The organism is Candidatus Clostridium helianthi (assembly GCF_045310795.1).
Classification (GTDB): domain Bacteria; phylum Bacillota; class Clostridia; order Clostridiales; family Clostridiaceae; genus Clostridium; species Clostridium helianthi.
Genome location: NZ_JBJIAB010000003.1, coordinates 173,014 through 288,356 on the forward strand (window position 1 = coordinate 173,014; position 115,343 = coordinate 288,356).

Consider the following 115,343-nt stretch of genomic DNA (forward strand, 5'->3'; position numbering starts at 1 on the left):
ATACTTTTTTTATTTATAATATAGTCCCTTACTATTGCTATAACATCTTTTGATATTATTTCTCCTGGGCAAACCAAAGGTATTCCTGGAGGATATGGTATTATTGATTCTTTAGCTACTAAACCTTCACACTTTTCTATTTCACACCATCTGCTTTTTAATTTAAAAGTTTCATAAGGCTCAAATTTTTTAATAGGTATATTTCTAGAATACTTTATCTCTATTTCTCTAGACATATTTCTCATATCTAAATTTAAAATAGTTTCGTATATAATTTTAAAATCTTCTTCTGTATTAAATGGTGACAGGATTAAAACAACTCCTCTTGAAAAACTCATCTCAGCCTGTATCTTATTATCTCTTAGATAATCTAGAAATTTATGTCCATTATACCCTTTAGGAAGGATAACTATATATCTACTAGGATCAATTTTGTATCCTTCTATTCTATCATTATGCTTATCTAAGTCACTTTCGCTTAATATATAAACTTTTCCTAGTTTATTAATTTTTTTCTTCCACTTTTCAGATTCATTTATTAATTTATCATAATCATCTTTCCCGTATGTATCTAAATAATATCTTGCATAATCTAAAGATGCCATTATAAGATAAGATGGTGAAGTTGTAGTAAATAACTTTATGTAAAAATCTATTATGTCATTATCTTCATTTACTAAGAGATATGCGCCTTGAGTTAGGGCTGGTAAAGTTTTATGTGCACTTAAAACCACATAATCTCCTAAACTCGCAAGAGACTTTGGCAATCTTTTATTTATTCCAAAATGAGCTCCATGAGCACAGTCGATTATAACTTTTAATCCTATTTCCTTCAAATTACATATAATCTCTTCTATATCATATGTAATTCCAAAATAATTTGGATATGTTATTATAATTCCCTTTGGTTTTGAGCTATTCTCTAACGCTTTATATATATTCTCTTTATTAGGTGGTAAAAATAGTCCTAATTCATCATCAATAATAGGTTCTATGTATTTAACTTTTAACTTTCTCATAATCAATCCATTATAAATTGACTTATGGCAGTTTCTTTCAACTAAAACTTCATCCCCCTCATCAAATGCTGAAAACATGGCTGCTAAGTTTCCTGATGAGCTTCCATTTACTAAAAAATAGGCTTTCTTAGCCTTATACGTTTTAGCTAATAGCTCTTGGGCTTCCTTTATTATCCCTTCTGGATAATGTAAATTATCTAATGGGTCGACCTCTGTTATATCTAAAAATCCCATTCTATTAACAAACTCCAGCCCAATTTCATCTCTAGTAAATCCAATCCCCCCCTTGTTTCCTGGCATGGAAAGAAGTAGATTTTCTTCATCATTGTATTTAAGTAATCCTTCTAATAATGGTAACTTCAAAAATACCGCTCCAATCTAATTTCAAATATAGCTAACCATGGATAAAAGCTTCATATCGGCGATCAAACGATATGAAGCTTAAAACATACTTTCTATTTCATAAATGAAATATTCTATATTACACTTGTGCCTTTTTCCTTAATCTTTTGAAAAATACTTAATTGTTCTTAAAAGATTCTAGTTAATACTTCATGCCTTTTTTATAGATGTAGATCTTCGATAAATTCTAATACAATTTCTTCTTTAGTTGCCCATGATGTCACTAATCTAATTGCAGTATAATTAGAATCAATTACTCTTTCAATATTAAAAGAATATTTCTCACTTAACTTTTCAATTAAATTATTAGGGAATATAGGGAACTGTTGATTTGTAAAAGATTCAGTCAAAAACTTATATCCTTCATCTACTATTGCACCTTTTAACATAAGTGCCATTTTATTTGCATGTTTTGCAAGTTCAAAATACAAATCATCTTTGAATAATTCTTCAAATTGAATTCCAAGCAACCTTCCTTTTGCTAATAATCCACCTTTTTGCTTAATAAAATATCTAAAATCTTCTTTTAATTCATCATTGCATATTACAAGTGCTTCTCCAAAAAGCGCTCCATTTTTAGTTCCTCCAATGTAAAATGCATCAACTAATTTTGCTATATCAGCTAAAGTCAAATCACTTTCTTCCGCTACAAGTGCAGATCCAAGTCTAGCACCATCCAAATACAATAGCAGTTTATTCCTCTTACAGCAATCATGTAAATCAATCAACTCTGCTTTAGTATATAGAGTTCCAAGTTCTGTAGAATTTGATATATATACTAATTTAGGTTGAACCATATGCTCATCACTATGAGAATCAACAACATTTTGAACTAAATTTGGGGTAAGTTTTCCATCGTTAGTTCTCATTGTAATTACTTTATGACCAGTTGCTTCAATTGCTCCAGTTTCATGACAATTTATATGACTTGTATCTGCCCCTATTGCTGCCTGATGAGGTCTTAAAAAAGCTGATATAGCTGTAAGATTAACCTGTGTGCCACCAACTAGTAAGTGTATATCTACATCTTCCCTATCAATTTTCTTCTTCAGCAGATTAACTGATCTTTCTGTGTACTGATCAGTACCATAACCATCGGTTTGTTCAAGATTTGTTTCAACTAATGCATTTAATATTCTTGAGTGTGCGCCTTCACTATAATCATTTTTAAAACTGTACATAATTCTGCCTCCTTTTATGCTCTCTCAATTATCTGTGTTGTAAAATTCTTCAATACTTTCTTACCTACTTGAAAAATCATTTCTTTTGTTAGTAGCTCCATTTCTTTAATCTCATTAATATAAATTTTATAATCTCCAAACATGCAGTCATATGTAGCCAGCTCTTTGGCCAGTATTATACTCTGCTCTTCTCTAAATAATCTCTTTAATTTAAAGCTCTTAATTAAACGTTCTATCTGATCATTATCAAGTTTCTTTTCTAATGAATCTAACTTTGCTATACATCCTTCTATTAAAGATATGGCTTTATTTACATTTTCTTCTGATGTGCTAAATGTTATTTTATATAGTTTTATATAATTCTCATTTGAAATTTTAGTAAGCACATCATATACCAAGCCATTTTGAGTTCTTAAAACATCATAGAGAATTGAATTAACCCCATCTCCAAAATATTGATTGAAAATTCTAAGTGCCTTAATTTCTTTTTCACTCAAATCATCAATTGGAAATATCATTTCAACTTTACATGCCCTTATTTCATCTCTTACATTGTTATAAGTTCCCTTTTTAGGATTTTCATATTCTATTAATTTTTTATTACCAGGTCCACTAATACCTTCTTGAATAATATTCTTTTTCTTCCATGCGAAAAAATGCTTATATATAATTTCCTTAACTATATCAAACTTTACTGATGAAATTATAACAATTGAAGTATTTCCCGGAAAATAATATTTATCATAAAATTCTTTAATATTATCTAAAGTTATATTCTCAAGATCATCAAATGTTCCTATTATAGGATACTTTATTCTTCTATTATTGAAGCAGTTAAAAAATAAATTATCCTCGCAATACTGATCTACATCCTCATCCCATTCTTTTAATTCTTCTTTTATGACATCCATTTCTTCTTTGAATCCATTTTCTCCAAATTCCGGGTTAATTATTATATCACTTAAAATTTCCACACCTTTTTGTAAATCTTCTCCGAGCAGAGTTCCATAATAGATTACATATGGATAGTTTGTCATAGCATTATTAAATCCAAAAATGCTACTTAGCTCTTCATTTATTTCTCTCTCAGTTCTATTTTTTGTTCCTTTATAAACCATATGCTCAGTTGCATGAGCTAATCCAAACTTTTTATTCTCAACTCCAGCTCCTGCATTTAGAGAAATACAAATTGATGATAGTTCTGAATCTGTATGTTTATAAATTAATCTCAAATCATTTTCCAAAATGTATTCTTCCAAGTATCTATTCTCCTTACATTCTTATACATTGCAATAGTAAATTTACATTAAAAATCTTATTTATAAAAATTTCTCAGTTAGAGCTGAAATGCTGTGAGCTTCAATTGCAATATATATTATATTTAATTCCAAGATGTACATTTAAAATGTTATTATATCAATTTTATTATATAAAAAGAGACCCCTCTTGCGAAGTGCTCGATAAAAAAATCATCTATGGAAATTACTAAGTGGAAGCTATTTCATCTATACTTATTTTAATTAATTTAAGAAACAAGTACAGATTGTTAAAGCTTTTATCAGTATGTCCAAAATAAGATTCTCTCAGTAGCAAAGGCAATGGAGTTCCCCTTCTTTTTAGTATGTTATTATATAAATATTAATTTTCTTCAGCTTTTAGCGCAATTGCACATTCAATTCTCTTCTTTTGCATCTTGCATCCAATTTCATAAGGAATGTTCATGTCCCCATTAAAATTAAAATTGTTAGCTTGGCATCCACCACTACAGTAGAATTTCGCCCAGCATTCCCTACATTTAGGCTTATTGTATATATGTGCTTTCTTAAATTTTTGAGCTAATTCTCCATTATAAGTATCTTCGTGTATACTTCCTAACTTAAACTCTTCTTTTCCAACAAATTGATGGCATGGATACACTTCTCCTTGAGGAGTTATAGCTACATATTCAAATCCTGCACCGCATCCAGAGATTCTCTTGTAAACACATGGTCCACCTTGAAGGTCTATATTAAAATGATAGAATTTAAATTCATCATTTCCTTCTCGTTTTCTTCTTGCCATTTCTTCATATAGCTTGTCATAGTTTTCAAAGATTGTATCTATATCTTCTTCTCTTAATGAAAGTGGATGTCCATTTTCTAAAACAACTGGTTCTATAGATAGCTCTCTAAATCCTTCATTAACCATTGCCATTACATCTTCATAAAAATCTGTATTTTCTCTTGTGAAAGTTCCTCTTACATAATAAGTTTTTCCTTTAGTTCTTCTCTTAATCATTTCCTTAATATTTGGAACTATATCATCAAAAGAGCCGCTTTTATCTGGCTTAATTCTAACATTATCATTAACTTCTTTTCTGCCATCTAAAGAAAGAATTATATTCCCCATTTCTTTATCCATATAATCCATCATATCTGGAGTTAATAGAGTAGCATTAGTGGTCATTGTAAATCTTACTCTCTTTCCCCATTTTTCTTCGTTATCCCTAGCATACTTAATTATTTCTTTTATTGTGTCCATAATTAAAGTTGGCTCTCCACCAAATAAATCTATCTCTATATTTTTTCTTGGTCCACTTCTCTTAATCACATAATCAATTGCTTTTTTTGCTGTGTCTGCACTCATGACTCCACCATGTCCATGATATTCACCCTCGTCAGCAAAACAATACTTACATCTAAGATTACATCCATGAATTACATTCAAACAAATCGCCTTTATGTAATCTCTATCATCCATAGAGCTATGAGCTATTTCTTCATATTGATCTTCTGAATATAAAATCCCTTCTTCAGCTAACTCTTGAATTTCATCATAAGCCTCTGAAATTTCTTCTTCATCATATTTTCCTTTAAGTTCCTGTAATATTTCTTTCTTATTTCTTAATTGGCTATCATCTAATATATCATAAACTAGTTCATCTACAACATGAACAGCTCCTGTATTCACATCTAAAACAAAATAATTTTCGCCTTGTTTAAATTTATGTATTAAAGACAATTCTTTTTCCTCCTAAACATATAAAGTAAGCAGTAACTATATAGTTACTGCTTGAAGATTATTAGTTTTCACATTCTAAGTTTGCAACTGTGCAAGATGTCTTACAAGCTGATTGACATGAATTTGCACATTCTTTGCATCCTGGCTTACATAAACTATTTTTAATGTTTGTTTTGTTTATAGTTTTTATATGTTTCATTACAAAATCCTCCATTTTAAATATATCCTTAGCTATTATATCATAATATACTAAAGTATAAAAGATTTGCTGGCCCTCTTTTTATTTATATTTCTGTTTATATGAAATTATAAATATAAAAACTATTTTTCAAGAATTCTTAATCATAAAATTATTTAAATATTTTAATTGTGAACTTTTCATCCTTCTTTCTAATTACATCATAGAATTTTTATATAAATTATTGTATCTTCAAGCTATTTTCAAAATATTATTTTCTTGTCCTATATATATTAATAAACTCACTAATTAATATCTTTGCAACAGTATTATCAATAATAATTTGAAATTGTTCCCTTGTCTCTACAACTCCACGTACACTTTCTATCTTTTTCAAAATTCCAACATCCACTTTTTTAGTGTCCTTCAATCTCAATCTTAATCTAGTCATACAATTTTCTACAAACAAAATATTTTCTTCTGATCCAACCAAATCAAAAAGCTCCCTTGCTATCTTACCAAAATCTGTGTTCATCTCTCTTTTCCCCCATCCTTCAATTAGTACTCTATAATAAAAATAGCCAACACATTAATAAATTAAATATTTAAACTTGCTGGCTTTTACATCTCTATTTAGTTTTAAAGCAGCATTAATCTCTCATTAGAAAATTATACATACATGCAAATAGTTTGTGTATTATACTAAAGTATAATTTTGATTTAATTTGTATCATTTTATATTATCCCTTTTTCTTTTAATTGATTAATTGCTATCGTTTTATTTCTTACATTTAACTTGCAATAGACGGATGCAATATGTTTTTTTACAGTGACTAAAGCAATATTTAGTTTATCTGAAATCTCCGCTTGCTTATATCCATGATGTACTAATTTCATTATCTCAATTTCCCTTGGAGTCAACTCTATTTTTTCTAAATTGCAATATCTTTTTATATATATCTGATTATATTCTTTGCACTTTGTGATTAAACATTTTACATACGCACTTTCGTTTCTAATAGATTCGAGTAATGGTAATATGTGTGGGGCTAATTCAACAAAACACATTACAATGTGGTCTTTTTCTGCTAGTTCAATAGCTTTTAACAATGACTTTTTTGCAATTTCACTTCCATACAGCTTGTACTTTGCAATTGAATCAAATATGTATGCGTATATTATTCCAAATATACTTTTTTTGCCTGTATAAACTTCCAGCATAATTTCCACCTGAATTTCTAACTCTATGTAACTCTCCTTAAGTATCATCGCTAAAGCTGTGATAACATGATTCATTCCTATAACAGGCATAATGTCTTTTGATTCATGGTTTTCTATATTTATAATCCACTTATTTAAATTTTCTAAATTACCAGTGATTCCATCAATATATCCTATAGCTATCTGTGATCCGTTAAGAAAGATTGGAATATTAAGATTTTCATACTCTTTAATCAGATTATAGAAATTATTTTTAATCTCATTTTTATAATCTTTATTCACACAAATCCTTGTTAAGAGAAATAATGAACAAATTATTATGCTCGTCTGTTTTTTGGTTTTAGCCTTATGAAATGCCTTATAAGCAAATAATTCTCCATTTTCAGAGTCACCTGTTTCATAAAAATATTCGGCCATCATAAGGTAATTTGCACCTGTTGCTCCACCATTTGATATATGAATAAAATAATTTATTCCTTGTTGAAAAAATTCCACTAACTCTTTCAAATTACCTGTTTTCCTGTGAAATAAATATAAAAAATGAGGTGATCCAAAAGTTGCTGGCATTTTATTATTTGCTATTCTTGATACTCCTCCATTAAAAAGCTCATAAGCTTTTTTATGGCACTCTATCATTCTCCTAACATTATAAAATACTAATATGCTTTCTAAAAATGCAATTTCACCTAATATCTGATTTTTATCTTTAAGATTTTTATCTTCTTTATATACAGCTTTAGCCTCATATAATAACTTGGCACCTGCTATTGGATTTCCATAAAGAATATAAAAAAATAAGTACGTTAGATAAGCTATGGGTCTTTTTATCTTCTCACTGATAATAAGCTCATTAAACACTGGTTTTATAATTCCTTTATATAAATTGGTAAGATCTATTGTATAATTTCTCTCTATTAAATCTAATATACGCGCGTAATTTTTTGCTTTATAGTAGTATTCCATTGCATATATATCATTAAAATTTTTAGCATACCAATCACCACAGATACAATTTATTCTTTTTAAATCTACATTGGATAATGCTAATTCTTCTTCTAATGCATTTTTAAGAATTGAATGTAGTCTATATAATTTTTCCTTTTTGTCATATCTTATAAAGCAATTATTAGAACATACTCTTCTAATTATCTCCTTAGATCTTTCATCTTCTGTAATATACACAGCTTGCTCAATCGTAAAATTCTCAACCAATGAGAGTTTTAATAAAATCTGCTTAGTAACTTCATCAAATTTATCATATACAGCTACTTTAATTAACTCTGTTGCTTTTGGTATATTATCAAATGTATTTTGACTGTAATATTGAATTAATGCAAGATACATAGCTGAAGTCCATCCACCAGTATATTCGTATAGTTCTTTTTTTTCTGCTTCCGTCAATATAATTCCATTAATCTTAAAGAACTCTATCGTTTCGTCAAAGGTAAATGCAATATCCTCCTGACGCATTATCATACATTTTTGCTTTAGTTCAAATTCAACATACTCATTTGCCGGCTTTTTTCTACTTATTATAACTATGTGCAAATTACTTATATCTTCCAATATTATAGCTTTTATTAAATGATTAATATAAACTATTCTTTCATCATCCCAATCATCAATAATTATTATGGTTTCTTGCCTTATCTCATTTCTAATCATATCTACTATCTTATAAACATCTTTATTATTATTAGGAACCCCGTATGCATATAACATTTCACCTAATTTGAAATTGATATTTTTAATCAAATCACAAAATTTTTTCCATACCCACATATCATCAATCTCATCATTTGTTATATCAAGCCAAATTGTTTGCACTCGTTTATTCTTCTCTATAAAATTTCTAACTGCAATGGATTTTCCGTAACCCATAGATGCTGATATAAAATATACAGGTACTCGAAAAACTTCTAGCAATAGCTTATTAATACGCTTTCTATATAGCAATTTAGGTCTAAAAATTTCATTTTTCATATATAAATACCCCTTCATTTAAGCAAATGTATGTGAAAACTACATTAGAATATTTTATCATACTTAAAATTCCATTTCAAATTTAGCCTTTATTGTTAAAATTATACTAAAACCCAAATAAGAATCTGCTTAGTAAACTGTGCATTTCTAATGCTTTTTAAAGTTATAAGTAGATTTAACTTCATTATAATTTCCCAACGAAAAATAAAGTTCCAAGTACTTAAACTTGGAACTTTATTAACGATATATTAAAGAGCAACTACTTTATTTAAAAGCATATTATTTCTCTTTATAAATTCATCCATTTCAGCTGCATCTAATTCCTTATTTGCAATTTTAGCTAAATCTAAAATATGCTCACAGATAAATTTAACATCTTCCTTTTTGCTTTCATTCTTAGAAACTTCTAGAAGCTTCTTAATTATTGCACTCTTATTGTTTATAACTAGAGTTTTTTCTTCATCAAACATACCTGGGAAGCTCATTCCTGATTTTGCATACATCTTACTCATTTGAGCCATTCTTCTTGACTCTTCTGAAACTAAAATAAGTGCTGGAGTTTCTTCATTCTTCAATCCTTCAATAGACAAATTCTTAATTTTGTCTCCTAGTGCAGTTTTAAATAGCTCCTCTATTTCCTTATTTAAAGCTTTTATAGTCTCATCATTTTCATCTTCTTTACTTCCTAATGTATCTGAAATATCAGAATCAATTCTATTGAATTTAATTCCTGATTCATGCATTTCCAAGAACGAAATAAAGTGGTCATCTAGTGAACAATCTAATATAACAGCATCTAAATCATTCTCTTTAAACATCTTTATATATTGAGATTGTTGTTTTTCATCATTAGCATAAAATACTTTGTTTTCATGCTTTTCTTTATTGGCTTCAAGATAATCCTTTAATGTTACGAATTCACCCTTTAAATTCTTAAAGATTATTATTTCCTTTATCTTATCATAGAATTTTGGATCTCTTAAGCAGCCGTATTTAATAAATATTTGTATATCTGGCCAGAATTTATTAAATTCTTCTCTGCTATTTTTAAACAAGTCAACTAATTTATCTGCTACCTTTTTAACTATATGATTAGATATTTTTGAAACTTCCTTATCATTTTGAAGGAAACTTCTTGATACATTTAAAGGTAGATCTGGACAATCAATAGTACCTTTTAAAAGTAATAAGAATTCAGGTATTACTTCTTTAATATTATCCGCAACAAAGACTTGGTTATTATATAACTTAACTTGACCTTCTGTTGCTTCAAATTCATGAGTTAATTTAGGGAAATATAATATTCCTTTTAAATTAAATGGATAATCTACATTTAAATGAATCCAGAACAATGGTTCATTGAAATCCATAAATACTTTTCTATAGAAATCCTTATATTCCTCGTCAGTACAATCCTTAGGTGCTTTAACCCATAATGGATTTGTATCGTTCAATGGCTTTGGTGCTTCTGGTTCAACTAACTCTTGATATTCAGTTCCATCTTCTTTCTTCTTTGTTTCATATTTAGGTTCTTCTTTTGGCTTATTTTCATCTTCTAAATATATTTCTGTAGGTAAGAAAGAACAGTATTTCTTGATTATTTCTCTTACCTTATATTCTTCCAAAAATTCTGAGCTTTCATCATCTATATATAGAGTTACCGTTGTACCCCTTGTTGTTCTCTCGCTAGAAGATCCAATTTCATATTCTGTTCCACCTGTACATTCCCACTTAACGGCTTCAGCGCCTTCTCTAAATGATAGTGTATCTATTTCCACCTTAGTAGATACCATGAAAGTTGAATAAAATCCAAGCCCAAAGTGACCAATTATATCCTTACCTTCATCCATTTTATCTTTATATTTTTCCATAAAATCTGTCGCGCCAGAAAAAGCAACTTGATTTATATATTTCTTAACCTCTTCCTCTGTCATACCAATACCATTGTCCATGAATTTAAGAGTCTTCTTTTCCTTATTTATTGATACAACAACTTTGTATTGCTCGTCTCCGTTTACTGTTGCCTCTCCTAGAGAAACTAATCTTTGAAATTTACTAATTGCATCGCATGCATTACTTATAACTTCTCTGATGAATATATCCTTATCAGAGTATAGCCATTTTTTAATAATAGGAAATATGTTTTCTGTGTCAATTGATATGTTACCATTTTCTTTTATCATGATATTACCTCCTGTTATTTTTTCTAGAAAATATTTTAATGCAAAGAATATTTATTGTCAAATTCTTCTTGTAACTTTATTTTAAACTTATGCATTAATTTAATAAAGAAAGAATATATGTTGTAAAATTTATTTCTCACATAATAGCTTCAAACTATCATTTTGATGCAATACAACATATATTCTAAATTATACATTAAAATTAAAATCTGATTATATCTTAAATTTTAGCACAATTTCATTGAGTTTTTGAGATAGTTCTGCTTGACTTTGCGAAGATTTGGCAATATCACTAACAGCTAATGTTATTTCACTAATACTATTTAATACTTCTTCAGAACCCGCACCTGACTCTTCTGCTGTCGCTGATACAGTTTGCATAGCTTGGTTTATTTGTTCTATAACTTCATTTATCTGATTAGATGAATTTGCAAATTCTTCAGTCATTTCATTAACAAATTCAGCATCTTTTTCATATTGAATGCCGGTATTCATAAGTAACTCATAGCTTGGTTTTACATTTTGAGCTATATAGTTAAGTATATCTTCTCCACTTTGAGATAAATTTTCGAATGCAGCCTGCACCTGTAAAACCATACCCTGTATACTTGAAACTGCCTCTGATGATTGTTCTGCAAGCTTTCTTACCTCATCTGCAACCACAGCAAACCCTTTTCCGTTCTCACCAGCTCTTGCTGCTTCAATTGCTGCATTAAGTGCAAGTAAATTAGTTTGTGATGCTATATCACCTATAGCATTGGCCATCAATTTCACCTCATTTACTACTTTACCGTCTTCGATAGCTTTTATAATATTTGCTCTCTTTTCCTCATAAATAATGTTTCCTTGTTCTATATTTTCTGAAGCTTTTTTCTTTATTTCAAGAGAGCGATTCTTTATTTTACCTACTGAAACAGCTGCATCATTTGCTCTATTAGCAAGTTCATTTGTTGTCGCTCCAATTTCTTCTGCTGATGCACTTACTTCTTCAGTTATAGCGCTCAAATCTTGGGCTCCTTTAGATATTTGTTCAATTGATTCATTTATATCATTCATCTTAGAAGAAACCTCATGTGTTGTAGCCGATAGTTCTTCTCCTGATGAACTTATATCATTAGATCCATCTATTATTACCCCTATTAACCTTCTTATGTTTTCATTAGCTTTATTTAAGGCTCTTGCCATACTGCCAATCTCATCCTTAGAGCTTATCTCTATTTTCTGAGTTAAATCACCTTCTTCTAAGTGCTGTGCATATAATAATACTTTTTTTAAATTATTTGATATGATTGTAGCAATTATAACTCCTAATAGAACTGCAGTAATAAAACCTAAAATAATTATTGTTACCATTATATAAAAAGATTTATTATTCACATTGTTATTGGAAGAACTTTTATCTGATGCTTTTTGTTCAGTAATTTTAACTAATTTGTCAATATTATTAGTTAACTTCTCTCTTATGCTTGCACTTTCTTTGCTAAAACTCATAGCTTCGTCGTACTTTCCATCACTTGCTAGACTTATTATTTTATCAGATGAATTCCTATAATCTGTTAAATCACTTTTTATTTCTTTGTATATCTTATTTTCGTCTTCATTCATATCTGATTGTTCATATATTTTAAGAATTTCATTATTTTCATTTCTGTAACCATCTATATTACTTATTGTTTGACTAACTTTACTAGAATCTTTACTGTTTAGTAAATTCAAAATTTCTAATCTAGAATGTAGTGTATTCGAGTTAAAATCTTGTAAATTTTTTAGCACTTGGAAATCTTTTTCATATAACGCATTGGAATTAGAATTTACTTTACTTACACTAAGTATTCCTGTAACTCCAACTACGGCAATAAATATAGATATTATAAAGAAACTGATCTGTAATTTATATTTTATTTTCAAATTATTAAACCATCTCATACTATTATCCCCCTTTATTGATATTTGTAATCAACTAGTAATTCTTATTAAAATATTAACATAATTTACCCATTTTTGCACTTATTTTTTGTAATTTTCACTAAATTCCGAAAATTATTTTATACAATATTATTTTTTATTAAAACAATTACAAAAAATACTATTGACATTGACGCTACGTAAAGGTGTAAATTAATCTTGTAAGGAGGCAATCACATGGAGTATACAGTGCAAAAACTAAGTAAACTGGCTGGTATCAGCGCAAGAACACTTAGATACTACGATGAGATAGGAATTCTTAAGCCGGCAAGAATCAATTCATCTGGATATCGGATTTATAGCCAAAAAGAGATAGATAGGTTACAGCAAATATTATTTTACAAGGAATTAGGAGTAGATCTTGAAAGTATAAAAAGCATGTTGTTATCACCAGATTTCAGTAATATCAATGCACTCAAAGAGCATCGCGAAAAGCTTCTTGCAAAACGCAAACAATTAGATATATTAATAGCTAATGTTAATAAAACACTAGCTTCATCAGAAGGGAGAATTATAATGAGCGATAAAGAAAAATTTGAAGGCTTTAAACAAAAGATGATAGATGAAAATGAAAAGAAATATGGTAATGAAATACGATCTAAATATGGTAATGATATTGTAAATAAATCAAATAAAAAATTCCAAAATATGAGTAAAGAACAATATGAGGAATTCGAAAAGTTAGGTATTAAACTTATGGATACATTAAAAAATGCTTTTAAAACTAACGATCCTTCAAGCGAACTTGCACAAAAAGCTGCTGATTTACACCGCCAATGGTTAACTTATTCTTGGAGCGAGTACTCAAAGGAAACCCATGCAGGGCTTGCCCAAATGTATGTTGATGATGAACGATTTACTGCCTATTATGATAAGGACCAACCTGGTCTGGCCGCTTTTTTAAGAGATGCTATTTTTATATACACTGGAATAAAAAAATAATTTTATAAATTTAAATATATCAGTGACAATATTATTAAAAATCAATGGCTGTCGATTTTATCGACAGCCATTGATTAACTATTCCATATATTGCACTTTAATCATTGTTATCTTAATTATTTAAAATAATGAGTTTATTGCGCTCAATTTACATGTAATCTCATAAATTATAATTCTTATTTGTTCAATACTTTTTCAATAAATAAATTTACTAATTCAGGATCAAATTGAATTCCCGAATTTCTTTTTAATTCCTCTATAGCAAATTCTTCTGATAATGCTTTTCTATAAGGACGCTCACTAGTCATAGCATCATATGCATCTACTATAGATATAATTCTAGATTCAAAAGGTATATCTATATCCTTAATGCCTTTTGGATATCCTTCTCCATTCCACATTTCATGATGAGAAAGTACATACTTTGCAATTTCTGACATTTCATTTACTGTACTTAATATCCTATACCCTATTTCTGGATGACGTTTGATTTCATTATACTCATCCTCTGTAAGTCTCCCTGGCTTATTAAGAATATTTTCCTCTATTGCTATTTTGCCTATATCATGTAGCAATCCAGCATTTTTTAATTCTTGGATTTTCCTTTTAGGCAGACCAATATTCTTTCCCATAAGTTCACACAGCTCAGCAACTCTCACAGAATGTTGTTCTTCCCTTTTATTCTTCTCATTAAGAGTATTTATTATTGTATCAATAGTTTTTCCTCTCATATTTGAACTTTCAAAAAGCTTTCTCTTATACATATAATCCTCTGCTTTTATGAATATTTCTTGAATCATTTCATCTTCATGACATTTAGTTTCATAACCGAATGAAATAGATATATCCAAACCTTGTATTTTTTCTTTTTTAGCCAGATTATTAATATTTTCAACGATCTTCTCTGCCTCATAAGTATCTGTTTTGGGTAATAAAATAACAAACTCATCTCCACCAAGTCTAATAACAACATCCTGAGATCTACATCCATTTTTTATTATCTGTGCCGATTTTTTAATCAGTTCATCCCCCACAACATGTCCAAACGAATCATTGATCAACTTTAACCCATTCACATCCCCAAGAACAATAGTTAGAGGATAATTCTCTTTAACGTCTAAACTTTTTAGCTCCTCCTCATAATATCTTCTATTATATAGCCCTGTTAATTGATCATTGTAGCATAAGTATTCTAATCTCTCTTCTAGTTCTTTTTTAACAGTCATATCTCTTAATGCAGCTAAAACATGATCTGCTCCACACTTAACCATCCTAATCTCACAATAACTACCTAATAGTTTATACTCAAAAGTATGTAACTTACCCGTTTCTAGAACTAATCTCAAATTCTCATAAGCTAATTCAGCAATCTCTTTCGGCATCACTTCTGATATTGTCTTACCAATAAACTCTTCTTTAGGTAACATCAATATATTCTCATCCTTAGCTTCAGTATCTATAAAAACACCATTAGAGTCAAAAGTAAATAAAATATCTGGGATAGCTTTAATAATTGCTCTACTTTTCTCTTCAATTTCCTTTATCTGTATCTCGTCTTTTCGTATCTGCTCATACTGAATCTTCAATTCATCATCATAATCACTCAATTGTTTAACATATATCCCCAGATCTTTATAACTATTTCTAAGTTGTTGCTCTGTATTACATATTTTTTTTAGAAACTTGTTTATCAATACATAAAGAATACTTGTAGTAACTATTATAAACAGAACACCTTTATATATGCTAATTTTTAACACACTATCTTGTCCATTTGTAATTAAATCAATAATAGCATCCGATACAAAAATCCATATCAATCCTATTAATGCATATATTAAGCATATTTTAATATTTTCATACTTAAAGGAATATTTATTCTTCGATAAACGCGATAACCCCTTCTCTTTAATTAACATAAGCATTCTCCTATTTTCATTATTATTCTTCCATTATACCTTAAATATATTAAATATAACCATAATGTTTTTGTTTTTTATACATAATTAGCTATAATTTTTTTAATTGTATTCTTTTATTGCTTATAATATTCAGTTTTCAATTAAGTTCTATATTACATCTTTAATCAAGTGCTTGGATTACTAGATTTTTAAATGTAGAGTTATTAGTGGAATATATAATTTCTAACACGAATAACAGTCCAATTTGCATAACATACATAAATTGGACTGTTTTATTCTTTATAATGAAAAACATAAAATGAATCAGTTAATCAAAATGTGCTAGTATCATAATTTATAATTAAATTTCTTTTATAATTTCTGATACCCATCTGCATAAATTACTCGAAACCTTCCTAGCTGTTTCAACAACTCTATCATGAGAATGTTTTACTTTCTGTATTCCTGTAGCCATGTTAGTAATACATGCTATTCCAAGCACATCCATCCCTAAATAATTCGCCACTATAGTCTCCGGTACAGTTGACATACCTACCGCATCAGCTCCATGCCTACCGATCATTACTATTTCTGCTGCTGTTTCATAATAAGGCCCCATAAATCCTGCATAAACACCTTCTGCATATTTTATTCCTAACTTATCTCCAACTTCTTTTGCTTTTTCTATAAGCTCTAACTTGTATGGCTCTGACATATCTGGAAATCTTGGCCCAAGTCTATCATCATTTATTCCAATCAAAGGATTATCTCCAAATAAGTTTATAAAATCATTAATGAGCATTAGAGTTCCTGGCTCAAAGCTTTTATTTATCCCACCACAAGCATTGGTCACTATAATTTTCTCAATCCCCAATTTCTTCATTACATATATTGGATATGTAACTTCTTTCATTGTATAACCTTCATAATAATGAAATCTACCTTGCATTAGCAGAACTTCTATATCATTTATTTTACCAAATACAAGCTTACCTTCATGGCCCTTAACTGTTGATATAGGGAAATTAGGAATATCTTTATACGATATACTTTCTACATCTCTAACCTCATTAACTAAATCACCTAGGCCTGATCCTGATATTATCGCAATTTTAGGTGCTCTGTTTATCTTACTTCTAATATACTTGGTTGATTCAATTATTTTATTATACATTCTATTTCCTCCTAACACTTAAATTAAACAAGTTTTTATATAATAATACTTTATAGCATTTCATCAATTAGTTCCATAAGATGCCTATTTATAAACTAAAATTTATCTCTTCCTTAATATTTTCTTTATTAATATTAAATTTCCCAACTCTGTCAGGAATACAGCTAAGTATATCATCTAGATTATTTATTCTTCTTATTTGCATTATAGTAGTTTTACCATCTCTAATTATTAAAATTGCGTCTAAAGATACACTTACACCAATACATTCGCCAATGTCTACTCCTTTCATTCCTTTAGAACCATCACATTTTTCTCCGCTTATTCCGTAACTAACCATAAATCTTATAACAGGTATTAGAATTACTTCTTCTAAAATAACAGGTTTTCCTATAACTCTCTCTGTTATGAAATGTTTTCCTGATTTAATAAATAAGGTATCTATATCTTCATTTTTTGCTCCATTATCCATATTGTTCCCTCCCAAATTTAATATAACCTTAGTAGCACTTAATACACTATTTCAAATACTGGTATAAAACTATATGTGTTGCAATTCACAATTACGGCTAAAATTCTTGCAATATTTTCAGAGTTATGATGAAGAACTATTTTTGCAATGTATATTAGCATCTGAATATTTAACACAATTATCTTAGTGACAAGCATTCTATACTTAAACAAACATATTAGTAATTATTTCCCAATAACCTGAAATTTAAATCTTATCTCTGATTAATAAATTTTAAAATATCATTATTTTTAGCTTCCGTGGCACTTACATTCTTTATAAAATTTTGATTCGCGAAGAATAAAAAAATATGACTTAGAAGATATATTTTTCTCTAAATATCCTCTAAATCATATTTTATTCTTATATTCTAAAAGCTTTTTAATCATTAAACCTAATTTATTATTTGCGGCAAAATTAATATTATCTAATCATAAATAATTATGCTTAATGTAGACTCTTATTTCTTAAATAATCAGTAAAGCATTTTACTATTTGGGGATCAAATTGAATTCCCGAACATCTTTTTAACTCCTTTATAGCATCTTCTTTACATATAGCCTTTTTATACACTCTATCATTAGTCATAACATCATAAGAATCAGCCACATTAATTATTCTCGCCATTAAAGGAATTTCTTCTCCAGCTAAGCCCAAAGGATATCCATTTCCATCCCATTTCTCATGATGTGTTAGTACACATTTAGCAACATTTCCAAGCTCACTAGATGCATTTATAATTCTGTATCCTTTTTCTGTATGAGTCTTCATTATTTCAAATTCTTCTTTTGTCAACTTCCCTGGCTTTAATAATATATCTTCATTAACACCTATTTTACCTATATCATGTAAACTTGCAACTAGTGCTAACTCGTCTAGCTCTGAAATTTTTAACCTCAATTTTTTTCCTATTTCTAAAGCATATTTTGTTACTCTTTCAGTATGTTCATTTGTTTCCATATTTTTCTCTTCTAGGCTTTTTTTCAGTGAATCCATAATTGAACTTCTAATACTTTTCTTTTCTAATAATTTTTGACGATATACTTTTTCTTCTACCTTGTTTATGCAATCGTATATATCTTCCTGTAATGAATATTTTATTCCCTCACCTAATGCAATACTTAGCTGCATAAATTTATAATCTGCCTGCTCGCATTCTTTTGTAATTTTTCTAATAACTTTTTCGCATTTTAACTCATTACAATTAGGTATTAGAATTATGAATTCATCTCCGCCCCACCTAAATACATATCCATTAGGATGACATATCTCCTTAAGAACTCCAGCTATACTTCTAAGTAAATTATCTCCTTCTAGATGTCCTAAAGTATCATTTACTATTTTAAGCCCGTTTACATCTCCCATTATTATTCCCAATGGTAAATATTGCTCATGGTTTAATTCTTTAATCTTTTCTTCAAAACTATATCTATTATATAAGCCTGTAAGAATATCTATTTCACTTAAATATCGTAATCTTTCTTCTAAGATCTTTCTTTCCGTTATATCTCTAGATAATCCTACCAATCCCCATACTTGTCCATCTTTATCTACAACAGGTATTTTTACATTCTCTTCAATTATTTCTCTGCCATTCTCGTTTTGTATCCTATGCTCAAAATAAGTAGCCTTTTTTGTTACCATAATTTTATTATCCTGATCAATGAATTTTTTCGCTTCATTGTAGTTACCGTATATCTCCAAATCAGTTTTGCCTATTATTTCTTTTACACCTCTCTTTTTATAAAAATCTTCAAACTTCTTATTAAATCCAAGAAATCTGCTTTCCTTATCTTTATAAAAAATAGATTCTGGCACTGCATCAATTATTGTTCTCAACATATTTTTTTGTTTCTCTATTTCCTCTTCTCTTAATTTTCTATCATTTATATCAATTATAATACCAGCTACGGCTTTAGGCTCTCCATCATTATCTAGTATGGGAAATATAAAACACTCAACACAGTTGTCATTTACTATACCTTCTACAACATAAGTCTTCTTTTTCCTTAGGCATTCATTTATTTGCTCATCATATATTTTTGCTTTTTCTAAAGGAAAAGCCTCTTTATTTGTCTTGCCTTTAACATCTTCCAGTTTTATATTATACATATCTTCATAATACTTATTAAAAAATATTATTGTCGTATCAATTCCTTCAATCCAAACCGGCCAAGGTATATTACTTAAAAATGATTTATATATTTCCCCTAAATACTTTTCTTCCATCGCTTCGGTATTCCCCTTTTATGTTAAGTTTATTATAATTTGATTTTACTATCTCTTAACATAATTGTCTACCAAAGCAATTGTATTCAAATATTAATAGCATACTTATTATTTGCTAGTCCTACCAATGCATATTGCCGTATTTCTATCTATATTCATTTCCAACTATGTTTTTATAAGCTACATATGTTGCATACAGGTATCCGCCATAAACGATAAGCATCATTAATGCTGTCATTAAAATCGGTTGTATTTTATTGCTGGAACCTAATACCATTAAGTATTTATTTACTACAGTAATTCCAACATATGAATGAATTATTGAAAGAGCTAGAGGTAATATAAAAAATACAGCAACTTGTTTAAATATACTTCTATTAATCATGCTCTTTGTTGCTCCAATCTTTCTTAAAGATCTATATCTTTCTATAGAATCATTGCATTGAGATAATTGTTGAAGCGCAAGTACTGCTGCACTTGACAATAGAAATACAATTCCCATATATACTGCTACAAATAATATTATTGCAGATAGCCCTCTACTATCGTCATATGCCATTTCTCTTGTCCCACCATAGAGACTAAAGTTTAAATTTTTATACTCATTTTCATTAAGCTTAAAATTATTTAATATATTAGTTAATTCTTTCTTGGCATTTTCCTTATTATCACCTATAAAATTTAGATTTAAGACCTCATCATATTTATCTATTCCATTTACTAAATCATCTGGTACTACCAAGGTAAACATAGTATCACTTGAAGGTGATGTTAATATCGCTCCAGTTTCAATTTTTTTATCTTTTATTTTAAATTCCTTATTATCTATCTGTAGTGAATTCTCATTTTTAATAAAGCTTTCTAGTAATCCTTTTAAGGGCTCATAATTAGAACACACTAATATCTCGTTATCTTTTAAATCTATACTAGATTCACCCTTCAATTTTCTTAATTTATTGTATTCTGAAATTTTAATCATATCTGTGGTATCGAATACTTTAAAATTTAACATTTCCTTTTGTTCGCTAGATAGTGCATATTTACCCAATACATCTCTAGAACTCATATTATGCTTATATTGCCTAAGTACAACATAGTCAGCATTATCATCAACATTATAATTTAGCTGTCCTAATGCATCTAAAACCGAAATCTTGCTACCATTATTCTTATCAAATACATGTACTGATGCATCAAACGGAGTTTGGTTTTTTAATGAGCTTTCTGAAGCATTTTTTACACCTAGTCCAGTTGACAAAGTTCCAATAGTAACAAATAACATTAAACAAATTATTGTCATAGAGATAAAATTAGTATTAAATTTGCTCGAAATTTGTTTTACACTAAAAACATTTAGACCATTTAGATATAAATTCTTATTTTTCCTAAGTGCAGAGAATGTAACCGATGCGATCCCATAAAAGAAAAATGCTGTTCCAACAATTCCTAATGCTATTGATAATTTAAATCTGCTATCATCAAAATTCAATCCTGCTAAATTAACAAGATAATAAGCATAACCTAAAATAGTAAGTGCAGCTATTAATATAAATAGAGCTATATATGGATTTTTAATATTGATCTTTTCATTTTTTCTATCTCCATGTAACAAATCAATTAATTTATATTTTGAAACTATAATCACATTAAATATCATAACTAATAAGTACATTAACCCAAAATATAATATAGTCTTAAGTATGGCACTTATTGAAATTGAAAAACTATATTTGGTCATTTGTACCGCAAAAAGCTTAGCTGTAAATATAGAAAGAACTTGTGCAAACAACATTCCAAGTAAAAGTCCTGCTGCCAAAGATATTATGCCTATATATAAAGTCTCAAAAAGCAATATCCGTGACATTTTTCTTTTTCCCATTCCTAAAATCATGTATACCCCAAATTCTTTTTTTCTTTTACTAATCAAAAATTTTGTGGCATATATTATTAAACCACCTAATATAACAGAAACTCCAATGGATATATAAGAAATAAGCTGCGCCATTATCTTAACATATTCCGTTTGTCCAGAATTCATATCTGCCATTACTGACTGAGAATCGATTGAATTAAAACTATAGAATATGCATACTGCAAAAGTTAAAGTTAAAAAATAAATAGTATAATCTTTAAAGCTCTTTTTTACGTTATTAAAAGCAATTCTAGAATACATCTTTTGAATCACCTCCAAGTAGTGTAACAATATCTATTATCTTGTTAAAGAAATCTTTTCTTGAATCCTCGCCTCTTACCAATTCATTAAATATATTTCCATCCTTTATGAATAATATCCTATGTGCATAACTTGCCGTAAACGCATCATGTGTAACCATCAAAATTGTTGCTTCTAATTCTTTATTTAATGTTTCAATAGAATTTAAAAGTAATTTAGCTGACTTAGAATCCAAAGCCCCTGTAGGTTCATCTGCCAAAATAAGTTTTGGATTATTAACTATTGCTCTTGCTGATGCTACTCTCTGCTTTTGGCCTCCAGACATTTGATAAGGATATTTATCTAATACTTCGAGTATTCCCAAGCTTTTAGCTGAATTCCTTACTAATTCATCGACTTCCCTACCTTTCTTTCCTGCAATAGTCAATGCTAATGCAATATTTTCATAGGCTGTTAATGTATCTAGTAAATTAAAATCCTGAAAAATAAATCCTAATTTATCTCTTCTGAATCTTTCAAGTTTCTTACTTTTAAGCCTTGTAATATCTTCTCCATCAATCATAATTGATCCGGTAGTCACTTTATCTATTGTAGATATACAATTCAAAAGCGTAGTCTTCCCACTACCTGAAGGCCCCATTATACCAACAAATTCACCTTTTTCTACTCTGAAACTTATATTATCAAGTGCCTTTGTGACATTATCTTTATTTCCATAATATTTTTCTACATTTTGAATGTTTAAAATGTTCTCCATAATCTTCCTCCTATTTTTATAGCAACTTTTATAATCGCTATTCATTTCAAATTTATTTAACCTCATGACTACATTTTAAATCTTTTGATATTTTTCTCATATTGAAGTATCTTTCAGTCAGCTTACATTTTCGTAAGATGTAAATAACAATTTGAAATATTAATTGAATTTAATTAAAAACTGCAAATAATGAATATCATTTATAAAACATTTTTATTTCCAATATTAAAAAATAGCCTAGGAACCAATCTCCTAGACTTTGTGTCTTATACAATTTAGAAATACATAAAATTCTGCTAAGCCTATATTAGACTATTCTGGCAATTTACCTACTGAAAAATAATTATGACATTTTGGAATCATTATTTTCTTTCATATGTCTTACTTAAAACTCATAAATCCTCCAATAGGGAATATTATGTTAACTTTAGTTCCTTTGCCAGCTATTGAATCTAAAGTTATCCCGAGTCCTAGCTTTTCACATAGTTTTTTACATAAATACAATCCTATCCCTGTGGACTTTCCATATACTCTTCCATTTTCCCCTGTAAAACCTTTATCAAAGACTCTATTTAAATCATTTTTCGAAATGCCTATACCATTATCTTCAATAGTTAATATTATACTCTCTTTACCTTTGCTTGTATAAATTCTCACTTCTCCATTTTTATCTTTACTATATTTTATTGAATTAATAATAATTTGATTTATAATAAACTTTACCCACTTTGGATCCGTGACCACTGCCCCATAAATATTATCAATACTTACTGAAATCTTTTTGCTAATAAAATCACGCCTGTTGTTTCTAATAACCTCCTGAATTATGTTCTTTATTTCAAATTCTTTAACAATATAATCATTCTTAACATCTGTACTTCTCGAGTAATAAAGAGCCTGATTTATATATTCTTCAATTTTCTTAAGCTCATCTTCTAATGATTTCTTTTCATTAATATTGCTGTTTTCTACAATTAATCTTGCAGATGATATTGGTGTTTTTACCTCATGAACCCAGGTTTCTATGTACTCTCTATATTCTTTTTGAAGATTTTTATAGAAGTTAACATGCTCATGCATATCCCTATTACTATCGCTTAATACTTCATAAATAACTTTTCCTTCATAATAATTTGGACTTTTTATTACCTCAGGTAATAAATACTTTTTATCTAACTTGCCACTAACTCCCACAATATCATCATAGAATTTTTTTTTCGTTATAAACTCAATGATTATATAGATTGATAGTGGTAAAAACCAAATAATAAAAACTACAAATAGTATTACAACTGGTGTTTTAGCTATGCTCATTATAGCTGTAAATAAAGAGTATATTATTAGATTAATTATTATGTATGGCAACTTTGAAATAGAATATTCCTTTATATTCATAGTAATATATAACCAATTCCTCTCTTAGTTTCTATTCCATCTTTGAATCCAATTTCTTGAAGCTTTTTTCTTAACCTAGTAACATTTACTGATAAAGTATTATCATCAATATAAAGATCCGAATTCCATAAATAATCCATTAAATCTTCTCTACTAACTATGCACTCTTTATTTTTCATAAGACAAAGTAGTATCCTAAATTCATTTTTAGTAAGATCAATCTTTTCATCTCCAAATATCACGCTTCCATTAGAGACATTTAGCTTTAAACCTTTGTGTTCAACTATCTCAGAAATTGAATTATTCCCAAGAGTTCTTCTTAATACGGCAGTTATCCTTGCAAGAAGTATTTGCGTATTATATGGCTTTGTTATAAAATCATCCGCCCCAAGGTTCATACTCATAATCTCATCCATCTCGCTATCTCTGCTGGTTACTATTATTATAGGTATATTCTTTTCTTTCCTTATTTCCTTACAGATATAATAACCATCATAATATGGAAGATTTATATCTAACAGAATTAAATCCGGTTCATCCTTTAGTGCTACTTTTACTATATTTTCAAAATTAGCTGGTGCATAAGCTTCATAACCATATCTTTTTAAAAACTCTACAAGCTCTTTTTTTATATTCTCATTATCTTCTATTATCATGATTTTAGGCATATACATCCTCCTTAAAATTATTGCTTCATCGTCAATTAAATATAATCTGTAAAATACCTTTAATTTATTATCAGTTCTTATTTTAGTTATTTCTAATTCTAGCATAAAATTCCTAATAACAAAAATGTATACTAAGCACTAATTTATTTAGTATAGTTTTCATTATTTGCATACAAATAATAGAAGAGAATAATTTAAATGACTAATTTAAATTATTCTCTAAAATTATATCTCTATTCAATTTAAGGTTTTGACTTATCAGAAAAAATACTTACAAATTTTCTAAAGTTTTAAGTTAATATCTTCACTAGAAATCATAAATCTAGATTTAAAGTTAGACATCTGCAAATCTATTAATTAGGTTATACCTAGTACTCTGTTTTAATTGTTCTAACGCAGCACGATATTGTAAAATTTATTATGAAATATGTTGCAGCTATAGCTCCAAATAATAAAAATATCTGAGATGATGAAACAAAACTTCCCATAAGAATCATACCTTTTCCTGTAAATTCTTCTATACCAACAGCCCATAGAAAAGATGTATCTTTTATTACCGTAATTGATTGGGATAGAACTGTTGGAATGCAGCGCCTAAAGCTTTGAGGTAGTATTATATATCTTAATGTTTGAAACTTCGTAAAACCTTGAGAATATGCTGCCTCATATTGACCTCTACTTACAGAATTCATTCCTCCTCTAAATATTTCTGCCATAACCGCCGAAGTAAATAAAGTAAAAGATAAGATTCCTGAATACATCGGTTTTATTGGAACCAAAAACCTAATAGATAATATCCATAGTAAATTAGGTGTATTTCTAAATGTCTCTATATATATTGTTGCAATTCTCCCCATAATTCCCTTAGAGAAATTTCTTGATATGGCAAGAATTATTCCAAAAAACATACTCAATACAATTGATATAATGGCTATAATTAGGGTTAATTTCATTCCTTGTAAAAGAAACATCATATTTGCTTGATTAAATACACTTGACATTATTATAGCCCTCCCTCTGTTGCAACGGATTGTTCTGTTATAGAATCTTCAATATCAACTAATGCTTTCTTTTTCTCTCTAAGTTCAAGCTTTCTTGAAATCATTGCTAATGGATAACACATTATAAAATATAATGCTCCAGTTATAACATACGCTGGTCCATAGTACATATTGGCACTTGACCAAGAGTCAGCTGTATACATTAGATCTCCACCTGCAATCATAGCTAATACTGAAGTATTCTTTATTAGATTTACCAGTTGATTCGCAAGTGGTGGTATTATAATCTTTACAGTTTGAGGTAATATTATATACCTCATAGTTTGAGTATGAGAAAATCCTTGAGATTTTGCAGCCTCAAATTGTCCTTTTGGTATTGATGTTATACCAGTTCTCACAACTTCTGATATATATGCTCCATGGTATACACCTACTCCAAGTATTCCAATTAAAAACACCGGTAATACCACCTTTATATATGGTAATCCATTAAATAGAAAGAATACCTGAATTACAAGAGGTGTATTCTGAATCACCTCTACATATATTCTATTTATTACCTTAAAAATTTTTATTTTGCTTGTAGAAAGTACTCCAAAAATAATTCCAAGCATTAAGGCAAGTATAAGCCCTAGTATTGATACTTCAAGTGTTGTTAAGAATCCCTCAAGAAATATATTAAAATCTTTAAAAAGTGCTTCCCACTTAAATATTGCAAAAGGTCCGTTCATTACTTAATATCCCACTTTGCAATTAATTTATCTATTTCACCTGAACTCTTCATGTCATTTATAACTTCATTTACTTCCTTCGCAAGTTCAGTATTATCTTTTTTAGTTGCAATACCATATTCTTGAGGATCATATCTATCATTTAATATTACTGTTGAATCATCAACATAACCATTCAAAATAGATGCATCAACTGCAAAACAATCTATTCTGCCTGAATCTAATGCTGCCTTAAGTTCAGGATATCCACCAAGCTCAGAGAATTTAAGAGTAATTCCTTCCTTTTCCGCTTCTTTTTGAAGTGCAGTTTTAGTTGTAGCACTTTGAGCAACTCCAATAGTCTTTCCATCTAAGTCTTTAAGTGAAGATGCACCAAGGCTCTTCTTAACAAGTAATCCAACTCCATCCTTTATATATGGATCTGAAAAATTATAACTCTTTTTTCTTTCATCCGTTATGGTAAATGTAGCAGCAACCATATCTATTTCTCCATTATCAAGAAGTGGCCCTCTTGTTTTAGCTGTAACCCCTTGAAATTCAACCTTACTTTCATCTCCTAATATTTTTTTCGCTATTGCTTTCGATAAATCAATTTCTAAACCTTCCATTTCACCTGTCTGTGGATTTTTGTAACCATATTTAGGTACATCAACTTTTACTCCAACCTTTAATACGCCTCTATCTTTTATTGCTTGTATTTCTTTTGCTTCCGCAGTATTTCCTCCTGTATTTGTTGGTGTTGATGAGCTGCATCCAGCCATCATCATACATGCACCTAATCCTAACGCTAAAAATAATTTTCTCAATTTCATATATTTATCCCCCTATTTAAAATTTTTTAAAACTTCGTAGAAGTTTTTCATTAATTATGCATTGTACACTGTGAATTATGTTTCTTATCTTATAATTTTATTTAAGAACGCTTTGGCCCTATCATTCTTAGGATTTGAAAAAAATTCTTCCGGATGAGCCTCTTCAATAATCTGTCCTCCATCCATGAATACAATTCTATCTGCAACTTGCTTTGCAAAACCCATTTCATGAGTTACGACAACCATTGTTATATTTTCCTTAGATAATCCTATTAGTACGTCCAATACCTCTTGTATCATTTCAGGGTCTAACGCCGATGTTGGTTCGTCAAATAACATTATTTTAGGATGCATATTAAGTGCTCTTGCTATCGCTACCCTTTGCTGTTGTCCTCCTGATAATTGATTTGGGTAAGCATCAGCTTTCTCCTTTAATCCCACTTTTTCTAAATACTTCAATCCAGATTCCTCTGCTTCTTTTTTACTTACCTTTTGGAGTTTCATTGGTGCTAAAATAAGATTCTCAAGCACTGTCATATGTGGGTATAAGTTAAACTGTTGAAAAACCATTGCAGTAGATTGTCTAACTTTAGCTAAATCTTTTTTCAGACTTAAATCATATTCGTCTATGATTACTTTCCCCGAGGTCGGTTCCTCAAGATAATTCATACATCTAATTAAAGTAGATTTTCCTGATCCACTTGGCCCTATTACAACAAGCTTTTCACCTTCATTTATATTTAAATTCACATTTTTCAAAACATGAGTATCTCCAAAGTTCTTGACTATATTCTCTAATTTAATCATTTATTCTCCCCCTATTTTGACACAATATTAATTCAATAGAAATTAATCAACTTTTGCTTTATTAATTTTTTTCGATGATTCTGTTTATTTAATATCTCTATTTCAATAGTAATTTCGACTCTGTAAATTTTGAAATACAAAAAGGAGCCCTGGCATATATACCAAAGCTCCATTGCTTTTTTAAATCTTGATTAAATTATATATTTTTCCATTTCACTAGTCAATGACTTTTAACATACTGTGTTTTCTGTAGTTTTCTGTAGTTTATATATGTGTTAACCTAGAATTTTTATTAATATACCCTCAATGAATTTTTTTGTATTTATTTTTCCTTGACCGTATATTGGATTTTTTAAATGCTTGATTTCCTGTTTAACCTGCTTTATCTCAAAAAGTGATGCTGAATATTCCTTATATATGCTATTATCGCTATCTTCACTTCCCAAACTAGCTATTGAATCCATAGCCTTCATAATAGTTCTTCTTATGCGTTGCTCCATAGATCTGCAATTAATAGCTGCTAATGAATCTCCATATAGAGCTCGTGCCACATCCATATAAATCTCTTTTAGCTGATAAGGTTTAGATGGATTCATTTTCTTTTTATTAATGATATTCAGTATTACAAGTTTTAATTCTTCTATTCCTGCAGTGCCAATAATGTTAATATCAGAAAATATACGCAATAGCTTTTCTTCTTGAGAATAAATTTCCGCTTCATTCTCAACTTTTTTATCTTTCTCGGTATTGCCTTCAAAAACTACACTTTTAATCATTGATATAGATTTTTCTAATTCAATCTGTTTTTTAGCATTATTAATAATGCTAATTGTTTCAATCATATTAATTGGCTTGTTAATATAGAAAAGTATTCCGCTTTTATAAGCATTTGAAATCATTTTTCCTTCTTCAACCTGAGATAACATTATAATCTTACCAGTATATCCACTGCTAAATGTCCTTTTCACAATTTCAATTCCATCTACTTCTGGTAGCAGTAAATCAATTAATACGATATCAGGTTTTAATTTCATTATTTGATCTTTAGCATCTCTACCTGTCGTTAAAATGGATAATACTTTTCCGAAGTTATTTTTTTTAATTGCTTGCTCCAATATTTTACATACTGCTATATCATCATCAATAATAACAAAAGTTGTTTCCATAAATAGCCCCCTTATTATGAAAATAATTTATATACTAGATAACGGTATTTTCACTAAAAACTTAGTGCCCCTATCAATATCACTTTCAACTTCTATACTTCCTCCCAAATTCTCTAAGAGATTTTTTACATGACATAACCCAATCCCCGTAGACATTGCCCCTGTCTCCTCATTGAATTTTGTTGAAAATCCTATATTAAATATATACGGAAGTACATCTTTATCAATACCTGTCCCATTATCTGAAACATCAAGTAGTAATTCTTTTTGCGAAATCTCCCCAATCACATTTATCATATTATCGCCACTGCATGCCTCAATTGCGTTAATAATTAAATTATTTAGAATAGCAAATATATCATAGTATCTTTTTACCGAATAATCTTCTTCTAGCTTGAATTTTATAAATATATTAGAATTCACATTATCTATTTGTCTTTTTGTATTATCAGATATTATACAGAAAATTTCTGACATAGACATGTATTCTACCTTCTCAACATTTTGTACTAATTGATTGATCCCTCTAAGAACTCGGTCATTATTTTTACGAATTTCATGAGCATTTTGTGCAAGTGATAACGCCTTAACTGAAAATTCTTCTTTATCCTTATTCATTTCATACAAATTGTAAGCTTCCCTCATTATAGTATTTAAATCATTTGTTGATTTTTGTAAATAAAAAGCCTCCGCATATATCTTTGACACCATTAAATTTAATTCAGCATAACGTTTTTGATGCTCTAGTGTCTTAATATATAATTTTTGATATTTATATATTAGAAAAGCTGAACATTGTATAAATGCTCTAACAAGTGCTGTTATTATAATAACTTTTATGGTTGATATAGAAAACATATTTCTAACAAGTATTTCTGCTGTGTTGCATATTATATCAAAACTTACTAATGACAAGTATAAATGTATTATAGACTTATTTCTCCTAGTTAGTGGAAATATAGTTCCTAAAATACCATAAATAATATAAAAAATAGCTGCCGGCATAAACTGCATTATAATATCATTTGAATAGCTAGAAGATGACATTAATAATCCAATGCTACGAATAGAGGCAGTTATAGTTCCTGTGATTATTCCAATTAAAACAGGATATATATTTTCCGATATAGAAAATATAAGTCCAATTACAATGACTCCAACTCCCAAAACAAACCTGCTATTAAATGGATAAATATATATTTGCGCCAAAATACTGATCAGAATAGAAAATAATACACTATTCTTTAAACAAATCTTATTTCTCTCTGTTATTTTAATTCTATACATCATTATATTTGTTCCTTCACCATATAATAAAATCCATTATTGCTCTATAATTTATTTATAGAAAATAATACGCTTAGATTATCATCAAGTCAATTCAAGTTTTTACGAATTAAAATATTAATCTTAAAATTGCTATTGAAATAACTCCTGTTAATACTGTTAATAATAAATTATTTTTCTTAAGAGCAATCAGTATTGTTGGTATTGTAGCAAGAAATTCTGGAGATTTTCCTTGAACTAAAAATTTATTATCGGTAATTAAAAGTTCTGCTACTATTAATGAAGCTAGTATAGATATAGGTATATATGTCAAAAACTCTTCCACTTTCTTATTTAATTTCATCTTCGATAATATAGTTATTGGTAGAACTCTCGGTAACATAGTTACAATACAACCACCTATGATAACACTCCATACATAAGAATTCATTCTTTAATCACCACCCCAATTAAAGCACCAGCAATTGCTGATATAATAACACTAATACTAGTAGATACATATATTGTGCTTATTAGTAAAACTATTGCAGATACAATAATAATTATCAAAGCTTTTCTTATCTTTATATTTCCTTTTACAGATAAAATTAGCAAACCTATAAACATGGCAGTTAATGCAAAATCTAGCCCTAAAGCCTTATAATCTGGAATAAATCCGCCAATAATAACTCCAATTCCTGTTGCAAAAATCCAATTTATATATGCAGTAATGTTTAAACCTGTAATCCATAAATTATTAATTTTCTTATTCCTCAACCCCTCTGCCGATGCAACTACAAAAGTTTCATCTGTTAAAAGCAGCCCTATAAAAAAGTTTTTTAAGACTGAATTTTCTTTGAAATATGGAGCTACTGACGCACTCATAAACAAATGTCTAAAGTTAACAAAGAAAATAGTAAATATTATACTAGGTATTGGTGAGGATGATAAAATCATACTCGAAGCTATAAATTGCGATGATCCTCCATATATAAAAGCACTCATCCCCATTGCTTCCCAAACTGTCAATCCACAAGATTTACTCAAAATTCCACATGCAAGCCCTAAACTTATGTACCCAAATATAGTTGGAATACAGTCTTTCACTCCCTGAATAAAATAATACGAGTTGTTTTTATTCTTTATTTCTAAAGAATCATTTGGTATTTTCCCCAATTCCATAAAATGCCCCCTTGATACTTTTTGTATAAAACCGTAATATATATTATATACATTGTACGTTATACTTTATATTATGCTATATCTTACATTTGTACTTTATATTTGTCAAGGAGTGAAAATATGAATTTAAATAATATTATTGCTGGGAATTTAAAAAGATTAAGAAACGAGAGGCAATTAAGCTTAAGCAAACTTTCTGATATTTGTGGCGTCAGTAAAGTAATGCTAGGACAAATCGAACGTGGTGAATCTAATCCGACTATTAATACAATATGGAAAATTGCTGGTGGACTTAGGGTTCCATATACATCCCTTATTGATGAGCCCATAAAAAATGATATTTTAATAAAAAAAGAAGATTCTAAGCACCAAGAATCTCCTGATAATAAGTATAGAGTTTATTGCTATTTTACGAGCAATTCAAATAGAAACTTTGAGCTTTTTACTGTAGAACTATATGGCAATAGCACATATGAATCCAATTCCCATGGTGAAAAGACTCAAGAATATATAATAGTTTATGATGGTGAGTTATCTTTAAATGTGGATAATATAACTTATGTCCTAACTCCTGGTGATTCCATAGTGTTTGATTCATCCAAGTCACATTCATATACAAACTTGACTAATAGCATGATAAGAATGACTATAATTAATTACTACGTTATATAAGCTAACCGCTTACCAAATAACATTTGCCAGATACAAAATTATTGGTATAGTGATCAGTGATAATAATGTGCTTAAGCCAACCAATTTAGCTCCATACTCATAATCTCCTCCATACATCTGAGAAAACATTGGTACTGTTAGACCTACTGGCGTAGCCATAGCTATTAATACAACTTTTTTTATTTCTATTAAATATGGTGGTAAAAATTTAAATAATATCATTATTATAACTGGAATAACGATAAGTTTTATAAATGCTACAAAGTAAGCATGTTTATCATTAAATAATGTGATTAGTTTTGACTTAGCAATATACGTACCAAGTAAAATCATAGCAATAGGCGTATTGGTTTGTCCAACTAAGTTAAACGCATCATAAAAAAGCTTTGGCAGCTTTACGGGTGAAATAAAAACAAGCAATCCAAATGCCACAGCTATTATTCCAGGATTAAATAAAACACTTTTTAAGGTAATTAAACTTTTATTATTTGATACTGTATATATTCCATAAGTGTAACTCAATATATTAAAACAAACTAGGTATGCTGATAAGAAAAACACCTTTTCTATCCCCATTATACTAGTAACTAGTGGAATTCCAATAAATCCTGCATTTGCAAACCCAATCGCAAATTTATCTATTCTCTGATCTTTCTTAAAGACAATTTTCCCCACAAAAAAGCCTATTAACATTGCACATAGAGAAATAAAAAAAGAAATTCCTAACTCCTTTAACTTATCTATAGAAAATTCCATTTGATAGCGTGTTAACATAATCATCGGATTAATAACCCAAACTAAAAGATTAGATATCTGTTTGGCTCCATCTTCATCAATTAATTTTTTACGATATACTATAAAGCCAATTGCCATTAATATGTACATGATACTTACTTGTCCAACTATTGTAAAAATAATCTCCATAATACTTTATCCTTCCGTTCTAAAAATGACTTTAAATATATGAGTGTTTTACATGGTAATTCATTATAAACTAACTCTTTCCTTCTGATAAATCATTATATCAATTACCTATTTTAATATACAAGTCTTAAAAACAATAAATTTAAATATTAGTAAGCTTGACATATATATTACTAGCTTATTAACATTTAAATTTGCTTTAATTCTATATTAAGATATAAGTTACTTAATTAATAAGTAACTCACATTCAAAAAATAACAAGTCCATTTACCAGCCTATTTTCCATCATCATTCGTCGGTAATTTGACCTAATATGCACGCTATAAGGTCAATTTTTCTCCGTGTCTAATGAAAAATATTCATGACAACATTGGACTTGATATTTATTTTCATGTATCTAAACTAAATTTATAAATTTAACATTATTGTCTCAAACATGTCGCTTAGTGCTACCTGACTATCTGCAAGACCTGCTTCAAACACTACTTTAGGCATACCATAAACTATACAGGATTCTTCTGCCTCAACTATGACATATCCATTATTATCTTTTACATTCTGACAGCCTGCTAACCCGTCATTACCCATTCCTGTTAAAATTACAGAGACTAGCTTATCTTTAAAAATAGGCGCCGCCGAATTTAAAGTAACATTAATTGATGGTTTGTATAAGCTGTCCACATTTTTCATATCCTCAACTTTAAAAACTATGCTATTATTCTCATTCTTCTCCAATAATGTTTGAAATCCCGCTGGTGCTATATATATTTTTCCTCGTTCAAGTATATCTCCATTCTCTATTTCTTTAACATGTAGATTACATATAGTATCAAATCTTTCAGCTAGCGGTCCAGTAAATCCTGGAGGCATATGTTGGATTACAATAACAGGTCTACATAAATCCTTTGGAAATCTTGGTAGTATTGATTGAAGCGCGGATGGCCCTCCTGTTGAGCAACCAATAATAAGTAGCTCCCTCTTCATGCGTTTTTCATCGCAATTAATCTGCTCTTCATCACATTTAATATGTTCTAAATCTGCATTATTATTTTCTTTATTTTTTTGCCTCTTGCTACTATCTGCAATTACTTTTAGTTTACCAAGAAAATCATTTATTGTTTCCTCTTTTATGTCTTCACCTACCAATGAGCTTTTTAAAAAAATATCAATTGCGCCGAGCTCTAACGCCTTTAGTGCTGTTCTAGTACCATCTTCCGTGTGATTGCTCAGCATTACAACTGGTACAGGGCAAGTTTTCGTAATTTCTTTTAGGGCACTTATTCCATCCATTTCCGGCATCTCTACATCCATTGTTACTATATCAGGTTTTAATCTTTGTATCTTTTCTATTGCGTCCAATCCATTTCTCGCAATTCCTATTATAAAAAATTGAGGATCTTTTTCTATAATGAGACTTATACATCTCCTCATAAAGGAGGAATCATCTACAACTAAAACACCATATTGTTTCATTATGCCTTCTCTCCCTTCTTATAATAAAAAATTGATGGAGTATAAACAGTATCAAAACCTGGATTAACATTGGTAATTGTTTCTGCATGACCTAAAAATAAATATCCTGTTTCATTAAGAATATTGTAAAATGAAAGAGCAGCTTTTTTAATAAATTCTGTATCAAAATATATTAAAACATTTCTACAGAGTATTATATCAACTCTTCCAATTTCTTGTTCGATATTTTTATCAAACATATTTAAATTCTTAAACTTTACAAGTTTTCTTATCTCATCCTTAATCTTATATTCATCTTCAATTTTATCAAAATATTTATCTAACATTCCATAAGGCATCTTCCTAAATGATAAAGATTTACTACTGTATACTCCCTTTTCAGCTTTATCTAATACTTTTTTATTAATATCCGAAGCTATTATTTCAACAGAACTTTTTTCAAAAAGCATTGTTTCTTTTATTAACATTGCCAATGTATAGGGCTCTTCCCCACTTGAACATGCTGCACACCAAATTCTAAAAGTTTTCTCCTTTGAATAGTCTTCAAATTCTGGAAAAATATTAGTTTGCAATTCTCTTAATAGATTTTCTTCCCTAAAGAAATAAGTTTCATTTACTGTTATTAGTTCAATTAATGTATCTCTTTCTTTTTCTTCTATTTTAACGTATCCGCAATATTCCCAAACACTAAGTCCAAGTTCTTTAATTCTATAGGTTATCTTGCTTTCAAGTGAAGGAAGATTTTTCGAGTAGTCAATGCCACAGAATTCATATATATAACTCGCCAATTGTTCTAATGCCATAATACTCATAATTTAAAATTTCCTCCTTATATTTAAAACCACAATTTATTCTTTTGATATATAAGTTGCTGTAAGAATTTTAAAATTTAGAATTACTAAATTCTAATAATTAACCTTAATATAATTTTCTCGTAGCAACTTATATACTCATATAAAATTTATTATCTAGTTATTCAACTAGCTCCTCCAATGATTTTTTTATTTCTAATGTATACTCAGAAAGTTCTCTAGTAATACTTGAAGTTTTTTGAACATCCCTTACATTTAAGTTAACTACATTATTTATATCTTCAATATGTTTTCTCAGCTCTTCAACTTCTCCTGCCTGTACCTTAGTAGCCATTGTTACTTCACTTGCTTGTTCAGTAACATTCTTAAAGTTATCTGTGATTCTATCAGTAGATTTTGTTTGTTCCTTCATAGCCCAAGTTATCTGCTTCATATCTTCCCTAGAACGTCTTACACCTTTTATAATATTTTCTACTCCTGATGCCTGCTCTTTAGATGTCTCAGTAACTTGTTGTGCTACTCTTGTAACATTTTCTGCTGAATTTACAATATTCTTTCCTTGCTTTGCCTGCTCTTTTACTGCTACAGCTATTTGTCTTACCTGTTCTCTAGAATTAGTTATTCCCTTAACTACTTCTTCAACTCCTATAGCTTGTTCTTTCACTGCTCTTGTTACTTGCTCCGACTGTTCTGCTACATTTTCTACAGAAACTACAATGTCTTTCCCTTGTTTTGCTTGTTCTTTCACTGCCACTGTTATTTGTCTTACTTGTTCTCTTGCATTTTCTATACCTTTTACTATTTCGCCAACCCCAGCTGCTTGCTCTTTCATAGCTTGTGTTACCTCTGCAGTTTGGCTTGTAACCTCTCCTACTAGCCTAGTCATTGATTTTCCTTGTATTGTTTGTGCTATCATGGCATCAGTTATCTGCTTAACTTGTTCTCTTGCATTTACTACACCTTTAATAACTTCATCTACTCCATTTGCCTGTTCTTTTACTGCCCTAGTCACCTGTGCTGCTTGATTTGTTACATTTTCTACAGAAGCAACAATATTTTCACCTTGTTTGGCTTGTTCTTTTACTGCCACTGTTACTTGTCTAACTTGCTCTCTTGCATTCACTATTCCTTTAACTATCTCTTCTACACCTATTGTTTGCTCATTAGTCACTGCAGATATTTGAGCTGCTTGATTTGTTACATTTTCTACTGCTGCTACAATATCTCTACCTTGTTTTGCCTGTTCTTTTACTGCCACTGTTACTTGTCTAACTTGCTCTCTTGCATTTACAACACCTTTTATTACTTCCTCTACCCCATTTGCTTGTTCTTTTACTGCTGTAGTCACCTGTGCTGCTTGATTTGTTACATTTTCTACAGATTCAATAATATCTTGTCCTTGTTTTGCTTGTTCTTTTACTGCTACTGTTATTTGTCTTACTTGCTCCCTTGAATTTGTTACACCTTTTATTACTTCATCAATTCCTGCCGCTTGCTCTTTTACTGCTACTGCAACTTCATTAGTTTGATTAACTACATTTTCTATAGACAAGGCTATATTTTGCCCTTGTTTTGCCTGTTCTTTTACTGCTACTGTTATTTGCCTTACCTGTTCCTTAGCATTCACAACACCTTTTATTACTTCCTCTACGCCAGCTGCTTGTTCCCTCACTGCTATTACAACCTCATTTGTTTGATTAACAACGTTATTTATAGCCTTACTAATATTTCCACCTTGAATTGCTTGTTCTTTCACTGCTATTGTTATTTGTCTTACTTGTTCTCTTGAATTTTCAACACCTTTTATTATTTCATCTATGCCAATAACTTGTTCTTTTACTGCCATTGCAACTTCATCTGCTTGATTTGTTACATTTTCTACAGCTCCAACAATATTTTGTCCTTGTTTAGATTGCTCATTCATTGCTATATTAATTTGCAACACTTGTTCTCTTGCATTTGCTACACCCTTTATTACATTTTCTACACTTATAGCTTGTTCCTTTGTAGCTTGTGTAACCATAGATGCTTGATTAGTAACGCTTCTCATAGATTCTAGTATTTCTCTACTTCCTTTATTTTGACTGTCAGTTGCCAAAGTTATTTCTTTGATTTCATTAGTAACATTTTCAATTCCACCAACTATTTTTTCTATTACAGTCCCGACTTCATTGCTTAATCTTGATCCATATTCAACTTTCTCAGTGCCAACTTCTATTGCCTTAATTGCATTGGTAGTTTCTCCCTGGATTCCTTTTATAAGTTCAGATATTTCCTTTGTAGCTGTAGCCGTTCTCTCAGCTAGTTTTCTTACTTCATCAGCTACTACTGCAAATCCTTTTCCGTGTTCTCCCGCTCTTGCAGCTTCAATTGCCGCATTTAAAGCAAGTAAATTTGTTTGATCTGCTATATCATCTATTACATCTATGATGCTTCCAATTTTATCAGAACTCTTTCCTAAGTTAGTTATTACACTTTCTGCCTTGTGAATAACCTCAGATATTTCACCTATAGCCACTAATGTATTAGCTACAGCTGTTTGTCCATCCTTAACATCTGATTTTACTACGTCACTTAATGAATTTACGTTTTGAGCATTTTGCGCCACTTGGCTTATTGAAGCCGCCATGTCCTCAACCGTCTTATAAGTTTCATTTGAAGTTCTTTGCAGTTCTTCAGCATTACCAGCTACTCCTTGAATAGATTTGCCCATTTCTTCTATAGATGCAGATATTTCTTCCACTGATCTTGTAGTACTCTCACTATTTCCTGCTACTTGCTGAATAGATACTACTACCTCTTGTACCGCAGCCGCCGCTTCATTTGCAGAGCCTCTTAAACTTTCAGCATTTCCTGCTACTCCCCTAACTGATTTACCCATTTGTTCTACTGATGACGATATTTGTTCAACTGAGCTTGCTGTACTCTCACTATTTCCTGCTACTTGTTGTATTGATGCTACCATTTCTTGTATAGCCGCTGCTGATTCATCTGTTGAGGCTTTTAAACTTTCTGTATTAGTAGCTACTCCTTTTATTGATACACCCATTTCTTCAATTGATGATGATATTTCTTCTACTGAACTTGCTGTACTTTCACTATTTCCTGCTACTTGCTGGATTGATGCTACCATCTCTTGAACTGCAACTGATGATTCTTCTGTAGATCCTTTTAAATTTTCTGCATTACCTGCTACTCCTTTTATTGAAGCTCCTATTTCTTCAATTGATGATGATATTTCTTCTACTGAACTTGCTGTACTTTCACTATTTCCTGCTACCTGCTCTATTGAAACAACCATTTCTTGGACTGCGGCTGTAGCTTCTTCTGCTGAACCTTTTAAACTTTCTGCATTTCCTGCTACTCCCTTTATTGATTTTCCCATTTGTTCTATTGAAACTGATATTTCTTCTACTGATTTTGCTGTACTTTCACTATTTCCTGCTACCTGCTCTATTGAAACAACCATTTCTTGGACTGCGGCTGTAGCTTCTTCTGCTGAACCCTTTAGACTTTCTGCATTCCCTGCTACTCCCTTTATTGACTTTCCCATTTGTTCTATTGATGATGATATTTGTTCTACTGAGCTTGCCGTGCTTTCACTATTCCCTGCTACTTGCTGAATTGATGCTACTACTTCTTGAACAGCCATTGTAGATTCTTCTGCTGAACCTTTCAGACTTTCTGCATTTCCTGCTACTCCCTTTATTGATTTTCCCATTTGCTCTATAGATGCTGATATCTGCTCCACTGAGCTTGCTGTACTTTCACTATTTTTTGCAACTTGTTCAATTGATGCTACAATTGATTGCACAGATACTTCTGCATTTTCAGCAGTATCCTTCAATCCATCTGCATTTTTGGCAACACCTTGTATTGATTTTCCCATTTCCTCAATAGATGCTGATATTTGCTCTACTGAACTTGCTGTGCTTTCACTATTTCCTGCCACTTGCTGAATTGATGCTACTACTTCTTGAATTGATGCAGTCACCTCTTTTGCTGAAGAAGTTAAACTTTCTGCATTTCCCGCTACTCCTTTAACTGATTTCCCCATTTGCTCTACTGAGGAAGATATTTCTTCCACTGATTTTGATGCGCTCTCCCCATTACCTGCTACTTGCTGGATTGATGCCACCATTTCCTGAATTGATTCTGAAACTTCCTTCGCTGATCCAGTCATTTCTTCCGCATTACCTGCTACCACTTTAATTGATCTGCCCATTTCCTCTATTGAATTTGATATTTCTTCAATTGAGCCTGATACACTTTCGCTATTACCTGCAACCTGTTTTGATGATACAGCTATTTCCTCAAGTGAACTTTGCGACTTTTGAGCGACATTCGCTAATTGCTCTGCATTTATCACAACTCCATTTATAGATTTAGACATTTCACTTGTGAGAGAATTTACTGACTTCACAGCTTCTGATTGATCAATTGTTCCTTTTGTAACTTGTTCATTTATATTTGATAATTCTTTTAATTTCTCATCAAGCTTTTTAGATGCAAAAACTGCATTATCTACACTTCTTAAACCTCCTATAAGCTTAATTCCAATATTTCTTTTAAAACTACCCATTTATATACGCCTCCACACTTTTTGATCTTTTGCTTATTAAATTTCATTATTACTAAAATTATTATTGTCTTTTATGTTTTTGCTACTAATCATTCTCGATATTCCTACAACGTCAAATATATGCGCAACACTTCCATCACCAAGTATTGTTGCGCCCGATATCCCCTCAATTTTTCCTATGTAAGAGCCTAAAGGTTTAACTACTATTTCTTGATTTCCAACTAATTCATCAACTACAATACCGAATCTTTTTTCTGCGATACCTAAAACTACAATGAACACATTTTTCTTTTTATTTTCCCTAGGCAATTTGAAATAATCATGGAGCCATACTAGAGGATGAACTTTATCTCTAATAACAACAACAGATTGATTTTTCACATATTCAATCTCATCTTTAGGCTTTCTCACAATCTCAATTATATTGCTCATCGGTAACGCATAAGTTTCATTATGAATCTTCACCAGTAATCCTGCGAGTATTGCAAGAGTTAGTGGTAATTTAATCGTAAATTTACTACCTTCTCCTTCTTTTGTTTCTACATCAATAATTCCATTTAATTTATCTATATGATTTCTAACAATGTCCATTCCTACGCCTCTTCCTGAAACGTCACTTACATTATTAGCTGTTGACAGCCCCGTTTGAAAAATAAGATTTATTATCTCATGTTCTGATAATGCTTCTGCCTCCTGAACTGAAATTACTTCTTTCTTAATTGCTGATTGCTTTATCTTTTCTAAATTTAAGCCAGCACCATCATCTTCAATTGTCACAATTACATGATTTTCTTGATGAAATGCCTTTATTTTCAAAGTTCCTTTTGAAGGCTTATCTTTGCCTATACGAGTACTGGGTTTTTCTATTCCATGGTCTAGGGAATTTCTTACAAGATGAATCAAAGGATCAGTAATATCTTCAATTATAGTTCTGTCCATTTCTGTCTCTCCACCCTCAAGAACCAAATCCACCTCTTTTTCTAATGAATTAGCAAGATCTCTTACCAACCTCGGGAATCTACTAAATAGCTGTTGCACTGGCACCATACGAGCTTTCATTATGCTTTCTTGAAGTTCGCTAACTACTCTTGATACACGACTTGATATTCCAATTAAATCTTCTACTGAATCATCAGCTATATATTTATTATGTAAATTGTTACTTACTTGAGCAATTCTAGTTTGTTCAATAACCATCTCTCCAACTAAATTCATCATATGTTCAAGACGTTCTATATCGACTCTAATGGCTTGTGATAATTTTTTTTCATTTCTTATGTCTTGTGAAATCTTCTTTTCACTGCTTATCTCATCATTTTTTTCCGTTGCCATTTCTCTATTTACATTAGTTATATTTTTTTTATCCTGAGTAACTACCTTTTCTTTATCTAATTTCGTAAATTCATAATCAAACACACTAACATCATCAATATCCATTAATTCATGCTTAATTCTTAACTCAAGTTCTTTTGCTCCTAATTCAGAAATTAATAAATAATTTATAGTATTAATATTTTCATCTTCATCCAATAGTTCTAATGCATTGGGACTAGATCCTATAACCTCTCCCATATCATTTAGCGAATTAAGTATAAGAAAAGCTCTTGTTGCTTTCATAAGACTATCCTCTGAGAGCTTAATCTCACAAACAACACAAGAGCACCCATTTAGCTTTTCATTTTCTATTATATGTCTTTTCTCATCATCTAGCTCAAATACTACCCTCTCATTTTCACCTTCATGACTAATTTCACTTTTTACTCCAATAAATTGATTGCCTTCAGTTTTGTCCACGTCAATACTTTGCATACATCTAAGTTTTCCTATGATATCATCAATGTTCACTTCCGTATCATTCTTATATTCTATAAAATCTCTTTTTAATAAAGTTAAGCAGTCAGTACATTCAAACAAAACGTTAATTATTGGCTCTGTTACTTCCATAAAATTATTCCTAATTTTATCAAGTACATTTTCCATTTCATGAGTAAGAGTTTTCATCTTTTCATACCCCATAGCTGAAGAGGATCCTTTTAATGTATGTGCTACCCTAAAAATATCTTGTATAACTTTACTAACTTCATCTTTCTTTTCTAATTCTAAAATTCCTTGTTCTAAAAGTTGTATCTGCTCTTCCACTTCATCCAAAAATGCACTTACCATTTCAGGCATTTCATATATATTAGACATTTCACACCTCCCCCTAATCATGAAGAACTACATCTATCTTCAATAAACTTATTACTCCATTCCCCGTAATTCCTATTCCTTCAAAGTACTCCCCATCAATACCTGCAACAACTTTTGGAGTTGGTTGGATATCATTGAATTGTATAACTGAGTCAACCTTATCCACAATTATACCAATCATCTCTTCTCTACTTTTTACCACTATTATTCTAGTTTCTTTAGTTCTAGCGCATTCTATTAGTTTAAACCTTTTATGTAAATTGACTACCGGAATTACCTTTCCTCTTAAATTAATAACGCCTTCCAAAAAGAACTTACTATTATGTGTTGGAGATATTTGCTGCATCCTAATAATTTCATAAACATCACTAATTTTAAGAGCATACTTCTCACTTGCTAATTCAAAAGCAATATGTTGAATATCCAATAAATCATTCATATAATATTCCTCCACAAATATTTAGTAAAATTCACTATAATCTTTTTAAAGTGTCCACTAAATAATCTTCTTTATATGGTTTTATAATCAAGCCTTCTCACATCCCCTCCTACAAATACAAGTTCATTAATATCTTTTTTATTTTTTATAATTTAATTTTATATATGTTTCAAAAACTAATATTTAATTATCTGCACCATAAAAAAATATTGATTCCTACTAATTTTATAGTATAATTTTTGGTCTTATTTGTCAATAATGATATTATATTGTTCAAAGTGGCAATATATTGTACTAATTGGTATTATCATCTAATAGTTTTTATTAATTTATATAATTAAATGATGTTTTTGTATTGAAATTTCATTTTACCTTTTCTATAAATTTCTACAAAAAAATAGACTCAAGTAGCTTAAAATCTACTTCGAGCCTATATTTGCTGTAAAACACCACATCTAATTCGTAATTTATATTCTATTTACTTTTTTTCATTAATAAAAGTTTCTATCTATACACACTAAAATTCCAATTTTATTTAGCTATATTATTTCCAAAAATGGAATTATGATTCGACATCTACATAGAGATTTTTTTATAATTTTTTAAAATTTATATTATACTCATCCTAAAATTAATAGAATTTTTAACTAGTATATTTCTTATTATATATCTTGCAATTCACAATGCACATTTCACAATTCACAATTACAGCTATAATTCTTGTGATATTTTTAGAATTATGATGAAGAATTATTTTTGCAATATATATGAAACAGTATTTTTTAAGTTTTAAATTTCCACATTCCTATATTACTAAATGTTATACAAATATATCACTTATATCCAAATCTGTTCTTCTTGAAAAATCAATAAGTTCATTATTAATTTTTACAATGGGACTTAATATATCATTGGGCGGTATATACATAATTTCACCCATCCTGCCATCCTCAAGCTTTACCTTCATCCCTATATAATATGGGCTTATATTTTCTAAAAGTGTAAAAATGACTGATGTATCATATAATTTCATCCCTTCAGTCAAAAACATTTGAAATGTTTTAAATGGTGTTACTCCTTTCTTATATACTCTATTTGATGTCATCGCATCAAATGTATCTGCTGCTGCAACAATCTTTGCATTTAATGTAATATCTCTTCCTAGTTTTCCAAACGGATAGCCAGATCCATCGATTCTTTCATGGTGCATGAGTATTGCATCTTTTATACTTCTACTAAAATAATTATAATCATTTATTATATCATATCCCAAAATAGTATGTTTCTTAATTTCATCAAATTCTTCTCTTGTTAGCCTACTTGGCTTGTTCAATATTTCATTGTCTATTTTAATCTTTCCAATATCATGAAGAAGTCCTGATTCAATAATTTCCTTAACTGTGTCTGAAGATAAATTCATCCACTTTGCTATAAGCATTGAATATATTGCTACATTTATACAATGCGTATAAGTATATTCATCTGCTTCCTTTAACGCAGCTAAACACTTAATTATAATGTTAGGTTCATCTAAATACTTTATTATTGATTTAGATATTTTAGAAATACTCTCAGTATTCATGTTATCCGTTGTAATTAATTCATTTATTACCTCTTTAATATTGTATATACTTACATCATAGTCCTCTTTAAATTCTTTAATTTTATCAATATTGCTCTTGCCCAAGCTATTGTTTCCTTCAGAAACATAGATATAAATACTATATTCACCAAGACTAATCAATTTATCTATTATATATGAATTAAGTATTGTATTTTTAGACGCTAATTTTAAACCATTACATATTATATCCTCAGCCAAAATCATACCAGGTTTACAATCAAACAATAATATTTTATGTTTCATAAAATTAATCACCTCTATCCATCTACATTAAACTTTATCATCAAATAATTTCTTTTTCAATAAAACAAATATAAATATAGTATATTTTTCCTTATATTATAACATAATAATACATTATATAATTTGAAATCTAGTAATTGTATTTATTATTAGTAAAGGTGACTAAAAAAGCCTCAAAAACAATTTTCCAATCATTTTCGAGGCTTCTTTAATTTATTTTATATATTCTATATTCAAGAGAACCCGTTTATACATTTTCTATTTAGTACTATGAAAAACTACTTTTCTATAAGTCTCAAATTTAACCCATTTGTTCAAGAAATCTCCTAGAGTTTTCTCATCAGTTTCTTTATATTCACTCAAAAATGTTTCAGCTTCTTCATTAGAATTTACCTCAACTTCAAATCCTCTACCATTAATAACTGGAACTTCTTGATATTTATAATCGTCAATAGATTTAATATTAGTAATCTTCTTATCACGTACTTCGATTGCTACTCCATCGCGAAGAACTAATAAATCAAAAGTCTCTGGATATTCATAACTATCGCCTTTTATTGGAAGTTCATTACCTATAGTATAAGTCTTTTCTTCTGGCTTATATTTGAAGATAGATAAAGTTTCTGTATCATAATAGAATTCTTCAAAAATATCTCCTCTTGCTTTTAATTCATTATGTTCAAAAGCAAATTTTGCATTTTTAGTATCATTATTATGAACATCTTCTATAACACCACAAGCTGATGTCATATTAGTGATACGGTCTATTAAAATAAGTTCTCCTAATGTTTTATGTGCATCAAACTTATCAACAACTATCTTTTCAGATAATAAAATATCACATGCTGCTATTTCATTTTTTGTTAAATAACCAGTTGGTAAATGCTCTCCAGTGTTAACATCAATTTTATATTTTACATCTGTAACAACACCAGTCAACATCTTAGTACCTACTTTTACAAAGTATTCTTTACCAGCTGTTAATTCTGAGTCATCCATCCAAAGAATCTTTGCACTAATTAGCTTACTTGTAGTAATATCAGTTCCTTTTGTAAGTACACAGCCTCTTGATACATCAACTTCTTTATTAAGTTGTATTGTAACAGCTTGACCTTTTCCTGCATTTTGTGATTCCCTATCAGTAATATGAATACTTTTTACTAATGCTTTTTCATTGCTAGGAAGTGTCGTAATTTCATCTCCTACAGAAATGCTTCCAGCTTCAATTTCACCTTGGAATCCTCTGAAAGTATGATTTGGTCTACATACTCTTTGAACAGGCATATAGAAACCTTCTTCAGACTTACTATCAATCTCTACATTTTCTAGATATGGTAAAAGTGCTTCCCCTGCATACCATGGAGTATTTTCTGATTTCTTAGTAACGTTGTCTCCTTCTGTAGCTGACACAGGAATTATATTAACATTTTCTAATAAAAGTTCATTTACTAGCCCCTTAATTTGCTCTTCAATTTCTAGAAATCTTTCTTGACTGTAGCCTACTAAATCAATCTTATTAACTGCAAATACAAAATTCTTTACACCCATTAAGGAACAAATTCTTGCATGTCTTCTTGTTTGAACTAATACCCCTTGCTTTGCATCTATCAATATAATAGCAAGCTCTGCAAAGGATGCACCTACAGCCATGTTTCTAGTATATTCTTCATGCCCTGGAGTATCTGCTACTATAAAACTTCTATTATCAGTTGTAAAATAACGATATGCGACGTCTATTGTAATTCCTTGCTCACGTTCCGCCATTAAGCCATCTAATAATAGAGAATAGTCTATTGCTCCACCTCTGCTTCCAACTTTGCTATCTAATTCTAAAGCTTTTTCTTGGTCTGCATATAAAAGCTTTGAATCATATAAAATATGCCCAATAAGAGTAGATTTTCCGTCATCTACACTACCACATGTTATAAACTTTAATAAGCTCTTCATCTTAGAAATACCCCTCTCTCTTTCTTCTTTCCATACTACCTGCTGCTTCACTATCAATAACTCTAGTTGTTCTTTCAGATGATACGGCACTAAGGGTTTCCTCAATAATCGCATCCAAAGTAACTGCATCTGATTCAAAACCACCTGTTAATGGATAACATCCAAGGGTTCTAAATCTTATTTTTTTATGCTCAACTTTTTCACCTGGTAATAACTTCAATCTATCATCATCTACCATAATAATATTGCCATCACGCTCAATGCATGGTCTTTCTTTTGCAAAATATAAAGGAACTATATCAATATTTTCACGCTTTATATACTGCCAGATATCATTTTCAGTCCAATTTGAAATTGGGAAAACTCTCATACTTTCACCTTTATTTATTTTAGTGTTATAAAGCTTCCACATTTCTGGTCTTTGATTTTTAGGATCCCATGCTTGTGCTTCATTTCTGAAAGAGAAAATTCTTTCCTTTGCACGAGATTTTTCTTCATCACGACGTCCTCCGCCGAATGCTGCTGTAAATCCATATTTACTCAAACCTTGTTTTAAAGCTTGTGTCTTCATGATATCAGTATATGCTGAACCGTGATCAAAAGGATTAATCCCTTGCTTTATGCCTTCTTCATTTGAATGGACAATCATCTCAATTCCTAATTTTTCTGCCGTCTTATCACGAAATTCGATCATTTCTTTAAACTTCCATGTTGTATCTATATGCATGAAAGGAAATGGCGGCTTTTCAGGATAAAATGCTTTCATTGCAAGATGTAACATAACAGAACTGTCTTTACCAATTGAATATAGCATTACTGGCTTTTCACATTCTGCTGCTACTTCTCTAATAATATAAATTGCTTCTGCTTCTAATTTATCAAGATGTGATAATTCGCTCATATATTAGTCCCCCTATTTGCTAATTAAAATTTTAAAATATACTTTTCAATTCACAATTCATAGTTCGCAATGCACAATTGTGGATTAAATTAATTCGTAATTTATTCAAATGTTCTTTATTACGCTTTGCGCTTTTTCTAAGTGAAATGTTTTTATTTGCAGCATAGCTGCTTTTTTCATATAAATGATCTTGATTGCAGCATAGCTGCTTTTTTTATATAATTGATCTTGATTGCAGCATAGCTGCTTTTTTTATATAATTGATCTTGGTTGCAGCATAGCTGCTTTTTTTATATGTGTATATTTTTTCTGAAAAGCCTATAGGCTTTTCCTCCTTAATTGTGCATTGATAATTGTACATTGTGAATTGATTCTAATATTGATTTGAATCCTTACGGTTTATCTTAATTGAATGCTCTGTTCCATCAGTTTCTTCAATCTTCCAATCTGCAATATCATCTTTAAATTTAACTGTAAGTTTGCTTCCTCTTCCACCCATATCTGCTCCTAGATATAATGAAATCGAACCTGTAGGGCATTCTTTTATGCAAGAAGAGCATCCCCAGCAATCTTTAGGATATTTTATATATACTTTCTTGCCATCTTCAGTTGATTTTATAAGACTTCCTGGACACACAGCTAAACATCTTTTGCATCCTATGCATTTATTTTTATTAATTGCTATGCTCATATGTTTCACCTCTTCCCACTAAATCTCTATATAACATTGTAAGTTTGCCATCTACAAGCTTCGAATTAACATATTTTAACCATTCATCGCTTTTCTCTGGATAATCAAGATTTTCTGCAAAGCTGTGCCATCTAGTTTCTTTTCTCGCTTTTAAATGGGCAATTACAGATTTACAAAGAGTAAGTCTCTCTTTTAACTCATATACAAACATCAATTCATGCATATCTTCTGCATAAAGACTTTCACTCAATTTCTCAATTTGCTCAATTTTCTCCATTGCAAGTTCAAGTTGCTTTTCATTGAACTGATAACTACTTCCAATTCCACCTGCATAAGTATCCATTACTTTCTGCATCGCTTCTTCAAGTTGTTCAAAATTGAATATCTGATTTTCAGAGTTTAATACTTTTTCAACTTCTTCTTTCTTTTTCTTTATAAGTAAATCTTCTTCAGCTGTTGATAAAGTAACAACATCTTTATCACTATTATTTATTGCTTCAACTGCTGCCTTTGCTGCAATTTCGCCTTCTACTAGTGCTCCTGTAACATACTTTTGTGGACATCCACCAGCTACATCACCTGCTGCATAAAGACCTTTTATTGTAGTTTCTCTTTTAGTATCAACCCAATATCCACTAGCAGTATGCCCACCTACTATGTATGGTTCTGTTCCTTCAATTTCTACATTCTGCTCACTTGGATTTTTACCTGACTCTATCCATTTTAAAGTTTGGCTAGGAGCCATGTTTAAATATGCTTTCTTTAATTCTTCATCTTGAGCAGAGGTAATTCCTTCTGTTCTTAAATAACAAGGCCCTCTTCCCTCTTGATTTTCCTTTACTGTTCCATAAACTCTTTCTGATGTAGTTAGACCATATTTTGTTTCATAAACTTCTCCTTTTGAATTTACCTGCTTTGCTCCTACACCTTGAGCAATTGTACCTGTTGGAGCAATTGTGTCCTTACATCTCAAAGCAATAAATCTCATTTCAAAAGTAGTCATTTCAGCCCCTGCTTTTATTCCCATTGAATACCCTGCACCAGTGTTGAAAGGAGGATACCACATTTTATGTCTTGAAAAACCTGGATTGTTAGGTTTGTAAAGACCTGCTGCTCCACCAGTTGCGCATATTACTTTTTTTGCTCTAATTTCATATAGAATTTCTTCTTCTACACCAACTGCAAAAGCGCCAAGTATCTGATTATCTTTTACAATATAATCAATAACATTAACTTGATTCATAACAGTAACATCATTTAGTTCCTGCACTGCATCTGCTAAAATAGGTTTAATATTTTCACCATTAATTTTTATATTTCTATTTCCTCTAGCCACATATTCGCCATTTTCATCTTTTAAAATAACAAGCCCTAAATCCTCTAACTTTTTTGTTACCTTATTTAAACCTTGTGACATTGTAAGAAGTAGATCTTCACGCACAATATTATCTGCATCCTTTTTTGCATAATCAACATAGTCTTCAGGAGTTCTTCCTTTTACTATATATGCATTGATTGCATTTACTCCGGCTGCTAAGCATCCGCTTCTCTTAATATTAGCTTTTTCAAGGATAAGTACGGATGCATTAGAATTTTCACGTATGGTTAAGGCCGCATAGCACCCAGCAGTACCTCCTCCAATAATTAATATATCAGTTTCTAATTGTTTTACTTGAACGTTCTTACTCATAGCATATCTCCTTTTTTTAAGGTCAATATTTACTAAATAAACACAGAGATTATTATTCCCTGCATTTTTAAACACTGATTTTTATTTATACAAAGCTCAAATATATTTAATCTTTGTCTTTATTCATGGATGATATTTAAATAAATACAGACATTTCTTCTGTTTTAATCTTATTTTCCACAACATTTGCACTTTTTTCATCAAATGCATAAACTCTATGGATTAAAACGAAAACTTCTTCACCAATTTTTAATTCTTCATCTTCCAAGCTACGGTATCCATAAAATATTTGGTTCCCTACCTGTACATCTATTTCAAGATTATTTCCTCTAAATGCAATACCTTTTACAATTCCTTTTTCTGCTGCAAGAGGAGTCAAAATCTCCTTATCATTTTTAGCAATTTGTATAAACTCAGGACGTACTATCGCCTTTGTTTCTTTAGGGTTTACAACTTCAAATCCTTTTAGCTTAGTATAATCATCTATTAGATTCGATTCACCAATAAATTGTGCTACGAAATGAGTCTTTGGATTCTTATATATCTCAACCGGACTACCTTTCTGCTCAATTTTCCCTCTATTTGTTATTATTATTTCATCTGCTACTTCTACCGCTTCATCTTGGTCATGGGTTACAAAGATGCTTGTTATTCCTAATTTAGATATCGTTTCTCTAAGCCATCTTCTAAGTTCTTTTCTTACCTTAGCATCAATTGCTGCAAAAGGCTCATCTAGTAGTAACAGCTGTGGGTTAGGTGCAAGTGCTCTAGCAAAAGCTACACGTTGTCTTTGTCCACCAGACAATTGACCTGGATACCTTTTTTCAAGGCCCTTAAGGCCAATAAGTTCTATAAGTTCCATAACCCTCTCATGTATATAATCTTTTTTAGCTTTTTGTACCACAAGACCAAACGCTACATTATCATAAACTGTCATATGACGAAATAGAGCATAACTTTGAAATACAAAGCCAATTCCTCTTTTTCCTGGTTCTATGTCATTGACTTTTACTCCATTAATAATGATATCTCCTTCATCTGGAGTTTCAAGACCTGCTATCATTCTAAGTATAGTAGTCTTGCCACTTCCACTTGGACCTAAGAGACCAATTAATTTTCCCTGCTCTATCCTAAAACTAACATTGTCAGATGCCTTATAATCTCCGAATCTTTTATTAATATTCTTTAGTTCCACATACATACATACTAGACCCCCTTCTTAGTTTTCCATTCCACAATATTACGTAATATTAAGACCATAATCGCAATAATTACCAATATAGAAGCGACTGCAAAAGCTGCTGAAAATTGATATTCGTTATATAAGATTTCAATGTGTAATGGTAAAGTATTGGTCTTTCCTCTAATATGACCAGATACTACTGATACTGCCCCAAATTCTCCCATTGCTCTTGCTGCACAAAGTATTACTCCATATATAAGACCCCATTTAATATTTGGAAGAGTTATTTTTCTAAATATATTAAATCCGTTAGCTCCCATCATTGCTGCTGCTTCTTCTTCATCAGTTCCCTGAGCATTCATTAAAGGTATTATTTCTCTTGCTACAAACGGAAACGTTACAAATATTGTTGCTAATATTATTCCTGGCACAGCAAAGACTATTTTTATATTATTTTGAATTAAAATATTCTCTAGAAAGCTCCCTTTTCCAAAAGATAATACAAATATTAGTCCTGCAATAACAGGCGAAATTGCAAATGGCAGATCAATTAAAGTTCCTAGCAAGTTCTTCCCTCTAAATTTAAATTTTGTTATAGCCCAAGCAACACATATACCAAAGATGGTATTCATGATTGTTGCTATTAACGTAGCAATTAATGTAAGATTCATAGCTTTAAGAGTATATCCATCTGAAATTGCTTTAATATATGCACCAAATCCTTTAGCCAATGCTTCGGAAATTATAGATATCAATGGAATAATAAGCATTAGTATAAGAAAAAATATACTTATACCTATCAAACCGTATTTCAAGAATTTATTTTCGCTTCTATTCATAGATGTTTTTTTCACTCACTACTCACCTCATATCTGCTTTAATTTACTATTGTATAGTTGAATACCGTTTATAACGAATAGTATTAAGAATGAAGCGCCTAACATAACCAAAGCTATAGCAGTAGCGCCACTATAATCGTATTGTTCCAATCTTGACATAATCAAAAGAGGTGCAATTTCTGTTTTCATTGGAAGATTTCCTGCAATAAAAACTACGCTTCCATACTCACCAACCCCTCTTGCAAAGGCCAAACCAAACCCAGTTAATAGTGGCGCTGATATTTCTGGAAATATTACTTTACAAAAAGTTCTTATTCTACTAGCTCCAAGCATTGCAGCAGCTTCTTCATATTGACCATCTAAATCTTCAAGAACCGGCTGAATTGTTCTTACAACAAATGGAATTCCTATAAATGTTAAGGCTATAACAATTCCTAAAATAGAAAATGATGATTTTATTCCAAATGAATAAAGTATTTTTCCTATCCAACCATTCTCAGAATATAAAGTAGTAAGTGAGATACCTGCAACAGCTGTTGGCAGTGCAAATGGTAAATCAATTATTCCGTCTATAAATCTTTTAAATGGAAAATCATATCTAACTAAAACCCACGCTAAGATAACTCCAAATATGCTATTTATTATCGCTGCTACGAATGCAGCACCAAAACTTACCAAATATCCGTGCAATGTTCTAGCATTTAATACTGTACTAAGAAATTTATCTAATCCCATTCCCCCTGACTTTATGACTAAAGCTGATAAAGGAATTAAAACTATAAGGCTTAGGTAAACAAGAGAAAAACCCATTGTCAATCTAAATCCAGGAATAACTCTTTTTGTCTTGCTCATATTCATCCCCCACTCTAACAAAATAATTACATATTTAAAAACTTCTCTGATACCTAGCCACTTTTATCTTCCTCTTATTTAAGTTGGATATAAAACTGGCAATCTCCCAGATTTGATTCTCCTTAATTGTATAAGTTCAACTAAAATTCTTTTTGACATCCCCCACTGAATCAATTTTAACTTTATACTCTAATATTCTCAGTTTTTAGGAATATAAATTTGGTCAAATGTTCCCCCATCTGAAAAATGAGTCTCTTGAGCTTTTTTCCATCCTCCAAATAAGGAATCATCTATTGTTACAAGATCCAATTTAGGAAATGTATCTTTATATTCCTCAGCAACGTCTTTATCCCTCGGTCTGTAATAGTTTTGAGCTACTAGTTCTTGTCCTTCTTTAGTATATAAGTAGTTCAAGTATCCTTCAGCGACCTCTTTAGTACCTCTTTTATCAGCGACTTCATCTACTACTGCAACTGATGGCTCTGTTAAAATACTTAAAGATGGAGTAACTATTTCATAATTATCTTTTCCAAGCTGTTGTAGTGATAACATAGCTTCATTCTCCCAAGCTATAAGAACATCACCTAATCCTCTTCTAACAAAACTAGTAGTTGCTCCTCTTGATCCTGAATCTAATACAACTACATTCGAATATAACTTGGACATAAACTCTTTTATAGAATTTTCGTCACCATTATATTTTTTTGATGCATACGCCCAGGCCGCTAAGTAATTCCATCTAGCTCCACCTGAAGTTTTTGGGTTTGGTGTCACAATCGAAACACCGTCTTTTGTTAAGTCATCCCAATCTTTTATATTCTTTGGATTTCCTTTTCTAACAAGAAAAACAATAGTTGACGTATATGGTGCACTATTTTCTTTAAATCTGCTTTGCCAATCACTATCCAAAAGGCCAGTTTTGCTTATAGCATCAATATCATATCCCAATGCTAAAGTCACAATATCAGCATCTAATCCTCCCATAACTGCCTGTGCTTGTGAACCAGATCCTCCATGAGATTGATCTATTGTTACATCTTGTCCAGTTTTTTCTTTCCAGTACTTTGTGAAACTTTCATTAAACTTAGTGTATAATTCTCTTGTAGGATCATATGATACATTCAAGAGCTCCACTGGTTTCTTGCTATTATCGCCACTAGTTCCTTGCTTTCCACATCCAACAAAAGCCCCAGTAATTAACGTAATAGAAAGCATCAAACATAAAATCCCAGTTTTTTTCACAATATTCTCCCCAATCTTTTTTCATAAATATTTATTGCTCATATGTAAAAAAATCAATATTCATATATGTTTAGTAGGGTTTTGATTAAATAACACCCTAGCAAATACCAAGTTTTAGCATACGTTGCAAACCACAATGCACATTTCACAATTCACAATTACGGCTAAAATTCTTGCAGTATTTTTAGAATTATGATGAATAATTATTTTTGCAAACTATGTCATAAAAACTTTATATCAATTACTATATAAAATAATGTTTTATGTGATAATTGACTACTTAACTAATTATGCATAATATCTTTTTATTTCCTACTAATTTTATAAACTTTATATGAAATATACTATAAGGGAATTTTATGCTTTTGTCAATAAAATCAGCTCAAAAATATTAATTTTTAACAAAAACCAAACTTACTAAATAAATATGTTAATTTTTATTTAGTAAGTTTTTGAAATTATTATTTTATTAAATCTTGCTTATATTCGAAAATCATTATAATCAATACTTATGATTTGGAAATAGTATTGGATTGACCTACTAATGGAATCCTATTTTTTAGGAATATAAATTTGATCAAATGTTCCTCCATCTGCGAAATGAGTTTCCTGAGCTTTTGCCCATCCTCCAAACTCGCTATCTATTGTAACTAAATTAACTTCTGGAAATGTGCTTTTATACTTTTCAGCAACTTCTTTATCTCTAGGTCTATAATAATTTTCTGCTGCTATTTCTTGTCCTTCTTTAGTATATAAATAATCCAAATACCCCTCCGCAACTTCTCTCGTTCCTTTTTTATCAACAACTTTATCAACTACAGCAACAGGAGGTTCTGCCAGGATACTTAATGATGGCACCACTATTTCATACTGATCTTTTCCAAGTTGATTAAGTGATAAAAGTGCTTCATTTTCCCATGCTATAAGTACATCACCTAATCCTCTCTCAACAAAACTTGTTGTTGCTCCCCTAGCTCCTGAATCCAATACTTCTACATTTGAATATAACTTTGACATAAAATCTTTTATAGCCTTTTCATCACCATTATACTTTTTCGATGCATAGGCCCAAGCTGCCAAGTAATTCCATCTAGCTCCCCCTGATGTTTTTGGATTTGGTGTTACTATCGAAACTCCATCCCTCGTTAAATCATCCCAGTCTTTTATATTCTTAGGATTTCCTTTCCTAACAAGAAAAACTATAGTCGATGTATATGGCGAACTATTTTCTTTAAATTTACTTTGCCAATCACTATTTACAAGCCCAGCTTGGCTTATAGCATCTATATCATAACCCAATGCTAAGGTTACAATATCAGCTTCCAATCCACCAATTACTGATTGTGCCTGTGCACCAGAGCCTCCATGAGATTGATTTATTGTTACATCTTGTCCAGTTTTATCCTTCCAATATTTTATAAAACTATCATTAAATTTTGTATATAATTCTCTTGTTGGATCATATGATACATTCAAAAGCTCTACAGGTTTTTTACTGTCCGAATTTTCACTATTATTAGTTTCTTGCTTTCCACAACCTATAAAAGCCCCCATTATTAAAGCTATAGAAAGCGTAACACTTAATATTCTCCTCTTTTTCATAATATTTGCCCCTTTCAATTTTATTATTTGTCATATATGTTTAGTAGGTTTTTAATTGTAATCACCTATCTAAATCTCAATTAAAGAATTTATAACAACATCAATAATTCGTATTATTTTATTGGTTATACTGATATTTGTTTTTAATCCCTATTATTTCAATAGGATTTATATGATTTATACTATAGTTTATATTATCCACTTTGTCAATACATTTATTCAAGAAAATTCCATTACCAAAATACACAGTCACTCCAGTTTCCCCTCCACAAATATAAACTTCAAGAAAAGAACAAAATCATAGGCGACTTTGGAATCTGGAAAATAAAAAAAAGTAGTTGCCTTAAACAACTACTTGATATATATGTTATGACATTAAAATCCAGTATGCTAGTAATATATTTGCTTATTTAATATTAAAATATAAGATTCTAAGCACAACATATTTAATTATTAACATTTTATTTTTGCTTTACCTTTATTCCGTGGCATGCATTAGCTGATGAACAACCGGAGCATCCACATCCGCAACCACTTTCTCCATTTTTAGCCTTTTTTATTTGCTTTCCTATCACAAATGCCATAAATCCAAATATTATACCAGCTAATATAATTGTTGCCACCATAATTATCACTCCTCAAATCTTAATCTAAGTAAACTATTATGCTCAAATCTAATTTCATAAACATTATTTTGTATAACTTAAATTAGCATTAATTACTTTTTCTTTTGATTCTTTTCTTCCTGTTGCTATAACTATAAATACTACAGCTACTGCAATTATAATTGAAACCACAGCTCCCAATAAACTTCCGACTCCTAATATATAATTACCAACTTGGTTAATAACAAGTGCAACGATATATGCAGTTGCTGTCTGGAATCCTATAGTAATGAATGTCCACTTCCAATTTCCCATTTCACGTCTTATTGTACCAATTGCCGCGAAACAAGGAGCACAAAGTAAATTGAATGCCATAAATGCAAATCCGCTTGCTGCTGTAAACATTGCACCAACGTTGCTGATTAATGTTGGATCAGTTTCAGATGCATCTGTTATTCCATATAAAACTCCAAATGTTCCAACAAGATTTTCCTTTGCAACAAGTCCTGTAACTGTTGAAACTGCTGATTGCCAATTTCCAAAGCCAAGTGGTGCAAATATAGGTGCAATAATATTTCCTAGACTTGCTAATATACTATTATCTGCGTCTACCATCTCGAATGACCAATTAAATGATTGTAAGAACCATACTGCTGCACAAGAAACTAAAATTATTGTTCCAGCTTTTGCTATAAATGCTTTTACCCTGTCCCACATATGAATAACTACACTTTTTGCGCTTGGTATATGATATTGTGGTAATTCCATAACGAATGGTGAAGGATCCCCAGAAAATAATTTTGTTTTCTTTAATATAATTCCACAAACAACAATCATTATTATTCCCAAGAAATATGCTGATGGAGCTACCCAAGCTGAATCATTAAAGAATGCTGATGCAATTAAAGCTATAATTGGTAACTTTGCACTACAAGGAATAAATGTAGTTAACATAATTGTCATTTTTCTATCTCTCTCATTTTCCATTGTACGTGTTGCCATAATACCAGGCACACCACAACCAGAGCTAATAAGCATTGGTATAAATGACTTACCTGAAAGACCAAACTTACGGAAAATTCTATCCATAATAAATGCTACACGAGCCATATATCCACAGTCTTCAAGTACAGATAAGAATAAGAATAATAGTATAATCTGTGGTACAAAACCAATTACTGAACCTACTCCACTAATTATTCCGTTAATAATTAACCCTTGTAACCAATCGGCTACATTTGCACTTGCCATCCAGTCTGAAGCACTTCCTTGAATTATCTCTCCAAATAATGTGTCATTAATCCAATCAGTTCCTATTGTTCCTATTGTTATTGCAATATAATATACTGCATACATAACAACCACAAAAATTGGCAATGCTAAGAAACGATTTGTAACAATTTTATCAATTTTGTCTGACGTTGTTTCTTTTCCATTGCTACTCTTTTTAATAGCACTTGAAACTACATCCCCTATAAATGCATATCTATCCGCAGTAACAATACTTTCACTATCATCATCAAGTTCATTTTCATATTTCTGTATTACTGCTTCTATATCACTTAATATGTTTTCTGGAAGTTTCAAATTATCTATTATGTTTTTATCACGCTCAAATAATTTTATAGAAAGCCAATTAATATTTACATCTTTACCTTGTATATTACCTTGGACAATTTTTTCTATCTCATCAAAAGCATCCCTAGCTTCTTTTGAAAATGGCACTTGAAAATTTGGCTTTTTCTTTGAATTAGCTATTTCTATAGCCTTTTCTGCTGCTGCTTTAACACCATTTCCTTTAAGTGCAGAGGTTTCAACTACTGGACACCCTAGAGTTTTTGATAATTTATTAATATCTATTTTATCTCCATTTTTCTCTACAATATCCATCATGTTAAGTGCTATAACAGTAGGAATTCCCAATTCCAAAATCTGAGTTGTTAAATATAAATTTCTTTCAATATTAGATGCATCCACAATATTAATTACCGCATCTGGTCTATCATTTATCATAAAATTACGTGTTACAACTTCTTCAAGGGTATATGGTGATAGAGAATAAACTCCTGGTAAATCGACAATTTCAACTTCCTTATGTCCTTTTAACTTACCACCTTTTTTTTCAACAGTTACCCCCGGCCAGTTACCAACGTATTGTGATGAACCTGTAAGTTCATTAAACATAGTTGTCTTTCCACAATTAGGGTTACCTGCAAGCCCTATTTTAATTGACATTTCTATTCCTCCTCATCACTATATATACCTTTCTTTATTAATTTGAACTATGGTATATATTTTTTTGTATTAAATTACTCTACAAGTATCATTTCTGCATCAGCTTTACGAAGTGATAATTCATATCCACGAACTGTTACCTCTATTGGATCTCCAAGTGGTGCCACTTTACGAACATACACTTCGCATCCTCTTGTTATTCCCATATCCATAATACGTCTACGAACAGGTCCTAAACCATCGACCTTCTTAACCTTAACAGTTTGTCCACATTTAATCTCCTTTAATGTGTTCATTATAAAAATCCTCCTAAACTATAATTCTGCTTGCCATTCTTTTATCTAATGCAACTCTGCTATCCTTAACATTTATTATTAGATTTCCTCCAAGTTCAGAAATAATTTTAACCGTTTCACCTGTAACAAACCCTAAACTGTTTAAAAATCTTTTTGTTTCATCATTTCCTGTAATCTTTTTAATATTCATTTCATTTCCCTTATTAGCTAATATTAATGGCATAACATTTCCCCCTTAATTAGATTCACTAATTTTTTCATAAATTATTTATGTATAATTCCTTACATTTTATCGTCAATTAAAGTCACAATCAATTGATAATGATTTTAATTAACTTCTCTATAAATAATAATATCACTTTTTACTCGTATTGAAAATGATTTTCAATAACTTTTTTCAAAAATTATACTTTCATCAATTGGTAACGTTTTATCATTGACGTTTTGCTTTTTTTGTTAATTTTTCTTGACTATTTTAACAATTTTATAATTATTCATATATTATTTGATTCTATGAACTTAATATAGCTTGAATGATTTTTCCATAAAAAATGAGAATTTTTATTGCAGATATCTATATTTTTACTAGCTAAATATATAGAATCTAGTCTTACTTGAAAACTTTATTAAGTAGAATTCTTAAACACATATCCTGTATTTCAATAATATTGCAAAAATAATTTTTCATAATGATTCTAAGAATATTGCATGAATTTTAGCCGTAATTCTGAATTGTGAAATGTGCATTGTGAATTGCAACATATATATGCATAATGTTATTAACTAAGTTTTCTATATGATTTTATATGCACTTATTCAAAATTTATATAAAAAATAGGCTATATAAAATAGAAAAACATTCTATTTCGTACAGCCTATTTTTATATACAAAATCTATATTGCAGTTAAGTTTCTACATTCCGAACATAACTAAACAATTGGTTTGCTATAGTTTTAAATGTAAATTTATTATTACAATATATATAACACTATTTTTACTTATTCCTAAATATTAAATCACGTGAGGGAAAATTAAAGTATTTCCTCCAAAGTTTTTCTTATAGCCTTAATAAAGTCAAATGTATTTAGTGTTTGAATATTATTATGCTCAGCAAGTAACGCTAAATCTTTAGTCATTATTCCATCTTCAATTGTTTTAATCGAAGCCTTTTCCAATTTGTCTGCAAAATTGACTAAAGCCTCATTATTGTCTAATTCTCCTCTTTTCTTTAAGGCTCCAGACCACGCAAATATTGTTGCGATAGAATTTGTTGACGTTTCTTCACCTTGTAAGTGTTTGTAATAATGCCTTTGAACAGTTCCATGCGCCGCTTCATATTCATAGTTTCCTTCTGGCGATACAAGTACAGATGTCATCATTGCAAGTGAACCAAATGCCGTAGCAACCATATCACTCATTACGTCTCCATCGTAGTTTTTACAAGCCCAGATAATTCCCCCTTCTGATTTAACAACTCTAGCAACAACATCATCAATTAACGTATAGAAATATTCAATGCCCGCCTCATCAAACTTAGCTTTATATTCTTCATCAAAGATATCTTGGAAAATATCCTTAAATGTATGATCGTATTTCTTTGAAATTGTATCCTTAGTTGCAAACCATAAATCTTGTTTAGTATCTAGTGCAAAATTAAAACAAGCTCTTGCAAAACTTTCAATAGACTTATTAAGGTTATGCATACCAAGAACTACTCCATCACCTGCAAAGTTATGTACTAACTCTCTTTTTTCTTCGCCAGTCTCAGAGGTAAATACAAGTTCACATTTACCTTTACCTTCTATTTTCATTTCAACATCCCTATATACATCCCCATAAGCATGTCTCGCTATCGTAATAGGCTTTTTCCATGTCCTAACATATGGCTTAACTGGTTCTACTATAATTGGTGCTCTAAATACTGTTCCATCTAATATTGCTCTTATAGTTCCATTAGGACTTTTCCACATTTCTTTTAAATTATACTCTTTAACTCTTGCTGCATTTGGTGTAATAGTTGCACATTTCACCCCAACTTTATACTTTTTGATAGCTTCTGCAGCATCTACAGTAACTTGATCGTTAGTTTCATTTCTATACTCTAATCCAAGATCATAGTATTCTGTATTTAATTCGATAAAAGGATTTAATAATTCCTCTTTTATTGCGCCCCAAATAATTCTTGTCATTTCATCTCCGTCCATTTCAACTAACGGAGTTGACATTTTTATCTTTTCCATATTTATTGCCTCCTATATTGCTTATATTTATTTTAAAAATCTTTAGAAACCTAACTTTCTTTTTTCTTTTATATATCTTAATTTCTATAAATAATTATACAATATTAACGTCCTATTTTCAAACAATTAGCATTATTATATACGTTTTAATAATAAATTTACATTTGAACTTCTAGTAAGTCGAGTGATTAATTAAGGCAAAATATCAAAATTCAATTTTAATATATATTTTTTAATAATATATATCATAATAGACTATTAGGTCAATCTGCTGGCATAGGATGACGGAAAACATTCTGACGGATTGACTTGTTATTTTTTAATAGTTCCTTATACATGCAAAAAAAGCTCAGTTACCAAAAACTGAGCTTTAATATAAAAATATTATTTTTCTTTTTTGTCTACATCTTCATATTCAACATCAATGATTTCTCCAGTTGTATAGTCATCTACAGGAGTGCTGTAGACTTCCTTATCTCTATCATTATTATAATAGTTATTTAAATTCTTCTTTCTCTTTTTTTCTCTAAAAAATCCCACTATCTTCATAACAATATATATTATTACTCCTGCTATCAGAAGCCATGGAAGAATATGTAGAATTAATGATCCTACTAAAAATATTATACAAATTGTTCCTATAATATACATATATCTTTTAAATTCTCTGTTCATTACACTCAACCTCTATATTACTTAGTTTCTCATTTAGTTAAAAGCATATCTTAAGTATACCTTATGAATATAAAATTTACAACGTACATAACAAAATCGCAGTCGACTTTGGTTAAGTTCCGTATTGTGCTTCGCACTCTTTTCATTCTTTTAAGTTCCGTATTGTGCTTCGCACTCTTTTCATATTTTAAGTTCCGTATTGTGCTTCGCACTCTTTTCATATGTGTAGATTTTTTACGCATTTTATGCTCTATAAGGTATGAATTTATATGTTATCAAAATTGTTACTATGAGCAATGCTGTAACCACTATTCCTCCTTCTGGTCCAAAGCTTCCCCCATTAATTATATTTGAATTAATAGTTCTTATGGTGTATATAGAATCTGTAACATTTCCACTTACCAAGAATCCAAAAATGTCCCCTTGAAAATAATTCCAAGTTATATGATACCCTATGCACATCCATATATTTTTAGTCTTTATGAATAAATATCCCATAAAAATCCCAAATAAAAACAAATTAATATATGCAAGTAAGCTGATTCCATGATTTAAAGAATGCATCAGCGAGAATATTACTGCTGATCCTAAAATAGGTATCCATGATATTTTAGTTTGTTTCAAAACAGTCATACAATACCCTCTAGCAAAAAGTTCTTCATTAATCCCAACAAAGATAAAAACAATAAGCTGCAAAAACAATGCTCTTGAAAAGTTTGGACTATTTAAACTATTCACTAGTTCAACTGATTTAGTACATAACAATATAATTGCAACTATAGTAAATGATATTGCGCCAAATAATAAGCCATAAAATAAATCTTTCCATCCTATTTTTATATTAATTAATCCAATATCTTTAACTTTTTTTCTATCTAGAACCTTCCAAAATAAAACTACAAAGAATATCATTAGTATACATTGTATCAAATTTAAAAATGCGCCTGGAAAAGAAGACATACTTAAAAGTTGTTCCGTAATATATCTTATTCCCTCGTCTTGCTTTGACAGTAATTCTGGATTACTCATAAAGACAAATGCACTATATATATTACTGAAAACAACTGACATTATAGTTGTAGATACAAAGAAACATACGAAAACAAGTATTATCTTCCAGCCAGATCTTACTTGCCTACGATCATTACTAAAAATTTTCATTAACATCCTCCAATCAATTTCTCTTTACAAGTTTTATTCTCTTTTAAAACATATATTTCTAAATCAAACCTTTTTCATAATTTATCCCCTCAATGAGCATAACGTCCGTAGATTTAGCTTCAATATAAATTCCTAGAGAATAAAAAATAGTCACCTCTATATTATATATATCTACTTAATATAAATTCATAAAGATATTCTTAATTATTAATTAAAATATCTATTTTGTGCGAATCTATACTAAGTGTGGCGTTACTTTCCTAATATATATGTTTCAATGCACAATGCACAATTCACAATTACGACTAAAACTCTTGCAATATTTTTATAACTACGATGAAAGATTATTTTTGCAATGTATATACTATTCATAAACATGTTGGTTATAAAAATATTCTTCTTAGAATTTAATTGCTTGCTTATTGTTATCTACTATTTCTAAATTAAAAATCTAATTTTCCCTAAAAAATAAGAGTGATACTTCTAAATACTTAGAATATCACTCCCATTTCAATATGCTATTTTCTTAAGAATTCATTAACAGATATTCCTGCTCTTATTCCTTCATTTATAGCTGTAACAACTAATGATTGTCCACGTCTAGCATCACCTGTTGAAAATACTTTGTGTACATTAGTTTTAAAATCTTTTTCATTTGCTTTTATGTTACTTCTCACATCTGATTCAACACCAAAAGCTTCTTTAATGTAATTTTGTGAACCTGTGAAGCCCATTGCAAGCAATACAAGTTCGGCTTGATAAGTTTTTTCTGATCCTTCAACTGGCACTGGACCAAATCTTCCATTTTCGTCTTTCTTCCATTCAACTTTTACAGTATCAACACTTTCAAGATTTCCATCTTTATCTGCATTAAGACCAGTAACTGTAGTTAAATATTCTCTTGGATCCTTACCATAAAGGTCTATAAATTCTTCTTGGCCATAATCAACCTTAAGAACTTTAGGCCACTCTGGCCATGGATTATTAGCTCCTCTTTCTTTAAGAGGTTCACCCATTATTTCAAATTGAACTAATGATTTACATCCATGTCTAAGTGAAGTTCCAACACAGTCTGTTCCCGTATCTCCACCACCAATTACAATTACATTTTTATCTTTTGCTGAAATATAATTATTATCATCATGATTTGAGTCTAGAAGACTTTTTGTATTAGCTTTTAAGAAATCTACTGCAAAATGTACGCCTTTAACTTTATCTCTACCTTTTGCCACAAGATCCCTAGGCTCAGATGCACCAGTTGCAAGTACTACTGCATCATATTCATCTAATATTTCATTTGCATCACAATTTTCACCAATATTGGCATTAGTTACAAATCTAATACCTTCCTCAGCCATAAGATTTATTCTTCTTAATATAACTTCCTTATCAAGCTTCATATTTGGAATACCATACATTAATAATCCACCTGGTCTGTCACTTCTTTCAAAAACAGTAACTTTATGACCACATTTATTTAATGTATCTGCTGCTGCAAGTCCTGCTGGACCTGATCCTATTACAGCAACTTTCTTTCCAGTTCTCTTAGCTGGAGGATTAGCTTTAACTATTCCATTTTTAAAAGCAGTATCAATTATAGCTCTTTCATTTTCTTTTATAGTAACTGAAGGCCCATTTAATCCTGCTGTACATCCAGCTTCACATGGAGCTGGACATACTCTTCCTGTAAATTCTGGGAATGGATTAGTCTTATTTAATCTTTCATAAGCTAGATCCCATTTTCCTCTATACACTAAGTCATTCCATTCAGGAATTAGGTTATGAAGTGGACAACCAGATACCATACCTGAGAATAATACTCCTGATTGGCAGAATGGAACACCACAGTCCATACACCTTGCACCTTGAATACTTTGCTTTTCTGCTGGAAGACTTAAATGAAATTCTTTATAGTCTTTTATTCTTTCTTTAGGTTCTCTATTTTTACCTACTTCTCTATCATACTCTAAAAATCCCGTTGGTTTACCCATTTTTCTAACCCTCCTAATTTCCTTTAATTTCTTGGAAAGTTTTAATTAATGCTTCATCCTCATCACATCCAAGATTCTTATGCTTTTCAACAGTTTCCAATACTCTCTTATAATCCTTTGGAATTATTTTGTGGAATTTAGATTTTTCTGTCTCAAAGTTGTATAATATTTTATTTCCTTTAGGAGAGCCTGTAACTTTCACATGTTCTTCAATTAAGTTCTTTAATTCTTCTTCATCTTCTAAGCTTAACTCTTCTAATAGAATCATTTCTTCATTTAAGTTTATTCTAAAGTTTGGATCCTCTTCATAAATGTAAGCAATTCCGCCACTCATACCAGCAGCAAAGTTAATTCCTGTTTTACCTAAAACAACAACCTTACCACCTGTCATATACTCTAATCCGTGAGCTCCAACTCCTTCAACAACAGCAGTCGCTCCTGAATTTCTAACGCAGAATCTTTCACCTGCAATACCATTTATAAATACTTTTCCTGAAGTTGCACCGTATAAAGCAACATTTCCAATCAAAATATTATCTTCTGCTACAAATGTTGATTTCTTTGGAGGATATACTATAATCTTACCACCTGATAATCCCTTACCTAAGTAGTCATTAGCATCTCCTTCAACCTCAAATGTTAATCCACTTGGAATGAATGAACCAAAACTTTGCCCTGCAGCTCCATTACACTTAATAGTAATAGTATCTTCTGGCAATCCATCAGAACCATTTACTCTTGTTATTTCAGATCCAAGAATAGTTCCAAGTGTTCTATCAGTATTAGTTATATCAATTTCAAAGTTTACTTTTTCTTTCTTTTCTATAGCGTCTTTAAATTGGCTTATGAATACTTTTTGATCTAGTACTCTTTCTAATTTAAAGTCGTATTTCTTAGTTTCATCAAACTTAACAACTTTTCCTTTATACTTATCTGGAGTGTAAAGTATTGAGCTTAAATCAACATTCTTAGCTTTCCAGCCATGAATATTTTCTCTCTGCTTAAGTTTATCTACTCTACCAACCATTTCATCAATATTTCTAAATCCAAGACTTGCCATAATTTCTCTTAGTTCTTGAGCTATAAAGTACATAAAGTTAACTACATATTCTGGCTTTCCTTTAAATCTCTTTCTAAGCTCTTCATTTTGAGTTGCAACTCCAACTGGACAAGTATCTAGATTACAAACTCTCATCATAACACAACCTAAAGTTACTAATGGTGCAGTTGCAAATCCAAATTCTTCTGCTCCAAGAAGTGCAGCTATAGCAACATCACGTCCACTCATAAGTTTACCATCTACTTCTACTCTAACTCTTTCTCTTAAATCGTTAAGAAGTAATGTTTGGTGAGCTTCAGCTAGTCCAAGTTCCCAAGGAAGTCCGGCATTTTTGATTGAGTTTTTAGGTGATGCACCTGTTCCTCCATCATACCCTGAAATTAATATTACTTCTGCTCCACCTTTAGCAACACCAGCTGCAACAGTTCCAACTCCACATTCTGAAACTAACTTAACAGATACTCTAGCTCCAGTATTTGAATTCTTTAAGTCATATATTAATTGGGCTAAATCTTCTATTGAGTAAATATCATGATGAGGTGGTGGTGATATAAGACCAACCCCTGTAGTTGAATGTCTAGTTTTAGCAATCCATGGGTAAACCTTCGTTCCAGGTAATTGACCACCTTCACCAGGTTTTGCTCCTTGTGCTAATTTTATTTGAAGTTCATCTGCATTTACTAAGTACTCTGATGTTACTCCAAATCTACCAGATGCAATTTGCTTTATTGAAGATCTTCTCGAATCCCCATTTGCATCTTTAGTCCATCTATCCTTATCTTCTCCACCTTCACCAGTGTTAGACTTACCGCCAATTCTGTTCATAGCAATAGCAAGTGCTTCATGAGCTTCTTTAGAAATTGATCCATAAGACATTGCTCCTGTCTTAAATCTCTTAACAATTTCTGAAACTGGCTCAACTTCTTCAAGTGGAATTGCCTTAGAATTATAGTTAAATTCTAATAATCCTCTTAAAGTAATTTCAGCTTTTTCATCATCAATTAAAGAAGTATATTCTTTAAATAATTCATAATTAGATGTTTTAGTAGCTTCTTGAAGTTTGTGAATAGTTAGTGGATTATATAAATGCTCTTCTGCACTATCTTCTCCTGATCTAAGTTTTTCATATCCTGGAGAATCTAGTGAAAAGTCTGCTGCATAAGTTTTTTCTTTAAATCCATTTTTGTGGTTTATCTCTGCTTCTTTTTGAATTTCAGCGAGTCCAATTCCCTCGATTCTGCTTATAGTATTAGTAAAGTATTTATCAATAACTTCTTTTCCAATTCCTATAGCTTCAAAAATTTGTGCTCCTTGATAAGATTGTATTGTTGAAATACCCATTTTTGAAAGTATTTTAATTATACCTTTAAGCACTGCTTTATTATAGTTGTAAACAGCTTTATCATATTCTAAATCAAGTAATCCTTCTTCAATTAATCCTCTTAAGCTTTCATAAGCCATATATGGATTTATAGCAGAAGCACCAAATCCAAGCAATGTAGCAAAATGGTGAATCTCTCTAGGCTCTCCACTTTCAAGTATTAGAGCAACTGAAGTTCTTGTTCCTTTTTTAACCAAATATTGATGAAGTGCTGATACTGCAAGTAATGATGGAATAGGAACTTTTGCCTCACTTATATTTCTATCAGATAATATAAATATAGTATATCCCTTTTCATAAGCATCTTGAGCTTTTTCAAACGTTTCATTTAATGCGTCCTCTAAAGAGCCACCTTTATCAAATACAATATCAATTACTTTTGATTTTAAGTTTCCTTTATTATAAGCCTTTATTTTAGCTAATTCTTCATCATTAATTATTGGTGAATCAAGTTTAATCAACTCACAATTTGATGCTTTATCTTCTAATATATTACCTTCTGGTCCAAGATAAACATTAGAAGCTGTAACTATTTCTTCTCTAATAGCATCAATAGGAGGATTAGTTACTTGTGCAAATAACTGCTTGAAATAATTAAATAACGGTTGAGAATTCTTTGATAATACTGCTAAAGGAACATCTACACCCATAGCCGCTAATGGTTCAGCTCCAGTTTCAGCCATTGGAAGCATTGTTGTTTTTACTTCCTCATAAGTATATCCAAAAGCTTTTTCTAATTTCTTTCTAGTTTCTTTATCATATTCAATCTTGAACTTCTTACTTTCATTCATTTTATCTAAAGTAACTAGATTTTCTTTTAACCATTCTCCATAAGGATATTGATTAGCATAAGCATTCTTTAATTCTTCGTCATCTATAACTTCTTTCTTAACTGTATCTACAAGTAACATTCTACCTGGCATTAATCTATCTTTCTTTTCAACAATTTCAGCTGGTATATCTAATGCACCAACTTCTGAAGAAAGAATAAGTCTTCTATCTTTAGTTATATAATATCTTGATGGTCTTAAACCATTTCTATCTAAAACTGCACCAACTTTTTCGCCATCTGTAAATACGATAGCTGCTGGACCATCCCATGGTTCCATTAGTGTAGCATTATATTCATAAAAAGCTTTCATTTCTTTACTCATAGTTTTACTCTTATACCATGGTTCTGGAATTGCCATCATAATAGCTCTAGTTAAATCCATTCCATTCATATATAAGAATTCTAAATTGTTATCAAATATCGCAGAGTCTGATCCTTCTTTATTTATGATAGGTAACACTCTGTTTAAATCTTTTCCAAGTGCTCTAGATTTAACATTTGTTTCCCTAGAATAAACCTTATTAACATTTCCACGAAGTGTATTAATTTCACCATTGTGAATCATAAATCTATTAGGATGAGCTCTTTCCCAACTTGGGAATGTATTAGTACTATATCTTGAATGTACTAATGCCAAAGATGTTTCAACTCTTTCATCTTCTAAATCTTTATAAAATTCTCTAAGCTGTGTAGATAGTAACATCCCTTTATATACTATTGTCTTTGATGAAAAAGACGCTATGTAGAAAGTTTCATTTAGGAATTTACTTATCCATCCTGCTCTTTTTTCTATATTTCTTCTAACAATATATAAATTTCTTTCGAAATCTTTTCCTGGTTTTATTCCATTTGGTCTTCTTACAAAAGCTTGCATTATTGCGGGCATTGCTTCTAGCGATGCTTTACCAAGTATTGAAGGGTTTGTTTGAACTTCTCTCCACCCAATTAGTTCAAGTCCTTCTTCCTTTGATATATCTTCAAAAAGGCTCATAGCTTCTTTTCTTGCCTTTTCTTCTTGTGGTAAAAATACCATAGCAACAGCGTAATCCCCTTCGTTCCCGAGAGTCATACCTTTTGATTTCAATTCTTCCTGAAAGAACTTATGTGGTATATTAAATAATATTCCTGCTCCATCTCCTGTATGTTCATCAGCGCCTGTACCACCTCTGTGCTCTAGCTTTTCTAGGATAGTTAAACAATCTGATAATATTTCATGAGATTTCTCACCATCAATGTTTACTATAGTCCCAATTCCACAAGCATCATGTTCAAAACATGGATTATATAACCCCTGTGCATTCGGATTATTTCTTTCCATTAAAATTCCCCCTTGAGATAATAATATATTCATTTGTACCTTCTTAAATATTTATCTATCAGGCACCTATTTATCCTTAAAATAATCATATTGCATTTATGTGTAGCAAACAACGAGTAAATACATCCTTTTTTGAAATATAATTACTCGCGTATTTGCTACATTTTATAAGTTATTCATTTTCACTTAATATTAAACTCGCAATATCTTTCATTCTTTTCCCAGAATCCATACTTATCTTCTGCATATATCTAAACGCTTCATTCTCCGTAAGTCCTGAAGTTTTCATGAGTTGACCCTTAGCCTTTTCGATAAGTTTTCTATCTTCCAGAGTATGTTCTAACTTTTCAACTTGATCTCTCAGCTTCTTGATTCTCTTTTTGCTTTGAAAAATTAAATTTATAGCATTAGTTAAGAGAACATTAGAGATTTTAGTACCAATACAATATATATCAGTATCTTCTTCTATAAATGATTTATAAGGCTCATTTACAATAGCTAAAAAACTAGTTACATCTACTAGTGTTTCATAAACATCTAGTAAACTCATATCCTTGAATTTATATCCTACTAAGACTAGGTCTGGGGAATGTTGCATAACTAATCTAATTAATTCATTTCCTGAAGCACATAATGCTATGATTTCATAGCCTTCCTGCATTAGTAAACTCTTTAATTTTTTTGCTGTCTCAATATTGCTTAAAGCTATAATAATTCTTCCATCTTGAGCCATTGCAATCCCCACCTTAATTAATAATAATTGGTATTACTAAATTAATATCTATTAAGATAGTTTTCTAATTCCCAGTCATGTACTTTAGTTCTATAATCATCCCACTCAGCTGCTTTACCTTCAAGATAATTATTGTATACATGTTCTCCTAAAGCTGACTTAGCTAACTCACTTTCTCTCATGAATTGAACTGCTTCATATAAGTTATTAGGTAAGTTATCAATTCCGTTAGCTTTTCTTTCCTCATCAGTCATAGCAAAAATATTTGCTTCAACTTCTGCTGGTGGTTGTAGATTGTTCTTAATACCATCTAATCCTGCTTGTAATAGAGCTGCTAATACTAAATATGGGTTAGAACTTGGATCTGGACATCTAAGCTCAACTCTAGTTCCTGCGCCTCTAGCTGCTGGTACTCTTATTAATGCTGTTCTATTTTTACAAGACCAAGCTAAATAAACTGGTGCTTCATATCCTGGTACTAATCTCTTGTATGAATTAACTAATGGGTTAGTAACAGCTGCAAGACCTTTGATATTTTTTAATAATCCTGCTATAAAGTTATAAGCTATTGAACTTAAGCCATTTTTGTCATTTTCATCAACAAAAACATTTTTTCCATCCTTGAATAATGACATATTAACATGCATTCCTGAACCATTAATTCCGAAAATTGGCTTTGGCATAAATGATGCATGTAATCCGTGTCTTTGTGCAATAGACTTAACAACTAGCTTGAATGTCATAATACTATCAGCTGTAGTTAATGCATCACCATATTTAAAGTCAATTTCATTTTGTCCTTCAGCAACTTCATGGTGAGATGCTTCAATCTCAAATCCCATTTCTTCTAATGCTAAAGTCATGTCACGTCTTGCATTTTCTCCCAAATCTGTAGGTGCTAAATCAAAGTACCCACCTTTATCTTGAGTGTTTGTTGTTGCATTACCATTTTCATCAGTTTCAAATAAGAAAAATTCACATTCAGGTCCAACATTCATTGTATATCCAAGTTCAGCTGCATCTGCTATAGCTCTCTTTAAGATATATCTTGGATCACCTTCAAATGGCTTTCCATCTGGTTTATAAACGTCACAGATTAATCTTGCAACCTTACCTTGTTGCGGTCTCCATGGGAAAATTACAAAACTATCTAAGTTCGGTCTTAAATTCATGTCAGATTCTTCAATTCTAACGAAACCATCAATAGATGATCCATCAAACATGCATTCATTATTTAATGCTTTTTCTAACTGTCTGTCTGTAATTGCTACGTTTTTTAATGTTCCAAAGATATCTGTAAATTGAAGTCTTATAAATTTAACTCCATTTTCCTTTACTAAGTTAATGATATCTTCCTTTGTGTACTTTGCCATTTTACAAACCCCCTTTTTTTCTAAAAAAAGGCGCACAATAGAAGCGGTATACCATCTATTGAACGCCTTTGCTCAATTCATTTAATAAGTAAATTATATACCACCGTTTCTAACAAATCAATAGATTTTTTAAAAAAGTAAGTATTTTTGTGGTAAAAACTTTAATTTTTAAAGAAATTAATACCATATTCTTTAAAAATTAAAGCTTATATTTATTAAATTGATAAATATAAAAAATAACTTCTGCAGAAAATTATTTTATAACTTATAACAAAAAAACGAAATCAATCTGAATTATTAATTCTATGACTCCGTTGTCAAAGTATATATAAATTTGTAATACATATAGATAACCCAACTAAGACCTGAACTTATGCATATGACTCGCCGAAATGAATAACATACTTTTGTTCCAGTTTCTAGGTAATTCTGATTGGTGATTCTAAGGCTACAAAGTTGCACCCAAAGTGCTAGCCTCAAAGAACAAGCTTTGAACTAGCACATTTGGAACAACTTATAGCCAAAGAATCACATCCATCAAAATTACCAATGAAACATTCCACAAAAGTATATTACTCATTTCTAGTTTGAAGATATTCCATAGTATAAATATAACTTATAATTGGCTTATCTATATAACTCCTGATAATTAAAATATTTAGATGTTAAATTACCAGTACCATATTATTAACATACTTTTTATTTCTACATTGTTTTTCTTAATTTATTCAACGTTGAATTTCAATTAAAAACAAGAAATAATCAAGTTTCACTTGGTATTTTTATTATACAAATCAATATTTACTCTGTCAAACGTTATTAATAATACTCACTATTTTCTCTACATATAATATATGTTGCAATTAAATTTCTAAATTTTAGTCTTAACTAATAACTCAGCTTAATGGAACTTTAAATGCGAATTATCTATCGGAACATTCCACAAAAGTATATTACTCATTTCTGGTTGGAAAACACTTCATAGTCCAAGTATAGTTTATAATTAAGTATGATAAATTTTTTTCATAGAATCTATATGTTGCAATTTACAATTTACAATTCACATATCACAATTCACAGTTACGGCTAAAATTATTGTAATACTTTTAGAATTATGGTGAGGAATTATTTTTGTAGCATATAATTTATTATATTAAATGAATTTTCTTAATTAATGATTTAAAGGCATTCTATGTGTTTTTACACCGATAAAGAAATAAATAACTTGATTTATAATTGCAAAACTCAGTACCTGCTATGCCATAAATCTATTTTATATCCATTCCTTAATCTGCTTTGCAGTTTATTATATGTTCTTTTCTATAAATAATACTTAAATGATCAGGAGAAAATAATCATTCAGCATTATTAATAATTAACTTGAACATTTTTAGATAAATTGCTACAATCTTATATGTAAAAATACATATATATGGGGGCTATAATTATGAACACAATTGTAACAAAATTTGGTGGAAGTTCACTAGCAGATGCAAATCAATTTAAAAAAGTTAAAGAAATAATCTTTTCAAATCCAGAAAGAAGATATGTAGTGCCATCTGCACCTGGAAAAAGAAATTCTAAAGATTCAAAGATTACTGATTTATTATATCTTTGCCACGCCCATGTTTCTACTGGAATATCTTTTGATGATGTTTTTAATCATATAACAGATAGATATTGTAATATCGTTAAGGATTTAAATTTAGATTTTGATATTACAGAACATTTAAACATTATAAAAAAAGATCTTGAAGAAGGGGCTTCAAGTGATTATGCTGCAAGTAGAGGTGAATACTTAAACGGATTAATACTTGCTAACTATCTTGGCTTTCAATTTGTTGATGCTAAAGACGTTATGATCTTTAATAATGATGGTTCTTTAGATTCTAAGGCAACAGATTCAGCCCTTCATTATAAATTATCTAAAATTTCTAAGGCTGTAATTCCTGGATTTTATGGAGCAGACAAAGATGGAAATATAATCACATTCTCAAGAGGTGGTTCTGACGTAACAGGAGCTTTAGTTGCTGCAAGCATCAATGCCGATCTTTATGAGAACTGGACAGATGTCTCAGGATTTTTAATGGCAGATCCTAGAATAATAGATAATCCAAAACCAATAAGCAAAATAACTTATTCAGAACTTAGAGAACTTTCTTATATGGGTGCTTCTGTATTACATGAAGATGCAATATTCCCAGTAAGAGAAGTTGGAATTCCAATAAATATAAAAAATACAAACAAACCTCAAGACGAAGGTACTTTTATCGTAAAAGATACAGATGGTTCGATGAAACCAACAACTGTAACAGGTGTAGCTGGTAAAAAAGATTTCACAGTTATTTCAATATCTAAAGCTTCAATGAATTCAGAGCTTGGTTTCTGTAGAAAAATCTTATCAATACTTGAACAGCACAATATTTCATTTGAAAATATGCCTTCTGGAATAGATACAGTATGTTTTGTAATTCAAGACACTCAATTAAAGAATAAAAAAGATGTTGTTGTAGAAGAAATTAAAAGAGCATGCAACCCAGACACTATAGAAATCCACCCAAATTTAGCTATGATTGCTACTGTTGGACGTGGAATGGCTAAACAAAGAGGAACTGCTGCTAAAATATTTACAGCTCTTTCAAATGCTGAAGTCAACATTAGAATGATAGACCAAGGTTCTAGTGAAATGAACATACTAGTTGGTATAGAAAATGATGATTTTGAAAAAGGAATTGCTGCAATATATAACGCATTTAATTAGAAAATAGATATAACCGAAAGAAGGATACACTTTTGTTCCGGTTGCTAGATAATATGACTTTGGATTTCTAACATTAGAACTTGTACCCATTCCTGCATGATCCTTAGTTCCTAAGGACAAGCAACACTGGAACAAGTTCTAATGAAGAAACTCCTAAAGCCACATTCTCAATGCAACACTCCACAAAAGTATATCCTTCTTTCTGATAATGTATGATTTTAATATGTAATTATTAATCTATAACTATAAATAATGTTCTTTTCTATAAAATATTAATTTAAAAGCCTAATTAAAGAGTCTTTCCACTCCCTAATTAGGCTTTTTTTATACTGTTTGATTAGTCTTTTTCATCTTGCTTCTTAAGAATTCAACGATAACTGGTACAATAGATATAAATATGATTGCTATAATTACAAATTCAAAGTTCTTTTTAACTACTGGAATGTTTCCAAAGAAAAATCCTAGTGCTGAAACTACTAGTACCCATAGAATTCCGCCTATTGCATTAAATGAAATAAAGTGCCTATATTGCATCTTTCCTATTCCAGCTACAAATGGTGCTAGCGTACGGACTATTGGGATAAATCTTGCAAAGATTATTGTTTTTCCACCATGCTTTTCATAAAACTTGTTAGTTTTATCTAGATGTTCTTTCTTAATAAGTTTCCCACCAGCAATATTAATAAGTTTATCACCAAAAATTCTACCTATTTCATAATTAACTGTATCCCCTAAAATTGCTGCAACCATTAGAAGTCCTAATAATGCATATATATTAAGCATTCCCATAGCAGCAAAAGCAGCAGCAGCGAATATTAACGAATCTCCTGGTAAAAATGGAGTTACTACTAATCCTGTTTCTAAAAATATTATGAAAAATAATAGCAAGTATGTTTCAAACCCATAATTGTTTATTATGAATCCTAAATATTTATCAAGATGCAAGAATATATCAATTAAATAAGTAACTGTATTCATATCTTTCCTCCCATATGTTTCGACATATTAATTAATTTATAACATATGGTTATTATACATTATTATTTAGTAAAGGGAAATTAAGATTTTATTAAAAAATGTGTATTTTGACTAACAAGTAGTTCATAAAATTTTTAACTGCCTTGAGTTATTTCTACTTCTTTATTTTTAAACACGATGGCAAGTTTTATAATATTATTTATTCCTCTGCTTAAAAGCTCTTGTGCATATTTTTTGTTCTCTATTTGCTCTAAAGCTTCTTTTGTTGCTTCTTCTATTGTATCGCTTAAGAATTCATCTATCTTTTTAAACTCTATTACTATCCCATATTTTGAAGCATCCTTTGGTATTATCATTACATCATACCTTCCATACCCACTTTCTTTATTTGATTTTACTTCATAATTATCAGAAAGTGACACTAACATTCCAAGAACAAACGCATGATAAACCTTTTCTGGTTCCTTTCCTGAGACATCAAAATAACTTACATTATTTATAACAAAACCTTTAAATAATGCTCCAAAGTTCCTTATATCTCCATTTACCAAAGCATTAAGCATAGTTCTATATTTTAACATACTTAAGCTATCATCAAACCACTTTAATATCATATTCTTAAAATATATATAAACCTCTTTATTGGGAATTGCTAAATCACACTTTAAAATACCTTCTATATTTTCTTTTTTGACAGCCTTTAAATATCCTGTCATAAGTAAAAAACTCCATACGCTCTCACTAGATCCTTCAATCTCTCCCATAATTACATTATCATCTATAACTTTTCCAATAGTTTTATTTTCTATTAAATATTCAAATTCTTTCTTTATTTCCTCGTTTCCATTTGAAAGAATTTTCTTAACTAAAGCATTTTCACTACTATTAATCCAGTAGGGTTTAAATCCCTCTTCCCGATTATCAATATAATTTAGTACTGACCATGGATTGTATATGATATTGTTTCCAAAAATATATCCATTGTACCATTCTTTAATCATATTCTTATCTATATTAACATTGTTATTTTCATAATATGATAAAATCTCGTCTATCTCATTTTCCAAGAAGCCAAACTTATCACTAAATTTGTTTCTGATTATTGTATCTACCTCTAAATTATTAAGTCCTGAAAAAATACTTTCTTTGGCTACCCGAAGTATTCCAGTAAGCAATGCTTTTTCTATATATAAATTACCTTTAAGCACCGAACCTAATAAATTTCTCATAAATAATATTACCTCATCATAATATCCATTTATATATGCTTCTTGTATTGGCACATCATACTCATCTATAAGTAATATTACTTTTTTATCATGATATTTGCATAGATACCTGCTTAAATTTTTTATTGAATTTGTTAACAGCGGAATATCACCTTTACTATAGAGTATTTTGTTGAAATCTTCTTTATCTGCATCTAACAGATTATCACTGTCTAAAACATATATATATTCTTTATACACTTCTGACATAAGACCTCTTATTGCTGATGTAAAATCTCTAAAATTAGCAAATTTAGTATCCTTAAGTGTTATAAAAATAACCGGCTGTTTTCCTTGTAACTCCATAATTTGCTTATCTTTTTTTATATTTAATTCATCAAATAATGTTCTAGACTCATCTTTAGTATTTATATCAAAGAAATATTTAATCATACTCATATTTAAAGTCTTACCGAATCTTCTTGGTCTAGGAGTTAAAATTATATTAGCAGAATTATTTATGAATTCTTTTATAAGTAAGCTCTTATCTACAAAATAATAATCATTTTCTATTAACGTTTTAAAATCATCTATTCCAATTGGCAGCTTCTTTTTAATAATAATCTCCTTCTTTCATACTAAACATATCCACTCATTTACATTTTCTTTCTTTAATATTATATCCTATAAACTATTTGCTTAAAATAAAAAATCAATATCAATGTTGCTATCATTATTATTTAGTAAAGGGAAATTAAGATTTTATTAAAAATAAATTCTCAGATTCTCTTGAATAGCTAGAAAAACTTTTTAAAAGCAACTTTTTCCTTCCACTTGAAATTCCTAATATCATAAAGAAAAATGGACTTGTATAATACATTGTATTACCAAACATTGATGATGCTAAATAAGCAATTACTATACAGAGTATGCAGATATCTAACCTCAAAAATTGTTTCCTTTTCTTTATAAAAAACATAAAATAAGTTGCTAGTGCTGCCATATATAAAAGTGCAGCTGGAATACCTAGACTTGCGGCGAATTGGATAATTTCGTTATGTGCACGATCTGTATGAATATTAACTTTAGCATATTGATCCCCCAGATTATCTGCTCCATAGCCAAATAAAGGTCTTTCAGAAATGAATCTAACTCCATTCACCCAAAGAATCCATCTACCCGTTCCTGCTTTATCAGCATCTGGAGATTTCTCTGCTATTTTAAATATATCTCCGCCTAATGTCCAAAAATCCTTGTAAGTATGACTATTTGAAATGTTCATACCTAGCGTAATAGCTACGAAAACACTTGTAACTATTGCTACTCGCTTTAAAACTTTTCTGTCTAGCAGAATTGAAAAAATAATACTAAAAATCAATCCTACTATAACAGCAATGTAAGGCCCAAAAGATCCGTTCTTAATTAAAGCAGCTGTAATGACTGAAAATATTATGATTCTAAAAATCAACTTTTGAGTTGACTTTCTCTCTGTAATAAATAGCAAAGACGCACTCATTATAGACATACACAAATAATATGCATAATGATTAAACTGCGAAAAGATGGACGAATCAGAAGTTAGTCCCAATGCATTATTTAACTCTTTAGAATCAACAAGAGTCAATATCGATAATGCCACTGCACATAAAGTAAAGAATTCGAAAATAACCTTTATTAATCGTTTATTTCTTACTACATATCCGCAACAAAAAATTCCGCAGTAAGTGAAATATGTAATGATACCTTCTTTTCTATACAATGTACCATTAAGTGAAATATCAATATTATCTGAATTCAAACACGATATGATGCTCCAAATAAGCATCATAAACAAAAATAGATGAAATAGGTTACTTTTAATATAGTTCTGTAAAGATACCTTCTCTACTTTTGCTTGTAAAATACTTTTTGAAAAAGTGATAACTCCTAATATACAGCCAAGAAAACCAATTGTTTGAAGTATTTCATACCAATATAGTTGTTTGAACATAAATATATATGTTTTCTCTACATCATTTACAAAATTATTAGAAAGTATAACAATTAGTGGTGATAATACCCATAAAATAAGTAGCAAGAGAGCTGACCTTTCAATTAATTGTTCTGGGATATAATTGATAAGTTCACTAACTTTAGTCATTTGATGTATGTCTTTGTAAATATTCCTTATTTTTTTACGTATATTAATCGTTGATTCCAACTTGAAACCACCTTTCAACTATTTAGTAGACCATAAATACCATCTCAATATAAATTATATAAAATTAGGCGGAGCATTATCTCCGCCTAATTTTACTTTCCGAAAATACTATGTGCATCTAATATACTAAATTAAAATTTTGCTTACCCAAACCTAGTAATAAATAATTTTAACTAAAATAAATCTGGCAACCCTTTTATTGTTAAATTTAATGGTTTAGAATTACTTGTACCCTCTATACTTGCTCCTATATTAATATTATTACCAGATTTCTTTTCTGGAGTAATTGTGTATATTATTATATATTTAGATCCACTTTCCATATTAAATCCTGTAGTGTTACTTATCGTTCCACTATTCTTAGTACTAATATCTAAATTTAATTGTTCTGGATGATTCATATCAATGCTACCATTTATAATTTTATATTTCTTGAATATTATTTGACTATCTGAAATATTAGTTTTATCTATATTCCAATCTATTACTAAATTTGATGATTTTACATCAACTATCATAGCTAGTTCTGTTGGAACTTTATCAATAACATTTAAATTACTTGCATCTATTGTATTATCACTTCTATGGTATATACCATGCTCTTGTATAGTACTATTAACAACTAAATTATCTATAATCTTTTCTTCTAAGTATTTTTTATCGGTTTTTCCTAGTACATCAAGTTGAACAAATGAAGTGTTACCTCCTTCTCCCAATTTGCATATATTATTATTATCTTTAACTTTATACTTTACAGTAAATTCTATAGGATCAGAGCAATAGCTCCCATTAGTTAGAGTATAATAATTATTCACATCCATAACTAATTTATTATTATCTATTTTATATTCTTGTGGTAAATTATTATTTTTAACATCAACAACCTCTAAATTAGATGAAATACTTTCTTCAAGATGTACTTTTCCACTAACATTAGTATCTATAATCTTTTGAATTTTATCATATATTGCATTTATGGTATTTTCATCCTGAGCTTGAAAATAAGTTCCTTTAGCCGACTCTGCTATTTGTTTATTTTTATCTCCATTTGCTCCACTTCCAAAACCTATTACAAAAGTATTAATATTAGAATTTGCTATCTTTTCACTGGCTACCTTTTTAGCATATTTCATTGAATCTTCTCTATAATCCGGATACGGAGTTTGATTAAAATCAATATTTCCACTCCTATCTGTTTTCCAACCTGTATAATAATATTTATAATCATTATCTGAATAATAATTATCACCATAATAAATTCCATCATCCATATAATAATTTTTATTATTATCACCGCTATAAGCTTCTGCATTTCCATCAGTCATTAAAACTATATACTTATCTTTCTCATTATCCGCATTTGATGAAAGTGTATAATATGCCCTTCTTAATCCATCTCCAATATTTGTACTTCCACCAGCATCTAACTTTTTAATATATCCTTTCTGGCCTGTTAAAGAGTTAATATTATTTGAATTAATATCAACAAACCCATTAGTAATAGTAGACGCATAGTAATTATATTCTATTAAGGAAATACTTGCTTTATTTTTACCATCATTAAACTTATTAATAAAGCCATTAGCCACACTTTTCATTATATCTAATCTTGATTTTTCACCATAATACGGATCTCTATTTTCACCTACTACCCAATCCATACTTCCAGAAGTATCCATAACAAATACTATCTCTTTTTGTTTATTATTATCCTGTGAACTCGCAACAATTGGTTTAGGGGTTATAGTATACTTAACTTCGAAAGTATCTCCAGCTTTTACACTTGAAACTGATACTGTTCTATTTATATCCACCAAACTATCTGCTACATTCGAACTGCCTACTATAATCTTTTCTTCTAAGTATTTTTTATCAACTTGTCCTAACGCATCAAGTTGAACAAATGAAGAGTTACCTCCTTCTCCCAATTTGCATATATTATTATCTTTAACTTTATACTTTACAGTAAATTCTATAGGATCAGAGTAATAATTTCCATTAGTTAAAGTATAATAATTATTAACATCTATAACTAATTTATTATTATCAATTTTATATTCTTGAGGTAAACCCTTATTTTTAACCTCAACAACCTCTAAATTTGATGATATATTTTCTTCAAGATGCACTTTTCCACTAACATTAGTGTCTATAATCTTTTGAATTTTATCATATACTGAATTTATTGTATTTTCATCTTGAGCTTGAAAATAAGTACCTTTAGCTGCATCAGCTATTTGCTTATTCTTATCTCCATCTGATCCACTTCCAAACCCTATTACAAAAGTATTAATATTAGGCTTATCAGTAGAATTTGCTATTAATTCACTTGCTACTTTTTTAGCATATTCCATTGATTTTTCTCTATTGTCTGGATCAGGATTCCGATTAAAATCAATATTTCCCAACCAATCTGTTTTCCAGCTAGTAGAATCATATTGATAAGAATATCCATTGCTCATGTAATAACTTCCATTATCATCATGACTATAAGCTTCGGCCTCTCCATCCGTCATTAAAACTATATATTTCTCTTGTCCTTGAGCATTATTTGAAAGTTCATAGTATGCTTTTCGTAATCCATCTCCAATATTTGTACTTCCACCAGCCTTTAAATTATTAATATATCCATTTTGACCTGTTAATTTATTAATATTATTTGAATTAATGTTTATAAAATTATCTGTAATATTAGAAGCATAACTATTGTATTCTATTAAAGAAATTCTAGCTTTATTCTTACCATCATTAAACTTACCAATGAAGTTATTAGCTACACTTTTCATTATATCTAATCTTGATTTTTCACCATAATACGGATCTCTATTTTCACCTACTACCCAATTCATACTCCCAGATGTATCCATAACGAATACTATCTCTTTTTGTTTATTATTATCCTGTGAACTTGCAACAATTGACTTAGGGGTTATAGTATACTTAACATCAAAAGTATCTCCAGATTTTACATTTGAAACTGACACATCTCGACTCACATTCATCAAATCAGTTCCTGCATTTACATAGCTTCCTATACCAATAATTGATATCATAAAAGTAATTAATATAGTTAATGAAACCATCCTTTTATTTGCTATTTTAAATTTCAATCTTCTCCCTCCTAAAACGTTAAATTCACCTTATTTATATCTAAAAATACTGTAAAGTTCTACGTACCTAAAGTATTCTTATTCCTAAATACTGTTCTTACTTTTATTGGATATAGTATTGGTTTATTATCATAATTCCTATTTCTACTTAATGTAATAGAAAAATCAATATAAGTATTGTTAATGAGCTCAGCTTTATCTTTATGAATGATTTCCTTATTTATTGTTATATTTCCTAAATAACTTGATACTTCTTTCCCATCTATCAACATTCTTCCAGATGCATTCTCAATTTCAAATTGCTTCCTGTTCCCGTATTTATCATAAGAATTAATTGTTATTTTTTTCACTTCACCTGTAACTTCATTACCATCATCACCCATAATAGGTTCAATTCCAGTCGCCTGCATTCCAATATTGCTTAACTGCTCTTGAATTGCTTGTCCTTCTCTTTGTAAGTCAGATTTAATAGTTACATTCGAAATTATTTTATTACTTACGTTAAATATTGTCCATATTATTCCCAATACAACAACTGTTAACGTCATAACAATTACAAGCTCTGTTACTGTAAAGCCACTTTTCTTTCTACAACTTATCAAATCTGTCTCACATCCTTGCTTAAAATTCTATTTAACAATCTTCCATAATCTGTTTTTTATAAATTTATTAATATCGTATTGAACATTTATATTAGCCTCACTACTTGATACACCATGACTATCTTCTCTAATGTGCCCAAATACAGAATTAAAAAGTTCCACATTTGAAGCTTGTATTCTTTTTGACAAATCCGGATTATATGTTATGGTTTTTCCTTCAACTCCACTTACATTAAGGTCTCCCTCTGCAATAATATTCCCTTGAATATTAACATTACCTTCAACAGTAATATTTTTGGATGTAGCAATAAAAGCATTTAAAGTTTTGCCAGCTGAAACCTTTATGATTATACCATTATCACCATCTCTAACTATTTCATCCTTATCTCCTTCAGTAATCTTTATATTCTTATCACTAAATATAGTCTTCTCGTTATTATTTTGCTCATCAGGCACATCTGTTACATTTCCGTATTTTTCAAAAAACATCTGATTTATTTTTGTATATCCCTCATCTGCACCATCCATATACATTATATCACTCACTTCATCCTTGCCATCTCCTAGTGAGTCATATAACTCTTGTTTTTGAGCATCCGTTAGCATTGCACCTCTAACATTATATACCTTTGAAGCAAATTCTTTCTTCTTATTATTTACAACTGTACTATCAGGTGGCTTTCCATTATCTGCTTTATATTTACCACCTTCATCTACAATTATTGCTCCATAAGAATATGTGTTACTTGGCAAATGGATGCCTCCAGAATCTATATTTTTACCTTTCCAATAGTTTATGAAATATTTACTTTTATCAATAATATTAAACAATTCCAATGGCTCATCATATATAGGTTCTTCACTCGGATTCGAAGGATCTGGAACTGCGTATGCTATATAATTTCCTCTAACCCCTGTAGATTCACCTGTACTATACCCATTTGCCGTATTTATATGAGCTACTCCCATAATATACGCTTCCGTATTAATTGTGATACTAGAACCTGTATGTTCATTAACTATAATACTACTGGATATTCTTCCTAGAGGCTTATCACTCGTTCCTACACTTCCAGTCGTATCACGCTTTCTATCATTAACTCCATAAAACCTATCCATTGTGATACTTGTAGCATCTGCATTCAAAGTAATGTCATTATCTACAGTTACATTTCCTCCATTGTTATTATTTATTTTAACTTGTAATGATGAGTTCTTTGATGGAGTATCAGTTGCTCTTTCACTTCCTGCATAAACATTCATTGCGTACAAATTTCCATTAATGATTGTATTTACATTATTCCTGAGATTAAAAGTTTTTCCCGTAACAACATCCCCAGTAAATGTAACATTTTTACTAGAACCAGCATCTAAAACTATTCCACCATTGTATTTATCATATGCTCTTGTCTGCACACCTGCATCTATATCGTCATATCCATTTCCTTCAACAAATATATTTCCATTAACAACAAAGTTAGCATCAGTAATCTTCATATCTCCACCAATAAGAAGTGCATTATCATTCAAAAATGTGTACTTAGGTAATTCCACATTACTCTCACTAAACGCAACATCTTTGTAATCTGGAACTGTCACTTCATATATTGATTGAAGCTTTCTTTCAGTAGTTCCATTAGTATCTCTAGTGCTAAATTTAGAAGTTATTTTTATGGTATATTTTCTAGTTGAATACTCTCTTCCATTTTGTGAATCTGCATCTATAGTTTCATATGTTATTCCTCCATTATCTTCCTCAGTTTCATTATCTACAAAAAGGGATATACTATTATTTCCCTCTGTATTAAATATTACGTCTTCATATCTTTCACTCTTAGTAATTTTATTAACATCCTTAATATATTCTTTATATTTAACACATTTTCTAAGTTCATCTTTATTTGCCACGGTATTTATTTTACTTATATCTTCTTGCGGTTCATTCATATATACAAAATCATTAAAATTTGTTTTAAAACAAGCATCAATTGCTGCATCTTCTTCTATTTTAATTTGTTTATTTAACGAATCTATTTGTTTATTTTTTTCTTTTATTTGCTCCTCTTTCCTATCCGAATTACCGTTTCTTATATCTTTTATATCATTCTTTAAACTGGCTACTTGATCTTTTAAATCTTTTGCAACATTTATAATAAAATCATCACTTAACTTAAAAATTTCTACTTTGTTAACTCCATAAGTGGCTGCTGCGTCAAAAGTTTTTACAAGTATATCATAAGCTACATCCAAACCTGATTCTGATGAATATAAATTTTTTATTCTGGTACTCTCTGTCATCCTCATTTTATAATCACCAACAGTCATAGATACCATGGCTGTTCCTACTGTAATTAAAAGAAATGATAGAATTGCTACAGAAACTAAACTTGATCCTCTTTTTTTTCTCATCATATTTTATCACCTCCTAATTAATATTTATATTCTGACTAGTCTTACCAGTAAAAATAACCTTGGTTTCACCATTTGTTGTTTGAGTTATTACAACATCTATATCATACAATTCTCCTAGTCTATTAGAACTACTTGTACGATTATCAAATGTTCTAACATTCCCCATTTTAGTATCTACACTTACATCTAAGTCCATTGATTTTTGCAAACATATATTTAACGGAACGTCGTCTTGATTATATACACTTACTTTAAAACTTCTTAACTTTGTCGGGTCTGTCTCTCTTGAAACTTTGTAATCATCAAAATTTAGAGTTAACTTTATTTGATTATCTTTCTCCTCATCACTTACTTCTAATTCGCCAGAAAGTTCATTACCATCTTTATCTTTAATTACATTATTGTCCCTATCTTTAATTACTATTAACTTTTTATTTCCTTCAGTCTTAGTATTTACTACTAAATTTAAAACATCTTCTGAATCAGTATAATGTAATATTCCTTCTTTTTCACTATTTAATCCAACTGTTAAAGTTCCAAGTGTAGTAGGACCACTTAAATTAACACTAAAATCACTTGTTGCAATTGACGTTACTGTTTTATCAAGATTTATTGAATTATTCTTTGTTATTGAAACTTTAGCTTCATAACCATTTCCAATATCCTTTGTCACTTCACGTTTACCACTTTCAGGATTTATTGAAGTTGGACTTACTGTATCACCAATCTTGATTCCTGTAATATTTCCGCCATCTATAACTGGATATATATCTTCATTCTTAATTTCCTCAAATAATTCCTGTCCTTTAAGTGATGCCGTTTGTTTTATTTCTCCACTTTTATTATGATTCATAGTCGATATTATCATAGAATATATTGGAGTCATTAATATTGCAAGTAACGCAAAACTTATTATCATTTCTACTAAGGTAAATCCGCCATGTTTTTTAGACTTCTCTCTCATAAATTTCACCTACTTTTGATTGACACTTATATTTTTACTATCTCCATCAATCGAAACTCTTGGATCACTTATATCATCTCCGCTTATATCTACTTGTACAAGTTTATCTGTATTATTAATTATCTTTAATTTTAGTCCAGATTTATCATTTGATGTGACTCTGCTTTCACTTGATATACCTAAAACTATATTTTCACTATTTGGTACAAATTCATTACCTAAATCATTATAATTTATAGGGATTTTATCAATGTTTGTTTTATATTTATAATAATATTTATCATCCTTTTTAGTCAGTATCATTTCCGCACTTAATTCACTATTACCATCACCATAAGCATACGTAGTTCTCAATTCATCATTAGCCTTACCTATCATAACTGTTGGTAATTCTGAAGTAGATGACTTTACTCCAACCATAAAATCACTAATATCAGTATTTGATTTTATTCCGGTTCCAGCGGCACTTCCTACATTAAAAGGTTGTGACTTTCCATAGGTATTATTTAAATTCCACTTTAAATAGCTCTCTATATCTTCATCTATCTTAGGAATAGAGTATATAGTCATACTTAATGACCCTGTTACTTCTTCTAAACTTTTTTCATTTATGCTAATATTACTAACAGGTATTTTTCTATTATATTCTCCAAGAGAATTCAAAAATTTGATTACCGCATCATAACTGCCATTAAAACTCAAATTAATTTTGAGTTGAGCTACGGTATTTGAATCGCTTTGTTTTTTATCTTTTGTAGAATTTGAGTTACTATTATTATTTATATTCGAAACATTATTATCAGAATTTGTTAAAGTTCCATTATTTGAATCAGAATCTTTATTATTATCTTCTTTGTTTACATTATTCTTTTCGTCTTTTTCTTCCCCATATTTATGGTTATATTCATCTGCATCTTTTTGCAAAGAGCTTTCTGGTAATTCTTTATCTTTTTGTGATCCTTTTATTGATTCTACTCCTTTAACTTCTACTGTTTCAAATGTCATTCCACCTTCTAATCCGCTATCTTTCAACAACTTGTCTAGTTCTAATATTATATGCTCTTGACTTATTGTAGGATACAATGGATTAGCTTCACTTGTTATCTTAGCATTTAATACTTTTACCTTACTTTTTTGGAGTTCTATAGAATTTATAGTTTGCATAGCCTTACTGTACTTTTCTTCAACTTGATTTTTAGCCTTAGTTTTTTCTTCTACCGCCTTACTAAGTGCTGTATAACCAAATTGGTAATATAAAATTCCTATTGCGAAAAAACCTAAGATAAGTAGCATTAGCTTCTCTCTTTTACTTATTTTCATATTATTTAACCTCCTTTAACACACAAGTAATATCAAAGGAATAATCTTCACCTACTGCACTTCCATAATTTATGTTTATTATATGAACACTTTTTATTTTAGATAAACCTTTTAAATTATGCTCAAATTCACTAATAGCTTCCCTAGTATGCGAAACTCCACTTATTGTTAAATCATAACCTTCTATTTTAAAACTCTTAAATGAAACATCATTTGGAATAGTACTAGATATATCATTTAATAAATCATCTGTTACAATATCATTCTTCACAATGGAATTAGAAACATCCGACACTCTACTTTCATATTTACTCAAAACCTCTATTTTACCGTTTACTTCATCAGCTTCTTTAAGTTTTTCCTGCATATCTGATGCATTTAATTTTTCAGTATAATTTTTTATTTGACTATTTAAAGTGAAAATTTTAACTGAATTTATAATAATTGTTGTTAAAATCACTAAGATTAATATTCCGTAAGCTATATAAAAGTATATTTTTTCATCCTTTTTTTCTTGATTTTTTCCCTGATAATAACTAAAAAAGTTTATATCTTTCACTTCTTAATCTCTCCTCTACAATCTTATTATTGAACCTATTGCATTAATAAAATTGTCGATAGATTCATATGCCGCATTAGTAGTGTTAAAATCTATTTTAGGTATGCTCTTAATTCTTACCACTTTTATTGATAGCTTCGATGTCATATGTTCGCACAATCCTTTAATCTTAGATGTACCCCCATAAATAAATATCTTATCTACACCAATTCCCATATTTTTATTTTTATAAAATTGTATTACTTTTTCTATTTTATCAATCCAATCATCAATTTCGTTTATTATGACTTTATTTTGGGTATCAAGCCTATCTTCTTTTAGGTTTATATTTCTCTCTTTGTATTGTTCAATCTCATCTTCCGAAAGATTTAGTACTTCAACTAATATTTCGTTAAGATCAGTACCGCCTGTTTTTATTATTCTTGTAAATTGCAAAATTCCTTCATTATATATGTTAACATCAAGACTCGTTGCTCCCATATCTATAAAAACAACTGATTCTTTAGAATTATATTCATATTCATTAATAGCATCTATATAATTAATTAACTTGTTTAATGCATTATAATTAACATCTAGCGCATATGGCTTTAAATTTAATGCTTCTAAAAGCTCATAATATCCCCTAGCCATTTTTTCAGGATATGCTATAGCACGAACACTTAGCTTTTTACTATCTTGAAATTCTTCTTCACCTAAAATATTAGTTTGAAGAACATAGTCATCTAAATTTATAGGTAAGTATTGTTGAATCTCATACCTAACTACAGTTTCAATTTCATCATTCTCTACTTGTGGTATCATAAGCTCTCTATTTATAATAGAAGTAGAGTTATTGGTACATATTCCTTCTTTAGCAGTTATGGAATTTTCCGATAAAACTTGCTTCAACTTAGAAATAAGTGCTTCTTGATTAACTATTGCTCCATCTAAAATTGCTCCCTTAGGTGTAGAAATCTCTATAAATTTACTAATTGTTAAATTCTCTTTATAATAAATTCCTTCAACTATCTTAGTAGTTTTATTCCCAATATCAAAAGCCACTACTTTTCTCTTTTTCTCTGACTTTTTAAAATACTTCTTATTTTTATTGTTATTTTTCAACAATTTAGCTTTGATATCTTTAATGTCAAGATTCATTAATTCTTTAATTTTGTTAAAATCTAATTTTCTCTTAAATTCGCCACTATTACTAAAATGAATTTTTTCTTTTATTGTATTCATTATTTCCCCCACCTATTTACCCTTATATTTTTTAAGTGTATACAGTAAAGTGTAAAGCTTATTTTAGCTTTACACTTTTTAGATGCATCAATCTAATTTTATTTTATCAGGATGCGTAAGTACCAGTTTGCTTTGGATATACTTCATTACCAGAACCAGCAGTTACTACTATATTGCCATCTGCTGAAGTATAAGTAACTGCAAAAGCTGTATTGTTTAATTTAGAGTTAGGTAATGCTGTTGCATTACTAGCTGCTCCATCAACTTTTTTAGCAACTGCTGAAGTTAAGTCAGCCGCTGCAATAGATGGATTTTCCGCTATTAGTTCAGCTGCTATTCCATGAATATTCTTAGCCGTAGCTATATCTGCCTTCAAATTTGCATTTCTAGTAATCGAACCAAATTTAGGAATTGCAATCGCTGCTAAAACTGCAATAATAGCAATAACAATAATAAGTTCTACTAATGTAAATCCTTTCTTCTTTTTCTTTGATAGTTCATTCATTTTTCTAATTGATAAACTAGTCATCTTAATTCCTCCTAATTTTTATATAATTTATATTTTATAATGCACTGTGTTTTACACGTGTATTATTTTAACTTTTTAAATTTTAGTATAACTATCATACATTGGAAGCATTACAGACATTATAATAAATCCAATTACAAGTCCCATTACTACTATTAATATTGGTTCCATTAAAGCAACTGTTGCCTGTATTGTAGTTTCCAATTCCTCATCATAAAAATCTGCTGTTTTATTTAAAATTTCATCAATAGATCCTGTTTCTTCTCCAATTTTTATCATTGAATAAAGCATTTCTGGAAATATGCCTGACTCCCTCATTGAAGTATTTAACTCTTCACCTTTAACTACTCTTTCTTTAACCTTTTTTAACGCTTTTTCGGCTATTTTATTTTCCACAACTTGCGATACAATATCTATTGCATTTATTAGAGATAATCCGCTTGCTAATAATGTAGATAAAGTTCTTGTAAACCTAGATACTATAACCATCTCAGTAAACTTTTTTATTATTGGAAGTTTAAGCTTTATTCTACTTAAAGCAATTGAACCATTTTCTGTATTAAAATAATATTTTATACCAACAAAACTTAATATTATTAAAACTATAATCCATATAAAATTTTCTTTTAAGAAATCTCCACTGCCAAGTATAAGCCTTGTTGACCATGGCAATACTGTTCCTGTTTGTTCAAAGATCCCTTTAAATGTTGGCATAACATAAGTTAGTATAAACACAACTGCCACTACTGCTACTAAGCTCAATATAATTGGATAAATCATAGCATTCTTAACTTTATTATTTATTTTATTTTCCTTCTCGTAATGAGTTGCCATTCTTTGCATTATACTAGTTAATGTACCACTAGCCTCACCAGCTTCAACTAAACCAACTAAAAGTTCTGGAAATATCTTTTTTTGCTTCTTCATTGCTTCAGACAAAACTCCACCTTTTTGAACTTCTTGTTCAATTTCCACAATTGCTTCCTTTAGTTTTTTCTTCTGGGTTTGTTTAGATAATATATTTAAACAAGTTAATATAGGTACTCCAGCATCTAGCATAGTATAAAATTGCCTACAAAAAATTGAGATGTCTTTAATCTTAACCTTCTCATTGAAGTTCAGCTCTATTTTACTGCTTTCGATTACTTCCTCTACCATTAAAGGATAATATCCATTTGAAGATATGAAATCTATTACTTCTCCCTTAGAATCTGCTTCACGCATACCTTCAATTTTTTCTCCATCTGCATTCATTGCTCTGTATTTAAAATTGGCCACTTCTATCCCCCCAAAATTAGTATGAATAAATATCTGTCTATTCCTTAGTCATTGTTATTGTCGCAAGCTCATCGATTGTCGTTATACCTTCTATAACTAACTTCCTGCATTCAGCAACTAATGTATTCATTCCATTTTTTATTGATATATCCCTAAGTATATCTGAGTCTTTTCCTAGGTTAATAGCTTCTCTATGTTCCCTTATAATCTCCATCACCTCATACACACCAGTTCTTCCAACATATCCTGTGTTATTGCAATATCCGCATCCTCTACCTTTATTTAAAATTATCTGCTTGTCCTTATCAATTCCAAGGATTTCTTTTTCATATTCTGTAGCTTCATATGAAACATTACAATTCATACATACTTTTCTAACTAACCTCTGAGCTACTATTCCAACTACTGACGTAGCAACTAAATATGGTTTTATTCCCATATCAACAAGCCTTATTATAGATGACGGAGCATCGTTTGTATGAAGTGTACTTAAAACCAAGTGACCTGTTATAGCCGCTTTAGTAGCAATCTCTGCTGTTTCGTTATCTCTAATTTCACCAATCATAATTATGTCTGGATCTTGCCTTAATATACTTCTAAGTCCACTTGCAAAAGTTAATCCGGCTTTATTATTTACACTCACTTGATTTACTCCATTTAGCGTATATTCAACTGGATCTTCTACAGTAATTATATTTATTTGATCATTGTTTAATTCGCTTAAAATTGTATACAATGTTGTAGACTTACCACTCCCTGTAGGTCCTGTAACTAATACTATTCCATGTGGATTTGAAATAATTCTATCTATCTTCTCTAGATTTTCATTACTCATTCCTAGTTTATCTCTACCTATATTCCCCATAGATTTGTTAAGGATTCTTATAACTATTTTTTCCCCATTAACTACTGGAAGTATTGAAACTCTAAGGTCTACTTCTTTTCCTCCTACACTAGTCATTATTCTTCCATCTTGTGGTATTCTTTTTTCTGCTATATTTAATCCTGCAAGTATTTTTATTCTTGTTACTAGTGGACCTAAGCTTTCTATGTTAATAACATTTACAGTCTGTAATTTACCATCTATTCTATATCGTATTCTCACTTCATTTTCAAATGGTTCTATGTGGATATCTGATGCATTTAGTTCTATGGAGTTCTTAAATAAGTACTCTACCATTTTTACAACTGGTGCATTCCTAACATTATCCATTTCATCTATATTAACTTTTAAATTCTTTGCTTCAGAGCTTTCTTTTGAAAGTTGTTGAGCCGCCAAGCTAACCTGCTGACTGCTATAATATATTTCTATAAACTTTTTTATGTCATCTTTTTTAGATATGTATGATTCTATTTCGAACCCAGTAGATATTGCAACGTCATCTATTGCATATATATTTAAAGGATCAGATAACGTAACCTTAATTTTATTATTTTCAAATCCAAATGGTATCAGATTATATTTATCACATAAATTTTTAGGAATTATACTTATAGCTTTTTTATCAAAATTTATTGTATTTAAATCTACTTTTTTAATTCCTGTCTGTTGTTCTATTGCTTCTATTATGTCTTCTTCAGTTATAATTTTACTATCGAGTAATATTTCTCCTAGCTTCTTCCCTAGTGTCCTTTGAGACTTTAATGCTTCTTGCAATTGATATCCTGTAATTTTTCCCGCATTTACAAGAATATTACCTAGTCTTCTTTTTTCAGTTGCCATTCTGAGTCTCACCTTTCCTATGAATTATGTATAAAATGCGGCATAGCACCTTATAATTAGTATAAGTTTGCTATATAATTTTCACAAGTAAAGTTATTGTAAAAAAGTGTATCTTTACAATAACAAATCCCAATACATTTTTAATATCTCTGCTCCGTAGAACATTGAAATCAAACTTCCTATTGCTATGAAAGGCCCAAATGCTATTTTTTCTTTTGCCTTCTTTAATTTTAATATCAAGACAATTATTCCTATTATTCCGCCTAGTATAATTGCTAGAAATAAGCCTAATAAAATCCCTTTAACTCCTAAGAACAATCCACACACAGCGGCTATTTCAATATCGCCTTCGCCCATTCCTCTTGTTAAAAACACTATTAGTCCTATGATTATTGCTCCTAGTATTCCTCCCAGAATTAAATCTAGAACATTATTCTTATATAAAACATACTGTAATAATATAAATAAAATGCCAACTATTCCTCCAAAAATCGTGGTGCTTGTAAATACAAACTGAGTATCAAAATCTATAGCACTAATTACAATTAAAAGAGATACCAAAATACAATATTTTAAGGTAATCAGATCTAATCCAAACTTTACATACACAATTAAATACAACAATCCATTTAAGATTTCTATAATAGGATATCTTATAGAGATTTTTTCACCACAATACTTACATCTTCCTCTAAGAAATATATAGCTAAATACAGGTACTAGATCTAGTGGATTTAAGTTATGTTTACAGGTTGTACAATGGGATGGTGGGAATGCAATTGATTTTTCTATAGGAATTCTATAAATACAAACATTTAAAAAACTACCTATAACTAGTCCTAAAATACATATTAATGTATAATCCAAAAAATCACCTCTCATTGTATATTTTAATATTATTTAACTTTTTTGTAAACGTTATTGTATATAAATTTGTATTTTATTATCATTTTTTCAAAAATATTTAATCAAAATTACATTAAGATAATAAAGATTCATTCTCTTATTTTAATCATAGTTAGCAAAAGTACATCTTCAATATATCTCCACTATATTTGTAAGTATATTACAAATTCTTTTAAAAAATATAAAAACCGGCCTTTATAAAATATAAAGGTCGGTTGCACTACTAACTCACCATATATAAAGTGCCCAATTAAAATATATGGATCAAAGTTTCCTTATGACAAAATATACTTGTTATTTCTTTTATTTCTTGCATAACATATTAAATACAGCCAATATATGCCATAGTAATTATACCATAATGATCATTAATTGGTCTATCTTGTTTAAAACTTTTTTCTTCTAAATATTATTAGCAATTATTTACTGATAGTCCTACATTTTTGTCACTTTTCATATAAAATTTTAGAATAATTGCCATATATATTTCTATTCCATAATACCATGTTTACAAAAAATTTACAACTATTGAATAATATTGTTAATCATGTTTTATATATCTACACCAGAAGATCTTAGTTTGCAATCAAAAAAGAATTAAGCAATTGAATTTACAACATAATTTCTTATTAATTATTTATCATTTTATTTTAAAAAATATAATAACCAACTAGTGATAGCTTGGCTGGTACAATAAGCTATCCTTTCCTTTTACAATTAATAAATCTACAAGTAACAAAAAAAACACCTCCAATATCAATTAACTATGTATATCAATATTGAAAGTGTTATTATTTAATAAGTATATCATCCAGAGCTTTTTATAATTTAAAAGCGCCTAAAACAGCTTATTCATCCCATCCCTCAGGGAATTCAGCGTTGTGGTACACCTCTTGAACGTCGTCATCGTCATCAAGTAAGTCTAACATCTTTTGGAATTTCTTAGCATCAGCTTCATCTATTGCTGTGTATGTATCTGGAATCATCTTAACTGAAGCTTCTAAGAATTCAATACCTTGTGCTTCTAATGCTTCTCTAACTGTTCCGAACTCTTCAGGTGCAGTTGTTACTACAAATACTTCTTCTTCTGATGCGAAATCTTCTGCACCAGCATCTAAGGCAATCATCATTAATTCATCTTCATCTTTATCTTCTTTTTCAATGACAATTTCACCTTTTTCTTGGAACATAAATGATACACAACCTGATGTACCCATGTTTCCGCCGCCTTTTGTAAATGCACTTCTTACATTTCCAGCAGATCTATTTTTATTATCAGTAAGAGTTTCAACTATTACAGCTACTCCACTAGGTCCATAACCTTCATAAACTATATTTTCATAATTAACTGATGATAATTCCCCAGATGCCTTTTTAATTGCTTTTGAAATAGTATCATTAGGCATGTTTGCTGCCTTGGCTTTTGCAACTACATCTCTTAATTTTGCATTTGTATCTTGATTAGCTCCACCATTTTTAACAGCCATCACAATTTCTTTACCTATCTTAGTAAAAATCTTACCTCTTTTTGCATCTGTCTTGCCCTTTTTTGCTTGAATGTTATGCCACTTTGAGTGTCCTGACATATGTTTTCCTCCTTACTTTATTCGTAATAATTATCTATATTTTTATAAATATATATTGCAATTAAGTCCCTACACCTTGATCTTATTTTAGCAATTAATTTACTAAGTTTTGAATATAACTTCCTGTTAACAATATATATAATATCTATTTGTAACGATCCTTATTACAAGTTATTCATTTAATTAATGATTTTTTCTTTAAAATACAAAATCCAACAGCTATTATACCACATTTTACATAAGTTCACAATTATCCTATTACCAAATAATTCTCTATAATATTTATTAAAATATAAAATTTACATTGCAATTGAATCTCCATCCTTTTACTCTATCTGATTAATGACTTAGTTCATTGTAATATGCCTAAATCTAAGTTTCATGTTATAAAAAATTTATTGTTAGAACTAAATTTTTACTTTGAAATAAAAATCTCCAGAAGTAGTTAATTATGAATAATAAATTTTATAATCAGCTTGTATTCTCATTCTTTTACGAAGTGTTTCGCTGAGCTTTAAATACGTAACTATAGACATTCCAATTATTAATTAGACTTATTCTGTGAACATATTTCCATATTTACTGTATATAAATGATTATCTTTAGCTAGAAATCATAAATATATTTGTGGAGAAAACATTTGAAAATGAGCTGTTAAAGGTTCTTAGCTGTAGGTTGTTCCATTTTAGCTTGTCAAACTGAAAGTTGGAACATGCTAAAGTGGATACAACCTGCCGCTTAGAACCTTCAGCGATATTTTCATAGCTTTTCGGAATCAAAATATTTATGATTTCGGCAAGTTACCACATAAGTCTAGTTTTAAAGTTGGATATCTATAAGCAACGAACCATAATCCTAGAATATACTAATTATATTTTCAAGTATAATCTATTTCCCTCTTTAAAATATATATCTTCTTCACTTTTTCTAACTATTACTTTTCCGTTAGTAACTTCTACAATCTCGTTTTCTATATCTTCAGCCATTAACTTTTCAGCTAATATATTAACAATCACTTTATCGCTGTATTCAGTATCTTCTATATGCCAAGAATTTTGACCGCATGTATATTGAACTTTTCCAAAAAGATCATATTCCATTTCAAAACTTAGTTTCAGTCCTTCAACCTTTTCCACTACACCAGCTGATTTTATTGCGATGCTGGCACCTTTTGTATAAGCTCTAGTTAAACCACCTGCCCCTAAAAGTATTCCCCCAAAATATCTCGTAACAACTACTGCACAATCTGTCACTCTACTTTTTTTCATCACTTCAAGAATTGGTATTCCTGCTGTTCCCTGTGGTTCGCCATCATCTGAGTACCTTTGAATATTCATGTCTTTTCCGATTATATATGCTGAGCAATTATGCCTTGCTTGCTTGTGCATATTCTTTATCTCATTTATAAAAGCTTTAGCTTCCTCTTCATTTTCCACCCTTTTTGCATAACCAATAAACTCTGACTTCTTTTCTTCAAATCTATCTTCACCAAAGTCTTTTACTGTAATGTACGACATATCAATCTAGCTCCTTTTCAATCTCAAATCAGAATATATAGTACGCATATTGATTTAAAACAATTTTATACATACTTAAATAATTAGAATATTATAATACCTTCCTATGCTGCATTTTTACTGCATATTCTTAAGAATATATATTGTACAGAATATATATTCTAATATTGTTTAAAATATATATTCTAAAATTCTTAAGAATATTAGCATAAAGTGAAACCTAGCTTCAGAGAGAGTTTTTTATGTGCACCTTGATGGTAAATCTGCCATTAAAGGTTAGTTAAACTTATCTCGGATTGTGCCACTTTTATCTACCACTTTAATAGAAGATTGGAGTGTTACAGTGGTTAAACATCAGATAAAATTATTAGTAAAAATATCTCCCTAAGTAATTTCACTTCTCAACTCTAAGTTCCTTATCTAAAATTAATTCTTCCTTAAGTATTTTCATACCTTTCTCAATCTTTTCCTTGTCGGTTTGATAAAAGGCTATCCTAAAAGAATCTTGTCCATCATTTTGTGATGTAAAGAACATAGCCCCTGGAGTAATATATACATTTTTCTTTTTAAGTTTTATAAAAAGTTCTTTAGTATTAATCTTAAATTCATCTTTTAAAGTTATATAAAAATTTAATCCACCTTTTGGATCATTGTAGGTTAACATATCTTTAAATTCACTATCTAGAATTGTTTTTAAATGCGTATACCTTTTTATATATTCGTCATTTAGATTTTTAATATTCTTTTTCCACTTATTACTCGAAATATATAATTCCAAGGCTCTCTGCATTAAACTTGAAGTAGTTATATCTGTATTGTGCTTTGAATTTTGAAGAGTTTCACTGAATACTTCTGGTGCAACTAAGTATCCTAATCTTATTCCTGGAAGAAATATTTTCGAAAAACTTTTTATATAAATTACCCTATCATTTTTATCAAGCCATTTAAACGGCACATATTCTAATGAATTTTCATATATAAGTTCCGATAAATAATCATCTTCAATTATGTAAAAATCATAAATTTCTGCAAGGTCTAAAATTCTCTTCTTCTTTTCTATACTATAACTTACTCCTGTTGGATTTTGAAAATAACTCATTGTATAAAAACACTTTATTTCGTTTTTCTGTAATATCTTTTCAAATTTATTTAAGTTTATTCCATCTTCATCAATTGGCACTTCAAACAAATTAACCTTTCTCCATTTAAATACTGATAATGCTCCTACATATGTTGGCTTTTCAACTATTATATTATCATTTATATTTAATATTCCTTTAGATGCAATATCAATTCCTTGTTGAGCACCTGATATAATTATTATGTCTTCATTGTTTAATTTATTATTCCAAAATACTTTATTTATAGTATAAATAAGATTAGTATATCCATTTCTGTTGTCTGAAAGTAATGCATTTGCTCCATCTCTTTCTAAAACTTCATTTATAATTCCTTTTAAATCATCAATAGGGAATAACACTTCCCCTGTAGTTTCACCTGTAAAATCTATGACATTAGTTAAATCTCCCATGGATATCTTTTTTAATGTATTTGAATATTCTTTTCTAAAATTTGAAGCAACTTCTTTTCTTTTTGCATAACTACCACTTCCTACCTTTTGATAGGCATAACCTTCTGATTTAAGCTTATTGTATGCACTAACTATAGTGACATTGTTTACGCCTATTTTTTTTGACAGCTCTCGTATTGTTGGAAGTTTGTCTCCTTCTTTTATCTTTCTTTTATCAATTAAACTTTTTATATAATTAGCTACTTGAATATACTTAGGGATATCATTATCTTTAAACGCAAAATCTTTATAAATATCCATAAAACTCTCCTTTAATTGATTGTAAGACTATTTTTTTGATTGTGCCTCATAACTCTTGTATGAATACACATTCTCTCTGACTAATTTTTCATTAGAAGGCAAATCCAAATTTTTAGTATCTTTCATTATCAATTTTCTCTTGTATAATTCCTTTAGTATATCTTCTATTTTTATATTAAATTCCTTGAACTCATCACTATTTTTTATTTCAAAGGAGCTTAAAAATGCATTTTTTTCATATAAATAATCCAGTAAAGACTTAGCGGCCTCATTTATATTTTCATCTAGAAAATTCTCGATATAATCTACAGCGTTTTGTATATTTTCCTTTGCGCATTTATCATTAAACAAATTATCAACTATAATATTAAATTTATTATTTAAATTTATAGCCATTTTTACTGCGTCCTTACTTACAGTGTATCCATTTAAATTTAAATATAACTTAGCAAAACTATCTAGAGCTCTTATTAAAACTTCATAAGATGTAAAAACACTATTGTTTTGCAAATACTTTTTAGTTACTCTAATATCTTTTATGACATTTCCTAAATACACCAAGTTCCAAGTTTCTCTATATTTGTCTAAACTATATTTAGCTTTATTAAAAATGCTCTCAATTTCATCATCTCTTGAAAATATTATTTTAGATGATATTAGTAAGTTCCTTATAACTCCTTTATTTCCATTACTTTCGTATAGTTCTAAAAAGCTTTCTTTATTTAGGACCTTTATATGTACCGGTACCCCTAGTATTTCAGAATATATATCTCTAACATTATCAAATATATCCTTATATACAATGAATAAATCTATGTCAGATTCCTCCCAAAGATCACCGCTAATTATGCTTCCAAATGCAAATATAGCTAACACTTTTTTATTGGTCTTCAATACATTTATTAACTTTTCAGAGGATTTCTGATATTCTAATATGGATTTTGACACTTAATTTCACCTTCTTTTACCAAGACATTGTTTACTTTGTTTATCAGATGGATATCACCTAAGGCATTTATTCATTTTAACTAAAAAATAACGGTTGCATGCTTCTGAATCTCCTGCCCTTTAAGGCATAAGTCCAATTAAAATTTAGATAAAGCCTAATCACATCTCAATCAAAGTTTTACTTTATAACAAACTTACTAACATTATAACTTAAAGAAATATTTATTTAAAGGTACTACTTTACAGTACTACTCAAATCCATAATATTCGAATAAAAAAAGATTCTTAAATATAATATCTAAGAATCTTCTGTTCTATTCACAAATGGCGGACAATCTTTATCCATTTTCTTTATCTGATGTATGTAAATCTTCAAACGCCTGCTTAATGACTCTAATATCTGATTAAGTTCGTGATTCATTTCATAAACAAGCTCCAATGATTCCCTTAGTTCTTTTCTCTCACCAAAAGTATTACTTTGTATTACCTGTGCAACTCCTGCTATATTTAAAGATGATATAGAGATAAAGTATAATGCATCAAGTAAAGGACGTACCTCTCTAGTAAAATAAGTTAAACTTATCTGCTCGACTCTAATTGAAGCAACATTAGTTTGAGCTGCACTTATTTGTGCTATTGCTGTACTCATATTTGATAATTGCGTTAATACTTGATTCTGCATATCTCTTAGTTCATTATTTAAATCCGATGATACATTTTCATTACCAGCGGCATCAGTCGCATTAGCACCTGTACTTCCCTGATTCAATGCCCTCTGAGCAGTTCTTAGGGATCTTGCGCTTCTAGGATCTAATTGATTTAATGGTCCATCTGTTTCCATAAAATATAGTCTCCTATAACAATACTTATTTTAAGTATATTACAGAAAGACTATATTTATTATTATATTTAGGCACATGAAAATAAATAACAAGCCAAAAGTTGCCATGGATATTTTTCATCAGGCAAGGAGATGAATTGCCCTCATAGCGGGCCTATTAGGTCAATTTGTCGACGTAGGATGATGGGAAATAGACTGGCAAATGGACTAGTTATTTATTTGATTGTGCCTTAATCAGTTAACCTTATATCTTAGCGTATTCCTGAGTTTTATTAAAAACTTCATCATCTACTTCTGCTACCATATATGTTCCATTATCTTTATATTCTTCTTCAAGTATTCTAGCATTTCTATGTAAGAAAGATTGAATATCGCCTTTCTCATAAGGTATTAAATACTCTACTTTTCTATAATTATATGGCAATTTTTCCTCAATTAAACTTAGCAATTTATCTAAATTTATTTTTTCTTTAGCCGAAATTTCTATTACATCAAAATTTCCTACTGCAAATTCTTTAATTCGCGCTTTTTGTTCTTCAGTAGCTTTATCTATTTTATTTAAAACTAATATTGTTTCTTTATCTATAGCCCCAAGCTCACTTAAAACTTCATTTACAGCATTATATTGATCTATTGCACTATCTGAAGATACATCTATTACATGGCATAGAAGATCTGAAAATATAACTTCTTCTAAAGTTGATTTAAATGCTTCCACCAAATCATGTGGTAATTTCCTTACAAAACCAACTGTGTCTGTAAGAGTTATCACTCCTTTTTTACTTAGAGTTACAGCTCTTGTTGTAGTATCTAATGTTGCAAAAAGCATATTTGCTTCAAATACTTTTTCCTTAGTTTTATTTTCATTTTTTGCTGCCAAATCACAAAGTGTATTTCTTAAAGTTGATTTTCCTGCATTAGTATATCCAACTAAAGATACTTTAGGAATATTTTCTTTTCTTCTCTTTTCTCTTTGTACTTCTCTAGTTCTTTTTATTTTCTTAAGCTCATCTTTTAAATCATATATTGTTTCCATTATATGTCTTCTATCTGTTTCAAGCTTCTTTTCTCCAGGTCCTCTAGTTCCTATACCACCACCTGTTCTAGATAATATAGTTCCGAGTCCCTGTAATCTACCTAATCTATATTTCAACTGAGCTAGCTCTACTTGAATTTTTGATTCTTTAGTTTTAGCCCTTGTTGCAAATATTTCTAATATTAATGTTGTTCTATCTATTACTTTGGCTCCTAATGCAGCTTCTAAATTTCTAACTTGAGATCCTGAAAGCTCATCATCAAATATTATTACATTAGCTCTTTCTACCTGCCTCATAGAAGCGATTTCCAATACTTTACCTCGTCCAATAAAGTATGCTGCATCAATTTTACTTCTGCTTTGGAATACAGTTTTTAAAACAGGTATGTTGCAGGCTTCTGTAAGCTCTGCTAATTCCTCTAGACTTTCTTTTGTATCAGAACCAACTAATATTGCTTTTTCTTCTGTTTCCTCTATGACATCATTGTTCTTAATTAAATTTTCTATAAATCTTATCCTATCTAAAATATTTATAGACATAATTTCATTTAAAGAAAGATTACTTTTTTCTTCTGTTTCTAATTTATTGTTATATAAACTAAGCATTCCCAAAGAAAAATCTATTATATTACCATCTGTTATAGCCACTGATATAATTGCATCTAGCTTTAATTTTAATAGAGCTGTTAAATCTAGCGCTGAAAGATTACAATAACCATTTGGATGAGTATGTATAACTCTAACACCTGATAATCTCTTTTCATCTATATCTATTATTGGAACCTCAACAGATGTAGAATCTCCAATTGCAACAGATGTGACATTACCTTTTCTATTTATAGCTACACTGATTTCTCTTTCAATAAAACTAGAAACTCTAGAAATAATATTTAAAATTTCTTCATTACATATTTCATCCTTTAAATTTCTTATAGAATAAATATTCTCTAACTCTTCTATTAAAGATTTTCTAATTCCTTCAATATTTCCATATATCATTAATAAACACCTCACATTAGCCAAGGGATATTTAAGAAAATAACAAAACAGTATGTTTATCTATCTCGTGTCATACTGCATCGTTAGGTTTACCTTGATAGTTCTCTATGCGTTAAACCTTCCTACTTTCCTGACGCAAAATATACATATTAGAAAAGAGCCTGTATGTTGCACATAAGAACTTTTCATTACATCTTTAACTCGCTATTTTCCTCATATCCCTATCTTGACAACTTTCATATAATTTTATACTATTAATTCATTAATTATAACTTTAATAATCTACACTTGACAATATACATTTTATAAATTTAGAGTAAATTATCACATAACTTGAAAAATATGCAACAATTTATAAATACCTATGAGTATTTTATCTGTAATCATATATATTGCAAAAATAATTCTTCATCATAATTCTAAAAATATTGCAAGAATTTTAGCCGTAATTGTGAATTGTGAAATGTGCATTGTGAATTGCAACATAATATATTATGTATTCTAAAAAATTAAATTCATCAAAAATAAATTTAAACTATCAGTTATTGTAAACCAAATAGAATGAATTATATTATTTTAGAACTTATATGCTAATAATAAGCTGTGTATTTTTAAGGAAATGTGTACATTTGAAAAATAAATATAAAAGGAGTTTTTTAAACATGGAAGATAAGAAACGTAACATTCTTTTTTCTGAAGAACAAATTAATACAAGAATAAAGGAATTAGGAAAAACTATTGCTGAAGATTATAAAGGTAAAAAACTTTACATTTTATCTTTACTTCGTGGAAGTTTTATCTATGCTGCTGATTTAGCTAGAGCTATAGATTTAGATGCCAAAATAGGATTTATGACTACATCAAGCTACGGACATAGCGAAACATCTTCTGGGTCTGTTAAAGTAGTTAATGATATCTCTGATAATATTGAAGGATGGGACGTTCTTATAGTTGATGATATAGTTGATACTGGAATTACAATGGATTTCGTTTATAATTACATAAAAGGTTTGAACCCAGCTTCTGTAAAGACTTGTGTTCTTCTTGATAAACCTTCTCGTAGAAAAGTACATATACAACCTGATTACTGCTGTTTCGAAATTGAAGATGTATTTGTAGTTGGATACGGATTAAACTACGGGGATTATTATAGAAATGTTCCTTACGTATTTAATTGGGAATAAAAAAAGAACCTCACGGTTCTTTTTTTATTCCAATTCACAATTCACAATTCACAATTCACAATAAAAAAAATCCCTTCGGGATTTTTTTAATTTTCCGTTCTTAAATTTCCTACAGAACTTTGTTCCTTAATTGCAAATTGTTTAAATCTTTTTACCTTGTCAATAATTATGATATCTAAAAAAAATTAGGATGGTGATTTAAATAGACGCTAATATTATTGCCACTAAGTCTTTTGATTTTGCTCTTGATATCATAGATTTATACAAATTTTTAATCCGTGATAAACAAGAGTATATTTTATCTAAACAATTATTGAGATCTGGAACAAGCATTGGAGCTAATGTAAAGGAGGGTATTCGTGGTTTTAGTAAGTCTGATTTTAGATTTAAAATGAATATAGCTTTAAAAGAAGCAAATGAAACCGAGTATTGGATAGAATTACTTATTAAATCGAGTATTATTGAGCAAATTACTGGAAACTCTATATTATTAAAATGTAGAGAATTATGTAAAATTCTAAATAGTATAGTTAAGAACTCGATTTAAAAAGAAATAAGATAAGGCGAAGCCTTGTCTTATTTCTTCTTACATTGTGAATTGTTCATTATAAATTGTGAATTGCTAATTATTTTGTTCATTTGTAGGAAATCCAAGAGTTGTATTTGGTATTTTTCCAACTATGATTGTGTCTGAAACCGGAACTTGTGTGCTCACCTCAGCATCTTGATTCCTTAGTGGAAGTCTAAGCCTGATTTTAGCTGTAACATTTAAGTATATCTTATGCCTAGTTTGATTAATTCCAGCACTTTCAAATTTAGATTCATAACTTGTACTTATATTTCCTATAGGCTCTATCTCAACACTTATCTTAGGGCCAACATTATAAAAGGCACTTTTATCACTCATCCAGCCTAAAGGAACTTTTATTGCATTGTTCTTCATATCACTTAATTCTTTATTACATTCTGTAGACAATTCAGCTGCTATATAATTCAATTTTCCAGTATCCGCTTGAATTAAAATTATATTGCCTTGGTTGTCTTTTTCAATTTTTACCATCTCATCATACTTAAAATCTTTTGATAAAATATCTACACTTTTTTTATTTATTATATCTAATGTTTGGGACTTTGCCATTATTGTCGCTATTTCTGTAACAGAGGGCATGACCCTTTGATCAAAAAATACTAAGGTTATGTTTAAAATGACAATAATAACTATAATAAGTACTATAAATGATATGTATTTATGCGTTTTTCGTCTTGTATAATATTGCATTGTCAACACCTTTATTATTGAGTTATTTATTTAATCATACTATAATTATGCTATAATGATATAGAATATTATTAAATTATATACCTTGTAATTTTAGGAGGATAAAATGGCAATTAATGATAACGTGAAAAAACCAAACAATGCCCCACGAAAAAAAAAGCCATCTAAAAAGAAGAAAAAGAAATCAAAAAAAATTTTTAAGGGCATATGTTTTGGTTTTATATTTTGTTTTCTTGCAATGTTAGTAGTATGCGCAGGTTATGCTTTTGCTATTATAAAAACTACGCCTCCTCTAAATGTCGATGCTGTATTAACTTTAAACCAACCTTCCAGTATATATGATAGTGCTGGGGACTTTATGGATAATATGCAGACTGATGAGGAACGTTACGTTATAGATTCAAGCAAAATACCATCTAACTTAAAAAATGCTTTTGTATCCATCGAGGATGAAAGATTCTACCAACATAATGGAATAGACATTCAGAGAATTGTAGGTGCAGCTTTTTTAGATGCAAAGAGATTTGTTACTGGACAAAAAGGACTACATGGAGCATCTACACTAACTCAACAATTACTTAAAAACACAATTTTAACTAATGATGTTTCTATTGAAAGAAAGATAAAAGAAGCTTATTTAGCTATTAATTTAGAAAAAGCATTAACAAAGGATCAAATTTTAACAGCTTATTTGAACACAATTCCCCTAGGTGGTCATGTGTATGGAGTAGAGGCTGCATCTTTATTATATTTTGGTAAAAGCACACCCGATTTATCTTTGATTGAATGTGCATATCTAGCCGGAATTACTCAAGCTCCAAGTTCATATAGCGCTTATAACAATCAAAAGGATCCAAGTCCTTATATTAATAGAACACTTACTGTTTTAAGTCAGATGCACAAGCTTCAATATATTGATGACGCTCAATATGATAAGGCCGCTAACGATGTTAAAAATGGTGGTCTAGTATTTAAATCAATTAAAAAGGACTATAGATTAAACTATGAATGGTTTGTATATCCTGCTGTGTCTCAGGTAAAAGAAGACCTAAAGGAAAAATATAAATATTCAGATGAAGAAGTATCTAAATTAATGGTTAATGGTGGTCTTAAAATCTATACAACCATGGATAAAGAGCTTCAAGATTTTACCCAATCTACTTTAGATAATTATAAAAACTTAGGAATTAATAACAAGGAAAGCTACGATAAAGATGGCGTTCCTTTATTACAAGCGTCCGCAACAATAATGGATTACAGAAATGGTCATGTTCTTGCAATGGTTGGGGGACGTGGTAAACAAGGTCCGCAATCAATAAATAGAGCCTATAATGATTTGCGTCCTATCGGATCGTCTACAAAACCATTAACGGTATATGGTCCTGGTATAGATCAAAAAATTATAACTGCTGCAACACCTATAAATGATGCACCAATACCTCCTGAAATCGGAAAGAAGTATTCTCCGGCAAAAGATGGTCCTTATAATCCTCTAAATTCTCCTAATGAATATTCAGGACTTATGACCTCAAGAGATGCTCTTACGCATTCAAAGAATACTGGTGCAGTTTTAACAGAAGATAAAATCGGTATGAAAACTGGTATTGAATACGGCGAAAAACTTGGTCTAAAGTATAACGCTGCTTCTAAGTCATCAATGGCAGCTGTTGCTTTAGGACAGTTCAATAACTCTCCAAGTGATAGGGACGGTGGTAATACATCTATCTTAGCTGCTGCATATGGTAGCTTTGGTAACAACGGTATATATACGGAGCCTATGCTCTATACAAAAGTAGTTGATTCTACAGGTAAAGTTTTACTTGATAATACTTCGCCAAAACAAACAAAAGTTTTTTCACCACAAGCTGCATATATTCTATATGATATGTTAAAAGGACCAGTAAATGAATACAATGCTACTGGTGCAAAGTGGGGCAATATGCCTGTTGCCGGTAAAACTGGTACTACTTCTAATTCCACAGATTTATGGTTTGCAGGACTTTCACCTTACTTATCAGCTTCTGTTTGGATTGGATATGATAATCCTAAAGAACTCCATGGTAGTTCAAGTGGGTGCGCTGTTGTTTGGGGAAAATTAATGGCTAAAGCTCATGCGAAGTTAGAGGCAAAAGATATAGAAGAGCCTAGCGGAATAGTAAAAGCTAGTGTTTGTAAGGATTCTGGTGAACTTTCAACCCTTTTCTGTAATTTTGACCTTAGAGGAAGCAGGGTTTATGAAGAATTATTCATCGATGGAACACAACCAACTTCAAATTGCACAATACACTCTGGTACTAATCGATATAATTTTAATAACGGATCTTCAGCTAATTTAAACCCTGCAGATAATAATTCAAATTCAGGTAATGCCCCAGCAGATTCCGAGACTCCTCCTGTAACTAATAATGACACACTAGCTCCACCTGTCGTTGGTAGTACGGAACCTTCACAGAAAACTGAAAATAATAATGAGAATAATAATTCAAATTCTAATAATGCTAGCACTGGTGGTAACAAGAATACTACACATAATTCTTACGGACCTGGTAGTAACAATCAGCATCCACCAACAAATAATTAAATAGCTCAAGTATATTATGAATTTGCTAAATTTTAAATTTCTATAAAATGAAAAAAGATAGAGGATAATCAAATATCAGATTATCCTCTATCTTTTTATTTATTTGTAATAACTTCTTTTTCAGCGCCATCTTTTAATATATTTAAAACATCACCGCTCTCTGCGCTAATAAAAAACTTCCAACTAATATTTGCACCCTTATCATTCTTACCATCTATAGTTACAATGTAACAGACTTCATATATTGGGCTTTTTTCTTTTTCCATTCTATTATCTGCATAAACTAAATCAGTTTCATCTTTAACTACAGTTTCTTTATTATATTTTTCAAAAGAGTCTTTAGATATTTTTTTTGCTTCTTCACTAGAAATATTTATTACAGGATCTTTACATTCCCTTTGCATTGTAGAGTTGGAATATCCATCTAGAAAACCGCTTTCTTTATCAATGTTTAATTTTATTTCATCGAAATAAAACGGATATCCGTTCTTTTGCTTTGTATATATGAATGAGTAATATGGCAGCTTCTTTGCATCCTCATTGCTATTAATTGTCTTTAAGACCACATCTCCATCATATATATTCTTTAAGTATCCTTCTGCTAAAGTTCTAGCATCTTGTAAATTAATTTTTGTTGCATTTGCTGGAATTTCTTTTTTCGCAAAACCTATTACATTATTATCTTTATCTAAATCTATACCAAAACTTTGAGTTACTATACTTCTATGAACTAATTCATTCTGACTATTTAGTGCTCTTCTTCTTTCATATTTTATAGATTCTAAATTTTGTTCAGTATTTATTGCATTAATTGAATATAACCTAGCCATAAAAGCCTTAGATGCCCTAATATCTTTTGCACCTGGACCAATCAGATTATACAGTATTATGACTATTATTATGATGAGACAAACTAAAATTATTCCCCCTATAATACTCGCTTTCCTTAACTTCATTAATTACCTCCCTTGCAGACTTAACATTGCTATTCTATTTTATTATACCATATTTTTATACTAGTCACATTCAAAAAAATAACAATTCCATCTGTTCCAACAGCCAATCCAAATTTAATTCATCAGAGCCTTATTTAGACTATTAGACACTACAAACTGAATAATTTTATAAAGAATGACTATATAATTTAGAACTCATATATGTTGCAATTCAAAATGCACATTTCACAATTACAACTAAAATTCTTATAGTATTTTCGGAATTATTATGAAGGATTATTTTCGTAATATATATTAGAACTTTGTACTTTCAATTTCCATGGTGTTCAACTTCAAAACTAGATTTATTAGATGAATATATTTGTAAAATTTCTAATACTTTAAGCTCGTATCTTCACTAGAAATCATAAATATATTTGTGTAGAAAACATTTGAAAATGAGCTGTTAAAGGTTCTTAGCTGTAGGTTGTTCCATTTTAGCTTGTCAAACTGAAAGTTGGAGCATGCTAAAGTGGATACACCCTGCTGCTTAGAACCTTCAGCAATATTTTCATAGCTTTTCGGAACAAAATATTTATGATTTCGGTAAGTTACCACATAAATTTAGTTTTAAATTTGGATATCTATATTCTCCACACACAAAAAGGCCTACTTTAAATACTAATTGTATTCTAAGTAGGCCTTTTTAAATCTAATATTCAATTATTCATTCATTTAAAGTCCGTATTTTATATTTCTGGAAACCATAAAGCAATTTCTTCTTTAGCACTTTCTACAGTGTCTGATGCATGAACACAATTTTCTGTCTTACTTCTAGCATATCTATGTCTTATTGTTCCTTCTTCTGCATCTGTTGGACTAGTTGCTCCATTAATCTTTCTTATTCTTGCTACAGCATCTTCACCTTGCAATATTAATGCACATAGTGGGCTCCTTGTTATAAACGTTATAAGTTCCTCATAAAAGTCTTTTCCTTTATGTTGACTATAATGCTTTTCAGCAATTTCTCTTGTAGCTCTCATAAGCTTTAGGGCTACTATTTTTAAACCATTATCTTCATAACAACTTAAAATATTTCCTATTATATTTCTTTCTACTCCATCTGGTTTAACTAATACTACGCTTCTTTCAATCATACGAAGACCTCCATATAGTGTAATTAATTCATATTATTCCCTAATACATATACATTATACTAAAGATTCTGAAAATTTTAAATACTTTTGTGATTATCATCTAATTTTTAGATATATTATGATATAATAAAAAAACAAAGAATGAAATATATGTTAAGTTATATGAATCACTATAGCTAGGAACAATCAAATAAATAACAAGTATATTTGCCATCCTATTTTACATCATTGGAAGCTCGACTCGCATGCGCTCACTGAGTATTCACAGAGTAAGCGGCCATCATCAAATCACATATTTGAATGTCTGCTTAACTAATTCACACCAAATCATAGATTTGGTTTCTCTGCTCATCAGCAAATTGACCTAATAGGCCTGATATGAGAAAAACATATTTTATCAAAAGTATCGATTTATAAAGGAATTGGAGGATAAACACATGATTAGATATTCAGCAATAGTACAAGGAAGAGTACAAGGTGTTGGTTTTAGATATTTTATTCAACTTACAGCTTGCAAACTAAATTTAACTGGTTGGTGTAGGAATCTTATGAACGGAAATGTAGAAATTGAGGTTCAAGGACTAGAAACTAATGTCTTATCTTTCGTTTCCGAAATAAAAAAAGGAAATGGATTTGCTAAAGTTTCCGATATAGATTTAAATATACTTCCAGTATTAGATGGTGAAAAAAAGTTTTCAATTAAATATTAGTCAAAAAATAGAATGTATACATAACCCAACTAATACCTGAACTTATACAGATAACTCTCCGAAATGAATAACATACTTTTGTTCCAGTTTCTAGGTAATTCTGATGGGTGATTCTAAGTCTATAAAGTTGCATCCAAAGTGCTAGCCTCAAAGAATAAGCTTTGAACTAGCACATTTGGAACAACTTATAGCCAAAGAATCACATCCATCATAATTACCAATGAAACATTCCACAAAAGTATATTACTCATTTCTATCTGGAGGATATTTCATAGTTTACGTATAGTTTATGATTGGGTATCCATACTATAGATATCCAACCCAAAAGATATACCTATACTTTAATCTTTGTGAATTATACTAGAAATTAGATACATGTTTGAGAAAGCGGCATTTGAAATTGAGTTGTGATAGTTCTTAGTTGAAGGTTGTTCCATTTTCTGCTTGTCCTAAACTTGTTTTTGGAGCATGCAGAAATGAGTTCAACCTTCCACTTAGAACTATCCATCGAAAATTTCACTAGTCCGCTGGAACAAATTTGTATCTAATTTCGGTTTTCCCACACATAAATATAATTTTAAATTTGGATATCTATAAGAATTTAGCTTATCATACATTCTATTGTTTAATTTCTATTGCAATTATTCTACTTCTAAATCTTTTATTCTACCTTTTTTCTTTAATCTCAATAATAATTCCTTTGGATCATTATTTATTATAAGTTCTTCCGGGAATTCTATTGATTCTAGCATATTAATAGCTTCTGTAAATTCCCCAATACGAGTACAAAAGTGCGCATCACTATTTATTATTAGCTTAGCCTCATGTTCCTTACATAGCGATGCTATTTTTGTACAGTTACCTAAACTTCCAATTCTAGATGTTGTAAATGAGCTATTGTTAATTTCTATTAAAACATCATTTTCCTTAGCACACTTTATTACTTCTTCAAAGTCAACTGGAACTCCTGGATTTCCAAGATGACCAATTATATCAACTTTTCCACTCTTTATTACGTTTATAAAAGCTCGTGTATTTTCTGCAATATTTCCAACTTTGTAAACTTCATCATGTATACTTCCAATTACAATGTCCAATTTCTCTAATGTTAAATCATCCATGTCTAAGCTTCCATCATAATCAATTATGTTAGCCTCAGTTCCATAAAGCATTGTAACTCCAAAAAGTTCTCTTGGCAGCACCTTATAATTATTGAAATACCATATATGCGGAGAATGTGGCATAGTAATTCCGTGCTCTGTAGTACCAAGCACCTTTATTCCTTTCTCCGAAGCAGCTTTTGCATTTTCCATTAAGGTTGAGTAAGCATGGCCGCTTGCTATAGTATGAGTATGCACATCTAATGCATATTTCATTATATCACCCCATTTATCTATTTTTGGCAAAACTATATATGTTGCAAAAATAATTCTTCATCGTAATTCTAAAAATATTACAAGAACTTTAGCTACAATTAATTGTGCGTTGTGAAATGTGAATTGTACATTACAACAAATATAGTTTATAAAGTATTTAATTATTATTTTTCTCAATTACTATGTTATCATATTTAAATTTTTATTCAAATACGATCAGGCCTCCGAAAACATTTACTTAAAAATAATTAAAAGTTGGATACATTTATAAACATAAAATAACAAATACAAAATACTATAATTATTTTTCATAATAAGTATATTGTTCTCTTATATGCTCTATTAGTTCAATATACTTAGCGGAGATGTAGTTAAGTTATACAACTATAATTCCCTAACAGAACAGAATATGATATTAATTGAATTGTGCCAAACAGAACTACTGTTAATGGGAACAATGCAAATTACTATACAGAACCTTATTGTTATAGAATCAGTATGATGAAAAATAAACTCAATATACTAACTTATTATTTTTTATTGTATCGTCTTCTTCTACTTCCTATTTTACCTTTATCGCTCTTGTCTTTGCTTTTGTTTTTATATAAATATAGAACTATAGCAATTACTGCAAATATTATAAACAAACCTATTATTATAAGCATTATCTTAGCATTGCCGCCTAATTCCTCTACCTTTTCATAAACTGGCTTTGTAGTTTCTTTTTTCATTTTATATGTTTTAATATTCCCCTCTTCATCTATTATTGCGCAGTCTCCATTAAGTTTTTGAAACATCTCCGTTACACTTAAATAATCTAGAGAGTCCTCTAATACTTTATTATCTGGTGAGGTTAATACAAGCATTGCCTTTTGGCTGTTGTATTTTGATATATCAAATTGGAAATTTGCAATCTTATAGCTAAAAGGTTCTGTTAATTGAAGCTTTTCATTTGATAAAAATTTTGAATAGCTTTCATCATACTTAAACCATAATTTATCATTTATCTCTGGAATCAATTTATTAGTTTTTGGAGTTCCATAGACTATTATATTTTTCTTTTTATCATCAGCTGTTACATTTGAATTACTAATAACTTTAAACTCTCCATTATTGTAGGTAACATCTTTTCCTAAAAAACCAATAACTTTTTCTAATGAATTCATTTCTTTAGAACTTAGACTATCTGGAACAATCATTGCAGTATCATTAAACATTTCGTCTTTTACAAATGGTGCACTGTAACTTGAAAAATAATATCCTTCCGTATCGTTATCACCAATATATAAATATGAATCTCTTGTAACAAGGGCCCAAGGCATATCCTCTTCTCTTTTTTCACAATATGTATCTTTTAAAATTAAATCAAAACCAAGCTTTATATCTAAATAGTTTGTGTAACTTATATCATTTGGTAAACTAAGCTCCAATTCATCATTTAAAGCCTTACCCTTATCAAGTTTTTTACTTCCTATAGGTGTATTATTAACGTACACTGTAACTAAAGATTTATCAAAATCAAGATTATCTGAATATCTCATAAAAATTTTAAGCTTATCGCTTTGAGAAAAAACCTTATTTTTAGGAATACTATAGCTTATTCCAGCTTCTCTTCTAAAAACACCTTTTAACTGTATTTCACCAATTCCCATATTGTCAAAAGTGATTTTTCCACTTTTAGTATCTGGAACTGTATCTACCTTTAAATCTTTATTTACTTTATAAGTATCACCACTTAACTGAGATATTAACTCTTGGTTTCCCAGTGCTTTAACTCCTCTTATTGAGTTGTCATCATCATTACACAAAATCATCATGTTTTTAATATTTGTATTTTTTGAATACAATGAATTTGATATTTTTATAAGACATTCATCACTTTGATCATTTTCTTCTGTATACTCATTAGGAAAACTATTAAATTTTCCAATAAATATATTATTGGTATTTTCTCCTTTTTGAAAATCTCCATACTTAGTTATATTTATTTTATTTTCATATTTATCATTTAGTTTTTGTAAATATGAATTTAAGATGTATGCAGCACTAAGCTCTGAATCAGTGTAATCATCTGGAATTATAATTAATAAATCCTCTAAATCACTATCATTATCATGATTTTTTAAAAATGGATATGGAAAATCAGATATTTTATTATTGGAAATAATATTATTAAAGGTTGTTTTTATGTTAGTACCATCTTTTATTACAAACCAATTAGCTGAATTAACATCATCTACACATGGGTCCTCAGATGATCTTAAGTAAGCTTCTATTTTTAATTCACTAGATCCAGTTTTTATTAGCTCCTTTGGTATAGATACCGTTAACTGCTGAACCTCTGAATCTGCTCTGTAATAAACTTTTTGAGAATAAAAAGGCGTTCCATTAACAGATAATTTTATATAGGAATTTTTACTATTATCAATTAATTGATTTATAGAAAAATTCACTTGAACTTCAGCTTTAGTATTTTCCCACCATTTATCTACATTGAAATATATACTATGACTTGAAAAAGTTCCATTAAAGGATATGTCATTACTTAAACTATAAGTTTTTATACTTTCAGTTGTTTCTATATTATTTCCTTCAGATGCAGCAAATACTTCAGCACCTGTATTAAATATCAAAATCGCTGTAGAAAAAATAAAACACACGAAAAAAAATAATACTCCAAAGATGTGCTTTTCATTGTTCCTCATTACTTTATTTGAAATATATCCTTTCATGCTGCTCCTCCTTAAGAAAATCTTTCTGTCTTATACCACTTTGCTTCCTTTTTCAATACAACATCCCTTATATAATTGTAAAAACCAGCCACCGAAACTATAGCCCACATTTTGCAATAAGTAAAATAGCTTAAAAATATAATCAATACATTTTTTACATTCAATTCTCCTTTTTCCGTTGAAATTGCTACCATTACTGATAAGACAAATACTAATAATGCCATAAACCATAAAATAATCTCATACCCTCCAATATGAAGTTCAATTAAATTTGCTCCTCCAAGCAAAAATAAACAGTCTGATATTACACTTGCAGATAAAAAAAAGAAATAAACCAAAGTATAATATAGAATATCAAATTTTGTCACTCCTGCTTCTAGTCCAAATAAATATTTCAGATTTTTTATTACTACATATATATTTCCTTTTGCCCATCTGTTTCTCTGCTTAAACCATACTTTAATAGTCTGAGGTTCTTGTTCGTAAGTTACTGCAAGAGGCATAAATTTTATTTTATATCCCATTCTGTAAATTCTAAAGCTGACTTCTGTGTCTTCTGTTATAGCCTTCGTATCCCAACCTCCCATTTCTTCCATCACTTCTCTTCTAACTACAAAATTAGTTCCTGGAATGGTGCAAAGTTTAAGCATATACCATCTTCCTGCCTGCGCCATCCATTGATATGTAAGAGTTTCTATATTAACAAAGTTTGTAAGTAAATTTACATCCTTATTTCTGCATCTAAACTTTCCAATAACTGCTCCTAATTTCTTATCTTTTATCAAAGTCTGCACCAAATACTTAAGAGCATTTTTATCAGGAGTATTATCTGCATCATAAACCGCTAAAATTTCTCCCTTGCTTCTTTGAAGACCTATGTTTAAAGCATTTGATTTTCCTTTTCCCCCTATTATATTATCAGTATTAATCACTATAAGATTTCTGCCATAATAAGTTTTTTGGACATTTTCAAGTACATCTTTAGAATTGTCGCTTGAATTATCATTTATTACTATAATTTCATATTTATCATTTGGATAATCCAATTCTAACAAAGAAATTACTGTCTTTTTTATTACTACAGCTTCATTATGAGCTGGAACTAATATTGATACAAATGGATAGCTTTCAAGCTCTTCATACATATATTCCTTGTTTACTTTTGAATAATACATATATCCGGCTATTACTAATATCACATT

Annotated in this window: 85 protein-coding genes and 1 riboswitch (2 of these 86 only partly in view); of the genes, 7 read left to right on the forward strand and 78 right to left on the reverse strand. The window is 29.7% G+C overall.

The genetic code is table 11. From position 1 onward, the window contains the following. The 9 genes from ACJDTP_RS03845 to ACJDTP_RS03885 form a co-directional block, all read right to left on the reverse strand. On the reverse strand, positions 1–1,382 hold the 5' portion of the coding sequence (locus ACJDTP_RS03845; RefSeq protein ID WP_406760554.1) for an aminotransferase class I/II-fold pyridoxal phosphate-dependent enzyme. The gene continues 46 nt to the left of window position 1, outside the view; 1,382 of the gene's 1,428 nt are visible here — the first part of the coding sequence; its start codon is at positions 1,380–1,382; its stop codon lies beyond the left edge, outside the window. A 200-nt stretch (positions 1,383–1,582) separates the two neighbouring features. Further along, positions 1,583–2,602, reverse strand: coding sequence for a threonine aldolase family protein (locus ACJDTP_RS03850; protein WP_173708825.1), 1,020 nt, complete (start codon positions 2,600–2,602; stop codon positions 1,583–1,585). Positions 2,603–2,616: 14 nt separating this feature from the next. Continuing rightward, complete coding sequence (locus ACJDTP_RS03855; RefSeq protein ID WP_406760555.1) at positions 2,617–3,861, reverse strand: M16 family metallopeptidase; 1,245 nt, start codon at positions 3,859–3,861, stop codon at positions 2,617–2,619. Between the two features lie 379 nt (positions 3,862–4,240). After that, positions 4,241–5,602, reverse strand: coding sequence for a thioether cross-link-forming SCIFF peptide maturase (gene scfB, locus ACJDTP_RS03860; RefSeq protein ID WP_077308981.1), 1,362 nt, complete (start codon positions 5,600–5,602; stop codon positions 4,241–4,243). A 61-nt stretch (positions 5,603–5,663) separates the two neighbouring features. After that, entirely contained in the window at positions 5,664–5,801 is a 138-nt protein-coding gene (scfA, locus tag ACJDTP_RS03865; protein WP_003371542.1) for a six-cysteine ranthipeptide SCIFF, read from the reverse strand. Between the two features lie 250 nt (positions 5,802–6,051). Next, positions 6,052–6,315 carry a PTS sugar transporter subunit IIB gene (locus ACJDTP_RS03870; RefSeq protein WP_077839857.1) on the reverse strand — a complete coding sequence of 88 codons (264 nt, stop codon included), beginning with the start codon at positions 6,313–6,315 and terminating at the stop codon, positions 6,052–6,054. Between the two features lie 200 nt (positions 6,316–6,515). Next, complete coding sequence (locus tag ACJDTP_RS03875) at positions 6,516–8,984, reverse strand: response regulator transcription factor (protein ID WP_406760556.1); 2,469 nt, start codon at positions 8,982–8,984, stop codon at positions 6,516–6,518. A gap of 248 nt (positions 8,985–9,232) precedes the next feature. After that, the gene (gene htpG, locus ACJDTP_RS03880; protein WP_406760557.1) at positions 9,233–11,167 is read right to left on the reverse strand and encodes a molecular chaperone HtpG; all 1,935 of its coding nucleotides are present in this window, start codon (positions 11,165–11,167) and stop codon (positions 9,233–9,235) included. 213 nt (positions 11,168–11,380) lie between these two features. Further along, positions 11,381–13,093, reverse strand: a complete 1,713-nt coding sequence (locus ACJDTP_RS03885; RefSeq protein ID WP_077845317.1) for a methyl-accepting chemotaxis protein — start codon at positions 13,091–13,093, stop codon at positions 11,381–11,383. Between the two features lie 216 nt (positions 13,094–13,309). Here ACJDTP_RS03885 and ACJDTP_RS03890 point away from each other — a divergent pair, with 216 nt between their 5' ends. Beyond that, the gene (locus tag ACJDTP_RS03890; RefSeq protein ID WP_077845316.1) at positions 13,310–14,074 is read left to right on the forward strand and encodes a MerR family transcriptional regulator; all 765 of its coding nucleotides are present in this window, start codon (positions 13,310–13,312) and stop codon (positions 14,072–14,074) included. 176 nt (positions 14,075–14,250) lie between these two features. Here the strand turns inward: ACJDTP_RS03890 and ACJDTP_RS03895 are convergent, their stop codons facing one another. From ACJDTP_RS03895 to ACJDTP_RS03970, 16 genes are all read right to left on the reverse strand, one after another. Further along, on the reverse strand, positions 14,251–15,999 hold the full coding sequence (locus ACJDTP_RS03895; RefSeq protein ID WP_406760558.1) for an HD domain-containing phosphohydrolase: 1,749 nt from the start codon (positions 15,997–15,999) through the stop codon (positions 14,251–14,253). A gap of 337 nt (positions 16,000–16,336) precedes the next feature. Beyond that, positions 16,337–17,149: a purine-nucleoside phosphorylase gene (locus ACJDTP_RS03900; RefSeq protein WP_406760559.1), complete on the reverse strand. Its 813-nt coding sequence runs from the start codon at positions 17,147–17,149 to the stop codon at positions 16,337–16,339. 88 nt (positions 17,150–17,237) lie between these two features. After that, on the reverse strand, positions 17,238–17,621 hold the full coding sequence (locus ACJDTP_RS03905) for a GerW family sporulation protein (protein ID WP_173708830.1): 384 nt from the start codon (positions 17,619–17,621) through the stop codon (positions 17,238–17,240). Positions 17,622–18,107: 486 nt separating this feature from the next. Further along, positions 18,108–19,889: a sensor domain-containing diguanylate cyclase/phosphohydrolase gene (locus ACJDTP_RS03910; protein WP_406760560.1), complete on the reverse strand. Its 1,782-nt coding sequence runs from the start codon at positions 19,887–19,889 to the stop codon at positions 18,108–18,110. Positions 19,890–20,034: 145 nt separating this feature from the next. Further along, positions 20,035–22,062: an FtsX-like permease family protein gene (locus ACJDTP_RS03915; protein WP_406760561.1), complete on the reverse strand. Its 2,028-nt coding sequence runs from the start codon at positions 22,060–22,062 to the stop codon at positions 20,035–20,037. Continuing rightward, on the reverse strand, positions 22,052–22,819 hold the full coding sequence (locus ACJDTP_RS03920) for an ABC transporter ATP-binding protein (protein WP_077869494.1): 768 nt from the start codon (positions 22,817–22,819) through the stop codon (positions 22,052–22,054). Before ACJDTP_RS03920 ends, ACJDTP_RS03915 begins: the two co-directional genes overlap by 11 nt. A gap of 381 nt (positions 22,820–23,200) precedes the next feature. After that, the gene (locus ACJDTP_RS03925) at positions 23,201–24,214 is read right to left on the reverse strand and encodes a sensor histidine kinase (protein WP_271809346.1); all 1,014 of its coding nucleotides are present in this window, start codon (positions 24,212–24,214) and stop codon (positions 23,201–23,203) included. Next, complete coding sequence (locus ACJDTP_RS03930) at positions 24,211–24,882, reverse strand: response regulator transcription factor (RefSeq protein ID WP_103698815.1); 672 nt, start codon at positions 24,880–24,882, stop codon at positions 24,211–24,213. Before ACJDTP_RS03930 ends, ACJDTP_RS03925 begins: the two co-directional genes overlap by 4 nt. A 368-nt stretch (positions 24,883–25,250) precedes the next feature. Beyond that, complete coding sequence (locus tag ACJDTP_RS03935) at positions 25,251–25,883, reverse strand: amino acid ABC transporter permease (RefSeq protein WP_012060327.1); 633 nt, start codon at positions 25,881–25,883, stop codon at positions 25,251–25,253. A gap of 2 nt (positions 25,884–25,885) precedes the next feature. After that, entirely contained in the window at positions 25,886–26,614 is a 729-nt protein-coding gene (locus tag ACJDTP_RS03940; RefSeq protein WP_012060328.1) for an amino acid ABC transporter permease, read from the reverse strand. Then, complete coding sequence (locus tag ACJDTP_RS03945) at positions 26,614–27,426, reverse strand: transporter substrate-binding domain-containing protein (protein ID WP_077839942.1); 813 nt, start codon at positions 27,424–27,426, stop codon at positions 26,614–26,616. The genes ACJDTP_RS03940 and ACJDTP_RS03945 overlap by 1 nt, the downstream gene beginning before the upstream one ends. Before the next feature lie 84 nt (positions 27,427–27,510). Then, positions 27,511–28,233: an amino acid ABC transporter ATP-binding protein gene (locus ACJDTP_RS03950; RefSeq protein ID WP_406760562.1), complete on the reverse strand. Its 723-nt coding sequence runs from the start codon at positions 28,231–28,233 to the stop codon at positions 27,511–27,513. A gap of 275 nt (positions 28,234–28,508) precedes the next feature. After that, entirely contained in the window at positions 28,509–29,399 is an 891-nt protein-coding gene (locus ACJDTP_RS03955; protein ID WP_077845306.1) for a response regulator, read from the reverse strand. A gap of 27 nt (positions 29,400–29,426) precedes the next feature. Further along, positions 29,427–30,689, reverse strand: a complete 1,263-nt coding sequence (locus tag ACJDTP_RS03960; RefSeq protein ID WP_173712024.1) for a sensor histidine kinase — start codon at positions 30,687–30,689, stop codon at positions 29,427–29,429. 106 nt (positions 30,690–30,795) lie between these two features. Next, complete coding sequence (locus tag ACJDTP_RS03965) at positions 30,796–31,116, reverse strand: AzlD domain-containing protein (RefSeq protein WP_077845304.1); 321 nt, start codon at positions 31,114–31,116, stop codon at positions 30,796–30,798. After that, entirely contained in the window at positions 31,113–31,847 is a 735-nt protein-coding gene (locus tag ACJDTP_RS03970; protein WP_077839947.1) for an AzlC family ABC transporter permease, read from the reverse strand. The genes ACJDTP_RS03965 and ACJDTP_RS03970 overlap by 4 nt, the downstream gene beginning before the upstream one ends. Positions 31,848–31,967: 120 nt before the next feature. Here ACJDTP_RS03970 and ACJDTP_RS03975 point away from each other — a divergent pair, with 120 nt between their 5' ends. Continuing rightward, the gene (locus ACJDTP_RS03975; protein WP_406760563.1) at positions 31,968–32,519 is read left to right on the forward strand and encodes a helix-turn-helix domain-containing protein; all 552 of its coding nucleotides are present in this window, start codon (positions 31,968–31,970) and stop codon (positions 32,517–32,519) included. 9 nt (positions 32,520–32,528) lie between these two features. Here the strand turns inward: ACJDTP_RS03975 and ACJDTP_RS03980 are convergent, their stop codons facing one another. From ACJDTP_RS03980 to glnA, 27 genes are all read right to left on the reverse strand, one after another. Further along, positions 32,529–33,443 carry an AEC family transporter gene (locus ACJDTP_RS03980; protein WP_406760564.1) on the reverse strand — a complete coding sequence of 305 codons (915 nt, stop codon included), beginning with the start codon at positions 33,441–33,443 and terminating at the stop codon, positions 32,529–32,531. Between the two features lie 409 nt (positions 33,444–33,852). Then, complete coding sequence (locus ACJDTP_RS03985) at positions 33,853–34,917, reverse strand: protein-glutamate methylesterase/protein-glutamine glutaminase (protein WP_406760565.1); 1,065 nt, start codon at positions 34,915–34,917, stop codon at positions 33,853–33,855. Continuing rightward, positions 34,917–35,729: a CheR family methyltransferase gene (locus tag ACJDTP_RS03990; RefSeq protein WP_406760566.1), complete on the reverse strand. Its 813-nt coding sequence runs from the start codon at positions 35,727–35,729 to the stop codon at positions 34,917–34,919. Before ACJDTP_RS03990 ends, ACJDTP_RS03985 begins: the two co-directional genes overlap by 1 nt. 160 nt (positions 35,730–35,889) lie before the next feature. Continuing rightward, on the reverse strand, positions 35,890–40,311 hold the full coding sequence (locus ACJDTP_RS03995; RefSeq protein WP_406760567.1) for a methyl-accepting chemotaxis protein: 4,422 nt from the start codon (positions 40,309–40,311) through the stop codon (positions 35,890–35,892). A gap of 36 nt (positions 40,312–40,347) precedes the next feature. Continuing rightward, positions 40,348–42,501 carry a chemotaxis protein CheW gene (locus ACJDTP_RS04000; protein ID WP_406760568.1) on the reverse strand — a complete coding sequence of 718 codons (2,154 nt, stop codon included), beginning with the start codon at positions 42,499–42,501 and terminating at the stop codon, positions 40,348–40,350. A gap of 13 nt (positions 42,502–42,514) precedes the next feature. Beyond that, on the reverse strand, positions 42,515–42,940 hold the full coding sequence (locus tag ACJDTP_RS04005; protein WP_171772488.1) for a chemotaxis protein CheW: 426 nt from the start codon (positions 42,938–42,940) through the stop codon (positions 42,515–42,517). An 820-nt stretch (positions 42,941–43,760) separates the two neighbouring features. Further along, the gene (locus ACJDTP_RS04010; protein ID WP_077840267.1) at positions 43,761–44,807 is read right to left on the reverse strand and encodes an HD-GYP domain-containing protein; all 1,047 of its coding nucleotides are present in this window, start codon (positions 44,805–44,807) and stop codon (positions 43,761–43,763) included. A gap of 258 nt (positions 44,808–45,065) precedes the next feature. After that, the gene (locus ACJDTP_RS04015) at positions 45,066–46,754 is read right to left on the reverse strand and encodes a sulfate adenylyltransferase subunit 1 (protein ID WP_173712016.1); all 1,689 of its coding nucleotides are present in this window, start codon (positions 46,752–46,754) and stop codon (positions 45,066–45,068) included. 1 nt (position 46,755) lies between these two features. Then, positions 46,756–47,655 (reverse strand): sulfate adenylyltransferase subunit CysD, encoded by a 900-nt coding sequence (gene cysD / locus ACJDTP_RS04020; RefSeq protein ID WP_023973163.1) that lies wholly within the window; start codon positions 47,653–47,655, stop codon positions 46,756–46,758. 373 nt (positions 47,656–48,028) lie between these two features. Next, positions 48,029–48,346 carry a 4Fe-4S dicluster domain-containing protein gene (locus ACJDTP_RS04025; RefSeq protein WP_065418791.1) on the reverse strand — a complete coding sequence of 106 codons (318 nt, stop codon included), beginning with the start codon at positions 48,344–48,346 and terminating at the stop codon, positions 48,029–48,031. After that, complete coding sequence (locus tag ACJDTP_RS04030) at positions 48,330–50,036, reverse strand: adenylyl-sulfate reductase subunit alpha (protein ID WP_078114605.1); 1,707 nt, start codon at positions 50,034–50,036, stop codon at positions 48,330–48,332. Before ACJDTP_RS04030 ends, ACJDTP_RS04025 begins: the two co-directional genes overlap by 17 nt. Positions 50,037–50,172: 136 nt before the next feature. Next, positions 50,173–51,237: a sulfate/molybdate ABC transporter ATP-binding protein gene (locus ACJDTP_RS04035; RefSeq protein WP_012060347.1), complete on the reverse strand. Its 1,065-nt coding sequence runs from the start codon at positions 51,235–51,237 to the stop codon at positions 50,173–50,175. 5 nt (positions 51,238–51,242) lie between these two features. After that, positions 51,243–52,058: a sulfate ABC transporter permease subunit CysW gene (gene cysW, locus ACJDTP_RS04040; protein ID WP_171773054.1), complete on the reverse strand. Its 816-nt coding sequence runs from the start codon at positions 52,056–52,058 to the stop codon at positions 51,243–51,245. A 27-nt stretch (positions 52,059–52,085) separates the two neighbouring features. Next, a complete protein-coding gene (gene cysT / locus ACJDTP_RS04045) occupies positions 52,086–52,910 on the reverse strand; it encodes a sulfate ABC transporter permease subunit CysT (protein WP_078114603.1) in 825 nt (274 codons plus the stop codon). A gap of 198 nt (positions 52,911–53,108) precedes the next feature. After that, positions 53,109–54,152: a sulfate ABC transporter substrate-binding protein gene (locus ACJDTP_RS04050; protein WP_078114602.1), complete on the reverse strand. Its 1,044-nt coding sequence runs from the start codon at positions 54,150–54,152 to the stop codon at positions 53,109–53,111. Positions 54,153–54,704: 552 nt separating this feature from the next. Beyond that, the gene (locus ACJDTP_RS04055; RefSeq protein ID WP_078114601.1) at positions 54,705–55,754 is read right to left on the reverse strand and encodes a sulfate ABC transporter substrate-binding protein; all 1,050 of its coding nucleotides are present in this window, start codon (positions 55,752–55,754) and stop codon (positions 54,705–54,707) included. A gap of 461 nt (positions 55,755–56,215) precedes the next feature. Beyond that, positions 56,216–56,380, reverse strand: a complete 165-nt coding sequence (locus ACJDTP_RS04060; RefSeq protein ID WP_077845291.1) for a FeoB-associated Cys-rich membrane protein — start codon at positions 56,378–56,380, stop codon at positions 56,216–56,218. A 63-nt stretch (positions 56,381–56,443) separates the two neighbouring features. Continuing rightward, entirely contained in the window at positions 56,444–58,594 is a 2,151-nt protein-coding gene (feoB, locus tag ACJDTP_RS04065; protein WP_078114600.1) for a ferrous iron transport protein B, read from the reverse strand. 74 nt (positions 58,595–58,668) lie between these two features. Beyond that, positions 58,669–58,890, reverse strand: coding sequence for a FeoA family protein (locus ACJDTP_RS04070; RefSeq protein WP_012060354.1), 222 nt, complete (start codon positions 58,888–58,890; stop codon positions 58,669–58,671). A 13-nt stretch (positions 58,891–58,903) separates the two neighbouring features. After that, positions 58,904–59,113 carry a FeoA family protein gene (locus tag ACJDTP_RS04075; RefSeq protein ID WP_012060355.1) on the reverse strand — a complete coding sequence of 70 codons (210 nt, stop codon included), beginning with the start codon at positions 59,111–59,113 and terminating at the stop codon, positions 58,904–58,906. A gap of 809 nt (positions 59,114–59,922) precedes the next feature. After that, positions 59,923–61,131 carry an NADP-dependent isocitrate dehydrogenase gene (locus tag ACJDTP_RS04080; RefSeq protein ID WP_406760569.1) on the reverse strand — a complete coding sequence of 403 codons (1,209 nt, stop codon included), beginning with the start codon at positions 61,129–61,131 and terminating at the stop codon, positions 59,923–59,925. A 384-nt stretch (positions 61,132–61,515) separates the two neighbouring features. Continuing rightward, complete coding sequence (locus ACJDTP_RS04085) at positions 61,516–61,806, reverse strand: hypothetical protein (RefSeq protein WP_161223134.1); 291 nt, start codon at positions 61,804–61,806, stop codon at positions 61,516–61,518. A gap of 243 nt (positions 61,807–62,049) precedes the next feature. After that, positions 62,050–62,967, reverse strand: a complete 918-nt coding sequence (locus ACJDTP_RS04090) for a CPBP family intramembrane glutamic endopeptidase (RefSeq protein WP_406760570.1) — start codon at positions 62,965–62,967, stop codon at positions 62,050–62,052. Positions 62,968–63,485: 518 nt separating this feature from the next. Next, complete coding sequence (locus ACJDTP_RS04095) at positions 63,486–64,958, reverse strand: glutamate synthase subunit beta (protein WP_161223136.1); 1,473 nt, start codon at positions 64,956–64,958, stop codon at positions 63,486–63,488. Between the two features lie 13 nt (positions 64,959–64,971). Further along, the gene (gltB, locus tag ACJDTP_RS04100; RefSeq protein WP_406760571.1) at positions 64,972–69,549 is read right to left on the reverse strand and encodes a glutamate synthase large subunit; all 4,578 of its coding nucleotides are present in this window, start codon (positions 69,547–69,549) and stop codon (positions 64,972–64,974) included. Between the two features lie 172 nt (positions 69,550–69,721). Then, positions 69,722–70,282, reverse strand: coding sequence for an ANTAR domain-containing response regulator (locus tag ACJDTP_RS04105; protein WP_012060362.1), 561 nt, complete (start codon positions 70,280–70,282; stop codon positions 69,722–69,724). 41 nt (positions 70,283–70,323) lie between these two features. Continuing rightward, on the reverse strand, positions 70,324–71,655 hold the full coding sequence (glnA, locus tag ACJDTP_RS04110; protein WP_406760572.1) for a type I glutamate--ammonia ligase: 1,332 nt from the start codon (positions 71,653–71,655) through the stop codon (positions 70,324–70,326). A 1,447-nt stretch (positions 71,656–73,102) separates the two neighbouring features. On the opposite strand from glnA, the gene ACJDTP_RS04115 reads away from it, so the two are divergent. Then, positions 73,103–74,416: an aspartate kinase gene (locus ACJDTP_RS04115; protein ID WP_406760573.1), complete on the forward strand. Its 1,314-nt coding sequence runs from the start codon at positions 73,103–73,105 to the stop codon at positions 74,414–74,416. A 324-nt stretch (positions 74,417–74,740) separates the two neighbouring features. Here the strand turns inward: ACJDTP_RS04115 and ACJDTP_RS04120 are convergent, their stop codons facing one another. The 20 genes from ACJDTP_RS04120 to hflX form a co-directional block, all read right to left on the reverse strand. Next, the gene (locus ACJDTP_RS04120; protein ID WP_039769507.1) at positions 74,741–75,394 is read right to left on the reverse strand and encodes a DedA family protein; all 654 of its coding nucleotides are present in this window, start codon (positions 75,392–75,394) and stop codon (positions 74,741–74,743) included. Positions 75,395–75,528: 134 nt separating this feature from the next. Next, positions 75,529–77,220 carry an AAA family ATPase gene (locus tag ACJDTP_RS04125; RefSeq protein ID WP_406760599.1) on the reverse strand — a complete coding sequence of 564 codons (1,692 nt, stop codon included), beginning with the start codon at positions 77,218–77,220 and terminating at the stop codon, positions 75,529–75,531. A 136-nt stretch (positions 77,221–77,356) separates the two neighbouring features. Beyond that, positions 77,357–78,802, reverse strand: coding sequence for an O-antigen ligase family protein (locus ACJDTP_RS04130; protein ID WP_406760574.1), 1,446 nt, complete (start codon positions 78,800–78,802; stop codon positions 77,357–77,359). 173 nt (positions 78,803–78,975) lie between these two features. Then, a complete protein-coding gene (locus ACJDTP_RS04135) occupies positions 78,976–81,912 on the reverse strand; it encodes a vWA domain-containing protein (RefSeq protein WP_406760575.1) in 2,937 nt (978 codons plus the stop codon). Positions 81,913–81,971: 59 nt separating this feature from the next. Next, entirely contained in the window at positions 81,972–82,514 is a 543-nt protein-coding gene (locus ACJDTP_RS04140; RefSeq protein ID WP_406760576.1) for a type II secretion system protein, read from the reverse strand. Positions 82,515–82,541: 27 nt separating this feature from the next. After that, a complete protein-coding gene (locus tag ACJDTP_RS04145) occupies positions 82,542–84,926 on the reverse strand; it encodes a hypothetical protein (RefSeq protein ID WP_406760577.1) in 2,385 nt (794 codons plus the stop codon). A 13-nt stretch (positions 84,927–84,939) separates the two neighbouring features. Then, positions 84,940–85,890: a type IV pilus modification PilV family protein gene (locus tag ACJDTP_RS04150; protein ID WP_406760578.1), complete on the reverse strand. Its 951-nt coding sequence runs from the start codon at positions 85,888–85,890 to the stop codon at positions 84,940–84,942. A gap of 9 nt (positions 85,891–85,899) precedes the next feature. Next, on the reverse strand, positions 85,900–87,210 hold the full coding sequence (locus ACJDTP_RS04155) for a pilus assembly protein PilO (protein ID WP_406760579.1): 1,311 nt from the start codon (positions 87,208–87,210) through the stop codon (positions 85,900–85,902). A 1-nt stretch (position 87,211) separates the two neighbouring features. Next, on the reverse strand, positions 87,212–87,769 hold the full coding sequence (locus ACJDTP_RS04160) for a PilN domain-containing protein (RefSeq protein WP_406760580.1): 558 nt from the start codon (positions 87,767–87,769) through the stop codon (positions 87,212–87,214). Positions 87,770–87,784: 15 nt separating this feature from the next. Then, positions 87,785–88,993: a type IV pilus assembly protein PilM gene (gene pilM / locus ACJDTP_RS04165; protein WP_406760581.1), complete on the reverse strand. Its 1,209-nt coding sequence runs from the start codon at positions 88,991–88,993 to the stop codon at positions 87,785–87,787. Positions 88,994–89,099: 106 nt separating this feature from the next. Beyond that, complete coding sequence (locus tag ACJDTP_RS04170) at positions 89,100–89,522, reverse strand: prepilin-type N-terminal cleavage/methylation domain-containing protein (RefSeq protein WP_406760582.1); 423 nt, start codon at positions 89,520–89,522, stop codon at positions 89,100–89,102. Between the two features lie 75 nt (positions 89,523–89,597). Further along, complete coding sequence (locus ACJDTP_RS04175) at positions 89,598–90,800, reverse strand: type II secretion system F family protein (RefSeq protein WP_406760583.1); 1,203 nt, start codon at positions 90,798–90,800, stop codon at positions 89,598–89,600. Between the two features lie 37 nt (positions 90,801–90,837). Further along, the gene (locus ACJDTP_RS04180; RefSeq protein WP_406760584.1) at positions 90,838–92,523 is read right to left on the reverse strand and encodes a GspE/PulE family protein; all 1,686 of its coding nucleotides are present in this window, start codon (positions 92,521–92,523) and stop codon (positions 90,838–90,840) included. 114 nt (positions 92,524–92,637) lie between these two features. Next, on the reverse strand, positions 92,638–93,390 hold the full coding sequence (locus tag ACJDTP_RS04185) for a prepilin peptidase (protein WP_406760585.1): 753 nt from the start codon (positions 93,388–93,390) through the stop codon (positions 92,638–92,640). Positions 93,391–93,629: 239 nt separating this feature from the next. After that, positions 93,630–93,713: riboswitch (cyclic di-GMP riboswitch) on the reverse strand. A 564-nt stretch (positions 93,714–94,277) separates the two neighbouring features. After that, positions 94,278–95,015 carry a YebC/PmpR family DNA-binding transcriptional regulator gene (locus ACJDTP_RS04190; protein ID WP_173708874.1) on the reverse strand — a complete coding sequence of 246 codons (738 nt, stop codon included), beginning with the start codon at positions 95,013–95,015 and terminating at the stop codon, positions 94,278–94,280. An 869-nt stretch (positions 95,016–95,884) separates the two neighbouring features. Further along, on the reverse strand, positions 95,885–96,532 hold the full coding sequence (locus ACJDTP_RS04195) for a YigZ family protein (protein ID WP_077841744.1): 648 nt from the start codon (positions 96,530–96,532) through the stop codon (positions 95,885–95,887). A gap of 394 nt (positions 96,533–96,926) precedes the next feature. Further along, a complete protein-coding gene (locus tag ACJDTP_RS04200; protein WP_406760586.1) occupies positions 96,927–98,363 on the reverse strand; it encodes an aminotransferase-like domain-containing protein in 1,437 nt (478 codons plus the stop codon). A 27-nt stretch (positions 98,364–98,390) separates the two neighbouring features. Continuing rightward, complete coding sequence (locus ACJDTP_RS04205) at positions 98,391–99,311, reverse strand: nucleotidyltransferase domain-containing protein (protein WP_077831570.1); 921 nt, start codon at positions 99,309–99,311, stop codon at positions 98,391–98,393. Between the two features lie 298 nt (positions 99,312–99,609). Next, the gene (locus ACJDTP_RS04210; RefSeq protein ID WP_406760587.1) at positions 99,610–100,152 is read right to left on the reverse strand and encodes a hypothetical protein; all 543 of its coding nucleotides are present in this window, start codon (positions 100,150–100,152) and stop codon (positions 99,610–99,612) included. Positions 100,153–100,396: 244 nt separating this feature from the next. Then, positions 100,397–102,187, reverse strand: a complete 1,791-nt coding sequence (hflX, locus tag ACJDTP_RS04215) for a GTPase HflX (RefSeq protein ID WP_039769539.1) — start codon at positions 102,185–102,187, stop codon at positions 100,397–100,399. A 662-nt stretch (positions 102,188–102,849) separates the two neighbouring features. Here hflX and hpt point away from each other — a divergent pair. Both hpt and ACJDTP_RS04225 read left to right on the forward strand, forming a co-directional pair. Continuing rightward, complete coding sequence (gene hpt / locus ACJDTP_RS04220) at positions 102,850–103,371, forward strand: hypoxanthine phosphoribosyltransferase (RefSeq protein WP_012060385.1); 522 nt, start codon at positions 102,850–102,852, stop codon at positions 103,369–103,371. A 202-nt stretch (positions 103,372–103,573) separates the two neighbouring features. Then, complete coding sequence (locus ACJDTP_RS04225) at positions 103,574–103,918, forward strand: four helix bundle protein (RefSeq protein WP_406760600.1); 345 nt, start codon at positions 103,574–103,576, stop codon at positions 103,916–103,918. Between the two features lie 75 nt (positions 103,919–103,993). On the opposite strand, the gene yunB is transcribed toward ACJDTP_RS04225, so the two are convergent. After that, entirely contained in the window at positions 103,994–104,650 is a 657-nt protein-coding gene (gene yunB / locus ACJDTP_RS04230; protein WP_406760588.1) for a sporulation protein YunB, read from the reverse strand. Positions 104,651–104,756: 106 nt separating this feature from the next. Here yunB and ACJDTP_RS04235 point away from each other — a divergent pair, with 106 nt between their 5' ends. Continuing rightward, positions 104,757–107,231, forward strand: coding sequence for a transglycosylase domain-containing protein (locus ACJDTP_RS04235; RefSeq protein WP_406760589.1), 2,475 nt, complete (start codon positions 104,757–104,759; stop codon positions 107,229–107,231). 95 nt (positions 107,232–107,326) lie between these two features. Here the strand turns inward: ACJDTP_RS04235 and ACJDTP_RS04240 are convergent, their stop codons facing one another. Both ACJDTP_RS04240 and ndk read right to left on the reverse strand, forming a co-directional pair. Beyond that, positions 107,327–108,187, reverse strand: a complete 861-nt coding sequence (locus tag ACJDTP_RS04240) for a YcdB/YcdC domain-containing protein (protein ID WP_406760590.1) — start codon at positions 108,185–108,187, stop codon at positions 107,327–107,329. A 728-nt stretch (positions 108,188–108,915) separates the two neighbouring features. After that, the gene (gene ndk / locus ACJDTP_RS04245; RefSeq protein WP_012060389.1) at positions 108,916–109,323 is read right to left on the reverse strand and encodes a nucleoside-diphosphate kinase; all 408 of its coding nucleotides are present in this window, start codon (positions 109,321–109,323) and stop codon (positions 108,916–108,918) included. 437 nt (positions 109,324–109,760) lie between these two features. On the opposite strand from ndk, the gene ACJDTP_RS04250 reads away from it, so the two are divergent. Further along, the gene (locus ACJDTP_RS04250) at positions 109,761–110,033 is read left to right on the forward strand and encodes an acylphosphatase (protein ID WP_039769542.1); all 273 of its coding nucleotides are present in this window, start codon (positions 109,761–109,763) and stop codon (positions 110,031–110,033) included. Positions 110,034–110,674: 641 nt separating this feature from the next. On the opposite strand, the gene ACJDTP_RS04255 is transcribed toward ACJDTP_RS04250, so the two are convergent. From ACJDTP_RS04255 to ACJDTP_RS04265, 3 genes are all read right to left on the reverse strand, one after another. Next, positions 110,675–111,409 (reverse strand): phosphatase, encoded by a 735-nt coding sequence (locus ACJDTP_RS04255; protein ID WP_406760591.1) that lies wholly within the window; start codon positions 111,407–111,409, stop codon positions 110,675–110,677. Positions 111,410–111,939: 530 nt separating this feature from the next. Continuing rightward, on the reverse strand, positions 111,940–114,141 hold the full coding sequence (locus ACJDTP_RS04260; protein ID WP_406760592.1) for a cellulose biosynthesis cyclic di-GMP-binding regulatory protein BcsB: 2,202 nt from the start codon (positions 114,139–114,141) through the stop codon (positions 111,940–111,942). A gap of 11 nt (positions 114,142–114,152) precedes the next feature. Further along, on the reverse strand, positions 114,153–115,343 hold the 3' portion of the coding sequence (locus ACJDTP_RS04265; protein WP_039769550.1) for a glycosyltransferase family 2 protein. It continues 63 nt past the right edge of the window; 1,191 of the gene's 1,254 nt are visible here — the last part of the coding sequence; its start codon lies off the right edge, out of view; the stop codon is at positions 114,153–114,155.

Bases quoted from the DNA above. Each gene is read 5' to 3' on its own strand.
- ACJDTP_RS03850 (WP_173708825.1), bottom strand. From the start codon at position 2,602: ATGTACAGTTTTAAAAATGATTATAGTGAAGGCGCACACTCAAGAATA.
- scfA (WP_003371542.1), bottom strand. From the start codon at position 5,801: ATGAAACATATAAAAACTATAAACAAAACAAACATTAAAAATAGTTTA.
- ACJDTP_RS03870 (WP_077839857.1), bottom strand. From the start codon at position 6,315: ATGAACACAGATTTTGGTAAGATAGCAAGGGAGCTTTTTGATTTGGTT.
- ACJDTP_RS03875 (WP_406760556.1), bottom strand. From the start codon at position 8,984: ATGAAAAATGAAATTTTTAGACCTAAATTGCTATATAGAAAGCGTATT.
- htpG (WP_406760557.1), bottom strand. From the start codon at position 11,167: ATGATAAAAGAAAATGGTAACATATCAATTGACACAGAAAACATATTT.
- ACJDTP_RS03885 (WP_077845317.1), bottom strand. From the start codon at position 13,093: ATGAGATGGTTTAATAATTTGAAAATAAAATATAAATTACAGATCAGT.
- ACJDTP_RS03890 (WP_077845316.1), top strand. From the start codon at position 13,310: ATGGAGTATACAGTGCAAAAACTAAGTAAACTGGCTGGTATCAGCGCA.
- ACJDTP_RS03895 (WP_406760558.1), bottom strand. From the start codon at position 15,999: ATGCTTATGTTAATTAAAGAGAAGGGGTTATCGCGTTTATCGAAGAAT.
- ACJDTP_RS03900 (WP_406760559.1), bottom strand. From the start codon at position 17,149: ATGTATAATAAAATAATTGAATCAACCAAGTATATTAGAAGTAAGATA.
- ACJDTP_RS03905 (WP_173708830.1), bottom strand. From the start codon at position 17,621: ATGGATAATGGAGCAAAAAATGAAGATATAGATACCTTATTTATTAAA.
- ACJDTP_RS03910 (WP_406760560.1), bottom strand. From the start codon at position 19,889: ATGGAAGAAAAGTATTTAGGGGAAATATATAAATCATTTTTAAGTAAT.
- ACJDTP_RS03915 (WP_406760561.1), bottom strand. From the start codon at position 22,062: ATGTATTCTAGAATTGCTTTTAATAACGTAAAAAAGAGCTTTAAAGAT.
- ACJDTP_RS03920 (WP_077869494.1), bottom strand. From the start codon at position 22,819: ATGGAGAACATTTTAAACATTCAAAATGTAGAAAAATATTATGGAAAT.
- ACJDTP_RS03925 (WP_271809346.1), bottom strand. From the start codon at position 24,214: ATGAATATAAAGGAATATTCTATTTCAAAGTTGCCATACATAATAATT.
- ACJDTP_RS03930 (WP_103698815.1), bottom strand. From the start codon at position 24,882: ATGCCTAAAATCATGATAATAGAAGATAATGAGAATATAAAAAAAGAG.
- ACJDTP_RS03935 (WP_012060327.1), bottom strand. From the start codon at position 25,883: ATGTCAAGTGTATTTAATCAAGCAAATATGATGTTTCTTTTACAAGGA.
- ACJDTP_RS03940 (WP_012060328.1), bottom strand. From the start codon at position 26,614: ATGAACGGACCTTTTGCAATATTTAAGTGGGAAGCACTTTTTAAAGAT.
- ACJDTP_RS03945 (WP_077839942.1), bottom strand. From the start codon at position 27,426: ATGAAATTGAGAAAATTATTTTTAGCGTTAGGATTAGGTGCATGTATG.
- ACJDTP_RS03950 (WP_406760562.1), bottom strand. From the start codon at position 28,233: ATGATTAAATTAGAGAATATAGTCAAGAACTTTGGAGATACTCATGTT.
- ACJDTP_RS03955 (WP_077845306.1), bottom strand. From the start codon at position 29,399: ATGGAAACAACTTTTGTTATTATTGATGATGATATAGCAGTATGTAAA.
- ACJDTP_RS03960 (WP_173712024.1), bottom strand. From the start codon at position 30,689: ATGATGTATAGAATTAAAATAACAGAGAGAAATAAGATTTGTTTAAAG.
- ACJDTP_RS03965 (WP_077845304.1), bottom strand. From the start codon at position 31,116: ATGAATTCTTATGTATGGAGTGTTATCATAGGTGGTTGTATTGTAACT.
- ACJDTP_RS03970 (WP_077839947.1), bottom strand. From the start codon at position 31,847: ATGGAATTGGGGAAAATACCAAATGATTCTTTAGAAATAAAGAATAAA.
- ACJDTP_RS03975 (WP_406760563.1), top strand. From the start codon at position 31,968: ATGAATTTAAATAATATTATTGCTGGGAATTTAAAAAGATTAAGAAAC.
- ACJDTP_RS03980 (WP_406760564.1), bottom strand. From the start codon at position 33,443: ATGGAGATTATTTTTACAATAGTTGGACAAGTAAGTATCATGTACATA.
- ACJDTP_RS03985 (WP_406760565.1), bottom strand. From the start codon at position 34,917: ATGAAACAATATGGTGTTTTAGTTGTAGATGATTCCTCCTTTATGAGG.
- ACJDTP_RS03990 (WP_406760566.1), bottom strand. From the start codon at position 35,729: ATGAGTATTATGGCATTAGAACAATTGGCGAGTTATATATATGAATTC.
- ACJDTP_RS03995 (WP_406760567.1), bottom strand. From the start codon at position 40,311: ATGGGTAGTTTTAAAAGAAATATTGGAATTAAGCTTATAGGAGGTTTA.
- ACJDTP_RS04000 (WP_406760568.1), bottom strand. From the start codon at position 42,501: ATGTCTAATATATATGAAATGCCTGAAATGGTAAGTGCATTTTTGGAT.
- ACJDTP_RS04005 (WP_171772488.1), bottom strand. From the start codon at position 42,940: ATGAATGATTTATTGGATATTCAACATATTGCTTTTGAATTAGCAAGT.
- ACJDTP_RS04010 (WP_077840267.1), bottom strand. From the start codon at position 44,807: ATGAAACATAAAATATTATTGTTTGATTGTAAACCTGGTATGATTTTG.
- ACJDTP_RS04015 (WP_173712016.1), bottom strand. From the start codon at position 46,754: ATGAAGAGCTTATTAAAGTTTATAACATGTGGTAGTGTAGATGACGGA.
- cysD (WP_023973163.1), bottom strand. From the start codon at position 47,655: ATGAGCGAATTATCACATCTTGATAAATTAGAAGCAGAAGCAATTTAT.
- ACJDTP_RS04025 (WP_065418791.1), bottom strand. From the start codon at position 48,346: ATGAGCATAGCAATTAATAAAAATAAATGCATAGGATGCAAAAGATGT.
- ACJDTP_RS04030 (WP_078114605.1), bottom strand. From the start codon at position 50,036: ATGAGTAAGAACGTTCAAGTAAAACAATTAGAAACTGATATATTAATT.
- ACJDTP_RS04035 (WP_012060347.1), bottom strand. From the start codon at position 51,237: ATGTATGTGGAACTAAAGAATATTAATAAAAGATTCGGAGATTATAAG.
- cysW (WP_171773054.1), bottom strand. From the start codon at position 52,058: ATGAATAGAAGCGAAAATAAATTCTTGAAATACGGTTTGATAGGTATA.
- cysT (WP_078114603.1), bottom strand. From the start codon at position 52,910: ATGAGCAAGACAAAAAGAGTTATTCCTGGATTTAGATTGACAATGGGT.
- ACJDTP_RS04055 (WP_078114601.1), bottom strand. From the start codon at position 55,754: ATGAAAAAGAGGAGAATATTAAGTGTTACGCTTTCTATAGCTTTAATA.
- ACJDTP_RS04060 (WP_077845291.1), bottom strand. From the start codon at position 56,380: ATGGTGGCAACAATTATATTAGCTGGTATAATATTTGGATTTATGGCA.
- feoB (WP_078114600.1), bottom strand. From the start codon at position 58,594: ATGTCAATTAAAATAGGGCTTGCAGGTAACCCTAATTGTGGAAAGACA.
- ACJDTP_RS04070 (WP_012060354.1), bottom strand. From the start codon at position 58,890: ATGAACACATTAAAGGAGATTAAATGTGGACAAACTGTTAAGGTTAAG.
- ACJDTP_RS04075 (WP_012060355.1), bottom strand. From the start codon at position 59,113: ATGCCATTAATATTAGCTAATAAGGGAAATGAAATGAATATTAAAAAG.
- ACJDTP_RS04080 (WP_406760569.1), bottom strand. From the start codon at position 61,131: ATGGAAAAGATAAAAATGTCAACTCCGTTAGTTGAAATGGACGGAGAT.
- ACJDTP_RS04085 (WP_161223134.1), bottom strand. From the start codon at position 61,806: ATGAACAGAGAATTTAAAAGATATATGTATATTATAGGAACAATTTGT.
- ACJDTP_RS04090 (WP_406760570.1), bottom strand. From the start codon at position 62,967: ATGAAAATTTTTAGTAATGATCGTAGGCAAGTAAGATCTGGCTGGAAG.
- ACJDTP_RS04095 (WP_161223136.1), bottom strand. From the start codon at position 64,958: ATGGGTAAACCAACGGGATTTTTAGAGTATGATAGAGAAGTAGGTAAA.
- gltB (WP_406760571.1), bottom strand. From the start codon at position 69,549: ATGGAAAGAAATAATCCGAATGCACAGGGGTTATATAATCCATGTTTT.
- ACJDTP_RS04105 (WP_012060362.1), bottom strand. From the start codon at position 70,282: ATGGCTCAAGATGGAAGAATTATTATAGCTTTAAGCAATATTGAGACA.
- glnA (WP_406760572.1), bottom strand. From the start codon at position 71,655: ATGGCAAAGTACACAAAGGAAGATATCATTAACTTAGTAAAGGAAAAT.
- ACJDTP_RS04115 (WP_406760573.1), top strand. From the start codon at position 73,103: ATGAACACAATTGTAACAAAATTTGGTGGAAGTTCACTAGCAGATGCA.
- ACJDTP_RS04120 (WP_039769507.1), bottom strand. From the start codon at position 75,394: ATGAATACAGTTACTTATTTAATTGATATATTCTTGCATCTTGATAAA.
- ACJDTP_RS04145 (WP_406760577.1), bottom strand. From the start codon at position 84,926: ATGATGAGAAAAAAAAGAGGATCAAGTTTAGTTTCTGTAGCAATTCTA.
- ACJDTP_RS04150 (WP_406760578.1), bottom strand. From the start codon at position 85,890: ATGAGAGAGAAGTCTAAAAAACATGGCGGATTTACCTTAGTAGAAATG.
- ACJDTP_RS04155 (WP_406760579.1), bottom strand. From the start codon at position 87,210: ATGAAAATAAGTAAAAGAGAGAAGCTAATGCTACTTATCTTAGGTTTT.
- pilM (WP_406760581.1), bottom strand. From the start codon at position 88,993: ATGAATACAATAAAAGAAAAAATTCATTTTAGTAATAGTGGCGAATTT.
- ACJDTP_RS04170 (WP_406760582.1), bottom strand. From the start codon at position 89,522: ATGACTAGTTTATCAATTAGAAAAATGAATGAACTATCAAAGAAAAAG.
- ACJDTP_RS04180 (WP_406760584.1), bottom strand. From the start codon at position 92,523: ATGGCAACTGAAAAAAGAAGACTAGGTAATATTCTTGTAAATGCGGGA.
- ACJDTP_RS04190 (WP_173708874.1), bottom strand. From the start codon at position 95,015: ATGTCAGGACACTCAAAGTGGCATAACATTCAAGCAAAAAAGGGCAAG.
- ACJDTP_RS04195 (WP_077841744.1), bottom strand. From the start codon at position 96,532: ATGTCGTACATTACAGTAAAAGACTTTGGTGAAGATAGATTTGAAGAA.
- ACJDTP_RS04200 (WP_406760586.1), bottom strand. From the start codon at position 98,363: ATGGATATTTATAAAGATTTTGCGTTTAAAGATAATGATATCCCTAAG.
- ACJDTP_RS04210 (WP_406760587.1), bottom strand. From the start codon at position 100,152: ATGGAAACAGATGGACCATTAAATCAATTAGATCCTAGAAGCGCAAGA.
- hflX (WP_039769539.1), bottom strand. From the start codon at position 102,187: ATGATATATGGAAATATTGAAGGAATTAGAAAATCTTTAATAGAAGAG.
- hpt (WP_012060385.1), top strand. From the start codon at position 102,850: ATGGAAGATAAGAAACGTAACATTCTTTTTTCTGAAGAACAAATTAAT.
- yunB (WP_406760588.1), bottom strand. From the start codon at position 104,650: ATGCAATATTATACAAGACGAAAAACGCATAAATACATATCATTTATA.
- ACJDTP_RS04235 (WP_406760589.1), top strand. From the start codon at position 104,757: ATGGCAATTAATGATAACGTGAAAAAACCAAACAATGCCCCACGAAAA.
- ACJDTP_RS04240 (WP_406760590.1), bottom strand. From the start codon at position 108,187: ATGAAGTTAAGGAAAGCGAGTATTATAGGGGGAATAATTTTAGTTTGT.
- ndk (WP_012060389.1), bottom strand. From the start codon at position 109,323: ATGATTGAAAGAAGCGTAGTATTAGTTAAACCAGATGGAGTAGAAAGA.
- ACJDTP_RS04250 (WP_039769542.1), top strand. From the start codon at position 109,761: ATGATTAGATATTCAGCAATAGTACAAGGAAGAGTACAAGGTGTTGGT.
- ACJDTP_RS04255 (WP_406760591.1), bottom strand. From the start codon at position 111,409: ATGAAATATGCATTAGATGTGCATACTCATACTATAGCAAGCGGCCAT.
- ACJDTP_RS04260 (WP_406760592.1), bottom strand. From the start codon at position 114,141: ATGAAAGGATATATTTCAAATAAAGTAATGAGGAACAATGAAAAGCAC.